Source organism: Chitinophaga sp. 30R24 (assembly GCF_049056765.1).
Taxonomy (GTDB): domain Bacteria; phylum Bacteroidota; class Bacteroidia; order Chitinophagales; family Chitinophagaceae; genus Chitinophaga.
This window is the reverse complement of sequence record NZ_JBJGXX010000013.1, coordinates 1-115,343: the sequence shown is the minus strand read 5'-3', so window position 1 is coordinate 115,343 and position 115,343 is coordinate 1. Positions and strand designations below refer to the sequence as shown.

General features: G+C 44.6%; 94 protein-coding genes, 1 tRNA gene and 1 riboswitch (1 of these 96 running past the window's edge). Of the genes, 35 read left to right on the top strand and 60 right to left on the bottom strand.

Annotated features, from left to right (window positions below):
- The 5 genes from ACDQ55_RS19385 to ACDQ55_RS19365 form a co-directional block, all read right to left on the bottom strand.
- Window positions 1-237: the start of a menaquinone biosynthesis decarboxylase gene (locus ACDQ55_RS19385; protein ID WP_420983189.1), read on the bottom strand. 1,680 nt of this gene lie to the left of the window's left edge; the window shows 237 of its 1,917 coding nt (coding positions 1-237); the start codon lies at window positions 235-237; its stop codon lies beyond the left edge, outside the window.
- A gap of 235 nt (window positions 238-472) precedes the next feature.
- Window positions 473-769 (bottom strand): hypothetical protein, encoded by a 297-nt coding sequence (locus tag ACDQ55_RS19380; RefSeq protein ID WP_420983187.1) that lies wholly within the window; start codon window positions 767-769, stop codon window positions 473-475.
- A 51-nt stretch (window positions 770-820) separates the two neighbouring features.
- Entirely contained in the window at window positions 821-1,060 is a 240-nt protein-coding gene (locus ACDQ55_RS19375; RefSeq protein WP_420983185.1) for a hypothetical protein, read from the bottom strand.
- A 286-nt stretch (window positions 1,061-1,346) separates the two neighbouring features.
- Window positions 1,347-2,213 carry a DUF6089 family protein gene (locus tag ACDQ55_RS19370; RefSeq protein WP_420983183.1) on the bottom strand — a complete coding sequence of 289 codons (867 nt, stop codon included), beginning with the start codon at window positions 2,211-2,213 and terminating at the stop codon, window positions 1,347-1,349.
- 311 nt (window positions 2,214-2,524) lie between these two features.
- The gene (locus ACDQ55_RS19365) at window positions 2,525-2,761 is read right to left on the bottom strand and encodes a hypothetical protein (RefSeq protein ID WP_420983182.1); all 237 of its coding nucleotides are present in this window, start codon (window positions 2,759-2,761) and stop codon (window positions 2,525-2,527) included.
- 437 nt (window positions 2,762-3,198) lie between these two features.
- Between ACDQ55_RS19365 and ACDQ55_RS19360 the strand changes: the two genes are divergently transcribed.
- Both ACDQ55_RS19360 and ACDQ55_RS19355 read left to right on the top strand, forming a co-directional pair.
- Complete coding sequence (locus tag ACDQ55_RS19360) at window positions 3,199-4,116, top strand: helix-turn-helix transcriptional regulator (protein WP_420983181.1); 918 nt, start codon at window positions 3,199-3,201, stop codon at window positions 4,114-4,116.
- A gap of 167 nt (window positions 4,117-4,283) precedes the next feature.
- On the top strand, window positions 4,284-5,393 hold the full coding sequence (locus tag ACDQ55_RS19355) for an AI-2E family transporter (protein WP_420983179.1): 1,110 nt from the start codon (window positions 4,284-4,286) through the stop codon (window positions 5,391-5,393).
- A gap of 54 nt (window positions 5,394-5,447) precedes the next feature.
- Here the strand turns inward: ACDQ55_RS19355 and ACDQ55_RS19350 are convergent, their stop codons facing one another.
- From ACDQ55_RS19350 to ACDQ55_RS19340, 3 genes are read right to left on the bottom strand one after another with little or no spacing between them, the layout of a single operon-like run.
- Window positions 5,448-8,579 (bottom strand): efflux RND transporter permease subunit, encoded by a 3,132-nt coding sequence (locus tag ACDQ55_RS19350; RefSeq protein WP_420983177.1) that lies wholly within the window; start codon window positions 8,577-8,579, stop codon window positions 5,448-5,450.
- A gap of 11 nt (window positions 8,580-8,590) precedes the next feature.
- Window positions 8,591-9,694: an efflux RND transporter periplasmic adaptor subunit gene (locus tag ACDQ55_RS19345; protein WP_420983176.1), complete on the bottom strand. Its 1,104-nt coding sequence runs from the start codon at window positions 9,692-9,694 to the stop codon at window positions 8,591-8,593.
- Window positions 9,695-9,709: 15 nt separating this feature from the next.
- Window positions 9,710-10,996, bottom strand: a complete 1,287-nt coding sequence (locus ACDQ55_RS19340) for a TolC family protein (RefSeq protein ID WP_420983174.1) — start codon at window positions 10,994-10,996, stop codon at window positions 9,710-9,712.
- A gap of 269 nt (window positions 10,997-11,265) precedes the next feature.
- On the opposite strand from ACDQ55_RS19340, the gene ACDQ55_RS19335 reads away from it, so the two are divergent.
- A complete protein-coding gene (locus ACDQ55_RS19335) occupies window positions 11,266-11,820 on the top strand; it encodes a GNAT family N-acetyltransferase (RefSeq protein ID WP_420983173.1) in 555 nt (184 codons plus the stop codon).
- A 14-nt stretch (window positions 11,821-11,834) separates the two neighbouring features.
- Window positions 11,835-12,332, top strand: a complete 498-nt coding sequence (locus tag ACDQ55_RS19330) for a GNAT family N-acetyltransferase (RefSeq protein ID WP_420983172.1) — start codon at window positions 11,835-11,837, stop codon at window positions 12,330-12,332.
- A gap of 75 nt (window positions 12,333-12,407) precedes the next feature.
- Here the strand turns inward: ACDQ55_RS19330 and ACDQ55_RS19325 are convergent, their stop codons facing one another.
- On the bottom strand, window positions 12,408-13,058 hold the full coding sequence (locus tag ACDQ55_RS19325) for a helix-turn-helix transcriptional regulator (RefSeq protein ID WP_420983170.1): 651 nt from the start codon (window positions 13,056-13,058) through the stop codon (window positions 12,408-12,410).
- Window positions 13,059-13,195: 137 nt separating this feature from the next.
- Between ACDQ55_RS19325 and ACDQ55_RS19320 the strand changes: the two genes are divergently transcribed.
- The 14 genes from ACDQ55_RS19320 to ACDQ55_RS19255 all read left to right on the top strand — a co-directional run bounded on the left by ACDQ55_RS19320 (window position 13,196) and on the right by ACDQ55_RS19255 (window position 30,290).
- Complete coding sequence (locus ACDQ55_RS19320; protein WP_420983168.1) at window positions 13,196-13,765, top strand: NADPH-dependent FMN reductase; 570 nt, start codon at window positions 13,196-13,198, stop codon at window positions 13,763-13,765.
- Between the two features lie 50 nt (window positions 13,766-13,815).
- Complete coding sequence (locus ACDQ55_RS19315) at window positions 13,816-14,142, top strand: HesB/IscA family protein (RefSeq protein ID WP_420983166.1); 327 nt, start codon at window positions 13,816-13,818, stop codon at window positions 14,140-14,142.
- Between the two features lie 53 nt (window positions 14,143-14,195).
- Complete coding sequence (gene sufB / locus ACDQ55_RS19310; protein WP_420983164.1) at window positions 14,196-15,641, top strand: Fe-S cluster assembly protein SufB; 1,446 nt, start codon at window positions 14,196-14,198, stop codon at window positions 15,639-15,641.
- Between the two features lie 42 nt (window positions 15,642-15,683).
- Window positions 15,684-16,448 carry a Fe-S cluster assembly ATPase SufC gene (gene sufC / locus ACDQ55_RS19305; protein ID WP_420983163.1) on the top strand — a complete coding sequence of 255 codons (765 nt, stop codon included), beginning with the start codon at window positions 15,684-15,686 and terminating at the stop codon, window positions 16,446-16,448.
- A gap of 11 nt (window positions 16,449-16,459) precedes the next feature.
- The gene (sufD, locus tag ACDQ55_RS19300) at window positions 16,460-17,779 is read left to right on the top strand and encodes a Fe-S cluster assembly protein SufD (RefSeq protein ID WP_420983161.1); all 1,320 of its coding nucleotides are present in this window, start codon (window positions 16,460-16,462) and stop codon (window positions 17,777-17,779) included.
- Between the two features lie 7 nt (window positions 17,780-17,786).
- The gene (locus tag ACDQ55_RS19295) at window positions 17,787-19,034 is read left to right on the top strand and encodes an aminotransferase class V-fold PLP-dependent enzyme (protein ID WP_420983159.1); all 1,248 of its coding nucleotides are present in this window, start codon (window positions 17,787-17,789) and stop codon (window positions 19,032-19,034) included.
- Window positions 19,035-19,044: 10 nt separating this feature from the next.
- Complete coding sequence (locus ACDQ55_RS19290) at window positions 19,045-19,473, top strand: SufE family protein (RefSeq protein ID WP_420983158.1); 429 nt, start codon at window positions 19,045-19,047, stop codon at window positions 19,471-19,473.
- On the top strand, window positions 19,470-19,784 hold the full coding sequence (locus ACDQ55_RS19285; RefSeq protein ID WP_420983156.1) for an iron-sulfur cluster assembly protein: 315 nt from the start codon (window positions 19,470-19,472) through the stop codon (window positions 19,782-19,784). Before ACDQ55_RS19290 ends, ACDQ55_RS19285 begins: the two co-directional genes overlap by 4 nt.
- Before the next feature lie 127 nt (window positions 19,785-19,911).
- Entirely contained in the window at window positions 19,912-21,222 is a 1,311-nt protein-coding gene (locus ACDQ55_RS19280; RefSeq protein WP_420983154.1) for an SWIM zinc finger family protein, read from the top strand.
- Window positions 21,222-22,673 carry a DUF5691 domain-containing protein gene (locus ACDQ55_RS19275; RefSeq protein ID WP_420983152.1) on the top strand — a complete coding sequence of 484 codons (1,452 nt, stop codon included), beginning with the start codon at window positions 21,222-21,224 and terminating at the stop codon, window positions 22,671-22,673. The genes ACDQ55_RS19280 and ACDQ55_RS19275 overlap by 1 nt, the downstream gene beginning before the upstream one ends.
- 24 nt (window positions 22,674-22,697) lie before the next feature.
- Window positions 22,698-23,777, top strand: coding sequence for an ATP-binding protein (locus ACDQ55_RS19270; RefSeq protein WP_420983151.1), 1,080 nt, complete (start codon window positions 22,698-22,700; stop codon window positions 23,775-23,777).
- A 133-nt stretch (window positions 23,778-23,910) separates the two neighbouring features.
- The gene (locus ACDQ55_RS19265; RefSeq protein ID WP_420983149.1) at window positions 23,911-26,220 is read left to right on the top strand and encodes a DUF5682 family protein; all 2,310 of its coding nucleotides are present in this window, start codon (window positions 23,911-23,913) and stop codon (window positions 26,218-26,220) included.
- On the top strand, window positions 26,210-27,349 hold the full coding sequence (locus ACDQ55_RS19260; protein ID WP_420983147.1) for a VWA domain-containing protein: 1,140 nt from the start codon (window positions 26,210-26,212) through the stop codon (window positions 27,347-27,349). The genes ACDQ55_RS19265 and ACDQ55_RS19260 overlap by 11 nt, the downstream gene beginning before the upstream one ends.
- Window positions 27,350-27,368: 19 nt before the next feature.
- Window positions 27,369-30,290, top strand: coding sequence for a DUF4132 domain-containing protein (locus tag ACDQ55_RS19255; protein ID WP_420983146.1), 2,922 nt, complete (start codon window positions 27,369-27,371; stop codon window positions 30,288-30,290).
- Between the two features lie 108 nt (window positions 30,291-30,398).
- On the opposite strand, the gene ACDQ55_RS19250 is transcribed toward ACDQ55_RS19255, so the two are convergent.
- The 4 genes from ACDQ55_RS19250 to ACDQ55_RS19235 form a co-directional block, all read right to left on the bottom strand.
- A complete protein-coding gene (locus ACDQ55_RS19250; RefSeq protein WP_420983144.1) occupies window positions 30,399-31,022 on the bottom strand; it encodes a hypothetical protein in 624 nt (207 codons plus the stop codon).
- 55 nt (window positions 31,023-31,077) lie between these two features.
- Window positions 31,078-31,260 (bottom strand): hypothetical protein, encoded by a 183-nt coding sequence (locus ACDQ55_RS19245; RefSeq protein WP_420983143.1) that lies wholly within the window; start codon window positions 31,258-31,260, stop codon window positions 31,078-31,080.
- A gap of 391 nt (window positions 31,261-31,651) precedes the next feature.
- Window positions 31,652-32,515, bottom strand: a complete 864-nt coding sequence (locus ACDQ55_RS19240) for a pirin family protein (RefSeq protein ID WP_420983141.1) — start codon at window positions 32,513-32,515, stop codon at window positions 31,652-31,654.
- A gap of 11 nt (window positions 32,516-32,526) precedes the next feature.
- A complete protein-coding gene (locus ACDQ55_RS19235; RefSeq protein WP_420983139.1) occupies window positions 32,527-33,816 on the bottom strand; it encodes a hemolysin family protein in 1,290 nt (429 codons plus the stop codon).
- Window positions 33,817-33,990: 174 nt separating this feature from the next.
- On the opposite strand from ACDQ55_RS19235, the gene ACDQ55_RS19230 reads away from it, so the two are divergent.
- The gene (locus ACDQ55_RS19230; RefSeq protein WP_420983138.1) at window positions 33,991-34,959 is read left to right on the top strand and encodes a sulfite exporter TauE/SafE family protein; all 969 of its coding nucleotides are present in this window, start codon (window positions 33,991-33,993) and stop codon (window positions 34,957-34,959) included.
- Between the two features lie 9 nt (window positions 34,960-34,968).
- Here ACDQ55_RS19230 and ACDQ55_RS19225 read toward each other — a convergent pair whose 3' ends face one another.
- Window positions 34,969-35,295 (bottom strand): NirD/YgiW/YdeI family stress tolerance protein, encoded by a 327-nt coding sequence (locus tag ACDQ55_RS19225; protein ID WP_420983137.1) that lies wholly within the window; start codon window positions 35,293-35,295, stop codon window positions 34,969-34,971.
- A 97-nt stretch (window positions 35,296-35,392) separates the two neighbouring features.
- Between ACDQ55_RS19225 and ACDQ55_RS19220 the strand changes: the two genes are divergently transcribed.
- On the top strand, window positions 35,393-36,604 hold the full coding sequence (locus ACDQ55_RS19220) for a dicarboxylate/amino acid:cation symporter (RefSeq protein ID WP_420983136.1): 1,212 nt from the start codon (window positions 35,393-35,395) through the stop codon (window positions 36,602-36,604).
- Here the strand turns inward: ACDQ55_RS19220 and ACDQ55_RS19215 are convergent.
- The 3 genes from ACDQ55_RS19215 to ACDQ55_RS19205 all read right to left on the bottom strand — a co-directional run bounded on the left by ACDQ55_RS19215 (window position 36,561) and on the right by ACDQ55_RS19205 (window position 40,286).
- On the bottom strand, window positions 36,561-37,733 hold the full coding sequence (locus ACDQ55_RS19215; protein WP_420983135.1) for a trans-sulfuration enzyme family protein: 1,173 nt from the start codon (window positions 37,731-37,733) through the stop codon (window positions 36,561-36,563). The two genes, ACDQ55_RS19220 and ACDQ55_RS19215, sit on opposite strands and share 44 nt — an antisense overlap.
- 151 nt (window positions 37,734-37,884) lie before the next feature.
- Window positions 37,885-37,998, bottom strand: a riboswitch (SAM riboswitch).
- 75 nt (window positions 37,999-38,073) lie between these two features.
- Window positions 38,074-39,018, bottom strand: coding sequence for an NAD-dependent epimerase/dehydratase family protein (locus tag ACDQ55_RS19210; protein WP_420983134.1), 945 nt, complete (start codon window positions 39,016-39,018; stop codon window positions 38,074-38,076).
- 53 nt (window positions 39,019-39,071) lie between these two features.
- Complete coding sequence (locus tag ACDQ55_RS19205) at window positions 39,072-40,286, bottom strand: YdcF family protein (RefSeq protein WP_420983133.1); 1,215 nt, start codon at window positions 40,284-40,286, stop codon at window positions 39,072-39,074.
- 195 nt (window positions 40,287-40,481) lie between these two features.
- Here ACDQ55_RS19205 and ACDQ55_RS19200 point away from each other — a divergent pair, with 195 nt between their 5' ends.
- Entirely contained in the window at window positions 40,482-40,892 is a 411-nt protein-coding gene (locus ACDQ55_RS19200; RefSeq protein ID WP_420983132.1) for a response regulator, read from the top strand.
- 8 nt (window positions 40,893-40,900) lie between these two features.
- Window positions 40,901-41,593: a uracil-DNA glycosylase family protein gene (locus ACDQ55_RS19195; protein WP_420983131.1), complete on the top strand. Its 693-nt coding sequence runs from the start codon at window positions 40,901-40,903 to the stop codon at window positions 41,591-41,593.
- An 18-nt stretch (window positions 41,594-41,611) separates the two neighbouring features.
- On the opposite strand, the gene ACDQ55_RS19190 is transcribed toward ACDQ55_RS19195, so the two are convergent.
- From ACDQ55_RS19190 to ACDQ55_RS19145, 10 genes are all read right to left on the bottom strand, one after another.
- On the bottom strand, window positions 41,612-41,827 hold the full coding sequence (locus ACDQ55_RS19190) for a hypothetical protein (protein WP_420983130.1): 216 nt from the start codon (window positions 41,825-41,827) through the stop codon (window positions 41,612-41,614).
- Between the two features lie 47 nt (window positions 41,828-41,874).
- Window positions 41,875-42,159, bottom strand: coding sequence for a DUF6881 domain-containing protein (locus ACDQ55_RS19185; protein WP_420983129.1), 285 nt, complete (start codon window positions 42,157-42,159; stop codon window positions 41,875-41,877).
- Window positions 42,160-42,162: 3 nt separating this feature from the next.
- Entirely contained in the window at window positions 42,163-42,468 is a 306-nt protein-coding gene (locus ACDQ55_RS19180; protein ID WP_420983128.1) for a hypothetical protein, read from the bottom strand.
- A 105-nt stretch (window positions 42,469-42,573) separates the two neighbouring features.
- A complete protein-coding gene (locus tag ACDQ55_RS19175; protein WP_420983127.1) occupies window positions 42,574-42,891 on the bottom strand; it encodes a hypothetical protein in 318 nt (105 codons plus the stop codon).
- A 22-nt stretch (window positions 42,892-42,913) separates the two neighbouring features.
- Entirely contained in the window at window positions 42,914-43,756 is an 843-nt protein-coding gene (locus tag ACDQ55_RS19170; protein WP_420983126.1) for an SDR family NAD(P)-dependent oxidoreductase, read from the bottom strand.
- Between the two features lie 99 nt (window positions 43,757-43,855).
- Window positions 43,856-44,809, bottom strand: a complete 954-nt coding sequence (gene cbiB / locus ACDQ55_RS19165; RefSeq protein WP_420983125.1) for an adenosylcobinamide-phosphate synthase CbiB — start codon at window positions 44,807-44,809, stop codon at window positions 43,856-43,858.
- A complete protein-coding gene (locus ACDQ55_RS19160; RefSeq protein WP_420983124.1) occupies window positions 44,794-45,816 on the bottom strand; it encodes a pyridoxal phosphate-dependent aminotransferase in 1,023 nt (340 codons plus the stop codon). Before ACDQ55_RS19160 ends, cbiB begins: the two co-directional genes overlap by 16 nt.
- Before the next feature lie 14 nt (window positions 45,817-45,830).
- Window positions 45,831-47,300, bottom strand: coding sequence for a cobyric acid synthase (locus tag ACDQ55_RS19155; protein ID WP_420983123.1), 1,470 nt, complete (start codon window positions 47,298-47,300; stop codon window positions 45,831-45,833).
- Between the two features lie 140 nt (window positions 47,301-47,440).
- The gene (locus ACDQ55_RS19150; protein WP_420983122.1) at window positions 47,441-50,050 is read right to left on the bottom strand and encodes a M1 family metallopeptidase; all 2,610 of its coding nucleotides are present in this window, start codon (window positions 50,048-50,050) and stop codon (window positions 47,441-47,443) included.
- Between the two features lie 154 nt (window positions 50,051-50,204).
- Entirely contained in the window at window positions 50,205-50,783 is a 579-nt protein-coding gene (locus tag ACDQ55_RS19145) for an HdeD family acid-resistance protein (protein WP_420983121.1), read from the bottom strand.
- A gap of 169 nt (window positions 50,784-50,952) precedes the next feature.
- Between ACDQ55_RS19145 and ACDQ55_RS19140 the strand changes: the two genes are divergently transcribed.
- Window positions 50,953-51,870: an acyl-CoA desaturase gene (locus ACDQ55_RS19140; RefSeq protein ID WP_420983120.1), complete on the top strand. Its 918-nt coding sequence runs from the start codon at window positions 50,953-50,955 to the stop codon at window positions 51,868-51,870.
- A 91-nt stretch (window positions 51,871-51,961) separates the two neighbouring features.
- Here the strand turns inward: ACDQ55_RS19140 and ACDQ55_RS19135 are convergent, their stop codons facing one another.
- Complete coding sequence (locus tag ACDQ55_RS19135; protein ID WP_420983119.1) at window positions 51,962-53,032, bottom strand: NADH:flavin oxidoreductase/NADH oxidase; 1,071 nt, start codon at window positions 53,030-53,032, stop codon at window positions 51,962-51,964.
- Window positions 53,033-53,216: 184 nt separating this feature from the next.
- Between ACDQ55_RS19135 and ACDQ55_RS19130 the strand changes: the two genes are divergently transcribed.
- The 3 genes from ACDQ55_RS19130 to ACDQ55_RS19120 all read left to right on the top strand — a co-directional run bounded on the left by ACDQ55_RS19130 (window position 53,217) and on the right by ACDQ55_RS19120 (window position 59,167).
- Complete coding sequence (locus ACDQ55_RS19130; protein ID WP_420983118.1) at window positions 53,217-58,055, top strand: PKD domain-containing protein; 4,839 nt, start codon at window positions 53,217-53,219, stop codon at window positions 58,053-58,055.
- 8 nt (window positions 58,056-58,063) lie between these two features.
- On the top strand, window positions 58,064-58,798 hold the full coding sequence (locus tag ACDQ55_RS19125; protein ID WP_420983117.1) for a phytanoyl-CoA dioxygenase family protein: 735 nt from the start codon (window positions 58,064-58,066) through the stop codon (window positions 58,796-58,798).
- 201 nt (window positions 58,799-58,999) lie between these two features.
- On the top strand, window positions 59,000-59,167 hold the full coding sequence (locus ACDQ55_RS19120) for a phosphatidate cytidylyltransferase (protein WP_420983116.1): 168 nt from the start codon (window positions 59,000-59,002) through the stop codon (window positions 59,165-59,167).
- 78 nt (window positions 59,168-59,245) lie between these two features.
- On the opposite strand, the gene ACDQ55_RS19115 is transcribed toward ACDQ55_RS19120, so the two are convergent.
- Window positions 59,246-62,458 (bottom strand): PAS domain-containing protein, encoded by a 3,213-nt coding sequence (locus ACDQ55_RS19115; protein ID WP_420983115.1) that lies wholly within the window; start codon window positions 62,456-62,458, stop codon window positions 59,246-59,248.
- Window positions 62,459-62,594: 136 nt separating this feature from the next.
- Here ACDQ55_RS19115 and ACDQ55_RS19110 point away from each other — a divergent pair.
- Window positions 62,595-62,668 (top strand) — tRNA-Pro (locus tag ACDQ55_RS19110).
- A 327-nt stretch (window positions 62,669-62,995) separates the two neighbouring features.
- Here the strand turns inward: ACDQ55_RS19110 and ACDQ55_RS19105 are convergent.
- The 5 genes from ACDQ55_RS19105 to ACDQ55_RS19085 all read right to left on the bottom strand — a co-directional run bounded on the left by ACDQ55_RS19105 (window position 62,996) and on the right by ACDQ55_RS19085 (window position 67,506).
- On the bottom strand, window positions 62,996-63,922 hold the full coding sequence (locus ACDQ55_RS19105) for a hypothetical protein (protein ID WP_420983114.1): 927 nt from the start codon (window positions 63,920-63,922) through the stop codon (window positions 62,996-62,998).
- A gap of 19 nt (window positions 63,923-63,941) precedes the next feature.
- Window positions 63,942-65,543 carry an MBL fold metallo-hydrolase gene (locus tag ACDQ55_RS19100; protein WP_420983113.1) on the bottom strand — a complete coding sequence of 534 codons (1,602 nt, stop codon included), beginning with the start codon at window positions 65,541-65,543 and terminating at the stop codon, window positions 63,942-63,944.
- Complete coding sequence (locus ACDQ55_RS19095; RefSeq protein ID WP_420983112.1) at window positions 65,540-66,268, bottom strand: ATP-binding cassette domain-containing protein; 729 nt, start codon at window positions 66,266-66,268, stop codon at window positions 65,540-65,542. Before ACDQ55_RS19095 ends, ACDQ55_RS19100 begins: the two co-directional genes overlap by 4 nt.
- A 7-nt stretch (window positions 66,269-66,275) precedes the next feature.
- Complete coding sequence (locus ACDQ55_RS19090; protein ID WP_420983110.1) at window positions 66,276-67,289, bottom strand: glycosyltransferase family 9 protein; 1,014 nt, start codon at window positions 67,287-67,289, stop codon at window positions 66,276-66,278.
- An 85-nt stretch (window positions 67,290-67,374) separates the two neighbouring features.
- Window positions 67,375-67,506, bottom strand: a complete 132-nt coding sequence (locus ACDQ55_RS19085) for a helix-turn-helix domain-containing protein (RefSeq protein WP_420983201.1) — start codon at window positions 67,504-67,506, stop codon at window positions 67,375-67,377.
- 989 nt (window positions 67,507-68,495) lie between these two features.
- Between ACDQ55_RS19085 and ACDQ55_RS19080 the strand changes: the two genes are divergently transcribed.
- The 3 genes from ACDQ55_RS19080 (at window position 68,496) to ACDQ55_RS19070 (ending at window position 70,537) form a co-directional block, all read left to right on the top strand.
- A complete protein-coding gene (locus tag ACDQ55_RS19080; protein ID WP_420983109.1) occupies window positions 68,496-68,930 on the top strand; it encodes a hypothetical protein in 435 nt (144 codons plus the stop codon).
- Complete coding sequence (locus ACDQ55_RS19075) at window positions 68,927-69,391, top strand: nucleotidyltransferase (protein ID WP_420983107.1); 465 nt, start codon at window positions 68,927-68,929, stop codon at window positions 69,389-69,391. Before ACDQ55_RS19080 ends, ACDQ55_RS19075 begins: the two co-directional genes overlap by 4 nt.
- Before the next feature lie 297 nt (window positions 69,392-69,688).
- Window positions 69,689-70,537, top strand: a complete 849-nt coding sequence (locus ACDQ55_RS19070) for a GIY-YIG nuclease family protein (protein WP_420983106.1) — start codon at window positions 69,689-69,691, stop codon at window positions 70,535-70,537.
- 134 nt (window positions 70,538-70,671) lie between these two features.
- Here the strand turns inward: ACDQ55_RS19070 and ACDQ55_RS19065 are convergent, their stop codons facing one another.
- The 16 genes from ACDQ55_RS19065 to ACDQ55_RS18990 form a co-directional block, all read right to left on the bottom strand.
- Window positions 70,672-71,196, bottom strand: a complete 525-nt coding sequence (locus ACDQ55_RS19065) for a hypothetical protein (RefSeq protein WP_420983105.1) — start codon at window positions 71,194-71,196, stop codon at window positions 70,672-70,674.
- Window positions 71,197-71,463: 267 nt separating this feature from the next.
- Complete coding sequence (locus ACDQ55_RS19060) at window positions 71,464-73,905, bottom strand: alkaline phosphatase family protein (protein WP_420983104.1); 2,442 nt, start codon at window positions 73,903-73,905, stop codon at window positions 71,464-71,466.
- 261 nt (window positions 73,906-74,166) lie between these two features.
- Window positions 74,167-75,606: an efflux transporter outer membrane subunit gene (locus ACDQ55_RS19055; RefSeq protein WP_420983103.1), complete on the bottom strand. Its 1,440-nt coding sequence runs from the start codon at window positions 75,604-75,606 to the stop codon at window positions 74,167-74,169.
- 25 nt (window positions 75,607-75,631) lie between these two features.
- Window positions 75,632-78,790 (bottom strand): efflux RND transporter permease subunit, encoded by a 3,159-nt coding sequence (locus tag ACDQ55_RS19050; RefSeq protein WP_420983101.1) that lies wholly within the window; start codon window positions 78,788-78,790, stop codon window positions 75,632-75,634.
- Between the two features lie 27 nt (window positions 78,791-78,817).
- Complete coding sequence (locus ACDQ55_RS19045; protein ID WP_420983100.1) at window positions 78,818-79,942, bottom strand: efflux RND transporter periplasmic adaptor subunit; 1,125 nt, start codon at window positions 79,940-79,942, stop codon at window positions 78,818-78,820.
- 889 nt (window positions 79,943-80,831) lie between these two features.
- Window positions 80,832-81,767 carry a DUF4434 domain-containing protein gene (locus ACDQ55_RS19040; protein WP_420983098.1) on the bottom strand — a complete coding sequence of 312 codons (936 nt, stop codon included), beginning with the start codon at window positions 81,765-81,767 and terminating at the stop codon, window positions 80,832-80,834.
- 17 nt (window positions 81,768-81,784) lie between these two features.
- Window positions 81,785-82,684: an alpha/beta hydrolase gene (locus tag ACDQ55_RS19035; RefSeq protein ID WP_420983097.1), complete on the bottom strand. Its 900-nt coding sequence runs from the start codon at window positions 82,682-82,684 to the stop codon at window positions 81,785-81,787.
- Window positions 82,685-83,371, bottom strand: a complete 687-nt coding sequence (locus ACDQ55_RS19030; protein ID WP_420983096.1) for a GDSL-type esterase/lipase family protein — start codon at window positions 83,369-83,371, stop codon at window positions 82,685-82,687.
- Between the two features lie 12 nt (window positions 83,372-83,383).
- Complete coding sequence (locus tag ACDQ55_RS19025; RefSeq protein ID WP_420983094.1) at window positions 83,384-85,246, bottom strand: sodium:solute symporter family protein; 1,863 nt, start codon at window positions 85,244-85,246, stop codon at window positions 83,384-83,386.
- Between the two features lie 46 nt (window positions 85,247-85,292).
- Window positions 85,293-86,681, bottom strand: coding sequence for a DUF5009 domain-containing protein (locus ACDQ55_RS19020; RefSeq protein ID WP_420983093.1), 1,389 nt, complete (start codon window positions 86,679-86,681; stop codon window positions 85,293-85,295).
- Between the two features lie 27 nt (window positions 86,682-86,708).
- Window positions 86,709-88,109, bottom strand: coding sequence for a family 10 glycosylhydrolase (locus ACDQ55_RS19015; RefSeq protein WP_420983092.1), 1,401 nt, complete (start codon window positions 88,107-88,109; stop codon window positions 86,709-86,711).
- An 85-nt stretch (window positions 88,110-88,194) separates the two neighbouring features.
- Window positions 88,195-89,892, bottom strand: coding sequence for a DUF5018 domain-containing protein (locus tag ACDQ55_RS19010; protein ID WP_420983091.1), 1,698 nt, complete (start codon window positions 89,890-89,892; stop codon window positions 88,195-88,197).
- Between the two features lie 47 nt (window positions 89,893-89,939).
- Window positions 89,940-91,646 (bottom strand): RagB/SusD family nutrient uptake outer membrane protein, encoded by a 1,707-nt coding sequence (locus ACDQ55_RS19005; protein ID WP_420983090.1) that lies wholly within the window; start codon window positions 91,644-91,646, stop codon window positions 89,940-89,942.
- Between the two features lie 17 nt (window positions 91,647-91,663).
- A complete protein-coding gene (locus ACDQ55_RS19000) occupies window positions 91,664-94,906 on the bottom strand; it encodes a SusC/RagA family TonB-linked outer membrane protein (protein ID WP_420983089.1) in 3,243 nt (1,080 codons plus the stop codon).
- 51 nt (window positions 94,907-94,957) lie between these two features.
- Window positions 94,958-96,823: an FAD-dependent oxidoreductase gene (locus ACDQ55_RS18995; RefSeq protein WP_420983088.1), complete on the bottom strand. Its 1,866-nt coding sequence runs from the start codon at window positions 96,821-96,823 to the stop codon at window positions 94,958-94,960.
- Between the two features lie 154 nt (window positions 96,824-96,977).
- Window positions 96,978-98,198, bottom strand: a complete 1,221-nt coding sequence (locus ACDQ55_RS18990; RefSeq protein WP_420983086.1) for an AGE family epimerase/isomerase — start codon at window positions 98,196-98,198, stop codon at window positions 96,978-96,980.
- 130 nt (window positions 98,199-98,328) lie between these two features.
- Between ACDQ55_RS18990 and ACDQ55_RS18985 the strand changes: the two genes are divergently transcribed.
- The 3 genes from ACDQ55_RS18985 (at window position 98,329) to ACDQ55_RS18975 (ending at window position 102,604) form a co-directional block, all read left to right on the top strand.
- Window positions 98,329-99,585: an ROK family protein gene (locus ACDQ55_RS18985; protein WP_420983085.1), complete on the top strand. Its 1,257-nt coding sequence runs from the start codon at window positions 98,329-98,331 to the stop codon at window positions 99,583-99,585.
- Between the two features lie 92 nt (window positions 99,586-99,677).
- Complete coding sequence (locus ACDQ55_RS18980; protein WP_420983083.1) at window positions 99,678-100,865, top strand: copper amine oxidase; 1,188 nt, start codon at window positions 99,678-99,680, stop codon at window positions 100,863-100,865.
- Window positions 100,866-102,160: 1,295 nt separating this feature from the next.
- Window positions 102,161-102,604, top strand: coding sequence for a hypothetical protein (locus ACDQ55_RS18975; RefSeq protein ID WP_420983082.1), 444 nt, complete (start codon window positions 102,161-102,163; stop codon window positions 102,602-102,604).
- 88 nt (window positions 102,605-102,692) lie between these two features.
- On the opposite strand, the gene ACDQ55_RS18970 is transcribed toward ACDQ55_RS18975, so the two are convergent.
- Window positions 102,693-103,877 (bottom strand): alpha/beta hydrolase family protein, encoded by a 1,185-nt coding sequence (locus ACDQ55_RS18970; RefSeq protein ID WP_420983080.1) that lies wholly within the window; start codon window positions 103,875-103,877, stop codon window positions 102,693-102,695.
- A gap of 152 nt (window positions 103,878-104,029) precedes the next feature.
- Entirely contained in the window at window positions 104,030-104,881 is an 852-nt protein-coding gene (locus ACDQ55_RS18965; RefSeq protein WP_420983079.1) for an AraC family transcriptional regulator, read from the bottom strand.
- Between the two features lie 139 nt (window positions 104,882-105,020).
- On the opposite strand from ACDQ55_RS18965, the gene ACDQ55_RS18960 reads away from it, so the two are divergent.
- A complete protein-coding gene (locus ACDQ55_RS18960) occupies window positions 105,021-105,749 on the top strand; it encodes a hypothetical protein (RefSeq protein WP_420983078.1) in 729 nt (242 codons plus the stop codon).
- An 89-nt stretch (window positions 105,750-105,838) separates the two neighbouring features.
- On the opposite strand, the gene ACDQ55_RS18955 is transcribed toward ACDQ55_RS18960, so the two are convergent.
- The 6 genes from ACDQ55_RS18955 to ACDQ55_RS18930 form a co-directional block, all read right to left on the bottom strand.
- The gene (locus ACDQ55_RS18955) at window positions 105,839-108,022 is read right to left on the bottom strand and encodes a DUF5703 domain-containing protein (protein ID WP_420983077.1); all 2,184 of its coding nucleotides are present in this window, start codon (window positions 108,020-108,022) and stop codon (window positions 105,839-105,841) included.
- Between the two features lie 63 nt (window positions 108,023-108,085).
- The gene (locus ACDQ55_RS18950) at window positions 108,086-108,694 is read right to left on the bottom strand and encodes a hypothetical protein (RefSeq protein ID WP_420983076.1); all 609 of its coding nucleotides are present in this window, start codon (window positions 108,692-108,694) and stop codon (window positions 108,086-108,088) included.
- 327 nt (window positions 108,695-109,021) lie between these two features.
- Window positions 109,022-109,411 (bottom strand): RHS repeat-associated core domain-containing protein, encoded by a 390-nt coding sequence (locus ACDQ55_RS18945; RefSeq protein WP_420983075.1) that lies wholly within the window; start codon window positions 109,409-109,411, stop codon window positions 109,022-109,024.
- A complete protein-coding gene (locus ACDQ55_RS18940; RefSeq protein WP_420983074.1) occupies window positions 109,404-109,934 on the bottom strand; it encodes a hypothetical protein in 531 nt (176 codons plus the stop codon). Before ACDQ55_RS18940 ends, ACDQ55_RS18945 begins: the two co-directional genes overlap by 8 nt.
- Window positions 109,935-109,988: 54 nt before the next feature.
- Window positions 109,989-110,345 (bottom strand): hypothetical protein, encoded by a 357-nt coding sequence (locus ACDQ55_RS18935; RefSeq protein ID WP_420983073.1) that lies wholly within the window; start codon window positions 110,343-110,345, stop codon window positions 109,989-109,991.
- Window positions 110,345-112,840, bottom strand: coding sequence for an RHS repeat-associated core domain-containing protein (locus tag ACDQ55_RS18930; protein WP_420983071.1), 2,496 nt, complete (start codon window positions 112,838-112,840; stop codon window positions 110,345-110,347). Before ACDQ55_RS18930 ends, ACDQ55_RS18935 begins: the two co-directional genes overlap by 1 nt.
- Window positions 112,841-113,036: 196 nt before the next feature.
- On the opposite strand from ACDQ55_RS18930, the gene ACDQ55_RS18925 reads away from it, so the two are divergent.
- Window positions 113,037-113,399 (top strand): helix-turn-helix domain-containing protein, encoded by a 363-nt coding sequence (locus tag ACDQ55_RS18925; RefSeq protein WP_420983070.1) that lies wholly within the window; start codon window positions 113,037-113,039, stop codon window positions 113,397-113,399.
- A gap of 64 nt (window positions 113,400-113,463) precedes the next feature.
- On the opposite strand, the gene ACDQ55_RS18920 is transcribed toward ACDQ55_RS18925, so the two are convergent.
- Both ACDQ55_RS18920 and ACDQ55_RS18915 read right to left on the bottom strand, forming a co-directional pair.
- The gene (locus ACDQ55_RS18920) at window positions 113,464-113,835 is read right to left on the bottom strand and encodes a hypothetical protein (RefSeq protein ID WP_420983069.1); all 372 of its coding nucleotides are present in this window, start codon (window positions 113,833-113,835) and stop codon (window positions 113,464-113,466) included.
- A gap of 11 nt (window positions 113,836-113,846) precedes the next feature.
- Window positions 113,847-114,800 carry an RHS repeat-associated core domain-containing protein gene (locus ACDQ55_RS18915; RefSeq protein ID WP_420983068.1) on the bottom strand — a complete coding sequence of 318 codons (954 nt, stop codon included), beginning with the start codon at window positions 114,798-114,800 and terminating at the stop codon, window positions 113,847-113,849.
- Window positions 114,801-115,343: the final 543 nt, after the last annotated feature.

Genomic DNA, 115,343 nt, shown 5'->3' with positions numbered 1-115,343 from the left:
TTCACTCACGCCAAGCGCCATGCACATACGCTTGTAACTGCCCATGGAATTAATCAGTACCGGAAAGTCGGTGCCGGTATTCTCAAACAACAGGGCCTTGCCGCCATCAGGTGATTTGCTTACCCGGTCTGTTATTTCTGCGATTTCCAGTTTCGGATCCACATAAGTTTTGATGCGTACCAGTTCTCCTGCCTGTTCCAGCGTATCTATAAAATGCCTGAGATTTTTATATGCCATGTTTGAATCTTATTACCAATTAACAAAAGTAACCAACGCATCCCGCAATAAAAAATAATGCGTAGCCTGTTTACCTACAGGTAACCGGGTAGGAGCATCAAAAACAGGGGTATCAAAATAAATTAAGCACCTGAAAGGCGCTTAAAACAAACTCCGGCCTCATCGGGCCTAATAAAAAATGAGGGTGTATCAGACTTCTGATACACCCTCTTGCAATATATTCCAAATGAAATGATCAATTAACAATAGTAACCCCTGCATGGAATACCGCTCTTGGCCTTGGTCCGTAATAACGGGGAACTGGGGCAGGTACCGGAACAGGTACTACGGCAGCAACGGGTACCACTGCTGGAACAGGTACTACTGGATAATAAGCCGGGCGAACATATACTACTCTTCTCACCGGAGGCGCATAACAACGTCGATAATCCCTTCTATCCCATCCATGACCGTGACCATAATATCCTCTCTGAGCGTAGGTGGTAAGGGCAGTGCCGCCTATCAGCAGCATCAACAGCAGTACTTTTTTCATTTTGTGTGGTTTTTTAAAATTTAAGATTGGTTGGCGATTAAAATATCCGTACTATTTAAAAAGTGGCATTATTGCTAACGTATTCAGATCCTGGAAACTCAACATAGCCATATCTGTGGTAATAATGGTGATGCCTGTAATAATGCCGTTTCGGATAATGATGGTGATAATGCCTTGGTGGCCTCGGTGGACGAGGAGGTACCGGTGGACGAGGCGGAACTGGCGGATGTGGAACATGAGCCGGTACCGCTGGTCTGGGTGGCAGTGGTGCCGCAGGAGGTCCTTGTGCAAAAAGCTGGATACTTCCTGCTATCAACATCATTGAAGCTAGAGACATAAACTTTTTCATGGCACTTTAGTTTTAAGTAAAACAGGCAGTGGCACACCAACTTATTTTTGCGGCTATTGTTCCATTACTCTCTCCGCGATTTGTGATAACTGCTATCCGCCATAAGCTGGTGGCTGTGTTATTACCTGTTTGAACCTATAAATTCAACAACTATGCCAACAAAAAAATCCCGGCAAAACGCCGGGATCTATAAGATAAATAAAGTGTTAAAATAACTTAAAACCTGCGCTAAGGGCGGAGTACAGGGCATCTAGCAGATTTCACCTTTCCCCAACCGCTGCTCGCTCCCAAGCGGTAAGTAATGGTAAAACCTGAAAAGGCGTACCAGTCCTTATGATCTGGAGAACCGCGCTTAGTGCCGTCTGCCGGGTAAGTGCCGGGAGTGAGCTTACCCGTTACTTCGTCTCCACGGTAAGCCATATCCACCGACTTCTGACCACGGTAAGCCAATAATGTATTCTGATCTACATAATTAGTACTTACATCATCCAGGTAATCGGTAGTGGTAGGTCTTAAACCTATCTCAAACCCAAGTGTCCATTTATCGCTAAGGATCGCTTTCAGACCGGCGCCGAAAGGAAAAGAAAAAGAAAACAAATCGTACGGCTGACGGGTAGGATATTGCGGTAAAGCCTGCCCTTCAGTACCTAACGGACGAAGTCTTATCCAATTGCCAGACTGGTCTCTAGCCATTGGATCAAATCCGAAACCAGCCACACCTACAAAAACATAAGGGGTAAATCCTTTTTCATCGAGATCCATGAAATTAAACTCCCCAATCAAACTACCTTCAAACACATTGGAACGAAAACTAAGATTTCTGGCCACCAGGGCTTTTGAACTGTTGGTGCTATCTGCAGCAGCTACAATGCCCCAAGTAAAAGCACCCCGTATAGACAAATAGCGGTTAATATCTTTTCTTACCAGCAACCCCAATGCAGGCCGGGTATACTTCAGGTCTACCCTTTGCTCTGTAAGATCTCCACTATAATTGGAAATACCAAGAAAAGCGCCTACATGCCAATCCTGCGCAAAGGTGAGAAAGGGAATGGCCATGAATACGAACAGTAAGCCGGTAAATTTTGTGAATTTCAACGTATTTAATTTTAAGAGGTTAGTCCTTATCATTCGTGCATCCATTTAACGTTATTATCCTCTTTTTTATTTGGTGCCCTTCCCCCCTTAAATTTTCTACACACACCGGCACTTAGCAAAGAATAAAATGTAAAAGTAAAATAATTAACGCATAAATAAATAGCCTAACGTCTGATATAGGCCCATCCTACCAATTGCCGCTCTATCAGAACTGAACATCCTGTTCACCGGATGTGAGCTGAAAAACTACCTGTATGGGAACAAACCTAATGAATATTGCAATAAGTATGATAAAAAGGTGGATGTTATCTTCAACTATGACTTTCCTTATGTTGCTGGGTGTATAGCTCAAATTGCACTTTCTGTAGCTTGTCTTCCAGCTTATGGTACTTTTCGTTCACCTCTTTAAGCTGATACAGCAAAGCGGCCTCCTTTTGCGCCTGTTTCACCAGATTGATATGCGCTACCTGTAAGGCCTTGAAATAACGGAACAGTAAAACCCATCCAAGACATAAAAACAATATCAATATAATAACGACGGCTATCATAAACTGCGAGTTAAGTGGCATTATCCATCCCAATGGCGTTGCGGTAATGCAACCCCATAACAAGATTGATAGGACAAAATAAAATGTTATGTATGTTATAATTCCGTGTAAATCGCCTTTAGTATAGTCCACATGACATACTGAATTAAAGGTATTCAATACCTTCTAAACGCATTTGTCCATTCTAGCTATTTTCAATTTTTTTTTGCGACCGCCTCTCTGAAAAGATCATTTTATCTAATATAATCATAATATATAATATTAAATTCTTATAACAAATTGATAACCAGTATTAAATATTAATACGAAAAATTCCTATCAAAATGATCATAAAAGAAATTAAATTAGAGAAAATGTTTATGTAGTTATCGCCTTAATGAAATAAATAGCTAACACCAACATCCGTGTGAATTTAAAAACGCCAAACGCCCTATTGTATGTCCACCCTAACGAAAGAACAACTCGAAAACTTTGCATTGCAAGGGTTATCCTACGCAGATGATCACGTGAGTGATCCTTTCAACATTAAAGACGTTTCAGAAAGATTAGGTATCTCCTACTCGTATTTTTACCACAGCTTTACCGACTGCATGGGAGAGCCTTTCTGGCATTATGTAAAACGCCACCGGCTCGAACTGGGAGCAGGTTTGCTCCGCCACAGCGGTTACAACATCGGTGAAATCAGCGATCTTTGCGGATACGCTACTACCGCCGCTTTCAGCAAAGCATTCAAATTGCATTTCAACGAAAATCCGAAGGAATTCCGCCGCATTAAAATCCTTCCTAATGAAAAAAGGACTTTGCAGATAGCGGAATCTATTACAGCCGCCCTGGGCAACAACTTACTGGGAGACCTGTTCAATTATGAACGTTGTGAAAAGGTAAAACTGCCAGATAGCATCCTCTATTATTCCTTTATTTCCCGTGGACAAGATCCGGTGGCCGAAATGATAGCCAGGATGAACCAATATAAATCCCTGTTTAACAAGGTACTTACCTTGTATAACCTACCACCCAGCAAAATTATCACCGGTACCTTGGATGCCGTTCCGGTAACAGACTATGAAAAACTATCCATGTTCGCCGGCCTGCTGGTACCTGTCAATGAAATTACTACGCACTTGCTGTTAGACCAGCATTTTCCTTATCTCATGAAGAAAAGGATCTCTGGCGGCAACTACCTGAAATTACCGGTGCCAATTGATTTTGCAACAGCTGGCGTACCCATGTACAACTTTATTAGTATGAGTTGCAAGGAAGGTATTTTTAAAATGAGTGGTAACCACTTCTTTATCTCCCTAAATACAGATAACTACTCGGAAATATTTATCCCGTTATTGAAAAAGCATTACTAAGTGGCGATCATCCGCCAATAGTCTCAACATAATACGGCGCCTGCTCCAACCATGGAAGTAGATGAAGAGGGCGCCAATGCTTTTTCTCAAACAGCCCTTCTATAAGCTTTTCGCCATCCACAGCGGTAACTTCTATTTTTAATATCTTTGAAGAAAGCTACCGTTCTATGAATGATCTTAAACTCCCGTTTAATGTACGACTCACTTTCGCCCTGTTATCGATTGTTCTCGTTATATATATTGCGCATATTGGCAGCGGTATTATCGTACCCATGATTTTTGCTTTCCTTATTGCCGTTATGTTGCTGCCTGTTGTGCACCAATTCGAGAAATGGCACCTGCCCCGGGGCGTAGCGGCCATCCTGGCTGTATTGCTGTTCATCATTATGATAGTGCTCATCATGCTGCTGCTGGCCAAACAAATGGAAGCTTTTATCTCCGATTTCCCACAACTACAGCAAAAACTGGTACTAGCGATCAACTCCATGCAGGATTGGGTAAATATGAAATTCCATATCAATTCCAGCACCCAGATCTCCTACCTGGAAAAAGCGGTGATGGGCACACTGGGCAGCGCTACCAGCTTTATCAGCCAAACATTCCTGTCTCTTTCCTCCCTACTGATATTTATTTTATTTGTGTTCTTATACGCTTTTTTTATACTGTATTACCGGCGATTACTGATTGCCTTTCTGATCAAGATCTTTAGTGACGAACACCGGGAAAAAGTAATGACCGTGATCAGCAGTATCCGTAACATTATTAAAAGCTATGTAGGCGGCTTAATGATAGAAATGGTGATTGTAGCCTGCCTGAACACTACCCTGCTTTTTATCCTGGGCATCAAATATGCCATACTACTGGGCGTGATGGCCGCTATCTTCAATATTATTCCTTACGTAGGCATATTCACGGGCGCCGTCCTGATCATTCTGGTTACCCTGGCTACAGGAACGCCTATACAGGTATTACAGGCCGGCGTTGCCCTCTTTCTGGTACACCTGCTTGATAGCAATATTTTATTCCCCAGCATAGTAGGTTCCAAGGTAAAGATCAATGCCCTGATTACAATTATTGGCGTAGTATTAGGCAATATGTTATGGAGCATCCCCGGCATGTTCCTGGCCATTCCTACTATTGCCATTATTAAGATCATCTGCGAAAATATCCCGGAAATGCATCCGTGGACAATATTATTGGGAGATATGCCCAAAACAAAAGTTAAGAAAACGGTAGCAGCCAAAACAGGAAATGACGAAACACCAGAGCATAAATAAAAAGCAGGTCCGGAAAACCAGACCTGCCTTAAACTCAATAACCGGTACTTAATACTATATCGCAGGATCACTGTTATCTTTTCTCAACATTTTTTTATACACCCAATAAAATACAATAGGGAATATAAAGAGGATATAAACAGTATCCGTAATCAGTCCGCCTATCACTACCCTTGCCAGGGGCCGGGCTGTTTCAGACCCAATGCCCTTGCTGATGGCAGCAGGCAATAAACCTATTGCCGCCATCATCGCGGTCATGATTACCGGACGCATTCTTGCCTCCACCCCTTCCAAAATAGCATGCGCCAGGCTATAATTGGAAGCATTGGGCATATTGCGCACATTGGATTTAAACTTCGATAGCAATATTACCCCATTCTGCACACAGATACCAAATAAAGCGATAAAACCAATACCCGCAGAAATACTAAAGTTCATACCGGTAAGCCACAGCGACAAAATACCTCCGATAATGGCAAAAGGCACATTATTGAGTACCAGCAACGCATCTTTCGCCTTACCAAAGAGAATAAAGAGAATGAGGAAAATTAGCAATAAGCTAATAGGTACCACTTGCGTTAACCGCTTGGTGGCGCGTTGCTGGTTTTCGAAGTCGCCGGCCCATTCCAGGAAATACCCCTTAGGCAATGTTACCTGCGCATTTACTTTATGCTGGGCTTCTGCAATGGTGCTTCCCATATCCCGCTCGCGTACAGAGAACTTAATGGCGCCATACCGCATGTGCTTATCCCTATATATCATACTGGGGCCTATTATATGCTGTATATCCGCAATTTCTTTAAGAGGTATTTTATTGCCCCGGATGGTGGGGATGGTAAGATTGCCAATAGACACCTCGCTTTCGCGGAAACTTTCAGGATAACGTATACGAAGATCAAAGCTTTTCTCCCCTTCATAAATACGGGTAGCCGCTTTACCACCAATAGCCATTTCTATCACGGAGTTGGCGTCTTCGGTAGTAACACCGTACAAGGCCATCTTCTGCTGGTTCAGGTTAATGCGCAGTTCCGGCTGTCCGATATTCCGCAGGATGCCCAAATCATCTATCCCTTTTACCGTTTTCAAGATCTTTTCTATCATCTCTTCTTTATCTTCTACCTCTTTGAAGTCATCTCCGAACAATTTCACGACGATAGAACCTTTTACTCCAGACACTGCTTCTTCCACGTTGTCCATAATAGGTTGGGAAAAATTCAGTGTAATACCAGGAATGCCATCCAGCCTGGCATTCATGCGATCTATAAGCTCCTCCTTAGAGATACCGCTCTTCCATTCCTTCTGCGGGTAGATGTCTACGTGAAACTCTATATTATAAAAACCCGTAGCATCAGTACCATCATTCGGCCGGCCGGTTTGCGACATCACCTGTTTTACTTCGGGGAAAGTGAGCAGTTTTTTACGGATATCGTTAGCCACCCGCACCGATTCTTCCAGGGAAGTGCTCAATGGCCCCGTAGCCCGGATATAAATGGCGCCTTCATTAAGTTGTGGCAGGAACTCTGTTCCCAGAAAGCGGAAACAATATAACCCAAAAGCCAGTATGATCATTGAAACGATAAAAGCCACATGCCGGTGCCGGAAGCAATAGTTAAATATCTTTATTGTAATACGGTGAACGAATGCCAGGAATACATTGTGTTTTTCCCGTACGTTCTTCCGCAATAGTACGCTGGCCAGCGCAGGCACCAACGTGAACGTTAGCAACAGTGCGCCCAGCAAAGCAAAACCCAATGTCCAGGCAAGGGGAGAAAACATTTTACCTTCTACCTTCTCAAAAGTAAAAATAGGCAACAGGCCAGTGATAATGATCAACTTGGCAAAGAAAATGCTCTTACCATTTTCCAGGCATGCTTTCCGGATCATCCCCAGTTTACTTAGCCGGTTAAACCGCTGCATGCCCACCGCATCGGCTTTATGGTCTAGTACTACAAAGATCCCTTCCACCATTACCACCGCGCCATCTATGATGATACCAAAGTCTATCGCTCCCATCGATAGCAAGTTGGCGCTCATCCCTTTTAACCGCAAGCAGATAAAAGCAAACAGCAGTGCCAGCGGAATCACTACCGATACGATAACGGTAGTTCTCCAATCGGCCATGAAGAGAAACACGATCACGGTGACAAAAATGATCCCTTCCAGCATGTTATGCAATACGGTATGCGTAGAGAAGTCAATGAGGTCTTCACGGTTATAGAAGGTCTTTATTTTTACGTCATCAGGTAAAATAAATGTATTCAATTCCGTGACCTTGTCTTTCAGCGCATCGATCACTACCGCAGGGTTCTCTCCTTTGCGCATCACTACAATGCCTTCTACTACGTCTTCGTCGCGGTCGCGCCCTACCTGCCCTAACCTGGGTAACGCCGAAATACTCACATCTGCCACATCTTTTACCAAAATAGGCGTGCCGTTAATATGGTCTACAATGATGTTTTTGATCTCATCCACATTATTGAGGATACCGATACCACGCACTACGTAAGCTTGTTCATTCTTTACAATCACATCTCCCCCTACGTTGATATTGCTTTTAGACAGTGCCTGGAACATTTCCTGTGCGGTGATGTTGTACTGTACCGCCTTATCCGGATCAATAGTCACCTGGTAGATCTTCACTTCTCCCCCAAAGCTTACAATATCCGCTATCCCTGGCACCGACAGCAGGTTACGTTCTATTACCCAATCCTGCAACGTTTTCAGCTCCTCTACAGAAAGCTTGCTGCTTTCCAGGGTATAGCGGTATATCTCTCCGGTAGGTCCGTAAGGCGGCTCTATTTCGGGAGATACTCCATCCGGCAGATCGGCGGAAGTAATATTGTTATTGATCTGTTGACGGGCAAAAGTGTCGTCTACATCATCGTCGAAGATCACTTTTACTACCGACAGGCCAAACAAGGAGGAAGAACGGATATGCGTTTTCTTCTGGGCCCTGTTCATGGCAATTTCTATAGGCCGCGTTACGAATTTCTCCACTTCTTCCGCACTCCGGCCCTGCCACTGTGTAATAATGGTCACAGAAGTATTGGTCACATCCGGAAAGGCATCTACCCCTATCTGTTTAAAACTCAGATAGCCAACAATCACCAATACACCTGTGGCGAAAAAAATGAAATATTTATTGCTTAATGAAAAAGCAAGGACTTTCTTGATAAATTTGTTCATACCTTTTGGTGTTACTGTTGATCCTTCAGCGTTTCGTAGATGAATACCTGGCGGGAAGCAATCACTCTATCGCCTTCCCTAAGGCCGGAATTAATATAGGCCCTGCCTTCACTGGTTCTATCAATCTTTACCTCACGAACCACTACACCGCTTTTGGTATTGGTGCGTACCAGCACATAATATTTATCACGATCGAAAATGATCCCCCTGGATGGAATACTTACAAGACTGGTATCGATATGCCGGTGTGCCTTCACCCCTACAAACATTTCCGGTTTCAGTAAAAACCCCGGATTCTCTACTACCACCCTGGCTTTCATCACCTTATTGTCTGGGTCCAGTACGTTGTAGATCTTATCGATGGTACCGGAGAAATTTTTATCGGGATAAGACAAGGTGGTCATCTGCACCCGGTCGCCTTCGTGTATGCTGGCAATATCGGATTCAAAAACATTGATCATTGCCCATACATTATTGAGGTCTGCTACTACAAAAATGGGGTCTGAATTATCCTGGCGCCATTGCATGTTTTCAACGGCTTTTTTATTGATTACAAATCCAGGTACCGGCGATGTAATAGCATAATTGGTTTGATGCCCGCCTCCATTGATCGCCAGTATTTCTTTGGACTTATTATAAGCGGCTACTGCTTTGTTGTAATTGTTTTTGGCTTCCTCATAATCCCGTTGCGAGTTCAAACCGCTTTTATAAAAAGATGCGGCCACTTCCAGATTACGTTTAGCCGTTTGCATATCATTGGCGCTCATACGTTGATCAGCTGTATAACCAGCCATTTCCGGGCTTTTCAGGACCGCCAGCACCTGTCCTTTTTTCACAAAATCGCCGGAATGCACCTTTACATCAGTAACAAGGCCGCTCACCATCGGGAAGATACGGGCTGTTTTATCTTCATTCTCCGAGATCTTTCCGGTTAACAAGATCTCGCTTTCAATAAATTTAGCTGTAGCGGTATCTACCACCAGCGTACGGAGCATAGAATCAGAAAGTACCCATGCCTGGGGTTGTTGGGGCAACACCTTACTACCGCAACCAGTAATGGTACCAGAGAGAATAACCATTGCAGGTATATAAAAAAACTTTATGATATTTTGCATATGCAGGAATATTTATCAGGGATGAAAGATGAGTGAACCTGTACTGAAATTGATCAGCTCTAGTGCGTGTAAACGGTCATATTTCAGCTCATTCATTTTTAACACGTTGTTTCGGTAAGCATCGTACAGGTCTATAAACTCCAGCAGGCCGATATTATGCAGGCGGAAGTTCTTCTCTACTTCTTTCATCATTTTCGTATAGTCATTTTCGAAACCCGGATCAAATTCATTCAACAGTTTCTCGGTTCGTAACACGAGTTGTAAGCTATTCATCACTTCATGGGCCAGTTCATCTTCCTCACCTTGCAATTGTAGCTTGCTGCTTTCCACCAAAATTTTGGCGGTCTTTATATTACCCTGGTTACGGTTAAAGAAAGGTATCGGCATGGATACGTTGAGCCCATTATAATTGCGTTCAAAGTTACCCTGCTTGTCGTAAGAGAAGCCTACTTGCAGATCTGGCACTGCTATTGACTTCTGCAGGCGCAAGTTCAGCTGATTATACCGCACTGTTTCCTGTGCTATTTTCAGGTCGTAGCGGTTTTGTTTAGCAGTGTCCAGCAATGCTTCGAAATTGAATTGGAAAGTCGCCGGCGCTACGGTGTCGCCAGGAGACAATTGTGGCACAATCGCTATACCGGTAGGTATGCGTATCAGCAGGGCCAAGTCCGATTGCGCCTGCTGAATATCTTGTTGTAGCTCCAACTGATCATGCTGCAGGTCGTATAACATGGATTTGATGCGGATCACCTCTTTGGGCGCAATATTGCCCAAATCCCTTTGCTCAGTGAATACCGTTACCACCGTTTGCAGGAAAGCGATCTGGCTGGCGTAGGTATCCAGTGAACGTTGCTTATAATAGAGGTCATAGAAATTATCATGCAGGGAAAAACGGAGGGTTCTCAATATGTCATAAAATTGATACTCATTCAGCTTCACACCACTCTGTGCCAACAACACAGCTCGATTACGCTTGCCTGCCAGCTTAATCAATTGGGTTACCTGCAGGGAGTTCTCCCCGTTATAGGAAAAGTCGAACCATCTGTTGTCTGTATGATTGTATAATACATTCTCGTAAGTAACCTGGGGGTTATCATATAACTTGGCGGTGATAATGCCTGCTTTCGCCGAATCGATGCTATAACGCTGAACAAGCAAGGGAATGTTCTTCTGCAGGAGCTGCTGCTCTGCATCCGCCAATGTAAGCGCAATGGTATCTTTTATCTGCGCAGATACGGCGGCAATGCGGAATAAAGCAGCAAACAATACGAGCCAGATGCTTAACACTAATCTATTGATCATACAACTTTTTTTTCGTTGTAAAGATGGCAATAGGCTATTAGCTCCTTATTAGAATGAAGTTAAAACAAAATTAGAATTTGTGAACGGGTGGAAAGAAAATATTAAAAGTGGTTCCTTCCCTTACAACGCTGCTCACGGTAATAGATGCCTGATGCAAAAGTAAGATTGTTTATGCAGCGAGACATTAAAGCGGGATTAAAATCAACAATCACATGGACATTTTGTCAATAACCATTAGCTTTGCTGCAACCTAAACCGGCAACTGTATCATGCATTTACCTGTTATCAATACTGGCGATCTGGTACTTCGACCTATAGAGGATAAAGATGCCGCTGCCTTGTTCAGACTTTTTTCTGATGATGCGGTAACAAAATATATGGACATCGACTCGTTTGCCAATATCAGTGAGGCGACCCATATTATCCGTTTTTTCCGGGAAAGCCAGGAAAGGGAAGAAGGCTTACGCTGGGCGATCAGCTTTGCCTGGAGGGGAGAACTGATCGGTACCTGTGGTTATCACCGCATCAGCAAAACGCATTTCAAGGCAGAAATAGGTTACGACCTGCTACCGGAATACTGGGGCAAAGGCGTCATGAAAGAAGCGGTGAGCCATATGTTACAATACGGTTTTAATGAAATGCAGTTCAACCGCATTGAAGCCTTTGTAGACCCGGAAAACCTGGCTTCTTCCCAACTCTTGTCCAGGCTGGGTTTCCAATATGAAGGTTTTTTAAGGGATGCTTTTTTTGAGAAGGGAAAATTTGTAAATGCACAACTATACAGCCTTCTAAGACGTGAATACGACCGGGAGTCTATTTTTTAATCATTATACCTATTATGAATTTGCAATTCAGGCCTGCTAACATTGAAGATCTGCCAAGGATCGTAGAAATATATAACAGTACCATTGCCGGAAGAATGGTAACAGCAGATACCAGCCCGGTTACACCTGAAAGCCGGCTGCCCTGGTTTCACGCGCATAATACTACCCACCGCCCGCTGTGGATGATAGACCAGGAAGGTGTTAATGTAGGCTGGATGAGCTTTCAGTCGTTTTATGGCCGCCCGGCCTACAATGGCACAGCAGAAGTAAGCATTTACCTGGATGAGGCAGTGCGTGGCAAAGGTTTAGGCAAACAAATACTACGTTATGCCATTGAAGTAGCGCCTGCTTATGGGGTACAAACCTTGCTCGGGTTTATATTCGCACATAATTACCCTAGCCTGAAACTCTTTACAGATATGGGTTTCCAGGAATGGGCGCACTTACCGGAAATTGCGGTGTTGGATGGCGTAGAAAGAAGCCTGAAGATATTGGGGATCAAAATAGGTTAAGTGTGGCTGAGTGCTGCAAATAGCCGACGGTTGGCCATCCAGGGCCAACTGCAATTCATTGATTAGGCAGTTGCTTTATTTTGCGGTAGGGGCCTCGATCCGGTATACGCAACGGCGGGCGCCATTGATGATGTGCTCTTTGCGGGAAACATTCATTTCCTGGCCCAGGATACTGACAAAAGTTCTCATTTCAGAGGTACAGATATTATCGCATTCTGTGGCAGCACAGCAGATAGGGCAATGGTTTTCGATGAAGTAGTAGGTATCCCCTTCTTTTTTCCATTCTGCCAGGTAGCCTTCACCAGAGCGGATAGCCGCAAACGAGGTGAGCCTGTTTTCCAGACCGGTTACTCCTTCCAGGGCAATACTGTATTTTGTCAATTGTTTCTTTTCCCGGGCGTCGATCACACTTTCCAATGCCTCTTGTCCGAGCACCGTTTTAATCGTTTGTATAAACTGAAGGGTGAGCTCGGTATGAGTATCCGGAAAGCGGGCGTTACCCATTGGGGTAAGGCTCCAGATCAGCACTGGGCGTCCTACTCCTCTTGAAATACTCTCCGATTGTACCAATCCTTCTTCAGCCAGTTTAAGGAGCTGAAGCCGGGCGCCTTCCCCGGTAATACCCAATTCACCGGCCAGTTCTGCTGCAGATAAAGGACCCTTGGTCTTGAGCAAAGTCAAAAACCGGTCGGCAGCGTTCTTGGTTCGTATTGGATAATTTTCCAAGTTGTTACTTGTTTTATTCTCAAATATCGTAATTTTGTAAGAGCTAAAAAAAAGATTTTGGGATTTAAGCGGTTTTGAGGGGGAATTCATCAAAATTTAATCTCACAATCGTGTAAATCTCTAAATATTAGATATAAATGAAAGTCCTGATATTTAATGGAGCCATCGATGATCGTCCTTATGCCACTTCTAATCAGCTGGCAGCCTATTTAACGGAGCAATTGAAGGAAAGGGGTTTTTCTCCGGAAATATTTAATCCGGGCATTGCGCAGATTCCCTTCTTTTCCCCGGAAGAAGCAGGGAAAAAACCGGCAGAAGTGGCTGCATTGTGTAAAGCTTTTACCGAGGCGGATCTTCAGATATGGATGACACCATTATATCACGGTAGCATGACTGGCGCCATGAAGAATAGCCTTGACTGGCTGGAGATGATGAGTAAGAACCAGCGTCCTTATTTAACCGGAAAGGTTGTAGCTTTGCTCTCCTGGGCAGACGGAACACAGGCCATGCAGGGCATTAATGCCATGGACGCAGTTGCAAAAGCATTGAGGGCCTGGGTACTGCCTTACTCCCTGCCTATATTAAAAGACAATCTGTACGATCCGGAAACTCGTGGTTTCACCGCGTTCTATAAAAATAAACTGGATATGATGGTGCAGTTGTTATGTGCTGCAAAAGCGCACGTAGCGGCAGGCATGGAAGGATAAATTTTTAAACCAAAGCCGGGCAACCGGATAGCTAATAAAAAATTCTGAGTATGATAACCGTTTCAGAAAAAGCAAGAGAATATATCAAAGGATTGATGGAAAGAGAACATCATACACCGGGTACCTTTGTTCGTGTAGGCGTAAAAGGTGGTGGCTGCTCAGGTCTTGAATATGTGTTGAAATTTGAATCAACAGAAGAAGAAGGAGATCAGATATTTGAAGATAAAGGCATAAAAGTAGTAGTACAGATGAAAAGCCTGTTGTACCTGTATGGTACTGAGTTGGATTATTCAGATGGACTTAATGGCAAGGGGCTTTTCTTTAACAATCCGAATGCTACCAGAACCTGCAGCTGCGGAGAAAGCTTTGCAGTATAATTTAGCAGCAAACGGACGGCTTTCATCCCGACATCTCAAAATTTTAAACTTGTATGATCAACAGTAACGAAATAATAGATGATATAGCCAATAAGGAGTATGAGTTTGGCTTTAGCACCGATATAGAAATGGATATAGCTCCTCCGGGGCTAAATGAAGATATCATCCGTTTTATTTCGGCGAAAAAGAATGAGCCTGAATGGCTGCTTGAATGGCGCCTGAAAGGCTATGCTGCGTTTAAAAAGATGGAATTCCCTAAATGGCAGCACTTTGAGATGCCAGCGCTCGACCTACAGGCGGTTTCCTATTACGCGGCCCCCCGTAAGAAAAAACAACTCAACAGCCTGGATGAAGTAGATCCGGAGCTATTGGCAACCTTCGAAAAACTGGGTATCCCGCTGAACGAACAGAAAGCATTAAGCGGTGTGGCTGTAGATGCTGTATTTGACAGCGTTTCCGTGGCAACTACCTTTAAAACAAAGCTGAAAGAAATGGGCGTGATCTTCTGCTCTTTCGGCGAGGCAGTACAGGAATATCCTGACCTGGTAAAAAAATACCTGGGCAGCGTGGTTCCACATACCGATAATATCTTTGCCGCCCTCAACTCCGCTGTATTCTCCGACGGTTCTTTCGTATACATTCCTAAAGGTGTACGCTGCCCGATGGAACTGAGCACCTACTTCCGTATCAACGCCCAGAACACCGGCCAGTTTGAACGTACCCTGATCATTGCAGACGACAATAGCTATGTAAGCTACCTGGAAGGCTGTACTGCCCCGATGCGTGATGAAAATCAGCTGCATGCGGCCGTAGTAGAGTTGGTAGCCCTGGAACAGGCTGAAATAAAATATTCTACCGTACAAAACTGGTATCCCGGCGATAAAGACGGTAAAGGTGGTATCTATAACTTCGTGACCAAAAGAGGTATCTGCAAAGGCACAGCCAGCAAGATTTCCTGGACACAGGTAGAAACCGGTTCTGCTATTACCTGGAAGTATCCCAGCGTAATCCTGCAGGGCGATTATTCCGAAGGCGAATTCTATTCTGTAGCAGTAGTCCGCAACAAACAGATTGCAGATACAGGTACCAAAATTCACCACATCGGGAAAGGCACTAAAAGCCGCATCATTTCCAAAGGTATTTCTGCCGGCCGTGGCGACAATAGCTACCGCGGTTTAGTAGCAGTAGGACCACGCGCCGAAAACGCCCGTAACTTCACCCAATGCGATTCCCTGCTGATTGGTAACCAATGCGGCTCGCATACTTTCCCATACATCGAGTCTCGCAATAAAACCGCGATGATAGAACACGAAGCCACCACTTCCAAGATCGGAGAAGATCAGATCTTCTATCTGAACCAACGCGGTATCGACAGCGAAAAAGCGGTAGCCCTGATCGTAAACGGTTATGTGAAAGAAGTACTGAACCAGCTCCCCATGGAGTTTGCAGTAGAAGCACAAAAATTATTATCTATTACACTTGAAGGAAGCGTTGGATAATTCATTATCCAATTAATACATACAGAACGAAATAAAACAATCATGCTGACGATTAAAAATCTGCACGCAGAAGTAGAAGGAAAAAAAATTCTGAAAGGCATTAATCTCGAGATAAATAAAGGAGAAATGCATGCTATCATGGGACCTAACGGTTCCGGTAAAAGCTCGCTGGCCTCTGTATTAGCAGGCCGTGACAACTATACTGTTACTGAAGGTGAAGTATGGTTTAACGGTAAAAACCTGCTGGAATTATCTCCGGAAGATCGCGCCCGTGAAGGTGTATTCCTGGCATTCCAATACCCGGTAGAAATTCCTGGCGTATCTAACCTCAACTTCCTGAAAACTGCGCTGAATGAAATCAGAGCATATAAAGGACTCCCTGCACTCGAAGCGAAAGAGTTCCTGAAGCTGACTAAAGAAAAACAACAACTGGTAGATTTTCACTCCAACCTGATGAACCGTTCCCTCAACGAAGGATTCAGCGGCGGTGAAAAGAAACGTAACGAAATTTTCCAATTAGCCATGTTAGATCCACAGCTGGCTATCCTGGATGAAACAGATTCCGGACTGGATATCGACGCGCTCCGTATTGTTTCCAATGGCGTGAACAAACTGCGCGATGCTGAAAAGTCCTTCGTTGTGATTACACACTATCAACGCCTGCTGGAATACATTATTCCTGACTTTGTACATGTACTGTACAATGGCCGTATCATTAAAACCGGTACCAAAGAACTGGCACTGGAACTGGAAGAAAGAGGATACGACTGGCTGAAAGAGGAATTACATTTGAAAGAATCTGTTTAAGAAAGAGCATTATGACAAGTGATATGATATTGCCATTTTACCAGGCGTTAACAGCAGATGTACAAGCACTGTCTGCGCAGTGCCAGGCTACGGCCATGGATACACTGGGCGACATTCGCCGCCAGGCGCTGGAACGTTTTTCAGCGATAGGTCTTCCTACGCTTAAAACAGAAGCATGGCGCTACTCCAATATTCAACGTTACCTGAAAGAATTTCCATATGAATTGCAAACCACTGCTACTCCGGTATCCGGAGATGTAGCAGCCAGCGTTGCTATTCCTGAACTGGATTGCTACCAGATTGTGCTGGTCAATGGCCATCTGCAAGCAGATCAGTCTACCCTCCCCCAGGGCAAAGGGATCACAATAGGCGCGATGAGCGCACACACCAGCGCCCCGGGCTTTGTATCTTACTTCAATGAGCAAAAGCACCTGGCCGGCGAATCGCTCGCACAGCTCAATACCGCCCTCTTTGCAGATGGATTGTACCTGGAGCTGGCTGCCAATACAGTATTGGACAAACCAGTACACATTATCCATGTTTACACCTGCGCTGCACATGCCTTCATTCAACCCCGTCATCTATGGGTGCTGAATAGAAATGCTGCCGCTACGGTAATCGAAACATCCGTGCACCCGGAAACAGCTGCCGTAGCTTTTTCCAACACCGTGCTCGAAACTGTGGTACAAGAAAATGCAGAATTGTGGCACTATAATATACAGCAGGGAGCCAATAGCTTCCGGGAAGTGCATACTACTGCCGCACAACAGTATAAAGATAGCCGCTACTATCACTTTAACTTTACCCTGCCTGGTACCCCGTTCACCCGTAACAACCTGAGCGTGGCCCTGAATGGCAGTCATACCGAAACACACCTGAACGGTTTGTACATCGCCAATGATTCGCAGCATGTAGACAACCATACCTTTATGGATCATATCATGCCCGATTGCCACAGTAACGAACTGTACAAAGGCGTACTGTTGGATAGCGCCAACGGTGTATTTACCGGTAAGATCCTGGTGCACCAGGAAGCGCAAAAAACCAATGCATTCCAGCAGAACAACAACCTGTTGTTGGGCAACAAGGCAGATATCAACTCCCAGCCGCAACTGGAAATATATGCCGACGATGTAAAGTGCAGCCATGGTTTTACAGCTGGTCAGTTCAGTGAAGAGTCCATGTTCTACCTGCGCTCCCGCGGTATCGGTGAAGATGCAGCCAAAGCACTGATGGTAAACGCTTTCTCCCACGATATTACGGATGCAGTAAAAGTACCTGCCTTGCAACATTTTCTGCAAGCGCAGATTGCGGAGATCATGAATAACTAATATTACAATGGAACATATTGCTAACATAGTCACCGAAACCCTGGATGTAATGCAGGTAAGAAAGGATTTTCCCATCCTGCAACAACAGGTGCATGGCAAACCGCTGGTATATCTCGACAACGGAGCTACCACGCAGAAGCCACAGGTAGTAATAGATGCAGAAGCCCGCTATTACGAAGAATATAACAGCAATGTGCACCGGGGCGTACACCATCTGAGCCAGGTAGCCACCCATGCGTATGAGCATGCCCGCCAGATAGTGGCAGGTTATATCAATGCCGCACATTCGCACGAGGTGATCTTTACCAAAGGCACTACCGATAGCATCAACCTGGTAGCCAATACCATGAGCCGCCGTTTTCTAAAAGCAGGCGATAGCGTGATCATTTCCGCGATGGAACACCATAGCAATATTGTTCCCTGGCAAATGGCCTGCGAAGAAACCGGTGCTACCCTGAAGGTGATCCCGATCAACGAACGCGGAGAACTATTGATGGATACCTACGAAGCCATGCTCGACGATTCCGTGAAAATGGTGGCCGTTACTTATGTTTCCAATACCATGGGCACCGTAAACCCGGTACAGGACATTATCACACTGGCGCATGCACGAAACATCCCGGTACTGATAGATGCCGCGCAGGCCATCCAGCATATCAGCATTGATGTACAGGCCCTGCAGCCGGATTTCCTGGCATTTTCCGGGCATAAGATCTATGGTCCTACCGGTACCGGTGTACTATACAGCACTACCGAATGGCTTAATAAGCTGCCTCCCTACCAGGGCGGCGGCGATATGATCAAAACGGTTACGTTTGCCAAAACCACTTACAACGAACTGCCTTATAAATTTGAAGCAGGCACACCTAATATTGCCGGCGTTATCGCCCTGGGCACTGCCATAGCATACCTACAGCAAACAGGTATTAGCAGGATACAGCAATGGGAAGATGAACTGGTGGAATATGCCATGCAGGAACTGCGTAAAATTGACGGGATACGTTTTATAGGGGATGCAGCTAACAGAAGCGGCGCCATCTCCTTCCTGGTCCACAACATCCATCCATTCGATATGGGCGAGCTGCTGGATCAGCAAGGTATCGCAGTAAGAACCGGGCATCATTGCACAGAGCCGCTAATGGATTTGTTCAAGATTCCGGGCACTGTCCGCGCATCGCTCTCTTTTTATAACACAATGGAAGAAATAGACAAACTGGTGGCCGGCGTTAAAAGAGCCGCTTCCATGCTTTTGTAAACAGGTGAATATGACGATTCAGGAAATACAGGAAGACATCATCTCGGATTTTTCAGTGATGGGCAACTGGGAGGATAAATACGAATATATTATCCAGCTGGGCAAAGAATTACCGCTCATCTCAGAAGAATATAAAACGCCAGATAATCTGATCAAAGGTTGTCAGTCGCGCGTGTGGCTGCATACAACGCTGGAAGATGGGAAACTATTTTTTACAGCCGATAGCGATGCAGTGATCACCAAGGGACTGGTAAGCCTGATGATATCCGTGCTGTCTGGTCATACACCCCAGGAAATTGCAGCGGCAGAAATCTATTTTATTGATACCATTGGTTTAAGCAGCCATCTCTCCCCTACCCGCTCCAATGGGTTGCTGAGTATGCTGAAACAAATGAAACTATACGCCATCGCTTATCAGGCAAAACTTAACCAGCAATGAGTGAAGAAGCAACATTAAGAGAACAGATAGAAGCACAGCTTAAAACAGTATATGATCCGGAAATTCCAGTGAATATCTGGGAACTGGGATTGGTATACGCCGTAAAGATCAAGGAGAATAACCGTATCGGCATAGATATGACCCTCACGGCACCCGGTTGCCCGGTTGCAGGTGATATTATCCGGGAAGTAGATGAAAAAATCCGGAATATAGCAGGCGTATCCGATGTAGATGTGCACCTCACCTTTGATCCACCCTGGACCAAAGACATGATGAGCGAAGAAGCCAAACTCGAATTAGGCTTTATGTAAGCAGCTTCCACTTTTTTTGATAAAAAATAATAATAAACCAAATACCAAATACACTGCGTAGTGATATTTGATATTTGGTTTATTATTTTATGGAATTTTTTAATTTGTGCCTTAAATCGTTAATCCATTGAACCTATCCGACGAACAAGTGCTAGCAATGGCGCCCGATGAATCGTCCCGTAAATCGGGGAAAGACCTGTCCAATCCCGCTAAATGGGTGAGTAAGGGGGCCAATGAACAAGCGTTATGGGGCGAATGCCAAGGTAGCGGCAGCAAGCCTTATCAGACGCAGATTGATAGGATCAGCATGGCATTCAAATGCAGTTGTCCCAGCCGTAAGTTTCCTTGCAAACATGGACTGGGGCTGCTATTATTATATTCCCGGCAACAAGTGGTATTTACGGAACAAACACCTCCTTCCTGGGTAAGCGAATGGTTGGCCCAACGAACAGAAAAGGTGGAGAAGAAAGCGATACCAGTTCCGGAAAAAAAGATGGACCCCACTGTGCCAACAAAAAGGCTGGAAGCCAGGCAGCAGAAAGTAAGCGACGGTGCGGACGAACTATTGCGCTGGATGAAAGACCTGGTGCGCAATGGAATAATGGATATGCCGGAACGGGACCATTCCTTTTTTGAAAATATGATCCGGCGAATGGTAGATGCCCAGGCATCCGGATTAGCGGGCATGCTCCGGGAACTGGCAAACACCAGCTTTTACCAGGATGGCTGGCAAACACTTTTCCTGGAACAACTGATCCGCATTTACCTGGTGGTACAGGGCTACCAACACCTGGGCCAACTCCCGCTGGCCTTACAACAAGATATTCGTAACATGGCCGGTTTCACCCAATCGCAGGAAGAACTCAAAGAACAAACTGGTGTAAAAGATACCTGGCAAATATTAGGCAAACAGACTACGGAAGAAGACCGGCTGGTAACAGAACGGTATTGGCTATACGGCATTCATACCCAACGTAGCGCCATGGTGCTGCAATTCTATGTAAGAGGCCAGGGTATCCCTCCTTCACAGGCACTTTTCCCTGGCTCCACCATACAGGCAGAACTAGTATTTTATCCCTCTGCTGCTCCCTTACGCGCACTGGTAAAGCAACAAATAACCCTTCCTCCCAACCCTGCCTTTGGAGGGTATCCGGGCTGGCAGGAAGTAATGAAAGCGCAAACAGCGCTCAGCGAAGTGCTGCCGGTATATGGCGATCGCCTCTACACGGTTGCTTCCCTGGTACCCGTATGGCACGAAGAACGATGGTGGCTACAGGATGGCCGGCAGCAGCTGATGCCGGTAAAAAAAGATTTCCCCCATATCTGGAAACTGCTGGCCCTCAGCGGCGGCAGATCCTTACACATGGCCGTAACAGGCCGCAACAGGCAATATGAGCCTATTGGCGTATGGCATGAACAGGAATACAAAATATTATAATGGAACGCTGGAACAATATCATCAATACCGCCCTGCTGGGAACCGCTAAAAAATCGGCAGACAGCTATGGCTGGAACGGACCATTGCAGGAAGCAGCCAATACTATTTTAGCACGGGCACAGAACCGGGAAGAGCAGTTCCTGCAACTGGCAGCAGTACTGTACAATTACCGGCAAAGTGGCATACAGCCTGTAACAACCACTGTAAAACCACCCACCATATGCCCAGCCGAAACAAAACCTTACTGCTCTCCTGCTGCTATACGCGTATTGCAACAAGTACTGGAAACAGATAGCGTAGAACTATTACAGTTATGGTTAGAAGAATGTACCAGCGCCCATCTTTTACTGCCGCCAGACCAATTACCGGTAATACTTGATAAAGCCTGGCGCAACAAACCATTGCGTACCCTGGTAGCTGCAGCCGGCGGCCATCGGGCAGAATGGCTAGCCCAATTTAACCCCGACTGGCATTTCTCCATAGTGGCAGACACCCTGGAAGAAAGATGGGAGAATGGCGCCACCGACCAGCGCGTGGAGGCCTTAAAAGAATTGCGTGCTGCCGATCCCGTAAAAGCACGTACCTGGCTGGAAAAAACCTGGCCCGGAGAAAGCACCGCTGTGAAAACAGCCCTGCTGGGCGTTCTGGAATACCCAGCCGATACCCGCGACCTGGAATGGTTGGAATCCTTACTAGGTGAAAAATCAAAACAGGTAAAAGAAACCCTGACCCGTTTGCTGAAAAAGTTACCGGGCTCTTCTATTAACCAGTCTTACCAGCAAGTACTCGCCAACGCTGTTGTATTACAGGAAAACGGTAGCGTTGCAATAGCCCTGCCCCCGCTAACAGATCAAGGCATTTTCCAGAGCGGCATAGAAAAAATCAGTACAGATCCAAAGACAGGCGATGATACACATATCCTCTATCAGCTGATTAGCCTGGTACAGCCGGCGTTCTGGGAACAGCAGTTCGGGTGCACTTCCGCTGAAGTAATACGGCTATTCCAGGAAGACAACGCCTTACTCCCTTTCACCTCCGCCTTTGTGAAAGCCATTACCTGGTTTGAAGACCGGGAACGGGCAACAGCGTTTATGCTACACAGTAAGGTATTCTATCCAGACATACTACCGATATTACCTACAGTGAAACAACAGGAGCTAAGTGTAGCATTTTTTGATACCGATCCGGAAACCGTGATCCGGCATGCCGCGCACTTCAACGCAGAATGGCCGATAGCGCTATGCACAAAGATACTCCGCCATGCGGCTACACAACCTTATACTTATAATCAATCCTTCATCAATCATAATATCCGGCAAATACCCATTGCCGCTGTCGCCGTGCTGGACGATATCCTTCCGTCGGAGCCATATTATACCGGATACTGGAACAATATTAAAGCGCACCTGGGCAAATTACTGGCCGCTAAAAGCAGGATAAAACCAATTTAACATCCATCATTTAATCAAGATATTATGTCAGACATTTTACGTTATCATGCTGAACAGCTCTATGCACAAGAGTTGGAAGAGCTGAAAAAACAGGACCAGGAAAAACGTCCAACCAACTGGTTATTGTCGCCACAGGCGGTAGTTACCTACCTGATTGGTGGCTGGTTGAAAAACGGTTTTGAGGTAACGCCTAAATATATTGGCAGCAAGCGTCTCATGGAAATTGCTGTAGCTACGCTGGCCACCGACCGGGCACTATTGCTATATGGCTTACCCGGCACTGCTAAGAGCTGGGTAAGCGAACACCTTGCAGCGGGTATTAGCGGCGATTCCACGCTTATCATACAAGGCACTGCCGGCACCAGCGAAGAAAGCATCCGTTATGGCTGGAACTATGCCCGCCTGTTGGCAGAAGGCCCTTCCCGCAATGCCCTGGTGGAAACGCCTGTGATGCGGGCGATGCAAAACGGTAAGATCGTCCGCATTGAAGAACTCACCCGTATAGGCGCCGACGTGCAGGATGCACTGATCACCATTCTATCCGAAAAAACATTGCCCGTACCAGAGTTAAATACAGCAATACAGGCAGGCAAAGGTTTCAACGTAATCGCTACCGCCAATAACCGCGACAAAGGAGTGAATGAGCTATCCAGCGCCTTAAAACGTAGGTTCAACACCGTTATTCTTCCCGTACCGGATTCTATGGAAGAAGAAATTGATATTGTGAGAAGAAGGGTAGAAAGTTTTGAAAAAGTGATGGAGCTGCCGGCCGAAAAGCCCGCCCTGGAAGAAATCCGCCGCATCGTTACCATTTTCCGGGAGCTACGCAACGGCGTAACCCTGGATGGCAAAACCAAACTGAAATCGCCAGGGGCAACGCTGAGCACAGCAGAGGCTATTTCGGTGGTTAACAATGGATTAACCCTGGCAGCCTATTTCGGGGATGGCTCACTAAAAGCAGCCGACCTGGCAGCAGGGATTATAGGGGCTGTGGTAAAAGACCCGGTGCAGGACAAACTGATATGGCAGGAATACCTGGAAACAGTGGTGAAAACAAGGGAAGACTGGAAAGATGTTTACCGCGCCTGCAGAGACCTGGTGTAGGGTTTCTAATAACTTGAAACACATCACACCTGAAACAGGCAACCATTTGTTCGGAATCCTGTTTATACCTATGCCTGACAATCATTAATTCCTTTGCGGCTTGCACCATCTTTATCTATTATAACATTTAATAATGTCTGTACATATATTAGGCATACGGCATCACGGACCGGGTTCTTCCAGAAATGTAAAAACATTTCTGGAAGAACTGCAACCAGATATTGTGCTGATTGAAGGCCCTCCTGATGCAGACGCATTAATACAATGGGCCGGCCATGAAGCATTACAGCCGCCGGTAGCAATTTTGGCTTATCAGCCAGACCGCCCGCAACGGGCCTGCTTCTACCCCTTTGCCACTTTCTCACCCGAATGGCAAGCCATGCTATATGCCCAATTGAACCACATCCATGTGCGCTTCATGGACTTACCATTAGCACATGTATTCGGCCTGGAAAATGAAGCGGCCGCTATAGCAAACAACGAATCAGCTGCTGAAAGCAATAGCACTACCCTCAATGCCACAGCCCGGCAGCATGGCCAAGGCGGATTCGCTGAGGCTCCCTTAGTAACCTATGCTATCCAACGCGACCCTATTTCCCATCTGGCGGAAGCCGCCGGCTATGAGGATGGCGAAACGTGGTGGGAACATATGTTTGAATACCGGCAGCAACAGGAACAGGTGTTCCACGCGGTTAATGATGCTATGCGGGCGCTCCGGGAAGAGTTACCCCGCAAAGAAGAGCGGCTGGAACGATTGCGGGAAGCCTGGATGCGTAAATGCATCCGCCAGGCAGAAAAAGAAATGTTCCAGCGCATTGCTGTGATCTGCGGAGCCTGGCATGCTCCTGCCTTACAACAAATGCCTAAGGCAAAGGAAGACAATGACCTGCTGAAAGGATTGCCTAAAGCAAAAGTGGAATGTACCTGGATACCTTGGACCTATAGCCGCTTGAGTTATGAAAGCGGATATGGCGCCGGCATCCCGTCTCCGGGATGGTATGAGCATATATGGGAATACCCCGCGGATGATGGCACCCGCTGGATGGCCCTGGTAGCAAAGCTTTTTAGGGAACAACAACAGGATACTTCTGTAGCGCACGTAATGGAAGCTGTAAGGCTCGCAAACGCGCTTGCCTCCCTCCGTCACTATGCCCGACCCGGTTTGGAAGAACTCAATGAGGCAACGCTCAGCGTACTGTGCAACGGGGAAAGCATACTCATGCAACTGATACGGGATGAGCTCATTGTACGCAACCGTATCGGACAGGTACCTACCACAGTTCCTGCCCCGCCTCTGCAAGCAGATATTGCACGCCTGCAGAAGAAATTACGGCTGCCGCAAACTGCCGACTTTAAGGATTATACATTAGATCTACGCAAGGATACAGACCTGGAAAGGAGCATCTTCCTGCACCGGCTGCAGCTGTTGGAAATCTACTGGGGAAAGCGTTCGGAAATATCCGGGAAAGGTACCTTCAAAGAACAATGGCGCTTACAATGGGACCCCGGCTTTTCCATCGACATCATTGAAAAAGGCAGCTGGGGTAATACGGTAGCAGAAGCCGCTACTCATTTTGTAAGGGAACACACACAGAACGCCAGTACGCTCCAACAAGTATGTAAAATGCTGGAATCGGCCATACCAGCCAACTTACCCGTTGTTATAGCAGCGCTGATCCACCGGATCAATAACCTGGCAGCAGCTTCCGGAGACGTATTGCAATTAATGGAAGTGATCCCTTCCCTGGTTAATGTAAGCCGATACGGCAATGTACGTAACACCGATGCCGCCATGGTAGAAGGCATTGCAACAAGCATGATCAGCAGGATTTGTATCAGCTTACCTGCTGCCTGCACCAATATTGCGGAAGAAGCAGCCCTTCCGCTACTGGACCTCTTCTATGCCATGAACAACGCCATGAGCCTCTTACAGCAACCTGAACTGGACACTGCCTGGCAAGGCACTTTAAGCGCTATTTCAATAAATTCGCAGTCGGCGCCCATGATTGCCGGCTACGCTACCCGCTTATTGTTCGACGCCAGGATTATTGAGCCTACAATGCTGGCGAATACCTTTAGCGTGGCCATGTCGCCGGCCCACCCGCCGGCACTGGCGGCTGCCTGGTTGGAAGGGTTCCTGAGAGGCAGCGGTACCTTATTGTTGCTGGACGAAACCCTATGGAAAATGGTTTATGGTTGGGTTTCTCAACTGGAAAATGATATTTTCATACAGGTATTGCCGTTATTACGCCGCACCTTTTCTAACTTTACCGCCCCGGAACGGAAAAAACTAGGGGAAAAAGTGAAATCCGGTAGTAGTACAGTAGGTATAAAATCCGCTACTACTGGAGATCTTGATGATGAACGCGGCATAAAAGGGATTCCGGTAGTTATGCAAATACTTGGATGGTCAGACGCAAAATTGTTAGCAGATGGAGCATGAAGAACAGGTTCGCCGATGGCGGCTTATGTTGGGAGGTGCACAAAATGATGGTACCTCCTGGACCTTGAACAAAACAGACCTGCAAATAGACAAAACATTGGAAGCGTTGTACGACAACACCCGGCAGGGCGGCTTAGGGCCCTCTTCCCCCAATGTAAGCCGGTGGCTGGGGGATATCCGGAGCTACTTCCCTTCTTCCGTAGTACAGGTAATGCAACAGGATGCACTTAAACGCCTGCACCTCACCCAGATGCTCTTTGAAAAAGAGATGCTGGAAAACGTGGAAGCAGACGTACACCTGGTAGCCACCTTGATGACGTTACGTGAAGTAATTCCGGAGAAAACCAAAGATACGGCCAGGCAGGTAGTGCAAAAAGTGGTAGACGAGCTAATGAAGAAACTAGCGCAGCCTACCAGGCAAGCTATTACCGGCAGCCTGAACAGAAGCGCACGCAACAGACGTCCACGCCACCACGAAGTAAACTGGCACCTGACCATTCAAAAAAATCTGCAGCATTATCAGCCCGACTATAAAACGGTTATCCCTGAAACCCTTATTGGATACGGCCGTAAAAGGTCGGCGCTGAAAGAAGTAGTCCTTTGCTTGGACCAAAGTGGCTCTATGGGCACATCGGTGGTTTATTCCGGTATCTTTGGCGCCGTAATGGCCACTATACCAGCTGTAAAAACACAGATGATAGCATTTGATACAGCGGTGGCAGACCTCACGGAAAACCTGCAAGACCCGGTAGAATTACTTTTTGGCGTGCAATTGGGCGGAGGCACTGATATACAGGCTGCCCTGAAATATTGCAGCCAGATCATTACCCGGCCAACGGATACCGTACTTGTGTTGGTGACGGACCTCTATGAGGGTGGTAATCCAGACAGCATGCGCAAACGTTTTACAGAACTAACCACAGCAAGCGTACAGGTAATCGTACTGCTGGCGCTCAATGACGATGGCGCTCCCGCCTATGATCATGAAAATGCGCAATTCCTGGCCAACCTGGGCATACCGGTATTTGCCTGCTCTCCGGATAAATTTCCGGATATGATGGCCATGGCATTGAGCAAACAGGATATTGCACAATGGGCCGCAAAAGAAGATATTGTGCTGAAAAAATAAATGAATCTATTTATACCTTATGCCATATACGAAGGAAACTATACTATCTCAGCTTGAAAAACGGAACTTACTACACTATGAAAACATCGAACCAATACAGTCCGGGATAGCTTTCCTCACAGGGCAAACCACGAATGCACCAGTTCCTGCCTCTGTGGAAGCGGCAGAACGATTGGAAATATTTACCTCCCTGCTACAGCTACCGGAGCAATGGGACGAAAACGACCGGCTGGTATTACAACTCATTGCTACCGAAACAGCCTGGCCGGCATGTAAACATGCCTTCCTTGCCACCATAGTGCCCATGCTGGATATGCCAGGCACTTCCTCTTCTATTGTATCACGGTTTAGCTATTTTACCAGCTTCCTTCAACAAAGAGGGAGCACGCCGGAAGAAATCGGTTCTTTGCTGATCTCTTATTCTGGCGATGGCAACAATTTTGATCTGGCGCCGCTAAAATTTACTCCCTTGCGGAAATTCCTGCAAGACCTGATCAAAGGAGCGGAAAAAAATGTCGTAGAAGCTTACCTGCGTACCTGGAAGCAAAAAGGCTGGAACTCCCTCTTTTATCGACTGCTGATTAAAGGGCATCCAGACTTCGAAATGGAATACCTGGAAAGTATGCTCCTAACTGCCGGCAACCTGGCAGACCAACAGCTGCTTGCCAGGGTATTGTTACAGAACAACGGGATCAAATATACACCGTTGCTGGAAAGCGCGATCAACAATGCCTCTAAGCGCACCGATCATGCAACTGTATTGTATGGCTATGATCAGCTGGCTGCTCATTTCCCGGAAAAATACCAGCCGCTGCTACTGCAAGCCGCTTATGATTACCTGGATATGCCTGCCGTTGGTAGGAACGAACGAGAACACGTACCATCCGTAATTACCGGCCAATGGCCGGCAGAATTACTTCCCGCAGGTGTTATGGCCATTCGTGAAATACTACAACAACAACGCAGCGCCGGCTTACTATGGCTCACAGATTACCTGGAAGCTAAACGCTATCTGCATCCGGGCACTTTCCAACTGCTAATAGACCTGCTACAGGAAAAAGCAGTTCCTGTACTGCTGAAAGCGCTGAACAACGATTATGACGCCAAAGTGATATTACCGGTATTAACACAACTGGACAAGGCGCTCTATATAGATCAGCTATGGCCATTTACCCTTCACAAACTGAAATCAGTTCGTACACTGGTGGCCGTTATACTTGCCGAACACCCGTTAGCACTGGAAAAGGCCGCAGAGCTACTGCAACATAAAAAGGCAGATCAACGCCTTACCGCTGTACAGATATTGTGCAGGCTTAATCATCCGGCTGCGCGCGATCTGCTGCAACAGGCACTACACAAGGAAATAAACGATGATACCCGCGATCTGATGCTGGAAACCTTGGGGGGCTATACCATTACCGGCGAGAGTGAACTGGATATTGTTCATCAACTGGTGGCCTATGCCAGAAAAAGAAATAAGCTGTCCAAACCAGTGGAAAAATGGCTGGAAGAAAGCAGTCTGCCTCCTTTATATCTGTTCAATGGTGATATCATGCCAACAGATATGTTACGTTTCCTATTATATCGCATGTCGCGCGCAAAAGATATCCGCACCGATATGGAGGCAAAGCCTATATTACGTTTGGTAGACAGAAACCGCAGCGGGGAATTCGCGGCGCACCTGTTCCGGTTATATAATGATCAGGAAGGCGATACCAAATTAAAATACCTGTTAACGTTATCGGCGCTCATTGGCGATGAATTGCTGGCCGACAGGCTAGTGACCTGTATTTATGACTGGATAGCCGCCAAACGTATGAAAATGGCCGAACAAGCCGTGGGCGCATTGGCCCTTCATGGCAGCGACAAAGCCCTGCGGACAGTAGAACTCCTGTCGCGCAAATACCGGGTACGCAAAGCCAATATCGGCGCTGCTGCGCTGGCGGCCTGGCAACAGGCCGCTACAGAACAGGGTGTGAGCATACATGAGCTGGGCGACCGCATTATCCCAAATTTTGGATTCAATGGGCTATATAAACAAGTGGAGGTCAGGAATGAAATATACCGGATCTACCTCGACGAACACTTCAAACCGGCCTGGCTCAATGAAAAAGGCCGTCGCCTGAAAGCAATACCAACAGGGGCTTCCACTACAGTAAAAGATGTAGTGAAAGCCCTCGGAAAAGAGATAACAGAAACGGTTAAGCTCCAATCTCCGCGGTTGGAACATTTCCTGGTAATACAAAGAAAATGGAATGCCACCCAATGGCAGCAACTGTTCCTGCAAAACCCAGTCATGTTCGTATATGCCACTAGGTTAGTATGGGGCCTCTTCGACAAAGAAGATCAGTTGATCACTACTTTCCGCTGCCAGGAAGACGGCAAGCTGTTTACGCTGGCTGATACCTCCATTACGTTACCAACCAATTCACATATACGTATCCTTCACCCGGTATACCTCGATACAGATACCCTTCGGCGATGGAAACATAAACTAAATGAATTGTCTATAACACCGGTCTTCCCTCAATTGGAAAGACCGGTAGCAGCATTGCCACCGCAACAAGCATACAGTACCTGTGTACACGATTTCGAAGATATTTCTTTAGAAAGTGAAGTACTAAACCGCCATATGGAGCAAAAAGGTTGGAAGCTCAGTGACGGCTGCGATAGTAAGTACGTATATACCTGGCATAAAACGGATGATGAACACCAGTTGGAAGTGATCGTAGAAATGAGCAGTTCCTTTCAAGACAATAGCATGCTGCTCAAACTGGGAAAGCTGTATTTCATCGATAAAACAAAAGCTCCCCAACGCTGGCTCCGTAGTGCTGAAGATACGCAGGATGGCTTGCTGCCATTGAAGAATGTGCCGCCAGTATTTTATTCCGAGGCTATTACAGATATTGCAGTATCCCGCGTCAAAGCGAGTTTACCATAATCTCTATATCCAGCGCTATTGCCATTATTCCAGGCAATAGCGCTGACAGGGCCAACACTGGCAGCATCTCTCTACATTCAATCCCAACAGTTACTAATCCCTTAGAGCCTACTTCACAGGAATCAACCGCATAGTGTCGTTTGTTTTTTTCAACCGGTAATTAATGATATCCCTGGTATCAGTAGTCAGTGCATCAGGCGAGCCTTCCTTGTACATAGGGAAACTACGCACCAGCTCTCTTCCTTTGATGTAAAAAGTATCCTGGCCACCGTAGCCAGCCATCTGCAATGTATCGAGCGCATAAGTATCAATACGGGTCACTTTGCCAGTAAGATCAAATCCATAGATCCTTCCATACTGCCCGGTTCCTTCAGACAACAGGAAACAATATACTTCCGGCTTACCATTACCATCCAGGTCTGCGATCATTACATTGCTCAACTGTCCTTTTACATCCCTTTCAATAATGCTGTCTGCCTTTGTAGTATCTTTTGTGCTGCCTATTGCCAATATCAGGTCGCGCATGTTGCTTTTATCCTTTGTAAAGACGGCAATGTGGTAAGTACCATAGGTAGTATCCACCTTCACACTTTTATCCGGAGTTTCGGTTGACGTTTGCGGTGGCGCGTTAGCAGAATCGTGTTCCGCACGCTCCTGCTTGCTCTGCATAGGGCTGTTACAGGAGAACAAAACAGCCACTAATATCAACACAAGTATGCCTGGTGTGGTCATATCTATTGCTATTTATAGTAATGAAAGAATATATAGAGACGCAGCCCTGGCTACCTTAATGTTTTTTGTGTTTCTGCGACCGGTGGTGGTCTTTACTATTATGGGTCGTATCATCTCCCTTGGATTCCTGCTCTTCATTTTTCCGGCTGTCCAGGGTATCCCTTATTTCAGGCCTGGGGAGATTAGAATAAGCCTGTTGTTTACTCTGACGGGTATTTTCGTTTCTGGTACCTTTCATAAAATAATATTTTGATGAATATAATGTCTGCCACAAAAGCAATGCCCAGTCAGCTGCTGGCACTTATCCGGTTTATCCGGGGAAACAGCCTATCAAGCTTGTTTCCCTGCTTCCCCTGATTGTCGGCCTTAATCCACAGCCATATTTGCAGGCGCTTGCAGTGCCCGGTATACCTGGTTTCCTGTAACTAAAATATCATCAATATCTTATCTATTTCATAACTCCGCCGCTTAGCGGCCATGCACGATATGTGCGTGTACGTTACTACTTACAAGTATCCTCCGAAAAAAGCCAGGAAAAAAATACCCGATACGCAGATACTTTGTAAGCAGCCCCCTAAAAAATAGGCTGGCGGATGAAATCATCCGACAGCCTATTTTTAAATTACGATTTATCGCTCTAGGGTACCAAACAACCCGTTTTGATAATCGGAGACTGCCTGTTCTATTTCTTCCGGCGTATTCATTACGAAATTATCTTTAGCCACCACCGGTTCATTAATAGGTTCAGCACAAAGGTATAGCAGCCGGGCATTTTCCAGAGCTTCTACTTTTACATCGCTCTGTTCATCTTCCTTATCAAATACTACTAAGTGATAACCAGTTACTGCTACTCCATTTACTTTTACAGTTCCCTCTATCACATACAACAAGGTCCAATATCCGGAGGTAGCCGTTAAGGTGATCTCGCTGCCGGCATCTACACTCCCCCAGATAGCAGTAATGGGGGTGAAATTTTTCAGCGGGCCGGTTTTACCTTCGTAGGTACCGCCTATTAACGTAAGGTGCACTCCAGCTTTCACTGCCACAGCAAGCATATCTTTCCCCTCTACATATTGGTACCATGGATCTTCACCTTTGTGAGCGGCGGGCACATTAAACCACAATTGCAGCAATTCGTAGTGGCCCCCTTCTTTCAAAAATTCTTCTGAAGGCCCTTCACTATGTAAAATACCTTTACCAGCAAACATCCACTGTACATCGCCTGCAGTTACAGTCATGGCGTTACCGGCATTATCGCGGTGAAAGCCTTGTCCTTGCAGCATAAAGGTAACGGGGGAAAAACCGCGGTGTGGGTGCGGGCGCAACCTGTCTTCCGGAGAACCAGGCGCAAAATATTTAGCAGGCATATGGTGCACCACTACAAAGGGATTGGCAAAGCGGAACTCGATAGTAGGCAATGATTGCCTAACCACTTCCGTATCGGTAATATGCTTTTCACGTCCTTCAAGCACGTGTAAAATCCTCTTCTCCATAAAAATAAGTTTTAACGGATCAGTTTTAACCGGGCTTTTTCCACAGAGCTACGGAACATTTTAAGGATCAGCACTTCGTAATTATCAATATTGATTACTTCGCCCTCCCGGGGAATGTTGCCATGCGTATAGTTAATTAAACCGGAAAGTGTTTCGTAATGTTCACTTTCGGGGAGCGGATGAGGCAATAGTTCATTAATATCAGCCACATATTCGTGTGCATTTACGATAAAGTAACCATCTTTTTGCTCTACAATAGGCGTTTCCTGGTCATGTTCATCCTGGATATCGCCTACCAGTTCTTCGAGGATATCTTCCATGGTAACAATACCTTCTGTATCACCGAATTCGTTGGTAACCACGGCCAGCTGCAGGCGCTGACGCTGGAAAGTACGCAGCAAGTCTTTGATCTTCATACTATCCGGCACGTAGAATACCGGTTTCAGGATATCTTCAATATTTTTCAGCGTTTGTTCATGCATGCCCTTCACCATATCTTTTGCATAGATTACGCCTTTCAGGTCATCGAGGGAACCGCTGTACACGGGATACCTGGAATAACCATCTTTGATCACCTGGTCTATCAGTTCTTCCAAAGGGAGATTGATATCGAGGGCGGAAATATCTTTACGGTGGGTAAGTATTTCCCTTACCCGGCTGTCGTCGAATTCAAATACGTTTTGTATCAGTTCCCGTTCTGTTTCTTCAATGGCGCCGCCTTCTTGGCTTTCGGAGATGATCAGTTTCAGTTCTTCCTCCGAATGTATTTCAGCTTCCCCGGCGGGTTTAATGCCGATAATGCGCAGAATACTGTTGGCCAGGCCATTGAGCATCCATATAAAAGGCCTGAAAATAACAAACAGGACGCGCAAGGGAATGGCCACAATCAGCGTAGTGGGCAAGGGTTTGCGTATAGCCACAGACTTAGGCGCCAATTCCCCGAAAACAATATGCAGGATAGTGATAATGGTAAAAGCGATAGCCACTGCGATCCAGTGGGCGGCAGCTACAGAGATAGCAATACCCAGTTGTTCCATGATCTCCAACACAATGGTGGTCATAACGGATTCGCCTACCCAACCCAGGCCGAGGGAGGCCAAGGTAATACCCAATTGGGTAGCGGCGAGGTAACCATCCAGATTGCTTAAAATATTTTTAGCTGCTGCGGTGGCCCGTTTTCCAGCTCCGCTACCTTTACTATTGATCTGAGAAGAACGTACTTTAACGATGGCAAATTCTGCCGCAACAAAAAATCCGTTTAATAGCACTAAAATAACCGTCCAGAAGAGTTGCCAAAGCATGTAGTTGGTAAATTGGTTCGCAGGTCCAAATATAGGTAAATCAATTTTTATACGTTGACCTATTTTCGTTAGGGTCCTTCTGCTGATAAAAATCTGGGAGCGGCAAAATTAGTCTACTTATTTCATAGAGTTTATGTATTTTGTGGTACCTTAAGGCAGGTACATTCAAATAAAATGGAGAAAGAACTTACCTCAGCGGCAGCAGCCACGTCTGCAAAAGAAATAACGGCGGTACTGCCGGCGGAGAATCGGAACGCCGAAAGCAGTGCATTTAAAAAGCAGCGTTGGTTATACTACCTGGGAGGCTTATTATTCCTGGCGGTCTTTTTAGGTGTCAGCTGGTGGCAGTTCCCGGATTTCCGCACCTATGTGGAAGATGTGCCTACTACATTTTACTATTTCCTGATAGCCGGGTTTATATTTGCCATGATTGATGGTGCGATAGGCATGTCTTATGGCATTACGTCCACTACATTTTCGTTATCGATGGGCGTTCCGCCTGCATCGGCCAGTACGGCGGTACATATTTCGGAGATCCTGAGCTGTGGGATTGCAGGCTGGATGCATTTACGCATGGGCAACGTCAATAAAAAACTATTTAAAATATTGATCTTTCCGGGTATTATAGGGGCCGTAACAGGCGCTTACCTGTTGTCGTCGCTGGAACTTTACGCTAAGTATACCAAACCGGTAGTATCATTATATACGCTGATCCTGGGAACAGTGATCCTGTTGCGTGCCATCCGCGCGCAGCGTACAAAACAGGCCACAAAAAAAATCAAAAGAATTGGCCTGCTTGGTTTCGGCGGCGGTTTTATAGACGCTATTGGTGGCGGTGGATGGGGCTCTATCGTATTATCTTCCCTGATTGCCGGTGGCCGGCATCCCCGCTTTTCACTGGGTACGGTGAAGGCTACCCGCTTTTTTATTGCCATACTGAGCTCCCTCACTTTTGTTACCATATTATATCATGTACACTGGGATGCAGTACTGGGCCTGGTGATCGGCAGCGCCATCGCCTCTCCTATTGCGGCGCGCGTATCCAATAAGATCTCTGCCAAAACTATTATGGTAGCTGTAGCGGTGATTGTCATCTTAGTAAGCCTCAAGAGTATCCATGGCTTCTTGGTTAAAATCATATAGTCATCTCCGTTATTCAAGGCCTACAGGCTGATTAGCCTTCAATGTAATGGGTCTGTTGATCTCATACTCTACTAATACTTTCAGGGTAACAGGCTCCCGGTCGCTCACGGGCCTGGATGGCATAAATCTGGGGTCAATATTTACCTGGATCTCCGCAGTTTTATCTTCAAAAATGTAACTATTTCCGGGTAGCTTTTTAGTGAGATAACCGATAATCTGCACCTGGGTGCTGTCGTTATGCAGCTGCCTGGCATTGCGCATCACGTCGCCTATGGTCCAGTTACGCTGCTGAAAAGCAAGCAGGGGGAGCAGCAAACAAAAAAACAGGCGGCTCATATGGTACATTTTGGGTTGCTTAGTGGTTAAACAATAATTATGTCTGATTGTTCACCGATCAGTACATTTGATAAATTTACGTAGCTAAAACTGAGGCATGGGATTTCTTAAAACGTACAACGGTATGTTCTGGTTGCTGGCTGGTATTATTGCTGGCAGCATTGGCGGGCTTATATTCGGCGAGCAGATAGCCATCATTAAACCGATCGGCGACATCTTTCTGAACTTACTATTTACCGCGGTAGTTCCATTGGTGTTCTTCTGTATCTCCAGTGCGATTGCACATATTGAAGGCAGTCACAAACTAGGGAAAATACTTAGCGTGATGTTCCTCGTTTTTCTCAGCACACTGCTGATCGCTGCATTTCTTACCATTGTGGCAGTATGGCTCTTTCCCATACACCAACAGGTTATTTTACAGCATGTAACTACTGTGGCAAAAGCAGACAGCTGGGGAGAACAACTCAGCCGGTTGTTAACGGTGAGTGAATTTTATGAGTTATTGTCCCGCAAAAATATGTTGCCGCTGATCATTTTTTCAGGCCTCACCGGATTTGCCGCTCTCCGCGCCGGTACGCGGGGCCTTGCCTTCCGCCAGTTCTTGCACGCTGGCAACGAAGTGATGAAAGAAGTGCTCATTGTGATCATGAAAGCAGGCCCTGTTGGACTGGGCGCTTATTTCGCCTACCAGGTAGGCACTGTAGGCCCACAGTTATTCGGTACCTATGCCCATTCGCTGGGTATCTATTATGGCTTTGGCCTGTTCTATTTCATATTTGGATTCTCCTTATATGCCTGTATTGCCGGCGGTATCCCCGGTATAAAAATTTTCTGGAAAAACAATATTATCCCTACACTTACAGCAGTGGGTACCGGCAGCAGTATTGCCACTATACCCGCCAACCTGGAAGCGGTAGCCCACATGGGTGTGCCCGCAGATATAGGCCATGTAGTAGTGCCTTTGGGCGCTACCCTGCATAAAGACGGCTCCAGCATTTCCTCCATTATCAAAATGGCCGTGGTATTTGCCATGTTTGGCAAAGGGTTCGACAGCCCCAGTGTTATTTTAATGGCCCTAGGCGCTACCGTTATTGTGAGCATCGTAGAAGGTGGCATCCCTAATGGCGGCTATATCGGTGAATTGCTGGTGATGAGCATATATGGGTTCCCGGTAGAGGCCCTCCCGCCGCTGATGATCATTGGTACGCTGGTAGACCCGCTGGCTACCATTCTCAACGCAACGGGAGATAACGTGGCCGCTATGCTTACAACACGCTTCCTGCGGCGGCAGGCGCCGGCAGTTTCGTAAAAGCCTGTTCCAGGTCTGCTAGCAGATCAGCTGTTTCCTCCAATCCTACCGACAACCGGATCAAACTATCGCTCACACCGGCAGCCTTCCTCTTTTCGGCAGGAATAGACTTATGGGTCATTCCGGCAGGATGACATAATAAGCTTTTAATACCACCCAGGCTTTCGGCCAGTTTAAAATAATGCGTGCCAGTAACAAATGCAGTAGCCGCTTCCACACGATCATCTTTTAGCGTAAACGAAATAATGCCGCCAAAACCTTTACTTTGCTTTTTCGCCAACTCATGACCCGGATGCGAAGGCAATCCCGGGTAAAATACCTTTGCTACCGCCGGATGCTTTTCCAGGTATTCTGCCAGGGCCTGTGCATTGAACTCATGTTGTTTAATACGCAGGGGCAGCGTTTCTATACCCCGTATCAGCAGAAAACTATCGAACGGCGACAAAATAGCCCCACAGGCATTCTGATAGAACTTAATTTCTTCTCCTAGCTCAATGGTTTTAGCAATCACCACGCCGGCAATCAAGTCGCTATGGCCCCCCAGGTATTTGGTGGCGCTGTGCACCACCAGGTCTGCTCCCAATTCCAGCGGTTTTTGTAAGATGGGGGAAGCAAAGGTATTGTCTACACAGAACAAGCAGTTGTGTGCTTTCGCAATGCGGCCAATCGCTTCAATATCCGATATTTTCAGGGTTGGATTGGTGGGCGTTTCCAGCCATATCAGGCGGGTAGCGGGTGTAATTGCATTAAATACAGCAGCTGTATCAGACGTATCTACATAGCTCACTTTAATACCGAACTTCTCATATACTTTATGAAATAAACGGAAAGCGCCGCCGTAGATATCATCTACCGCCACAATTTCGTCACCCGATTTCAGTAATTTGATCACCGCATCGATAGCTGCCAGACCACTGGAAAAAGCCGAAGCCGCAGCGCCGCCTTCCAACTTCGCAATAATCTTTTCTGCGATTTCGCGGGTGGGGTTATTAGACCGCGTATAATCATAACCTTTGTTAACACCAGGTGCTTCCTGCACAAAAGTGGAGGTCTGGTAAATAGGAACAGCAATAGCGCCTGTGTGCGGATCTACGGGAATAGCATGAATCAGTTCTGTGATAGTGCTCATCTTTTTTGTTTGATTTAGTTTGATGAAAATTTGATTAAACAGCGTTCGCTAGTAGCCTATCACAGCAGAGGGGGGAGCATAAAAAAACTCACCTGGGAGCCAGATGAGTTTTAGCATATATTTACAATAAATGTATTAAAACCTGAAATCTGACTTATCTTTCCTGGTTTATTAAACCGGATGGATGCAGCACCTTTCCCTACTTGCGCAGGGATGGTTGCTAAGGTATCGTCGGGCCATGTCCCTCCTCCTTTCTTGATAAGCTATTTAAAGAACTACTGCAAAGATAAAGCAGAAATAATAATTCCCAAATTTATTTTCCTATAAATTTAGTAGACTACTATTTTTTGTCCAGTGTAAGGCGGATACCTTCTTCATAGGAAGTGGGTTTTACCTTAAAATGCTGTTCGAACTTTGTAGCATCGAAAATATAAGGATAGTTGCTTTGGTAGAGCATTTCTTTCAGCTCTTTGATCGTAGTGTCGAACAATCCTACAAGTCCCAGCATAAAGGCATTGAGCTTCATATACCTGGGCTTTACACCCATCTGGCCAGCAATCAGTTGCATATATCCCTTACCATCGGGTGCGGGATTGGCTGTAGGCAAATGCCACACCTGGTTCCAGGAAGATTCATCCTGTGAGAGCAGATACAGGGCCTTGCCAGCATCGCGTGTAAAAGTATAGCTATGGGTTTTATCATCTCTTCCTAACCACATAGCGGAACCGTTCTTTTTAAATTTATCGATGATCAGCAGGTTGAGGAAGCCGGTTTTATCGGCGCCTGGTCCGTAAAAATCTGCGGCACGCGCAATCGTAGCAGTAATATTGCCTGCCTTTACTTCATCCATCAGTTGGGTAGCAATAGCAGCGCGTATGGCTCCTTTTTTACTGGAAGGGCGGTAAGGCGTATCTTCCTTCATAGGCCCGTCTACTAACCCATAGGCATATACGTTATCAAAAAAAACAAGCCGGGCATTAGCCTCCTTGCATGCATTGATCACATTGGTCATAATCCTGGGCCATGCAACCGACCAGATTTTTATATTATACTGGAGACCAGCGGTCAGAAATACCACGGCGCTGCCTTTTACGGCGTTCCTGGTTTGTTCGTAATCGGTAATATCTGCTGCTACCAGGTCTGTAATACCTGCCACAGATTTAGGTGAACGGCTTACCAGCCTTACCCGTTGCTGGTGCTCCACCAGTTGATTCGTTAATTCTTCCGCAATTACACCACCGGCGCCAAGGATAGTGTATAGGGGCTGGATAGTTACATCTGCCATATATTTGTAGGTATGTTTTTAAATAGACGGATAAATGCCACGGATATTGTATATCAAGGATCAAGCGGATCACGCGCATCGGCCTGCAAAGAGCAGGCGTCGGGCAAGAATGAAATAAAAGAGGGTTGCGTTTGTTTAATGTCTGCCGCAGGCACATACCCCAGTTCGGCTATACACCGCTGTTTAAACAAAGGGCTTAGCACATACATCAAGTGCATAGGGTCCGATACGCACAGCATTCTTTTGGTAACCGGTATACCGCTCCTCCAGGCAATGCGCACAGCATTGCGTACATTGGTGGTAGTATGACGGGCATAAGGATCTACCATAACAGCAGCCGCAGGTATTTTCAATACATTCACCAGATATTTCTTCATTTCCACCGCCTCCGAAAACTGCGTACCTACCGGCCGCACATGGCCGCCGGAAACAATAATAAAAGGGACCAGACCTTTACGATACAGTGCAGCACCAGTATCGCACCTGCCCTTACCTACTTCGCTCAACGACTCAGTACTAACAGGGCTGGAACCCAGGATCAGTAGAGTGGAATAAGGGTATCTCTCCCAATCGGTGCCTTTTACTTTCTTATACGGGGCTGCATTGGGAGCCGGCAACGGCTCATAACGGGCCGCCTCATCGCGGTGGTTCAGCTCCAACAGCCCCAAAGCCAGCGACAACGACGGTTGAAAGAAAAGCCCGTTACGGGGCAATTTCCCAAACAGATGTTGCACCATTTCATTGTAAGCAACACTGTTTACATCATAGATAGCTGCATCTATAGTAGGATAGCGCATACCGGTTCCGGTCGTATAGGCGTTAATGATATAGTTAACGCCATTTGCAGCGTCTATCCAGGCATGCACCAGCAAACTATCATCTTGCTTTGCAGTATACAACTGAAACAAGCCACTGTTACGCATCTCCTGTAACAACCTGCCTACAGGCGCCGGATAATGCTGTTTAATACGAAGCAATGCCTTACTTGCCTGGCTGATCGTACCTGCTGAAAACTGTAAAGATTTAATACTGCCAGCTTGCTGATAAGCATTTTGCAAGCGCTTCAACATACTGTCGTTAGCTACTATTTCCTTTATCTCAGGCAGGTCTTCCATCAACGTAAAAAAATAAAAGTTCCTGTCCTGCAGCCGGCTGCTGCTTTTCATGAATTGATAATGAGAAGCGGGCCAACCTGCCTGGCCGGGGGTAACTGTAATAACAGCGAAGAACAGGATGCCAGTGAGCAAACAGGTTTTCAGGTAATTCATGCAGCAGGAAATATTAGCAGACAATATTACAAAAACCTTCTTGTTTTGTTTTTATAAAAACATTAAATGTTGCTCCCAGCTTCCACCAGAAGGTTAAAGGATACGGGTATCCGGTATATTCTCATAAAGAATTACCTTTGGTACTCAATGCTTGTGGTAAATACGCCACCTGCCACCCAAAAAATTATCGTTCCTGTGAGTAACACATCTACTGGCGCTACTATACCAGCAGGTATAAGATTACTGGTAGTTGAGGATAGTATCCTCAACCAAAAATTACTGGCCCTGATGCTAGACCGGATGCAGGCGTCCTATCTGATTGTTTCTTCTGCGGAAAAAGCCCTGGAAGTGTACCAGCAGGAAACATTTGATTTCATCCTTACTGACATAGATCTGCCGGGTATTGACGGATTGATGTTAACAAATATGATCCGGGCACTCCCGGACACCAAAAAGGCAGCCATTACCATTATTGCCATTACAGGCAACGTTATGGAAGATGATATTGAGCTTTATCTTCGTTCAGGGCTTAACGATTATATTATGAAACCTTACCGCGAAGAAGATATCCTGGAAAAAATAAACCGCCACTATCCAATTGCTTAAACTACGGGATGACATTCGCAGCACATATCATTGCATTTAACCAGCAATTACATTTCACCGGTAAACTACCGGCAGGCATACGGGTAATGAATCCTTTCCGGGAAGGACCGGGTATTATGGATATCATGACGCAGTTTTACCAAAAGTTTTATAACGACGCACATCCCCGGCAACTCATCCTGGGAATTAACCCCGGCAGGCTAGGTTCCGGCGCTACCGGCGTGCCCTTCACAGACACCAAACGGATGTGGGAAAAATGCGGTATTGCTATACCAGGATTGAAAACGCATGAGCCGTCTTCCGTTTTTGTATATGACGTGATAGATGCTTATGGCGGGGTAGAAGCATTTTACCGGCAATTTTACATCAGCTCCATATGCCCGCTAGGCTTTACTGCTGTAAAAGCAGACGGTAAAGAAGTGAATTATAATTACTACGATAGCGCGGCCTTAACCAAGGCGGCTTATCCTTTTATTGTGAGCAGCTTACAAGAGCAATTGAAATGGAATATCAGCCGGGAGGTTTGCTATTGCATGGGTACCGGGAAAAATGCAGCATTTATGCAGGCATTAAACGAAAAAGAAAAATTCTTCAAAAAAATTGTTCCTCTTGAACATCCCCGCTTCGTAATGCAATACAAATCCAAGACAAAAGACATTTATATAGATAAATATCTTTCCTCATTTGAACAATACCAATAACCCCAATGTGTGGATTTTTTACGCTGTTTGAATAGTGATTTCGTCGGCAATAGTATTAAGCAGGCACATATTTAAACGATGACCATTATCGGTGGCGCCTGGTGCGCGCACAAATCCGTCGTCATCTTTCTCCATAATCACTTCTTCTCCGTCTATGTCTACTGAAAAACGTTCTGCTGAATGCGGTCTTACATAAAAACGGCCGCAGGATGTTTTAATCATGAAAGCCTCCATAATGATCGGTTTTAACCATCAAGCAACAAACACCGGACCAGCTCTAATCAGGAAAGAAAATAAAAATACTCGTTCCAGATACGTTCAAATTCTGCCTGTGAGATGAGCTCAGGGATCAATTCAGCCTCTTCACTGATATCTTCGAGGTCTGGCATTTCCAAATCGGATAAGGCAGTGCCTCCAAAATGGAAATAGCTGCTGGCGATGCCAAAGCTGCCATCAGAATAGATCTCAATTTTGCGGTTTTCAAAGCGCTTCGCATTAATTTCGCTGTAGAGGTACACTGGCTCATCTTCAAACGGATGGCACCAGGATATTTTGAGGTATTGCATGAATTAGATTTTAACCAGGCGGCAATCCCAGGTATTGTTAGGGTGTTCCAACGCAGGGTCTGTATCCACTACACCTGTGATCTCATAAATGTTTCCTCCTTCGTGCAAACGGTCGCCAATATGAGGCACCTGCTCATCCTTAAAGCGAACGGTTGCTAAAATGCCAAAAGACCTATAGCTGTGTATTTTCAGGATATTTGCAGATCTTACTGGTCCCCAGAGGACAGCTTTTTTCCGGTTGTGGTTCCGGTACAGGGAAAACATTAGGCCAATTGCCAGGACAAACAGGCCAAGAAGCAGCAGACTCACGGCTTAAGGGTTTAGGTTAGTTATTTTTTGGTCGAAATACATCTCACGTTGGCGAAACGAGATACTACAATATACTAATTTAAATATATATAAACAAAAAAATTTTCAAAGGCTCCATACCCTTAATTCTTCTGGTATAGCGCCCCACTGTTGCCAGTAATACCAGGCGCCCAGGCCTGCCAAACAGCATTCAACACCCAGTATAAAAAACAAGATAAAAAAATGGGGACGGCTATTGTAAAATACGCCTGCAATACCCAGGTATCCCAAGCCGCAAACCAGCAAAGTTTCACTGGTATAAGGATTATCCAGCATAGGTTGGGTATCTACAAATCCCTCGGTCATAAAAAACAGCAGCGCCCATGGAAAGCCGGTGATAATGATCACCTGGAAAAGCTTGCGAATGTTAATGGGTACTGGCATAAACAAAAAATTTAACAGATATTCAATTACCCAAGGAAACAATTGGCCTTGCAAACACTAATAACGGGTCATCGTATTTAAAGGTATACCCTAACATTTTTCTCAATTTACTGCACCCTACAATTTTATAGGGCCGTTCTTCTTCCCACTTTCTGCGGGGTAGTTTTACGCCCAAAACTTTGGCAGCAGCTTCGTAATATTTACTGCGCAAAGGATGACGCGATGCACAAGCATTTAATACTTCCCCCCAGATACTTTTTTCTATGATGTTGGTGATAACACCAATACAATCATCCCGGTGGATGGCATTCATCGGCTGGTTGTTGCGGTGTTGCCCACCCAGCAGGCGGCGTTTGTCCGGCAACCTGTCGTAGCCTATTAACCCCCCAAAACGCAATATGGTGGTATGGAACGTCTGCGACTCCAGGAACATGCTTTCTATCCTTCTTAGCGCTTGTCCGTTTGGGGTTTCGGGCATTTCTTCATTTTCTTCCGTTACCAGGTCGTTGATATCAGCATATACGGAGGTGGAGCTTACAAATATTATATGGCGGATAGCTGTGGTGCTCAAAAAGCTATTCAACAGTTTCATTTCCTCTACATGTGCAACAGCTCCCCTTTCGCTGCGGGGAGGTATATTAACGATGAGTATATCCGCATCCCAGAAAGCATCCGGGCCTATAAGTACTTCCTGGGTGAGCATTACCGTATAAGCTTCTAATCCGAGCTGCTGCAGTTCCTGTACACCTTCGTTGGTTGTTCTTGCGCCCCTTACCTGATAACCTGCCTGTTGGAGATGTAACGCTAATGGCTTACCCAGCCAACCACAACTCAATATACTGATCTTTTCTTTTTTATGGTCCATGTCTGGTATATTTTGAGAAAACTGAAGCAAAACGGGCCAGGTTTCCATCTGCCAATATACATACACAACAATATTATCCTCTATACTACATATTGGCAACTAATGTTGATGAATGTACCAGATCAAATAAGCTTTAACAGCCAGTATACCAATCACCATCGTAAATGTAACTGCATGATTTAACAAGGTAACGATACGGAATTCTTCATGTGCAATATTGCGCTCATTATTACCGATATAGGGTTTCTCCACCAATTGTCCGCCATAGGTATTAGGGCCGCCAAAACGGCAATCAAGGATACCTGCCAATGCCGCTTCCGGATAACCGGCATTAGGGCTGGCATGAGCGGCGCCATATTTCAGCATGAACTGCCAAGCTCGGGTACTGCCAAAAACAGTGACCATCAAAAATGCAGTGAGGCGGGCAGGAATATAGTTAGCCACATCATCCAGGCGAGCGGCAAAGCGACCAAAATACAAGAATTTTTCATTCCTGTAACCAACCATGGAATCCAGGGTATTGATCATTTTGTACACCATCATGCCCGGCAAGCCAAATACAGCATAAAAGCAAAGTGGCGCTACCACCCCATCGCTGAGGTTTTCCGACATCGATTCCAGCACAGCGGTACGCACCTGATTAGGCGTGAGGTGGCCAGTGTCCCTTCCAACGATCATGGCTAAACGCCGGCGACCGGCATCAAGTCCCTCCCGTTGTAAGGCAGTAAATACCCCACGGCCTTCCCTCAGCAGACTGGTATTGGCCAATCCAAAGAACACGAATACGGCGCTGAAAGTATAATATGCTAATGGCCAGGGCACCAGGCTTTTCTGTATCCCATAAAATACACTGCCGGTAGCAGCACATAAAACAATAACGAGCAACGCACCTTTCCATATACGTGTCAGCCCTTTATTAAGCCACGCCGTACCATATTGAATAAAACGACCATAGACCTTTACAGGATGTGGCCACCCAGGAGGATCGCCCAGCAGCAGATCCAGTATATACCCTAACAGTAATGGCAGTACGAATTTTAATATTGGGTCCATTGGCGCAATGCAGTAGTCAATAATTTGTTATCGGCGGCGCTGCGACAGGCAACGCGGCAATGCCCTTGTTCCAGACCATGGAAATTAGATGCATCACGGATCAGGATACCATAGTTCTCCATCAGCCACATTTTAAGTGCAGCCGCTGTACCCGTAAGCGTTTCAAAGAGAAAAAAATGTGTATGCGTTGGCCATACTTTATATTCCGGCATTTTACGGATACCTTCCCAGAGATGAAAAGTATCCTGTAATAGCTCTTCCCTGGGTATGATAAACTGTTCAGGATGTTCCAAGATGTAATAACCAGCTTCCAATGCCAGACTATTGACCGCCCAGGGCATTTTAAAGGCCCGCACACGGTCCAGCAACTGTTTCCTGCCTGCCATATAACCCAGGCGAAGTCCGGGGATACAACAGGTTTTTGTTAGCGAACGTAATACCAACACATTAGGTAAGCGGTGCAGATGCGGCAGCATAGAAGCGGCATCGTGCGTGAATTGTATATAGGCCTCATCGATAATGAACACGGTATGTTTATTATGACTGATCAGGTGTTGCAGTGCATGTTCTTCTATAGTTTGACCTGTAGGGTTATTCGGATTACACAAGAATACCATATCTGTACTGAACACCATATCTGCGCTCAGCTTATCCCAGTTGAGGTATTGTATCTGATGACGGTACAGCTTACAAGCGTCTGCATACTCCGCAAAAGTAGGTGCTACAATAGTAGCCGTAGCTGCGTTAAAAGCCTGTGCTACCAGGTAAATGCCTTCCGTGCCACCATTGGTGACCAAAACGGTGCCAGCAGACAACCCTGCTTCCCTTTCCAATAATGACTGTAATCGTTGCCCGCCCGCATCAGGGTAATGGTCTACGCCGCTTACTTTGTTTTTCAGATGTTCTGCCAGTCCTTGCTGCAAACCACCGTACCAAACGTTGGAGCTGAAATCCGCCTTAACAGGTTGGGTAAAAAGATAGCCATCATCTCCGTGTCCTTGTATCATAATGCAATTTTGTATTATAATTCCAGTGCCTTATAAACAGCTGAAATGTCCAGATGTTCACGGATATGTTTCGCTAGTTTATTATATTGTAATTCCTTAAAATCGCGGTAGTTAAATGCTTCTGGCACCGTTGCCTTACCGCATTGCTGCAGCAGGTCGTTAATCACAACATCATTATCGAGGATGCCATGCAGGTAGGTACCCCAACAACGACTGTTGAGCAGATAACCTTCCATATCCCCGTTGCTCAGCGTATTAAGCGGTGAAGGTGTATCACTTACACTAATACCCATGTGTATCTCGTATCCCTCACAAGGCTTGTCCTGGTGGCGGTACCGGAAGCTCCGCTGCTGCGTAACCTTTTCTTTTCCCAGTACGGTAGTCACCGGTAAAAGACCTAATCCCGCTATGCGGGCCACTCCCCCTTCCATACCATGAGGATCTGCCACAGATAATCCCATCATCTGGTAACCGCCACAAATACCAATCACGATTTTATTACGTGTATGCGCTTCCGTTATAGCGCCTGCTATTCCGCTATGCCGGATAGCCATCAGGTCTGCAATGGTGTTTTTACTGCCAGGCAGAATAATGATATCTGCGGAAGCGATTGCAGCAGGTTGATCAGTATAAAAGAGATTTACCCGCTGGTCTTTCTCCAGTAAATGAAAGTCGGTAAAATTAGAAAGATGCGGCAACAATACTACAGCAATATTGATCCGGGTAGGCGACCAGGCCTTGTGTTTCTGTGCTAATACCACGGCATCTTCTTCTTCAATGGCGATGTCATGAAAGTAAGGCAACACACCTGTTACCGGCACACCTGTAATGTTTTCCAGCAATTGGCGCCCGTCTTCAAAAAGACGGATATCACCCCGGAACTTATTGATAATAATGCCTTTGACCAATGCTTTTTCTTCCGGAGGCAATAGGGCAAGCGTTCCATATACGCTACCGAAGATACCTCCCCGGTCTATATCGGTGATTAAGTATACTGCTGCGCCGGCATGTAAGGCCATGCGCATATTGGTAATATCGCGATGGCGGAGGTTCAATTCTGAAATGCTGCCTGCACCTTCCATTACCACAGGATTATATTGTTGCAGCAATCGATTGAAAGCGCCTTTTACTTCTTCGAATAGGGCCCGTTTATCATCTTCCATAAAATACTCTCTGGCAGTATGATTCCCGGCAGGTTTTCCGTGCAATACCAATTGCGCCTCCTGATCGGTCACTGGTTTTAACAACACCGGATTCATATCAGTATGACAGGGAATTCCGGCCGCTTCGGCCTGTACGGCCTGTGCACGGCCTATTTCGTAGCCATCGGGAGTAGCGTAACTATTAAGCGACATATTCTGCGCCTTGAAAGGTGACGGCGTATAGCCGTCTTGTTTAAAAATACGGCAAAACCCAGCTGTGATCACACTTTTGCCCACATCGGATGCTGTGCCAACGAACATTACCGGCCGGAGTTGTTTCATATTATTATGGTTACGTGGAGGCGAAGGTAATATATTCAAGAGCAGGGTTACCTATAAAAAAAGCTGTCTCCTATGTTTGCAAAAACGGAGACAGCTTTTTATTAGATAAGATACCTGACAGAGCCACTATAGGCCTTTATTTACTTAAATACTTGATCTCCCAGCCCACTGTTTACAGTAGCTTTTTTCATCTTCATAGTAACATTATACCCACCAGCGGTTGTTTGGAAGGTAAATGGAAATTTCACACCGTCTACTGCCTGGTAATCACTGTATTCAGCCACTGATTCCGAGCCTCCGCCTTCTTGTCCGGCGAGGGAAACAGCGCGTACTTTTAAACCGGTTTTCACGTCGTAGTAATAACGCAACAAAGCGCCGTTAGGAGTAGCAATGCTCACCACATAAGCCGGCGCACCGTTCACATCTTCTGTTACCGGCGACAGCTCCAGCTTGGCGTTATTTTCCAGCGACACAAAATGTAATTCCGGGAACATCATATTTTTATCTTTCAGCATGGCTTTATCGGCGGGCAACAATACCAATTCCTGTCCGGAGCGGAACGAGTGCACCTCATCTCCGTTAATTACCAGCTTCATCGTTTGTACGTTAGCCATTGGTATAAATACGGTTTGCAGGAATTTATCCGGCTGCTTGGCCTGGATGTTGGTTTCTACGGAAGTTCCTTGTATGCTGCCTTCTAATTGCAAGGAATAGTCCTTCACAGATTTCAACTTGTTGGCGCCTCCAATAGCTTCGATATATTGATTTAATATAGTCGTTGCCGTAGTACCCGCCGGTATGGTCATTCCAGCCTCTGCTTTCCAACTATTATTAACCCGGTTAGCATCTGGCAGAGCTCCCAAAGGATCTATAACCACACTGCTCAGTTTCACTGTAGACGGATATTGTATGGTCCAATTAGGTCCACGTTGCCATATTTCTACCGGCAAGTGCAGCGTATCGGATTTACCGTTTACATCTTTTATCGTTATCACTACAGGCATAGGCAGTTGTTCCAAATTCTGGATGGTGATCAGTGCGCCCTGGGTTGGGTCGTTCTTCACATATTTCACATCTTTTACTGCCTGATCTACTTTCCAGTTCTGGAAGAACCATCCGCGCCAGAACCAGCTCAGGTCTTCACCCGCCGCATTTTCAATGGTACGGAAAAAATCCCATGGCGTAGGGTGCTTAAACGCCCAGCGCTTAATATATTCCCGGAAAGCGTAATCAAAACGCTCAGGTCCGAGTATTTGTTCCCGTAAAAGCTGAAGTCCCAATCCTGGCTTGTAATAAGCGGCTATACCAAGATAGTTCATTCCTAATACATCGGGGGTTGTCATGATAGGTTCTGCGTTAGCAGAAAACAACAAAGACACCATCTGCTGAACGGGCTGACTCACATAATACTCTCCTTTATTGAATTCGCGGGTAGAAATTGTATTGATAAAGGTATTAAAACCCTCATCCATCCAGGCGTATTTACGTTCATTAGAGCCTACGATCATAGGGAACCAATTATGGCCGAATTCATGATCCGTTACGCCCCATAGTCCGCCATTAGTAGACTTCCAGGAACAAAAAACAATACCAGGGTATTCCATCCCTCCTACAATACCTGCCACATTGGTGGCCACCGGATAGGTAAACGGAAACCATTGCTTAGAATAATGTTCGATAGCCCCTTTTACGTATTCGGTAGACCTACCCCAAGCGTTGCTGCCACTTACTTCCTTCGGATAAAGGGATTGAGCGAGCGCCTTTTTACCATTGGGCAAGTTAATACGGGCCGCATCCCAGATAAATGCTGCGGAAGCCGCCCAGGCTACATCACGGGTATTTTTACATACAAAATGCCAGGTACGGTTGCCGGTAGCCGTATTGCTATGCAGTTCAGTGCTATCGCGGATAAACACAGTTGCATCACTGTTGCGGGCTTTCGCTAGCCGGCTAGCTTCTTTAGAAGATAACACGATCGCTTCATTAACGAGTTCACCAGAACCACTCAGCACCATGTTCGCCGGCGCTGTGATACTATAATCGAAGTTGCCGTATTCCAGGTAAAATTCGGCGCTACCCATATAGGGAATATTATTCCAGCCCAGTATATCGTCGTATACAGCCATACGTGGATACCATTGTGCAATTTCGTATATCCATCCATTAGCGGTAAGCAACCTACCATTACGATCGGTACCATATTCCGGTATCGTATAGGTGTAGTCGATTTTAATCTGGATGGCAGCCCCGCTTTTCATCGCATCGGCCAACCTGATCTGCATACGGGTATCATTTACCAGGTAATTGGCCGGGATTATTTTACCTTCTGCTACCAAGCTTACATTTTTCAATTCAAAGCCTTTAGTATAGGCACGATTACCGAAACGCGCACCTGCAACAGCTACAGTCGCAGAACCACGGGAATCTTCCCGGAAAATATTCTGGTCCATCTGCAGCCACAGGAATGGCAACTGATCGGGACTGTTATTTTTGTAGGTAATCACTACCGTTCCACTAATACGGTGCTGTAAGGTATCCAGGGTTACCTCCAATTTATAATCGGCTGCATTTTGCCAATATTTAGGGCCGGGTTGACCACCGGCACTGCGATATTCATTACCGGGAGCCGGGTAAAACAAGGGAGCAAAAGCCTCGTGCTGGTTGTAGCCAGTAGCCGTTTGGCCCATCCCCTGCTGTACTCCTGCCACTAGTAACAATGATGCAATAGCATAGATTTTGTTAAGTCTCATTTGAAGGATATATGTTTTTAGGAGAGGTTAAATATAGTAAAAAAGCATTATGAAGAGAGAGATAAAAATTATACAGCCATTGAAGCGGATAGCAGCAGAAATAATGTTTCTACTGCTATCCGCTTCAATGTCATGTTAAAAATTTGGAAAATAATTATATGTTCAAATCCCTCATTTCTTTTTTAATATGCTTTAACCGGAAAGCAAACACAATGCTGAATATACCCGTTACCCAGAAAGCGGCGGCCATTAAACCCAGTATTGCCGCTACCCCCAATTTAGGATTATCCAATATAGCAATAGCAATAATAATGAGGCCAATTCCTCCTACCAACAGCCAGCCCCAATGAGGTATTTTATCGGCGTGCAATTGTATAGAAAAACCGATCAGGCTGATCCCCCTGAACATAAACCAAAAAGCAAGGAACAGGGGCAATATCGCCATACTTACTGAAGGGTACAACATCAGGATAATCCCCAATACCATATCAACAATGCCTGACGCCAGCGACCAACCCCACCCGTTGTGGTTGTTACGGTTACCGATAGCAAAAGAAATTTCGAAAATACCGGTAACAAAAAAAGTTACACTAAAAAAAATACTCAACAGTACATAGCTATTGAAAGGATTGGAGAAAACAATAAAGCCCGCTATCAGAAAGATAACACCGTTGAGGAGGTAAAGCCACCAATATTTCACGTTGTTACGGACTGCATTGAAGAGCTGAGACATAATAAATTCTTTAATATTAAGAAAAGGTTAGCTGTTATTTGTTGTCTAACACGTCGGGATTTAAAAAGTTCGATTAAACATCGCCACAAAAAACCGGGGAAAAGCACTTAACTTTGTCAGAATGATTTAAATCATAGTTCTAACAACAGACGGAAATTATCTTTGCGGAATGAATAAGGCGATTAAGCAAGACAGAAAACCACCTAATTGGTGGCATCAGGCAGACTTTATGGGCATACACGCGGTGCCCTTATTGGCGTTTTTCACTGGTACTACAGCATTTGACTGGATCTTATGCGGCGTATTATATGTAGTACGTATGTTTTTTGTAACAGCCGGCTATCACCGGTATTTCTCGCATCGCGCATTTAAAACCTCGCGGTTCTTCCAGTTTATCTTGGCAGGCGGCGCACAGAGCAGTTTGCAGAAAGGCGCCTTATGGTGGTCTGCTAACCACCGGATTCACCACAAGCATAGTGATACTCCCGAAGATCCGCATTCTGCAAATGTGTATGGATTTTGGTATGCGCATATTGGTTGGATCATGGGCCCTGAATATAAACCTACCCGCTTCGATTTGATCAAAGACCATAAAGCCAAAGAATTACTCTGGCTGAATAAATGGCATATGGTACCAGCAGTAGTGCTGGCTATCGCCGTTTATTTTGTAGGCAATAAAGTAAATGGTACCGGTTGGTTCGACTGGACAGCAGGTTTATCTACCTTATTGATCGGTTTCTTCCTGAGCACTGTTATCCTGTATCATGGTACTTTCACCATCAACTCCCTGATGCACAAAATTGGTAACAAACGTTATTATACCGGCGATGAGTCCCGTAATAGCGCTATCCTGGCGCTGATCACCCTGGGAGAAGGCTGGCATAACAACCACCACTATTACCAGAGTGCAGCCAGACAAGGTTTCTACTGGTGGGAAATAGACATTACCTACTATGTAATAAAAACATTGGGATACCTGGGTATTGTATGGGAAATAAGACCTATTCCTGCTAAACATAAAGAAAGCAATAAGTTGAAACAATTGGCTGCTCAGCAACAAATACCTGTAGCCGAAGAAGCGAACTGATAATATAAAATAACTTCAACGAAAAATAGGGTGTATCAAAGTTTGATACACCCTATTTTATTCAGGTACGTTCTGGAGATACCTACGCCTTCTAATTACGTGGTTTTGCCCTTTCGTATTGTACCGGCCATTTCACGTCTTCCCCCAGTTCCTGGGCAGCACTCAGCGGGAAGTAAGGATCTCTCAGGAATTCCCTCGCTATTAATACCATATCGGCCCGGCCTTCCGCAATCACTGACTCCGCTTGTTCAGACGTAGTGATCATACCTACCGCACCTGTAGGAATACCAGCTTCCTTACGGACTTTTTCTGCAAATGGCGTTTGATATAAAGGTCCTATTTTTATTTGTTGATGGGCATCCAGTCCCCCGGAGGAGCAATCAACCAGGTCTACACCCTTATTTTTTAGGACGGCAGCCAATTTTACCGATTCTTCGGGAGTCCAGCCACCCTCTGCCCAATCGGTTACGGATATACGTACCAGCAAAGGGTATCTTTCTGGCCATACCGTGCGCACAGCTTCCACCGTTTCCAACAAGAGACGTATCCTGTTTTCAAAAGAACCGCCATATTCATCTGTGCGGAGATTACTGAGAGGCGACAAAAAGCTGTGCAGCAGATACCCATGGGCGCTATGCAATTCAGCCACTACAAAACCGGCTTCCAAAGCACGTATTGCCGCTGCCCGGAAATCGCTAATCACCTTGCGGATGCCTTCCTTCGTAAGCGCTTCCGGCATAGGAAATACCTCGTTGTAAGCAATAGCGCTGGGGCCTACTGCCTGCCAGGCGCCTTCTTCTGGCAATAAAGCGCGACTGCCTTCCCAAGGCCTTACAGTACTGGCTTTCCTGCCGGCATGTGCCAGCTGTATACCCGGAACCGCCCCTTGTGCAGCAATAAAAGTGGTGATCTCTTTCAACTTAGGAATATGGTCTTCTTTCCAGATTCCTAAGTCATGCCGGGAGATCCGCCCCTCAGGCGATACAGCTGTCGCTTCTGTGAGCACCAGACCAGCGCCACCTACTGCACGGCTACCTAAATGTACCAGGTGCCAATTATTAGCAAATCCATCTTCGGAAGAATATTCGCACATAGGCGATACCGCAATACGGTTACGGAATACTACCTCTCTTAACTGTAAAGGACTAAACAAATGTGACATGATCTCCTGCTTTTTATATGCTTTAAAATTAAGGATTTGCCCTGATACTGCCCTCTTGTTATCTAGTATTGTATTGAAAGATAGTTTATGTACCGAATACATTAATTTTATACCCTATACCTATTGTACGATGAATCTGTTTCCTGTCGGGAATAACTTTGTTTGCTCCCTAATACTATGCCTGGTGAGTGTTTTATACTCCAGCCAACCTTTGCAAGCCCAACAAAAAGCTGATTTCAAGTCGTCTGTTGTAAGCGACTGTGAAACGCTTATCACCACTTTTACCGACCAGTCTACCGGTAATCCAGTTTCCTGGCAATGGGATTTTGGTAATGGCAATACTTCCAACAAACAAAATCCTGGGGCTACCTATGTAAAAACAGGTAGCTACACCGTAACACTGAAAGTAGGCTATGCCAATGGCAGCACCCAAACAGTGGTAAAAAACGATTATATTCACGTAAGATCGAAGCCAATAGTGGATTTCAGCATTTCTCCCAATGCGGGCTGTATGCCACTCACTACTGTTTTTACAGACAAATCGAACCCTGTAGAAGGCAACCTACAACAATTCAGCTGGGACTTTGGCGATGGCCAGGTAGCCCTTAATGGCCATAGTACAACCACTCATACCTACAATCAATCCGGCGTATACGGAGTTGTTCTCACCGTTACTAACAGCTACGGTTGTACGAACTTCAAAGTAATAGATAAGGCTGTTACCATTACCCCACCCCTAACGGCAGACTTTTCTGTAGCAGACAAGGTACTTTGTGAAGTGCCGGCAAACGTCAACTTTACCAATCTTTCTACCGGTTCCGGTACACTGAGCTATCAATGGGCATTTGACGACGGCAGCACCAGTACAGACAAAGATCCGGGACGGCATACTTTTGCCAATAAAGGGAAACATAGTATTACCCTCACCGTTAGTAATGAGTTAGGATGTAAATCTGTAAAAAAAATAGACGATATCAACGTTGCTAATTATAGTACCAACCTCACCGTTCCTAACCTCGTATGTGCCAACACCAGCGCCACTTACCAGGCCGTTTATTCTCTGGTAAGCCCTCAAACGGTTACCTGGGAGTTCAATGATCTGGGCATATGGTATGGCTCTCAAAGCAATGTTTCCTATACCGCTCCTGCTGCAGGCCCTTTAAAAGTAAAACTGACCGCTACCTATGGTAACTGTAAAGATGTTGTGGAAAAAACAATAAATGTAAAAGCCAGTCCCACTGCACAGATCAGTACCGATAACCAGGCTATCTGCGCAGTACCTGCCACTGTTCAGTTCAAAGACAATTCCAACGGCGCCACTAAATGGTCGTGGACATTTGGAGACAATCAAAGCAGTACCGTGCAAGCACCCACCCACGTATATACCCGTACCGGCAGTTACTATGTAACCCTTACCGCTACCAACCAGGAAGGCTGCAGCGTTAGCAGCGGTACGCTTGTAGACATCCGGCAAACACAGATCCAGGCCTATGCCAGCAATATAGAAGGTTGCATTGGCACCACCGCTTCTTTTTATGCCAACAGCAATAGCAACGATCCCATTAAAACCTGGCTGTGGACATTTGGCGATGGGAGCACCTCCACGGAAGCGAATCCTAAACACACTTATACCTCTACCGGCTTCTATAAAGCCACCTTGCAATACACTACTGCCAACGGCTGTAGCGGCACCGCTGCCGTAACAGACCAGATAAAAATCTATCAGCAACCAACACCCGATTTCACGTCTCCACAGGCACCCATAATTTGTGGCAACAGTGCTGTTACCTTCGTTAACCAGTCGAATATAGGCAACAACTGGTACTGGACCTTTGGAGATGGCACCGGCGATTATTATGGCAACAATACTACCGCACACAGCTATTCAGAACCCGGCACATACGATATCAGCCTTACCGTTTGGAATGGCAGCTGCAGCAATACCATCACCAAAAAAGCCTACATACAAACAGTAAATCCTTTTCCCAGGTTTGAAGTGGTTAAGCAACCCGATTGCAATAACCGTTTAACCGTTAGCGTTAATGAGCACTCTTTAGGAGCTACCAGCTGGACCTGGAGCTGGGGCGACGGCCAGGACACCACCTATACCGTGCAAAGTAGTATTGTAAAACATACCTATGCCAAGTCCGGCACCTATACCATCAAACTCACTACCTCCGACGGCCATTGTACCACCTGGCTGAGCAACACCGCTACCGTAATAGCCAAAGCCCCGCTAATCCTTACCACAGATATCACAGACCTATGTAGCAGTGAATCTTTAATCGCTAAAATAACAGCGCCCAATACAGGTATTTACGACACCTATGGAAAACTCTGGTACATGGATAACCAACGGGTAAATTTAGGCGATGCCTCCAGCGCTGTTTCCACCTATACGCATCTTCCTCCCGGCCATCCTAAAATATATGCCGTATGGATAAACAACGTAGGCTGTTATGATACCAGCAATGTAGTGCAACTGAATGTACGCGGCCCGATAGCCGATTATACCTTGCCCGCCGCGGTGCAGTGCCGGGGAGGTGAAACAGTATTCACCGACAACTCAGACCTTACCTACAGCAAAGGCATTGTAAAGTGGGAATGGACTTTCGGGGATGGCACCGCCCAAACATATACAGCCGGACCATTTAAACATTCTTATCAAAAGGCCGGATATTACTACCCTTCTTTAAAAGTAACGGATAAGGAGGGCTGTACTAATGCTATTCAAGGAAGAAGCGTGCGGGTAAACGGCCCTATCGCCAATTTCAGCCCGGAAAACACACTGGTAAAACCTGGCAGCACCGTATTGTTCTACAATTACTCCGACGAAGTTGGCGGCAGGATTGTGGATACGCGCTGGGACTTCGGGGATGGCAAAACAGTTTCCCAAAATGGTAATGCTACCCACAACTACCCAGACAAAGGCACCTACAATATCACCCTGCATCTCACCGACGACAATGGCTGTACCGACGAGATGTCTAAGAAAATAAAAGTATCGGCAGTAGGCGCAGCCTTTACCTATAGCTCTTCCTTTGTCAACAACAGTAATTGCGCACCGATGCTATTCCGTTTCACCAATACTTCCCTCAACTATAGCGTTTCCTCCTGGGATTTTGGCGATGGCAGTACCTCAGATCAAACCCACCCGGTACATACCTATACCGAATCCGGACATTATAAAGTAACACTCAAAGTAAAAGGAGATGCCGGCACCGAAGATGAATACAATGATAGCGTGATTGTAAAAGGCCCATATGCCACTATCAAAAACACGCCTGATGGCGGTTGCCTGGAACAGGAGATCACCTTTTCCATAGCACCGGAAAATGCCACTACTTTCAGCTGGGACTTTGCAGATGGTAATGTATTACCTACCAATGACCTGGAAGTGAAGCACCATTACGCTGCACCAGGCATCTATAAACCCCGTCTGTTACTTAAAGACGATGCCGGTTGCAAGGGCAGCGCATTCCTGGATCATCCTATCGTAATAGACCAGCTGGATATAAAATTAAATGCCACTCCGGCACAGATCTGTGATGAAGGCCCACTTACGTTTGCGCCAGTTTTCAATAGTTTTTCCATAGATGAATTACAAATGACGCCCACATTTTCCTGGTCTTACAATCCGAGTCTCACGCCTACCGATATTACTACAACACAACCTGGTTTTTACCTGGATAAACAAGGCGAATATCCCTTCAGTTTGTCGGTGACTACTGCTTACGGCTGTACGCAAACAGCCACGTTGCCTATTCACGTATATCCGAAACCGGTAGCCTCCATCAGTGGACCAGCGCAAGTTTGCCAGGAAGTACCTGTTACCTTCAATGGCAGCGTTACTAAAAGCACAGATGTTACCTGGAACTGGGATTTTGGTAATGGTAATACCAGCCAGCAACAGCAACCAACAGCCCAACTCTTCCGGCAGCCAGGCGATTATACCATCGCCCTGCATGTTACCAGCAAAGACGGCTGTTCCAACGAAACGTCGCATCCCATCCGGATACTGCCACTACCAGACATCCAGGCCAGCGCACCATCAGATTTCATTTGCCTGAACAATACCATTCCCCTGCATGCCGGCGGAGGCGACTTCTACGAATGGACACCCGTGGACGGCCTCAGCAACCCAGCCATTGCCAATCCATTAGCCACTCCTATTACCAGCACTACCTACCAAGTGAAAGTAACCGACAATAACGGTTGCATCAACACCGACGCCATATCGCTCCGTGTAGTGCAGCCCCTTAAAATACAAGCCACCCCAGATACCGTATTATGTTTGGGAGATAAACTTTCCTTGCGCGCCTGGGGCGCAGACATTTATGCATGGCAGGGCGCAGACCTTGACCTACCTGCTTCGGCAACCCCTGCAACCAGGCCAAAAACTACCGGCACTTATGTGTACGAAGTAACCGGCTACGATAAAGAAGGTTGCTTCTCTGATAAAACCTCCGTTACCACTACCGTAAATCCCTCTCCCAAAGTTGAAGCGGGGCCAGACCGGGAAATAATGGCAGGCGTTCCGTTATACCTATCGGCTACTGCCAGCAGCGATGTAGTACGCTGGCGCTGGTCGCCGGCCGATTACCTGAACTGTGCAGATTGCGCGCGGGTACAGGTCCTACCCAACCTGACCACCACCTACCTGGTACAGGTGGAAAACACTTTTGGCTGTAAAGCGTACGATAACATTACCGTACATATACTTTGCCACCAGAGCGCTATTTATATACCGAATGCGTTTACCCCTAACCGTGATGGCCAGAATGAGCGCATCTATCCAAAGGGAAAGGGAGTCCGGGAAATTGAGTGGCTACGCATTTACGACCGTTGGGGCAAGCTGGTATTTGAAAATACCCACTTCCCTGTCAATCAACCTAATGACGGCTGGAATGGACGCATTAAAAATGAAGATGCCCCATTTGGTACCTATATTTACTTTATGCAAACAGTGTGTGAAAGTGGAGAACAGTTTACCTTCAAAGGCACTATCACCTTGTTAAAATAACATCATATATGTTTATCAAATACCAAGAAGAACTGGCCACACAAGGATTTACTGTAATAGAACAGGTATTTAATGAAAAAGCCATCCAGGGATTGTTAGCCGCTATTGCCGCTGCTGACAACTCTAGTCCTTTATTCCGGAAGACCCAGGACCTTTTTGCCATACGCCGCTTCCTGCAGGCGGTTCCTGCCATTGCCCCACTCATTTTTACACCGGCCTTGCAACAAATTGTGCGGGCCTTATTCGGGCCTGATTATTTCCCTGTGAAATCCATTTATTTTGATAAACCAGGAACATCCAACTGGTTTGTAGCCTGGCACCAAGACCTTACCATATCAGCAGATAAAAAAATACCTCTGTCGGGATATGGCCCCTGGACAACGAAACAAGACCAATATGCCGTACAACCGCCACAAGATATACTGGAAAGCATATATACCCTCCGTATTCACCTGGATGATACAGACGAAGAAAATGGCGCATTAAAAGTGATTCCTGGCTCTCATCAACAAGGCATTTACCGACCCAACTCTCTCAACTTTGCAGAGACGACAGTTGTTAGCTGCCGGGTGAAAGCAGGCGGCATAATGATCATGAAACCTTTGTTGATGCATGCGTCTTCACGTAGCAGCAATGGACAAAACCGCAGGGTGATACATATAGAGTGCAGCAATCGCGCGTTGGCCGCTCCCCTCGAATGGGCAGAACGCGGTAAAGACATAATAAGTCAGTCATCGATATAAGTCCCGCAAAAGCAAAAGCGTGGCGGTCATCTTGTAGAAAGAGTCCCCAAAGTGAGGAACAGCAAGCTGGCCGAACCTACAACCCTCCCCTTGCGTTCATGACTTTTGGGGGATCTACTAAAGCTTGTTAATGATTTTTACATCCGCGAATACTTTTGGTACAGGATGTGTCGGGTGATATGTACACTAAAACTGAACAATATGAAACACCTCACTTACTTGATGCTGGTGAGCATAGCAATGGTACTCGGCAGTTGCGCACTGATAGGTGGTATCTTCAAAGCAGGTATATGGACAGGTATCATTCTGGTGGCAATAGTGGTGGGTTTGATTATATTTTTGATAAGCCGGGGAAACAAGCGAGGGTAAAACCCGATACTGTTCCTCTAATACATTTGTTGCACTACAAAGCAACAAAAGAGAGAAATGCCTTTAAGGGATATAGGTTTATTTTTTATTCTGCACATAAGGTAATATTACTTTAAACGCCGCTCCTTCGCCAGGCGCCGCCAGGGCAAAGATACAGCCATGATGGTTCAGCACTATTTTCTTACAAAGTGCCAGTCCGATACCTGTACCGGAATAATCATCTTTACTATGCAACCGCTGAAAAATTTTAAAGATCTTTTCTGCATGTTCCTGTTTGAAGCCGATACCATTATCCCTGAATGTAATTATGCAATAACGTTTACCTACCGTTAACCCAGGATGTGCCGGTATCTCCCATGGCGCAACTTCCTCCGCTGTAATACTGATCTGTGGCGGTACTCCATCCTGACTAAATTTGAGGGAATTGCCGATCAGGTTAGCCAATAACTGATTTGCCTGAAAGGGGATCATCTCTAATGCCGGTAAAGGAGAACGCGTAATTACAGCATTTTTTTCTGCGATCAATAGTTCAAAATCTGTACAAACATTCTCCAATATCTTTTCCAGTTCAATACATTCAAAGCCATCTTTAACAACAGAGAGCCTGGAAAAATGCAATAAATCCTGAATAAGGGACGACATACGGGCGGCGGAAATCTCTATTTTTTCAATCAGCTTTTGAGAGACGGGATCGGTATGCTGTATCATGCCGGCAAACGTACGTACTTTACGTAAGGGCTCCTGCAGGTCGTGGGAGGCGATATAAGCAAATTGTTCCAGCTCCTGGTTGGTTTGCCGTAATTGATTATTAGCAGTAGCCAGTTCGTGGGTACGCGCTTCCACCTGCCGTTCCAACTGTTGGGAGAATTCTACCATAGTTTGCTCTGCATCCCGGAAGCCCTGTATATTCACTGCTGTTACAATGAATCCCTGAAACACCTGTTTCTCTATTTTAGGCACCCCTTTAAATAAAAACCAGTTGTATTTCCCTGTTTTACCTTCCCGTATCCTGCACTCCACCGTGAAGGGGGATGGATCCTTCCTTTGCTGTTCGTACATCGTATATACAGCAGGTATGTCGTCCGGGAAAGCCACTTTTTCCCATATATTGGATAACAGCAACTGCTGGATTTCCATGTCTATATACTTCAGCAATTCCCTATTAGCATACTGCAAACGCGCTTCTGTATCTGAGATCCATACAAACATCGGCGCTTCTTCCGTTAGTTGCCGGAATAGCGCTTCGCTTTCTGTAATTGCTTCCTGGGCCTGTTTGATGGCATCTATTTCCGTGGCTGTACCATACCACTGCATAATATCGCCATTAATATTCCTTTCCGGAATAGCGCGGCTCAGGTGCCAACGGTATTCTCCATCCTTCATCAACATACGATGCTCTTTGGAATAATTGGCCAGTCCGGCTACTGCATCTTCCCATAATCCAGTAGTAGCCTCCAGGTCTTCCGGATGTACGATAGACTCCCATTGATAGCCCCCACAAGCTTTGTGCGCTGCTGATAGCTTATATTCCTGTATACGTGAGTTATAGTACACCACTTTCCCCAATGGGTCTGCAATCCACACCAGTTGCGGCATGGCATCTGCCAGCAGTTTAAACCGCTTATTGCTTTCCTCCAGGGCATTCACGCTTTTTTTCTGATCGGTGATATCCAGTACCGCACCGAGGAGGCGGACCGGCTGGCGGTCTTCAAAGTACACTCTTCCCCTTACCCTCACCCAATGAATAGACTTATCAGGATGTATGATCCTGATTTCATAAAACAGGCTACCGGTTTTCAATGCATCATTATAGGCAGCATCACGCACCGGTAAATCTTCCCAATAAACCGCATTGATATAATCATCATGTGTAGCATTAGCCCCCAGGCCGAAGATCACATTCATCCGGGGAGAAGTGATCATGTAGTTCGTCAATAAGTTCACATCATAACTACCGAGTTCTGTTACTTCCATGGCTAAACGGGAACGCTCTTCCGCATCACCTATTACAAGACGCTGAAGGGTAAAATGGGTTACATCATAAGCCACTACGATAATGCCCGTAATAGTACCTTCCGCTCCCCGGAGGGGCTCATACACAAAATTGATATAAAACGGCTGCATAACGCCCTGACGCGGCAAATATACCATCCGCTCATTAGCCAAATAATGTTCGCCTGTGGCCAACACCTGTTGCAGCAATGCCTCGAAGCCCTGATCACGGATTTCCGGTAGCCCTTCCAGCAAAGGCTTATTTATAACCCCTTCATAGGTTTTGCCCCATAAATCGATCATATGGTTATTGGCGATTTCTACTTTAAAATTGGGACCTTTCAATATACACATGGCAATAGGCGCCTGGAGTACCAGCGTCCGGAAATTACGCTCACTTTCCTCTATTGCCCGCTGTGCAATCACTTCCCGGGTAATATCATGCAGGGTGCCGTTGAACCGGACCGGCTGTCCTTCTTCGTTGAAAAACGCCCTCCCCAAGGCCCTTACCACCCGTGGCGGCTGCGCGCCTTGCCCAATAGAATAAATAATATCATAATCGCCTCCTTTTACAGGGTCTAGCGCACGCTGAATAGCCTGTGCCACCAACAGCCTGTCTTCCTCCACAATCTTACTAAGCGCCAAGCTTAGCGGTAATTCTGCTTCACCAGGTAAGCCAAACCATTCGCAGAGGCGACTGTTGCCCCGGAAAGTGTTGGTAGCCGGATTCAGGTCCCAGGTACCCAATCCCGCAGCATCTATGGCAAACTGTAGTTGATCTTTGGTGTCTTTGAGGGCAATCATTTGCTGTACCTTCTCGGTTGTTTCCGTACAGGTAACCAACACACCTCCTATTTGCCCACATTCATCTTTTACAGGGCTGTAGCTATAAGTCCAGTATACATCTTCCAGGCGGCCATTTCTGATAATAGGAATAAGGCGGTCTTCATCCCAAGTAGCGCCCATCCCGGACATTACCTGCTGGATCTGCGGCCCTATTACAGGCCAGATCTCTCCCCATATCTCTACGGCAGGCTGTCCCAATGCATGAGGATGCTTACCGTTAATCCCAAAACTGGGACGGTAGGCATCATTATAAAAACAGATCAATTCCGGCCCCCACCATAAGAACATAGGAAAACGGGAATTGAGAATAATACTTAATGTAGTCCTTAAACTTTGAGGCCATGTTTTAGGGTGTCCAAGACTACTGGTTTTCCAAGGATAATTCCGGGTTAGCATCCCCATTTCTCCGCCACCGTCCAGAAATTGCAATCCAACATTATTTGCATACTCCATAAAGAATAAATGTAGCTAATGCTGACGAATTATTTATTTTACAGATGATAATAAAAAAGTGTATTTAAAATTTTGAAAGATAAAATAATTACCTACTTTTGCATCCCTGTTAAAGGGAAAAACACCGGAAATAGTTCGGGACGTAGCGCAGCCCGGTAGCGCACTTGCATGGGGTGCAAGGGGTCGCTAGTTCGAATCTAGTCGTCCCGACTTTAGGGTGAAATACTTTATAATTATTTATAGCAAAGTATGTCACAAAAGCCCGCAGACATTGAGTTTGCGGGCTTTTTTATGCCCCACCTCTTCCAATGTATTTGATGGTATTTCAATATTTCCAGCGTGTAATCCACTGAGTAAGCTACTGAGTAACTTTACCTACTCAGTGGAAATGTTTAAAACGTTGAATAGCAAAGTATTCCAGCTGGTTTTCTTTGGAATGCTTTAATGTCAAAGTGTATCATTTTCCGCCACTTTTTGGGCCTGTGGGCCACCGATTTTGAGAGCATGATTTTGTCCAGAAAAATGGTATTGAAGGTATTAACGGGTTTCAAATAAACGGATGCTCCATTCGAGCAGTGCAATGTCATCGACAATACTCCAGGAATGCGGGTGTCTGCTTCCGTCTTTCCTATAGCCTTTGTTGTCGGTTGCTATTAATTCTGCATTTTTATTGCCGAGTAATCTCAGCTGGTTAATAAAAGCGGCGATATCCAATACATTAATGTCGTAAAAATCTTTCCCACGGTTATTGATCCACCAATTGATATCCGGCTCGCTATACATTCTTACGTGCATATCTTTAAGGACAGCGGCGTTCCCTCCGTGTTCCTTTGTATGGCTGAACGGGGATACCCGTTCATATGCTTTCCTGTTATCCCTGGGTGAACCTTTCAGTTTGCTTTTAAATAAGGCTATCAGTTGTTTGCCTTCGGTAACGGCATCTTCATTATAGTTCCTGAGAACAGAACTTTCCGATTCATTATAAAGCCGCTCATAGTCTAAGGGAGGGTCTGCGGCAAATACTGCCACAGGCATGATCTTAAAAGCGCTCTCATTACGCGCGCAATACTCTGCGAACCGGACTGCCGTGGCGCCTGCAGCAGACATACCGCCTATGACTATTTTACCGGCGGGGACCTGGTACTTTACGGCTGCTTCATGGATCATTGAATCCAGTCTTTTCAGTAACAGGTCATCCATTAAAAAATCGAGATCGTTATCTGTAAGCACTGCTGTCATTAAGAGGATCCCTTTTGCATAGGCGGCTTTCTTCGCGGCTTCAGACAGCCCTGTACTTACCAGCACTATAGCTCCTTTTACCTGACCTTCGGGCTGGCGTATAGAATAAAAATCCTGAAGACTGTCTTTAGCATTTCTGTAAATGTATGCCGGCCGTTGTTGAGACCAGGACGCCAGATACAGCAGCATTAAAACAAACAGTGCAATACTTCTTTTACAATTCATACTAACTATCTTTAATTATTCAATTCTTTTCGTAGAAGAGCTCTTTCTCTCCATACAAACGTTCCGATATAATGTCCTTTTCTTTACAAAGATCTATTAGTTTCTGTGATTGAATAATAGGATTTGACTCATCAGTGTATTTAATACTGCTGATAAATTCAAGCCAGGGCTCCTGTCCCATTGCATAAACATACAACTCCTTCGGTTTAAAGATCTCCACCAGGGGCGTTCCTTTGGCACAGTCTGATCCGGACAGGCGTCTGCTGCCATCCTGATCCCTCTGGATCTTCTTTGTGAGCAGAGGTCCGTATAACCAGGACAATGGCGCCCCATCGCATTCCATACCGAGGAACAGTACGTCAATCGGACCGGTGATCCTGCTAACATGCTCGTATAGTGCCGGCTCAACGACGCGGGAATCGGCCATAAACAGCAGCTTGAATTTGTCTATCTGTACCTTGAAACAGGCTTTGGTAGCAATATTCAGATCACTGTGCTCTCCTGTAAAGGGCAGGCCGGTAATAGTGGCATCAGCGAACCGGATATTTTCCATTTCGCCGATCTCCCTTACGTTATTGAACCCGATGTTATTAAACATGAGTTTCAGGCTGGGGTCTTCCAGCTTTCCGCCTGAGGTGCGGGGTACTATGATATTCTTTATACGGTGCCTGAGTGGTAAAAGCGTTTCGAATAAGATATGATCCTGATGGTTATGGGTGATGAGGACATAGTCTATTGTGTCGGGCAGGTCAATATCTGAATAGTGGGCAACGTCTGACTGATACCCATAATAGCTGATAAGAGGATCTACCAGGATGCTAATGTCTTTTGTTTCGATCAGGATACAGGCATGTCCGAAATACCGCATGCGGATCTTGTCGCTCTGGTAGCGTTTATATTCCGGCAAGGCTTCATCAGTAAAAAAGCTGCAGAACAGGTCCATCTTAGCGGCAGGTATTTTTAACAGGTCTGCGATGTGTTCAATCGTCTGCGGTGTTTTCTTCATCCGGGCCAGTTCATCGATGGCCGGGTCTCCCAGGGGAAGATCCAGCAGCAATACATCTTTTTCTTCCAGTCGTGGTGTGCTGAGACAAAAGGGCCGGTGATCATTATCGGTTATCCATAAGGCGATGCTTTGTGCACTCTTGTCGTAGAATTCACTTTCGTACAGCAATGCTTCAAAGAAGCGGAAGTCAGGATTGTTATTACGGTCATAGAATAATTCCACATATCCTTTCAGAATGTCAGGTACTTTTTTATACAGCTGTTCCAATGCGAACCCTTTAGCTTCATTGCGCAGCAGGTCGTTCAGTTCCTTAACCGCCTGTGCGAAACGCAACATATTATGACGTTTAGCCAGTGTGCTGTCTTTCAGTACGGCCACTTCTTCGGCCCTGTTCCCCGTCAGGTCCATAAAAGGCCCGCCTTTCATCTGTGGGTTCAGTACAGCTTCTGCGTGGATTTCGGGGGCCATAACGTATGACTCCATAATTGACAGGTGTCGGCCTACGATATTCATCGCAGCTGTTGCAGGAGAGATCAAATGACTCCATGCATACCATCTGTCTACCATCGGTTCGATTACTACATTAGGCTTAAGGTAATATTTCTCAGGGCTCATATTCTTTTATTTTTTTTTTGCAGGATCTCGTGGCTTAATCTTCCTTCCTCCATTTTATAGATCCGGTCTGCACAGGAATAATATTTATCGTCGTGGGTAATTGCCACTATTGTAATTCCCTCTTCTTTTAATGTTGGAAGGATCTGTGTATAAAATTTCTTTCTGAAGAAAGGGTCCTGGTCGGCGGCCCATTCATCCAGCAAAAGGATCTGCCTGCCTTCCATTAAAGCAGCAATAATAGCTAGCCGCTTACGCTGCCCTGTGGACAGGTTTGTAGCAGAGTACTTGTTTTTCCGGAAGCTGACTTTCGATTCCATTTCAAACAGGTGCAGGTAACGGGACAGTTTTTCTTCATCCAGGTCACTGATGCCATAGAACTCATCGAACAAATAGAAATCGCTGAACACGACAGCGTATAAACGCAGGAAACTTTCATATTCATCCTCTTTTAAACATTGTCCGTTTACGGATGTCGTGCCGGCCGATCTGCCCAGTAGTCCCAGCAGCAGGAACATCAATGTTGTTTTACCGCTGCCATTGCCGCCGTAGATGAAAATGATATCGCCTTTGTTCACATCGAGGTTTACGGGACCTACCTTAAAACCTCCATTATAAGAGAATTCCACTCCCCGAAGTGAGAGACTTTCAAAATCCATTACAGCGGCATCCGGATCAGCAGGTAGATTCCGGGCATACAGCGGGGCGAGGTCATTCTTCAGTTGCATGACCCGTTCAGCAGCCACCTTGCCCTGTACGATCGCCCCACCAGACATTAATACTGTTACGCTCGCCCAGGTACTCTCCCGTATAAGTGATAAGTAAAGGTATATCTGCGACAGGCAAGCCTTTACGCAGCAAGTTATTATAGATACTTGAAGCGCAATGCATCAGTCCCGTACAAGGTCCGAAAACCATTTTGGGGTAGCTGGAGCTGATAAGTGCCAGGTCCTGACGGAATGGAAGTTGTTTGGAAAAGATCACATTCTTTATATTCTCTTTACCCAGCCATTCGCCATAAAAAGTTTCTTTACCTATATTCTTTTCATCGAAGATCAATACTTTGGTGTTGGGTTGTCTGAGTATGCCGGCCAGAAAATCGAAATACACATCGATGTTCAATAACTTTCTCTTTTCAGATGCAGAGTCCATCAGAATACACAGCCGCTCCCCTTTCTTGATCCCGTTTGACTCAAGCCATTGATCCGCCCACGCCCGTTCCTCATTGGTAACGTAGAGCTCACATGGCACCTTACTGCTATTGCTGACCGTATATTCCCGCAGTGCTTCGTAATCAGGGAACAGGTATTCAGCAGTGGGCTCTTTAGCGAGGGTACTTTCGGAGAACGAGAAGACGGCCAGGTGGAATTGCCTGTTACGGATCTGATGCCGGTATTTTTCATACAAGAAGTTCAGCAGTACCGGCTCCTTGTATGTAATACATAGCAACATATCATAATCTTCAAATGGAATGTCAGACCATTCGTCGTCTTTAATATTGTCGAAATTTGGGCTATTCTCAAGAATAGGCCTATACAATCTCATATTCTTCTTATTGAGAAAGTTGATATCAACCTCTGCATTCGGGAAGAAGGACCTGACATACCTGAGTTTATTAAACAGCAGGCAGGTATCTCCGATGAAGAATGATTTTTCCTCATAGATGATTAAGATCTTTTTGACGTGTTCTACTTGGAGTTGCTGGTTATTTTCTAATATTCTCTCTAATAGTATATTGGAAGGTTGCATAGTATATCGCGGGTTACATGAAGAAAAGTTACAAAAAAAAGTAAACTTCCAAACCCGGGAATTGAAAAATGGGTAACAACATTTATTATACCAGCAGTTGGATCTTCCGACCGGACTGCTGTACCTTCTGATCTCGTTCCAGTTTTTTCATTACCCTTGAAATAGCTTCCCGTGAAGTAGCCAGATCGGTGGCTATAGTTGCGTGAGATATTGCCAGTAATGTATTGCCTGTAATGGATGTCTTTGTTTGCAGGTACTAACATTCCGAAATGTTAATGCATATACGATAATCTGAGAAAAGCTATTGGTCAGTTTATGTAGCACAGTTTGTTGTTCCAGTTGGCATAACGATTTATGCTACTGCAACCGAATCACAAGGATCAATTGGGACGAGTGAAACGATAACCACCAATATCAATACCCATACGTTTGCTATACATATCCCGTAATGAACGGCATACTCTATTCATGACAGCTTAGCAAAATAAACCAAAGTACTCCATCCAGGAGTTGACAATTCCTAGGTGGACACCTTCTAATTAAGCAATTTTAGGGGTGTCCAAAGCTGATAGAATGGTATTAACCTATTGCTTAAGATAGCAAAGCATTCCATAACTGCCTGCAATAGTTTACCATCAAAGTAATCCATTGCTTACCAAAGCAGTTACTATGCAAAGATTGTTGCAAAGCAGTACATTGATTATCTTTATGGCGTAAACGCTCTTTTACGGTGGTACGTAATCCACTGAGTAGGCAAAAATGATCTTTAATTAAGCTACTAATTATCAATATATTGCGAGCACATTGGCGTCGGACAGTCGTCCCGACAAAATCTTGTAAATCAATGATTTACAAGATTTTTTATTTTGCGCACTTCTCCAATATGGGCTAAAAAACGCCTAAAATTCCATTATTCGCTGAATAATCCCGTGAGTGATTTTACCAGTAATTTTTCACTCAGTGAATCAACAATTGTTATGATAAAGGTGCGGAAAGATGATATACATTACAAACTTGCAGTATTAAAATTGCAAAATCTAAATTAGATTTTACAGCATTATTATTATCTCTACTTTTCATGCAGAAATTTTAGCCAGCTTATTCTTATTAAAAGTGCAAAAGTAAAATACATTAACTATCAACCACTTATGTAAAAGTCAATTGCAAGATGACCAATATTTACAGATTATTTGTTAATTTTGAAATATGACAATGTCAATTTCAAATAGAAGAGTTGTGGTTGTGCACTGGAAAAACCAGCAAGACCATTCTTTTGAGATTTTTTCAAATCTCAAAAATTTTTGCTTAAGTTATCCGAAATACAATTATAACACTCTTAATAATTACTTAAGCAAAGGAAAAATCCCATTTGAAAACAATGAAGTACGCGTGGAACGAAAAAATATAATTACTCAGCCCAAAGCCCAAAACATGTCATCCAATATCAATCGCAGAATAATGCCGATTGTTCGCAAAGTCGCAATCAATGAAGCAAATGACGTTATTAGAGACTGGGAATATTGGCTAAATCAATCTTCAAGTAAAAGACTAGAAGCTGTTACCTTTATAGTCAGCCAGTCCTTAGCTAAAGGAGCCCGCCTAGATAAAACAGTTATAAATAAAAAACCTTTAAGATCATGATTCTGGCAAAAGATTTTGAGGAGTTTGTATCGCTGCTAAATAAACATCAGGTGGCTTATATGGTCGTGGGTGGTTATGCTTTGGCTTTTCACGGAAAACCCCGACACACAGGTGATTTAGATATTTGGATCAACGTTTCTTTTGAAAATGCTGAGCGTATGCTTCATGTACTTCGAGACTTTGGTATGGGATCTTTAGGTTTTGAGAAAGAAGATTTTTTACAACAAGAATATATCAATCAAATTGGTTATCCCCCTTTGCGAATTGACATTCTAAATAGTATAGATGGCGTTGAATTCGGTGAGGCCGTAAAAAATCGCCAGCAGATTGTACTGGATGATGGACTAGAAATATCTTTTATCGGGCTCCAAGATTTATTAAAAAATAAACAAGCAGCAGGTAGAAGCCAAGATTTAACTGATATCAAAGAAATAAGAAAGATACTGCCGAAAAATAAGTAATACACCAAGCAATGGTATATAATAACTGTAGATAAGGAATTAATAGAAAACTTCTTTGGCTGGAGCGATCGTAAACAACAATATACACTTGCTCAAGTCGAAAATGGCCTCCAATGGCTGAGGAGTTCAGATGGAGCCAAAGAGGTTTGGAAAATTAATTAAGCAAGCGAAAGGTAAGAAATACATTAATTAGATTAATGTAGAAGCACCGAAACTGCGTATTGGGCAGCTGAATTCAGGTTATAATGGCCACCGGACTTTATCCATTAACATAATATAAAATCTCAATAGTTAAAGATGACCACTTACGGAAAAACGATTCGCCTGTTTCTAGTAGATGGCACTACAAATGGCCTTACTACGGCAGAGCTAAGTAATTGGACAGGTATCGGTATAAAAGTACCTCGAATTAAAATCAAAGAATATAGCAATCGTATCGAATTCCAGAAGCCAGGCGTATATATTCTAATTGGAAAAGGAGAAAACAACGAAGATGCAGCTTATATTGGTGAGGCTGAAGTTATTGCAGATCGCTTAACCCAGCATATTTCCAATAAGGACTTTTGGCATGAAGTGATCTTTTTCGGCAGTAAGGATAAATATCTTAACAAAGCAAGTGTGAAATACTTAGAAAACCGTTTGCATGAATTGGCAATTAAGGCAGGAAGATATTCTATCAATCAAAACACCCCCACTCGCTCCGAACTATCGGAGGCTGAACAAGCAGAATTGGAAGAATTTTTAGCTCATATTAAAGTACTAACAGCTACTTTGGGCCATAAAATATTAGAATCTTTGGAAGAAACACTTGAAACCAAGGTGTCGGAGCAACAAATGTTCTATTGCAGGAACGGTGCTGGAGCTGACAGCAAAGGAAGCCCGTCTACAGAAGGATTCATTGTGTATAAAGAATCATTATTCATGATAAACGAACAACCATCCTTACCGGATGGCATTCGGCTCGAAAGACAACAAATGCTTAATGATGGGGATTTGAAAGTAGATGAAGACTTTTATCGTCTCACAAAAGACTATGTATTTACGTCTCCCGCTAGAGCTGCGGCTGCTACTTTAGCCAGATCTGCCAGCGGCCCGCTTGAATGGAAAACAAGTGAAGGCGTTCAGCTAAAACATTTTGACTTATAAGAAATAATTATATTTTTGATATGATGTAATTCTTTCGAAGGTATATTACCTGAAACGGCCAAAAAGGTTTGAACGAGAACATTACCGCTACAGGAAATAGCAACGTCAACATACTTATGAAATAATAATAAGCGCTAATAACGTTTCTTAGGCTTCGGAATAACCTTGCAGCAATTCCCATCCTTATCCAATGGATCTGAAAGGTAAACACCGTTTACTTTCATGTCCGTTTTTTCTGTCAGTTCCGCATCATAAGTAATCTTACCCTTCTTTATTTCATAAAACCTTGATGGTACATAGTACATAGAGTCGGGAGAAGGATGTACTTCTGTGAGATCGCTACCGCCAAATTCAAAGTTGCCGTCATGATCCAAGTCTTTAACGTCTGAGCTGATGGCATCTAAAATGGAATCTGCCCGGGAATGATCAATATTAAATACGTACATCCTGTTTTTATTCGGGCTTCCATCTATTTCCAGGAAGAGGAATACTGAACTACGATCTTCTACAAGGCGGTTACGTTTGCTCTTGTAGTTAATACCGTCTTCATGAAACACAAAAGCTTTGTTCCCATTCACGAAAATGGTGCCCTTGTATACGGTAATTAATTGTTGCTGACTGCTGGTAAAATGTAATTCGTTGGCCGGTTTTTGTGCCATAGCGGATGGTAAACCAATGAAAAGCAGCAGACATCGTCTAAAGAAATAGCGCATCATAGTATTTTTATAAGCTGTTAATTTAGATCATTCCTGCATATTTTACAACTCAACTACCATGAAACAGCTTTAGTTGAGCCTAACGGGAACCCTGCATAATTACACCTTATCAAAAAAGATCTGTACGGGAATAATTTAAAAACAAAAAAAGACCGCCTCAAACTTATCAGAGACGGTCTTTTTAAATTACCATATTAATCCAGGTCAAAATCAATCATCATCATCTTTCTTCTTCTTTTCCAAAATTACAAAAGCGCTTCTTTTGGGAGCAGGCATAACGGCACTTTCGCCTTTAACAGACTTCCAGATCACTTCATTCAGCTCTAAATCCGGCGCAGCATCTTCTTTCGCCAAATTAAAGCTTTCTGAACGTTTGCTGCTCTCGTTTACTGCCACATTACGCTGTTCCAGGTCAAAGAGGGCGGGCTTTACATCATACGCGGTGAGGTTTGGCGTTGCTGTAAAGCATTCATATAATGGCATAGCTGCGGCATCATACTGGCTCATCGGAGGCAAACCCAAAATCAGTTCCATCGTTCTCAGGAAACCCGAAGTAGAATACATTGTATGTACAACTGCCTTCCTTTTTACATATGGTCCTAATACAAATGCAGGTGAGCGATGCGCATCTACGTGATCGGGGCCGTTCTGGGCATCATCTTCCAGGATAAATACTACAGATTCTTTCCAGATAGGACTATGTGATAAGTGATCTAAAAAGCGTCCGATAGCTAAATCATTGTCGGCAACAGCCGCTTTAGGTGAAATCTTTCCTTTCTTTTGTCCGCTGGTATGGTCGTTGGAAATCCGGATAGTGCTGAATTGAGGTACAGCATTAATGGCTAACAGGGAGTCAAAATCATGTTGCCAGGCATCCACCCGCACCTGATCTTTGATGTCCATATCAAAGCCTGGCGAATAAGGCGACATATGCCCTTGCAAAGTTTTGAGGGCGGCTTTATTGTAAGCGCCGAACTCACCGTAACTGCGGTACGTAATTCCTGCACGTTGACAATAATCCCAGATAAAACCATCTTTGGGGTAAGTAACCGGGCGGCCGCCTTCGTAAGAAGTTGATCCTCCACGATTGCCATAGCTGGTTGGCCATGTCTTTTCCACCACATCGGTAGCGTAGGCTGCCATGCTCCAATTATGACCATCTGCACTCACTTCTGCATCTACATAAAAGTTATCCAACAACACAAAATCCTCTGCAAATGCATGATGATTAGGCGTAATATCCCTGCCAAACAAGGTGAGGGAAGAATCACCATTACCCTGAGGCAAATCTCCTAATACCTGATCATAAGTGCGGTTTTCCTTTATGATATAAAAAACATGCTTGATAGGTGATTGCTCACCTTGTTTACGCGGTATAGGATTACCTGCCTCACCATCAGCAAGGATAGCCTTTTTATCGTTAAAGGGGGTATTGGCATATACCTGCCGGGTATAGGTGGTTAGTTGATCTGGTTTGGGCACTTCGATAAATGATAAGGTCCCTTTAAATAAACCAGCAATGTATTGAAGACGGTTGTTTGCAGTACTTCCTACGTGAATACCGCTGTCGTCCAGCCTGCTGACAGGTTGCGGACCTTCAGGGTTAGCCAGGGAAGTATTTCCCTTACCGTTGGCAACCAGTATCTTGGAGCCAATTACTTTTACACAGGTAGGATACCAACCCACAGGAATAAATCCTTTGCTTTCACTATGACCTGGCTTAGAAACGTCAAAAACGCTCAAACAATTATTATCGGCATTAGCGATATATAAAGTTTTTTCATCAGCGCTCAATGCAAGTCCGTTAGTGGTTGATCCGATCAGTTGAGTAGGATAAAGCGTTGTGGAAATTGTTTCCATTACTTTATTATTACCGGTATTAATCACTGAAACGGTATTATCGTTGGCATTGGCTACAAATAAGTACTTCCCATGCTTATTTAACAACATCTCATTCGGATGATCGCCTACTGGGATGAATGCATCAATCCGTGCGGTAACTGTTGATACAACGGCTACTGTACGGCCGCCCCAAATAGTTACATACAACCTGGTTTCATCTGGTGATAATAAACAGCTATAAGCAATGTCCGGGAGCTGCACTTTATTAAGTACTTTTTTTATTGCGGGATCAATGATATAAAGACTGCTATCTTCTTTAGTAACCGTATATAAACGGTTGTTGGCTTTGTTAACAGCAATACCTGCCGGGCTTATTTTTTCCTTTGGCCAGGCAGCTCCCAACACGATGGTATCACTTTTCCCCAATTTGCCGGCTGTTATAGGAAAATCGAGTATCCAGTTATCATTAGCACCAGAAACATATAAATGTTTTTCATCTTTGGTGAAGGCCAGTCCGTACCAGGCTTTACCCAGAATACAACTGTCTAATATCTCTTCAGTTCTGGGGTTGATAAGCTGTACAGATTGTGTACTCTGTCCATTGTTGGTAACCGCCAGGTACTTTCCTGATGAGCTGAGTTGCATATTCAGCGGAAGATCACCCAGCAATATGGAATGGCCCGCCGGACTTAGCTTCCAGCCATTAGGTAAAAGAACCTGTTGGGTCCCTTTTTGCAATCCGGGCGTTTGTGCAGCAACCCTATTCGCCATAAACGAAAGGGCCAGCATTAGAATAAATGATTGTCTCATCGGCTTCAGTAAATCAGTTGACCTTAATTAAATTAGGGTTGCAAAGGTAATTAAAAGGGAATCATGCTGTTGACCGGCCATACTGTAACCCATTACATCTTTAACATCATCTTTGCTTTCCTTATGTCTGTATTGATTTGCAATCCGCTAACCGAAGATATTATCATATTGTTATCTAATTTAAATAGACTAATAACACGCCTCGACTGGCAACCACTCCAGAAATAGACAAAGCCCGGCCTCCTCCATTCCGGTTGCATCTTATTGCGTTCCGCCACCCAATGCACGGTACAACTGTATATAAGCCGTTACCTGCTGTCTTTTCAGATCAGCCAACTCAAGTTTGTTTTGCAACAAGCTTTGCTCAACAGCAATCACTTCCAGGTAGCTAGCCATTCCATTTGTGAAAAGCAGTTGTGCATTAGGCATGGCAGTTTGAAGAATATCAGCTTGAGATTGAGTAATCCCAAGCTTTTCTTTTAATTTTTCAGATTGCACTAAAGCATCTGATACTTCTGATACTGCATTCAGGAACTTACTCTTAAAATTGGTAACCGCCTGTTCATATTCAATGCGGGTAACATTTAAATTCGTTTTAAGCCGTCTTTTATTAAACACAGGCTGCAATACACCACCAGCAATATTTCCAAACAATGATGCAGGTAAACTCAGCCAGTTAACAGCCTGAAAAGCATTGAGCCCCCCTCCTGCACTAATACTTAACGCCGGGTACATATTTGCCTGTGCAAGGCCAATACGTGCATTCGCAGCACGAAGTGCGTATTCACTTTCCCGTACGTCGGGACGCCGGTTTAATAATTCCGCAGGGATACCTGTTGCAAATTGATCCGGTATATCAAAATGTCGTATATCTGTATTTACATGGATTCGTTGTGGCTGATGGGCCATTAATATATTCAAAGCATTTTCCTGGATCTGTATGGCCTGCTCCAATGTCGGTATCAACGATTGCGTCTTTTTCTTTTGTATTGCTGCCTGTTGCACTGCAAGTATTGTCGCTTCCCCATTTTCCATCTGTAATTGGGTCATGCTCACAATAGTGTCGTTCAACGCAACATTATTACCAGCAATTTCCAATTGCTCATGTAATATCAGTAAATTGTAATAGCCTGCTGCCGTAGCAGAGATTAAACGGGTTTGTAAAGACTTGGCCGCTTCTTCGCTTTGCAGCCAGGTTGTTAATGCTACTTCTTTTTGATTCTTTATTTTGCCCCAAATATCTATTTCCCAGCTTACCCCCAGGCTCACTGAATAGTCTTCAATATGATTAGCACCGATGGTATTGTTTAAATTAAATCCGCGAGGACCATTCAGACTATTGTCGGCAAACCGGTTAGTATTTGCCGCAACATTTGCTGTTACCGCTGGCAACCATTCTACCTTTGCCTGTTTCAAATATTCCTCGTTCTTCCTGATATTATTTAAAGCGGTTGCAAGATCATAGTTTTTGTCCAGCACTTGACTAATTAAATGCTGGAGTGTTGTGTCGGTAAAAAAAACCTTCCAGGGAATAGCTGCAATATCAACAGTAGCTGTTTTTTGTGCAGGCAAGCTATCATTAACTTCCCTGAAGGAAACGTCCGAACCTGGGTTCGGACGTTGATACTCTTTCCCTACACGGCAGGAAGCAATCAACATGGCGATGGCTATCATACTATATATATGTATTCTCTTGTTCATTTTGATTAACAATTATTTTTATAAATTACCCCTCTACTGTTTTAACAGGTATATGTTTTACACCAAATACCCGCTCATGTAACGATTGGAAAATCACAAACAAAACGGGGATGATGAAAACGCCTAATATAACTCCGAAAAGCATACCGCCAATGGTACTTGAAGATATAGACCGGTTGCCCTGTTCGGAGGCTCCTTTGGCAAAGAACAATGGCAACATACCCACAATAAAAGCGAGAGAAGTCATTAATATCGGACGTAAACGCAAAGCGGCTCCCTCCATTGCAGACGCAACTAACGTTTTACCAGCATGGCGGCGTTGCAACGCAAATTCTACGATCAGGATAGCATTCTTAGCAAGTAGTCCTATCAACATGATCAGGGCGATCTGAACATAAATATTATTAGAAACACCCACCATATTAATAAACACAAATACACCGAAAACTCCGGTTGGTAACGAAAGGATAACAGCCAGAGGGAGTATATAACTTTCATATTGCGCTGCCAGCAGAAAATAGACGAACAGTATACACAAGGCAAAAACAAATATCGTCTGGTTACCCGCTTCCTGCTCCTGTTTGGCCATACCAATATACTCATGGGAATAGCCGGCAGGTAAATCATTGGCGGCTACTTCATTTACCGCATTGATGGCATCACCTGTTGAAAAACCTGTTTTGGGTTGTACACTTAAATTGATAGAAGTGGCCTGATTAAGATGGGTAACTACTTCGGGACCAAAAACGCGCTTCAATTTAGCTACAGATTTGATGGGTACCATTTCCCCAATATTATTTTTTGCATAAACTTCATCCAGTGAATTTTCGCTCGACCGGTAAGGCGCTTCTGCCTGTACAACAACCCGGTAATATTTACCAAACCGGTTAAAGTCGGATGTATAAATACTACCATAATAGGCCTGCATGGTTCCCAACACATCACTTACCTCAAGACCTAATTGTTTGGCTTTAACAGCATCCACTTCCAACATATACTGAGGGAAAGAGGCATTAAATGAAGTAAATGCGGTTTGAATTTCTTTTCTCTTTAACAACGCAGCAATAAAATCATCGCTTACCTTTCCAAACTTGGCAATCGCCCCTCCTGTATTATCTTTTAACACCACGTCCAGCGCATCCACATTCCCGAAACCTGGTACAGTCGGCATAGCAAACGTAAAGAAGCTGCCTTCCGGAAGATTGGAAAAAACCTGTCTGATAGAATCCATAATCACGTTTATGTCTTTAGTTTTCCCTCTCTCATCAGGTTGTTTTAAAATGGAGTACGAAGCGGCAAAAGATGGTGATACTGTACCCGCCAACAGGTTACTTCCGTCTACTACAGCATGGAATAGCATGCTTTCAAATTTGTCCAGCCTATCGCTAGCTGGCTTGATCGCTGATTTTGTACGTTCCAGAGAAGTACCTGGAGGCATATTAAAAGCAGTCATGATAAATCCCTGGTCTTCGGTAGGAATGAATGCCTTTGCAGTATGTTTAGCTATCCATACCGAACTAACAGCGATTACTACCAGTCCTCCCATAGCCAACCATTTACGCCTGATTAAAAAACGGACAGCATTTACATATTTTCTTGTTACAGTATGAAAACCTGCGTTAAAGGCTTCATAAAACCTATGAATACCTTTTTTCTTTCTTCCTTCCAGGATCTCACTATGCACATTCTTCAGCAAAATGGCACTTAATGCAGGCGTTAAAGTCAACGCATTAATGGCAGAAAGCACAATCGCAATAGCAAGCGTAAATGCGAACTGCCTATAAAAAACGCCTACAGGTCCATCTATCAGCCCTATAGGTAAAAATACAGCAGACATTACCAGCGTAATGGAGAAAATAGCTCCGGTAATTTCACTCATTGCATTTATTGTAGCCTTTTTCGCGTCAGAGGCATGATGTTCCAGCTTACTATGTACAGCTTCTACTACAACAATAGCGTCGTCTACGACAATTCCTATTGCAAGTACCAGGGCGAAAAGTGTAAGTAGGTTAATCGTAAACCCAAACAACTTCATGAAAAAGAAAGTACCTATAATTGAAACAGGAACAGCAATCGCAGGAATAATAGTAGAACGGAAATCCTGCAGGAAGATGAATACTACGATAAACACCAGTATAAAAGCTTCGATTAGCGTATGAAGCACTTGCTCAATAGAAGCATCCAGAAAATGTTTAGTACTATACGTAACGTAATAATCAATTCCTTTAGGAAAGTCTTTTTTTGCTTTTTCCATAAAATCCAAAATCGCTATTTGGATTTCATTGGCATTTGAGCCAGGCGTTTGCATGATGGCAATCCCAATCTCAGCGTTTCCCCCCTTCATGGTTTGGCTGGAAGCATATACATGGTCTAATGATCCCAATTCCACTCTCGCTACATCTTTCAGTAATAGTACAGATCCATCAGGCTTGGCACGGATCACAATATTTTCATAATCGGGTTCCTCACTCAATTTACCTTTATATTTAATGGTATATTCGAAGGCAACCGAACTTCCTTCTCCAAATTTTCCTGGCGCCGCTTCCAGGTTCTGATGATTAATAGCATCCATCACTTCCTGCGGCGTCATGCCGTAAGCAGCAAGCTTACCTGGGTTGAGCCACACCCGCATGGCATAATCTTTACTGCCAAATACGGATACTTTTCCCACTCCATTGATACGTTGTATAGTAGGTACAATATTGATCAGATCATAGTTATTTAAAAATGCCGCATCATATTTTGGATCTTTGCTTTCAAGATCTATAATCATGATGGTGCTATTGTTTTGTTTAGATGTTACGATCCCCGTATTCACTACCTCTTTGGGCAATTGATTCACTGCCTGCGACACTCTATTTTGCACATTAACGACAGCCTGATCTGGATCTGTACCCAATTTGAAAAATATAGTAATGTTTAAACTACCGTCATTCGATGAAGAAGATGTCATATAAATCATATTCTCCACACCATTAATAACCTGTTCCAAAGGGGTGGCTACAGAACGGGCAACAGCTTCAGCGCTCGCGCCAGGATACCGTGCAGATACAACTACAGAAGGCGGAGCTATTTCAGGAAATGTTTCCATTGGCAAAGCTTTCATCGCCAGTATACCCAGGATCACCAGGATAATAGAAACCACTGTAGCCGTTACAGGACGGTTAATTATTTTTTTAAGCATAAAATTATTTATTAAATCAAAAAGGGGTTATTTAGTGCTGACAAGCATATCTTCATGCAAGCGTTGCATACCTTTTGACACGATCCGGTCTCCTGGCTTTAACCCATTAGAAATGATATAATTCGTATCATCCTTCCCAACAACTTTTAAAGGCATATTTATAAGCCTATTGTCTTTTCCTATAGCAAATACCATCACCTTGTTTTGCAGCTCAAAAGTAGCTGCCTGTGGCACTTGAATGATACCACGATTTTCCTGCGCCATAACAATCGTCCCTGTATTTCCTGACCGCAGCAAGCCACTTGTATTAGGAAAGGCAGCTCTGAACGTGATTGCAGCGGTAGTTTTATCAAACTGTCCCTGAATTGTTTCTACTTTCCCTTTTTCAGGGTATGCTGAATTGTCTGGTAGCAACAGGGTTACTTCCGGAATGTTTTTTATTTTCTCTTCTATCGTATTTCCCGGATAATGCTGCTTAAACTGTAGAAAGTCCTGCTCGCTCATTGAAAAATAGGCATACATTTCATGAATATCTGAGAGCTGAGTCAGGGGAAGCGGTTCATTATGGCCTACAAGACTTCCTATTTTGTAAGGTATCCGTCCAATATATCCGTTAACGGGAGCTTTGATCAGGGTAAATCCTTTGTTGATAGCAGCTCCTTTCTGCGCTGCTTCCGCCTTAGACACGTTTGCATTTTCCGCATCAAGAATTGCTTTTGCATTGTCTAGTTGTACTTGGGAGATTACTTTTCCTGCTACTAGTTTCTGTAAGCGGGTTACTTCAATCTGCGCTTTTTGGGCATTGGCCTTAGCTATTTGTATTACCGCATTTGCATTATTAAGCTCTTCATTAAAAGGTTTATCGTTAATCAGGAACAAAGGCTGCCCTGCTTTAACGTATGCTCCTTCATCAATATATATTTTTTCGAGGTAGCCTTCTACCTGTGGCCTGATCTCTATATTAGTAACGCCTTCCAGACTACCAGGAAAATTGCTGTACGTTGTGATGGAGGTGGTATCAATGGTAATAACGGAAACAACTTGTGGTTGCTCCGTTTTCTCTTGTGCAGGATGCAATGAGCAACCTGTTAATAATAGCAAAACATAGCTTGCTATAAATAAACCCGTTATAGATAAAATAGTCTGCTTCATGATAATTAATCGTGTATGTGCTATGTGTTTTATCAATTTTTATGATATTTGATAGAAGGAAATCGTAGATAAAAAGAGCACCTGCTTTACTTGCAGCATTGATAATGCTCCTTTTTATCATCCTTCAATAACTATTCATTTCGATTTTTAAGCTGTTACTATCGACGTAACTATCTCTAAGTACCTTATTCCCAAAGGGTAATCGCTTCATTGTTTCACTTATCATATTATTATATTTTTTTTATTTCACTATTATAAATAGATATATAGAAATGTTTCGTTGTTTTACTTTTAAATAAGCCATTAGCACATTTTTTTAAGCTGAATCAATCAACAGATGCTCCTTATATCGTATTTCTAAAAGAGAATCAATAAGTTAACCATTGAACTGCTGATGGACACCAGTGATTTTATACGATCATTCATATAGACGCATTCGAATTTACCTATGTATTCATCAAAAAATAGCCGTCACGATTTATAAATAAGCTATACTTAGCTAGCGTTGCCGTATTTAAAGCATATTTCACATGACAAGCCTTCCATGATACATTCTGGTATTTCAACCGGAATCAGCCAGCACTTTCCCTATTTTTTCGAACCTATTTACTTATCTCTCATTGACGGCGCAAATTACATAGAAACATTGAATTATTTCTATGTAATTTACACATAGCCAACTTATGGCAAGTCCATAACAGTTGGTTTTCTCTATATTATAAAAATAATAAACTATAATATACTTATAATCAGAATAAAAATCATCATGTAAAAATATTTTATCATAACTCGGTTTAACCTATCTTCCCATGGAAGACCCATCTTTACACCAAAGAAGCCTCCCTGTTAAAAGAGAGGCTTCTTTAAAGTCTTACTATCCAAACTCCACTTACTTCAACGTTTCTATATACTCCTGGTACCGGTGGTACAAATGACCGGCCTGTAAATACGCAGATTGTGGGCTCATAAAATGTGAAAACTCAAACGTGATCGCCTTATCATACCCTGCCTTCCTGGCGGCTTCCAGCTTTAAGCGCAATTTTTCAAACTTGATCGGCAAAAATCTGATCGGCATATCCCTGTCGAAGCTCTCTGCATTTGTCCAGCATTGCATACCAAACCGGTCTGCCATTTTCTTGTTCACTGCAAAAAAGTCTTCCAGTTCATGGTAGTCGATATGCCCATCCTGAAAAGCAACAATATCCACCGCACCTTGTACACCAGCAAAGATCTCGCTCCACTCCTCTTCATGTGCTTTCAATGATATGGTATCTTCCTTGGTGAGGGTACCAGAAGCAGCCATCACCGCTTTTTTGCCATCTATCCATGGAGAAATAAAAGTGGGCAACCCATTACTCACTTGTTTGCATTGCAGTCCCAGGGTTCTGAAAGCATCCGCAGCGCCTTTGGTTTTACGGCTGATTTCCATGCTGAGATACCATCCCTTGAAGCTTTTGTGGTGGCCGTAATTCTTCCAAACCTCATCTATCACAAAACGGTTGCTGTCGATTTCATGCTGCATGTCGCCAGTATCCCAGTATTCACCGCTATCGTACAGGCCAAAATAAAACTGCATGTCCAGTTCATCTGCCAGCTGTAAGAAAAGCTCTACCAAGTCTACAGGCGGTTTATAGCATTGATGTTCCTTTATCAGGTAGGCGGAAGGAAAGGTAATAAAACGCCTATAACCGCTGCGGATCAGTATAACGGTATCTATACCGATTGCTTTCATATATTCAAAATCTCTACGCCATTCTTTTGCGCCCCAATTTTGATGAGGTATGTCGTGGCTAATCTCATCCAGAAATGTCCCTGTTATCTTCATATCGCTTACAATATTTTCTATTTATCGATAAAATGTTGAACGGTTTCTGTTTTTCCCTCTACTACCTGCTGCATAAACGTATCCATTTCTTTGAACTTCCTGAACATGAAGTTGCTTACTTCATGCCCCATCCCTACATAGGTATATAATGTTACTGGCAATTGCTGTCGTTGCAATGTGTCGTACAAGGTACCTGAACCAAACATCATTATCCAGCCGGCATCACTAGCCGTACAAAAACGATGTGCAGCAGTACCATAAGGTACCATTTGATCGTTGGTACCATGCATTAGTAACAGGGGTAATGCAGGTTGGCGGTATATCTTGTTTATATCCAGGATGGCACCGGAAAAAGACAAAACGCCGGCATAGCGGAATGATTGATAGCTACTATCCCGTTTACTGACAAACGGGTTGAACACCAGGTTAAGGACCGTTTCTGCACCGGCGCTACTGCCCGCCAAAAAAAGCCGGGTAGTATCCACCTGTAAAACAGCAGCATGTTGCCTTAAATAGTTAGTAGCATCCCAAGTGTCTTCTACCGCTATCCGGATGGCTTTCAACTTTTCCGGCACCATGGTTTCGCAACCGAAGCTCCTATCTTTCAGGTATAGGCGGTATTTGACCACAAATACATTATAGCCCAGTTTAGTAAGCCCCTCGGCAAAAGGCGCCTGATTAACAGGATCACCGCCTGTAAAGGAACCGCCATGCACAAACAATATAGAGATACCATTGGAAGTGGTTTGCGGAAGATAATGATCGAACCACAACGTGTCGCTGCCTTTAACAGCATAGACCTCACGCCGGGGAACTATACGCTGCACGCCGGATGCGACACTATACCCTGAATCTTTAGCATGCAACCCACCAACTAAAAATAGGCATCCTAACAAGTATAACAGCTTCTTTTTCATTTACAGATATTTCTTGTCTTTCAGATAATTGATCCATACAACATATCCCTCAGGCCGCAGATGAATACCATCAATGGTCAGATCTTTTTTCAGATCTCCGTTGGTATCTGCAAATACTTCATGCAGATTGATAAAAGTCAGGTTGTACTTCGCCGCTATCTTACGGATACCCACGTTGAGTTGAATGATACTGTCTTTTTTATTTTTCAGGTAAGCGGCAGTGGTCATTGGTTCATATAACGGCAATACACTCTGAACATAAATTTTTGTTTTGGGTGAGTGTTGCCGGATATAACCAACAATACGATCATAATTATGTAGGATCACTTCTTCCGGCAACCCACGGCTCAGGTCATTGATACCGATGAGCAAAAAGAGCCTGCGTGGTACGGCGTTTACTACGCCTTCCAAACGAGCCAGCACGCCAAAGGTATTATCTCCGCCAATACCGCGGTTCATCACTTTTATACCTGGCAGTAATTCGCCCCAGGCGCCCCGTTCTGTGATACTGTTGCCCAGGAATACAATAGCATGCTTTTGCAGGGGCAAACTGTTGAACAATTCCATTCTCCCCTGATAATAAGTGTTATTGTAACTACTGTCTATTTTCTGTTGGGCCAATGCCGTAGTTGCCATGCCCATGCATAATAAACTGCCGCAGGCAAGGCGTGAGAATAAATTATTCATATGCTTATTTTATTATACTGCTGTTATTTTAAGCCGGTCGTACCAGGTGAATTTCAGGATGATCATGCAGATAACACATACAACAGCAGCCGTACATCCATTGCCGATATAACCGAATACAAAGAATATTGGCATGATCACCATGCTCATCTGCCAACAGATACCGATCAATACATTCAGCATATCCCATTTAAATTGTTTATTTGGCTCAAAGTCTGGATTTTCCAGTCGTACCCATTGCAATACTGGTTTCCAGTACCCCCAGGGACGGGTATTGGCGTAAAATGTTTCAAGCATTTTCCTATTTGCCGGAGGTGTCAGCAAACAGCCAATCACACTGGCAAGCATAGACAATATCAGAATGATAAAGAAAGAGATGAGGGTGCCGATTCCGCTACCGAACAGGTTTTGATAGGCTGTAAAATAATGACTACAGAGCCAGTTCATTAACTGGGGTACAAAGGTAGCGGTTACCAGTCCGGCCAACATACCGGCAAAATAGCCATAACCGTTAAACCGCCACCAGATCCATTTCAACACATTGGCCGCTGCATAACCGCCATAGAGTGCAGAGGAGATCCATAAGGTCAGGGAGCTGAGAGAGTCTGCAAACAACCCGAAGAAACATCCTACAGCAATGATGGCGATAGATACCCAGTAACTACATTTCACGTAATGTCTGGGAGGAGCATCTTTACGGAAATATTTCTTATAAAAATCATTTACCAGGTAGGCAGGCGCCGCATTTACAAAAGCAGAAAAAGTGCTCATGAAAGAAGCCAGCAAACCCGCCAGCACAATGCCCCGTATCCCAACCGGCAAATAACCGCCTACTACGTGGCTGAGAATCGTCTCAAAATCAGGATGTTCCTGCGCCTGCAATACCGGCATAAATACGTTAAAGGCGATCAGCGTTAAGGCGCTTACCATCATAAACAGGGGAATAAATAATACCAGATTGGTAAACCCCGACAGTTTAGCTGCCTCCCAGGGCCGGCTGGCGCTGAGTATACGTTGCATATCGAAGCCAGGTACAGGCCCAGCCAAGCTCGAAAAAATACCTTTACTCACCATCATCAGCATCAAAGCGCCAAACCAGGTAAAACCATCTTCTGAAATTTTACGGTTGGCCTGCGGAAAAGTACCATCCCAGTTAATGTTCAATTTCCATTCCGGCCAAAAAGAGGCCCAACCTTGTGGCAGCCGCTGATGCAAGGAATCATAATCCACTCCCTTTACTGCAAAAATGACTACCAGTATGCAGCTTACTACCAGAATACCATACTGCAGTACTTCAGTAGCCACTACGCTATACATACCTCCCTTTACTGTGTAAACCGTTGTGAGCGCCACTATAATCAACGCATAAGTCTGCGGACTGGTAAATACAGCATTTGACAGGTCCCAGGGCAACATATTGGATGCAAATTTTCCTATCCCTACAAATACATATCCGATAAAACCAATCACGCTCACCACTGCAAATATTACAACAATCATATGTGCCAGCCTGCCGCCTTTATCGTCACCAAAACGCTTAATGATCCAGTCGGCGCCAGTCATGGCATTACTCCGACGTATCCATATGGCCAAGAATACCATCACAAACACCTGGTTCCAAACCGGCCATAGCCAGGGCAACCAGGCTGCCTTAAAACCATAGATAAATAATAACGCTACATAAAATGCTGTACCGCTCACATCAAACATACCGCTGCTGTTACTAAAGCCCAGCCAGTACCATTTGATATTATTGTCTCCCAGAAAATAGGCTTGTATATTACCGGATGCTTTTTTAGAGATCCAGAACCCCAGGCCAATAATGACGATAAGGTATACAATGATAATCAAAATGTCTATGGTCGCAAGATTCATGATACTGTAATATTGAAAGAATTAAATAACACTCGTTAGGATTTGATTAAGTTTTCCATAACCATTTCCGCTTTGTAAAAAAGACGGTAACCCCGGATACAATACCGGTAAATAATACACCACTTAAAAAACCACCTGCTATATTTGATTGCATCCCGGTGTAATAAGTGATAGCCCCGCTAAGCCGCAACAGGGGCAATAGCAGGAGATTACCGGTTACATAGGCTACCATAGGATTCCGGCCATGAAGGCTTAAATAGCGTAAGATCCCTTTTGCTACACCGGTAAGCTGGCAACCATAAAGGGTAATCAACATAAAAAAGGCGAGGCCCGCGGTTACAAAATAGTAACTGAACGTGGAAGGATCTTTTTTTATCCCTCCCTCATACGCTTCAAAAAAAAACCCTAACAGTAACAGATATACGCCTGCTTTAAAAAAACGGAACAATAAAGCGTTACTACGTAACAATTGGAATAACAGCAAACTTATCGCTACTGTTACTCCCATATTGAGCAACAATTGCCGGCTAAACAGGAAGATGACATTGGTAACAATAAGCGTAAAAGATAAAAGAGGCGCCAGGCCTGCAAGCGCACCAAAATTGCCTGCAGACGCCAGACCGGAGGCATTGGGTACATTTCCGGCAGCATGTATTAGTATCCATTCACCAGCGAATGTACCGGGAATAAGCAGGAATAAGTATTTTAAGTAATAGCATTTATACATCCAGGGTAATGGCGACCATTGAAAAACGGCTTCATTCAAAGAGCCGGTTATTCCGGCGCCCAACAATATTGCCATTATAAAGGGCAATAGGCCTATCCGCCGCCAGGGATTATCTTTGGTGCACCACCATATAATGGTTGCAAAAAAAGCCATATTAGCCAATACGAGGATAATAATATCGCTCCGGAACAAAGAAAATCCTTTACCACTTTTCAGCGGCATCAGGTACATCATCAGAGCGGCTGCTATGAAAGCGAGTATCCTGATAACAACCCATATTTTAGCACGTAAGGTTGCAACAGGCTTATACAGCATAAAGCATAAGAGTGCAAAAGCGCCCAGCTGCAACAACCAACCAGTTGGCGTTACAACAGCGCTGCGAGCATGCATGGTAAACAAGGCAAAGAAAACCAACAACAAATACCGCCGCACTGCAATAGATAATAACGCTCCCCAACCGGCTTCCTCTTTACGCTTTTTATTCAATGCCAACGGGATAGCAGCGCCCATACTAAACAGGAAGAAAGGGAATACCAGATCTACCCAGGATATACCAGGCAATTCGGGCCTATAAATATGTGTAGGCGGTGGCTCCTGAGCATGGTACATCCAGGCTGGCAGTATCCCAAAAGCAATACTGCTGCTCAGCACCATAGCCAATATCGCCAATCCCCTTAAAGCATCGAGACTATCATCACGTTGTTGCATAGGTTCCAGTTCTTTGAATACAGCCAGCTATTGTTGTAATCCGTCTTTTACCGCATCCCACAGCGGTTGTTTCAGGCGGTTGTATTGCGGTGCGTATATATGCACCAAATCAAACAGCATAATACCACCGGTAGTGTTGGCCCTGATATATTTAATAGCCCGGGTGATTTCTCCTTTGTTGGCCCAGTCTACATTCCCCATGTCGATACCTCCATATAACGGTACTTTATCTTTTGTTACATACCGTGTACCCCGGATAGAGCCTTCTACACTCCACCAATGATAAGTAAGATTGGCGGTAGCCGGATTTTCAGACAACAAGATCTGGGTAAAATAATTACCGGTCATCATGATATCCAGCAATTCGGTATAACCCGTTTCATTATATTTCGGGTAGGCCCAGTCAAAGCGGATCGCCTGATCATTGAAAGGATCATAATCCTGACTCGCCCAGTTTACCCCCACTTGATAATAGGTAACATACCACGCGCCCACATACACGCCGAAATTGATATTTGGTTTCACACTTTTCACCGTTTCCCTTGCCCTTTTGAAAAAATCATGTATAACTCCCGCTCTGTACAATAGCCATTTCTTATAGTACTTGCCGGTATTGACAGGTAACGTTTGGCCGCTGCTGGATTTCCAAGAAGATACAATATCTCCCGGAAAATTCATATTAACAGCGTCGTTGTCGTTGTATTTTGTTTTTAGGAACTGTATAAACTGCTCCTTGCTGAAATCAGAGAAATCAGCGTCAATGTCTGTATAACGGGCATAATCCAGGATCAAGCCATCAATGTCGTACTGCTGTACAATTTCTTTAATAATATTTAAGGCCCTGTCTTGTATTTCAGGTCTTGCAGGATTTACAAATGCGTTACGGCCAGTGGTAGTTACCCTTACCCGCTTACCATTTACATCGCATACAATGGTTTCATATTTCTCTTTAAAGGCCGCATCATCGAATACAGTCCCTACATTTTTACTTCCATCCCCTTCCACAAAAGTGACAATGGAGGCATACACCTTCAGTGACCTTTTGCGGGCTTCAGTAATCATAAACCTCAGGTAATCTACACCTGCGGGCAATGATTTTCCGTCCTGAGCTGTTACCTGTTTAGCATAGGCGCTAGGATACATCGTATAACCGGTGCTACCTTTTGAATCTATTACCAGGCCGGTAACACCAATATCTTTCAGGGTATCCAACGTAGTTTTTATCTGCGCCGTATCATTTAGCCGGCCATAGGTACCAAAAACATTAGACCGGGCATCTACCCAGACGATCACATTTTTTCCCGGCGTAAAAGTACTGCTGTCTGATGGGGCAGGTTTTACAGAACCGGCTGTTTCTTTTTTCTTACAGGCAATGCCCATTAGCAGGCTGCCTGCTGCCAGGCATATAAAAGATAACTTGTAATTCATGCTATTCTGGTTGATGTTTACAATGAGGTTACCACATAAAAGAAAGAATGACTGCCGATGTATACTTACCGGCAGTCATCCATTATCAGGGTGCATAAGTTGTGAACTCACGGGCCATTATTCCGCCGTTCGTGAGTAACATATATACCTGCATTTTTTCATTGTTTTCACTGTATCCAATGCAAATATCGGCTGTACCGTTGCCATTGGTGGTACCGGTAAATAAGTCTGAAGTAAAAATATTAAAGGAAGCATAAGATGGATCTGAAGGCCCCATCGGGATTTTCGAAGGGTTGGTGATATCAAAAAGCGCCATCTGTACCTGGTTCAGGTCCATCGTATTCAGGTACTTTACAATAGCCAGGTATTTTGCATTGTTGAATGTACCATAAGCTGTGGGCAAGGTAAATACCACTGGAGCCCCCAGCGTAAGGGCTGCAGACCGGGTATTGGTAGCACCATTTACCAGAGCTACTTCATATTGATAGTTGATAAAATAATCAGGATTAGGAGCTGCGGATATAGGTTGTGCCTCTGCATAAAATCCCCAAAAAGTGGCAGCACCTCCAGCGATGGAATTATACCGCACAATTTCCGGTGTATTGCTGAGTATTGCACCATTTACAACACGCCATTTGTAAATTACAGTAGACTGGCCGGCAGTAGCCATAATCACGGCATCTTTGTTCAGGTCTCCATAAATATTCACCCTTCTGCCTACACCCCCATCTGCTGTAACACCTCCCGGATTATTGTTCGTCCAGTCTACCAATTTTACAGGGTTAACATCATCCACGTTATTATACCTGTATAAGATGAAAGCGCTGTTCTTGGGCGCCCAGGAAGCAGCTAATATCCGGCCCAGCGAATCGCTGGCGATCTGAAACGACAAACCAGGTAACGGATTGTACATATCCCGCAAGTATGCGCCTGTAAAGCGGTTGATCACACTATACCTGGAAGGATTTGTTCTGCGCACCAGCACCAGGTAATCGCCGCTGGTGGTGAGCGAGGTTTCATTATTAGCGCTGAAATTCAGATCGGCCGCATTTTTTGTCCACAGCTTACGGTTAATACCTGCACCATAGGCCAGTTTCTGCGGCGCTAAAACCTGCAGCGCGTATGCTTTGGAGGCCCCATCAACTCCTTTCACAATAAATGGCACTTCCTGCGTAAGGTTAATATTGCTGCTGTCGGGTATAGAACCAGTAGAATGTTTATTGATCCCATAAGTGAACTTTGCATTAGATACATCAAGACCGGGCAACACATAGAACAATATCTTGTTATCTTGTATAATGCCCTCCACCTCCTGTTCAACACCATCAGCCAGGAAAGTAATCTTTGCGCTGCTCACTGTGAGGTCGCCTACTTTCCTTGCCATAACCACATATTGGGATACCTGGCCATTACCTGCAGTAATCGTAAGAGAGAGGGGTTTGCTCAGGTCCATTACATTTCCCAGCATAGGCTTCATGATAGCATCTGTTGGAATAGTAGACCGCACAATCATCCTTCTCAGATCCACCTCATTATCGGAAGATACCGGATAAAACCAGGGAACATTAAAATAGATCGTGTCCTGGTGGGCGCTATACACGGGATCGAATAAACGTTCTCCTCCCCTTCCATCTATTGTAAGATAGATATCACTTAGCGCACTTTGCTCTTTACGCGCCACCTGATCTGCTTTACGGCAGGAAGACCAACCAATGATGGGTAGCAGTGCGGCAAAAATTAAATGCCTTCTGTTGCGTATGATAGCTGATATGTTCAGTTTCATGTAATTAGTTTTTGTAACCAGCTCACTGGTTATTCAGGTAATATTGTTTACCATCCCTGGATCTGTGTAAGCGCTGTATTGTTCTGTAACTCCGATACGGGAATTGGTATATAATACAAAGCTGGAGTAAATTGGCGGTTCATGTTGTCGCAGCTTACCACATCATACTTGAAACCATTATCCGTTACCGTAACACGATGTCCGGTAAACCGTACATTATTCAGTACGATATGCGCTTTACGCCAGCGGCGCAAATCCCAATACCGTTGTCCCTCGAATGCTAATTCCACCATACGCTCATGTTCTACTGCCGCTACCAAACCGGCTGTAGTGGAAGCGGTGGTATTAGGTAATCCACGCTTGTTACGGAGCTGGTTCAACGCACTCTCTGCACCGCCTATATCATTTATTTTTGCCCTGGCCTCTGCAGCTATCAGCAAGATTTCTGCATAACGCAGCTCTATCCAGCTTTGGATACTTTTATTTACCACGAAATTATTCACCACAGGGTTCAGCATTTTACGTATGTAATAGCCGGTTACTGTTTTCCTGGGTTCTGTAGTAGCCCCGTAATCTGCTATCCCTTCGGTGACGTCTGCAGGAGTAGTATTCAGTATACGTCCCTTCCAGGAAGCGCCGTTATAGAGTACAGATCCATAAAAGCGCGGCTCTCTGTTACTGTATGGATTGGCTGCAGCAACCGGATCATTCCACGAGAACCTGGCACCATTGCTCATTTCGTATTCATTCACCAGTTCTGCGGTAGGCACGCCGTATACGAGGCATTGGCCGGGTGCATCCCCCGGAGGAGCATATCCCAGATCCAGCTGGTGGGTTAACTGGGGAGACACAAAATCCACTTTAAAAATCGCCTCTTTGGTATCTTTATTGGTAAAGATAGACGCATAATCGGACTCCAGACTATACACTCCCTGGTCTCCCAGATCCATCACAGCCTTTGCAGCGTTGGCTGCATTCTGATAATACGTTTGTGCGTTTGCGTTACTAACGCCTGTCAACGGATCATTATTAAATTGCTTTTTATCGTAATCAGCAATGGAAGCGGCATACAACCAAGTACGGGCCAGCAGGCCATAAGCAGCGCCTTTTGTAGCACGGCCAGCGCGGGCAGCGGGCCAAGCAACAGGCAAGTTCTCAGCGGCGAAAGCAAAATCATTGGCAATAAATTTCCAACAATCCTCTTCAGCAGAACGGGCATGCTCCTTTACATTGTACTGATCAATGTTATCCAACAGCACCACACTTCCATGTAATCTTACCAGCCAGAAGTATACATATCCCCTTATAAAGCGCGCTTCAGCTTCATATTGCTTCTTTGTAGCATCATCCAGTTTGGCATACTTAGCCAAACCACCTAAGAATTCATTCAGCCGGCGGATACGATCGTAACCAGACGACCAATAGTTCAGCTGCGGCCCGGAAGCATTTACCCTTGAGGCATCCATCGCCAGAATATTTACCGTGCCATTACCAGAGGTGGAAGAAGTAAATTTTTCTATATCGGTCAATGCGTCTGTTGCATTGCTATAACCTATCGGGAAAGTGCCAAACTGAAATGTCTGAAACTCTTTGTACATACCGGCAATATATAGCTCCACATTGTTCGGGTTATTCCAGACTGCTACTTCTGTGTAACGGTCTGTAGGATCTATATCCACTTTACAGCCATGCGCCCCTATGAGGATACCCACTGCCAGTAAAGCCTGTTGTATAGTGATTGTTACCTTATTCATAAGATGAATGTTGTGGTTTAGAAAGTAATAGATGCGCCGCCGGAATACATCTTCTGCTGTGGATAGAAACCATTGTTCACGTTCGGCATTTCAGGATCGAGGTATTTCAGCTTATCCCAGGTAATGAGATTGAAACCAGAAACATAAAAGCGCATCTGTTGTATCTTGGCTCCTGCCAACCATCTTTTCGGCAACGTATACCCCAGCTGTACAGACTTCAGGCGCAGATAAGAGGCATCCCTGATCCAGCCGGAATTGGCATTTGCATTATGTGCCGACAACGGCGCCTTATAAGCAGACAAACGGGGATACTTTGCATTCGGATGATCCGGCGTCCAGGAATCTTCCACGAGGTAATAAGGTGAATTACCATAGTTGTAGAAAGTTTTGGTGAACGGCGTATTATCTTCTACGCCACTGGTACCACTGGAACCTTCGTAAGCGCCAGCCAGGCTGATATCAGCAATAGCGGCGCCCTGGAATAATGCAGAAAAGTCAAAGGCACCATATTTCAAATCTATGTTTAAGCCATAGGTTAGTTGCGGCATATTACTATGGCCTACAAAAGTCATATCGTCGGCACGGGTGATACGGCCATCGCCATTGAGATCACGGTATTTGAAAAATCCAGGAGCCAGCGTACCGCTGCTGGGAGAAGAACCATTAGCTGCTTCTTCCCAGGTCTGGTACATTCCGTCTACAACAAAACCCATTTTATCCCCTATGCTTCTGCCCACACGCCGTTGCCACTGCGGCAACCCTGGACTTTCGTTCATACGGATGATCTTATTTTTCGCCCAGTTCATGTTGGCTGTAACGCCGTATTGCAGTTTACCAATGGTATTACGATGCCTAATCTGCAAATCAAAACCCCGGTTATCTACTATACCATAGTTCAGGCTGGCAGGCGCATAGCCTCCCAGGGAGAGTGGATACAGTGTACCAGGATCGTCCAGAATATCGTTCGTTAATTTATAAAACCATTCAAAATCGAGGCTTAGCAAGTCATTCAGGAATATCGACTCAAATCCTCCGTTATACAAGGTAGACGTTTCCCAGCGGAGATTCACATTAGGTGGCGCACTAGTGTACAAAGCTGATACCGGCTTACCGCCTATTACTACTACCGGTGCACTGGTCAACTGAAAGGTCTGCATATAAGCGAAACTGGAAGCAGCGCCATTACCCAGGCGCCCAACAGAGCCTTTCAGTTTCAGGTAGTTCACTACTTTACTCAGGTTATCAAAGAAAGGCTCTTTGCTGATCACCCAACCTGCACCTATTGCAGGGAATAATTTCCACCGGTTCGATTTTATAAAGTTTACAGAAGCATCATAACGGCTGGCCAATTCAACGAGGTATTTATCTTTGTAATTATAGTTGATACGGGCCACTGCACCCGCGCGGGAGTCATCAATTTTGCTGGAGCCTGTTGGAGCAATGAAATCTTCTGTTGCCGTACTGCCATAATTAATATCCTTTAGGTCTGTTAATGCAAAATTACTGGCGCCCGTTGAGAATACATTTGATTTCTGCTGCGACCATTCATATAACACCAGGGCGTTGAAGCCATGGTCACCAAAGTGATTACTGTAAGATATACTGGGTTGGAATGTTTTACGGTTGTAAGTGCTGTATGATTGGCGAAGCGTTGTTTTGGTGATACCGGGTAAAGTATTGATCACTGTAAAGTTGCCTGTCACCTGGTCGCGGTTACGTCCCATCAGGGTATAAGGCGTGAGCCAGCTTTTGTTTTCCGTGCTGCTCTTATCATAAGCAGTTACCAGTTTCAGGTCTAGCCCTTTTACACCGGGTACTTTTAGTTTAATGTTCAGATTACCTTGAAATACATTTGTTTGTCCATTTTGAAAACCGGATCTGTCTACAGCAGCCAGCGGATTTACCCAGCCGGCGCCGCTCTGGTAAGCCGTAGGTATGCCATCCGGCGTATACATAGGCAGGTTAGGCAACATACGCACCGCCTGATAGAATGGGTTCATATAAGCGGTATTATCCGGTGCAATACCCGGCGTAGCAGACAGCTGCTGATTCATGCCCAGGTCTGCTCCAACAGATAACCATTCATTCAGTGCAGCGTCCAGGTTAGAACGCACATTATAGCGTTTGAAATTAGTATTGTTTACCACGCCCTCCTGATCCAGATATCCTCCAGATACAAAATACCTTACTTTATCTGTTCCTCCATTTATGCTAAGGCTATGGTTCTGCGACATACTGGTTTTTCCCATTAATTCTCCCACCCAGTTTGTATTACCTAATAATGGATTGGTATTAGTGCCATTTTTCACCGCATCAATCTGCGCCTGCGAGTATATGTAAGGAACAGGATCACCACTGGTATGCGATAGGTAATCATTATCCATGTCTACTCCTTTATTGTACCAGGTCATATAATCCGGGCCATTGAGGAATTTCGGGAAGCGGGTATTGGAATTAAATATCACCGAACCATCATAGGTAATGGTGGGTTTATTGTTTTTACCATGTTTGGTAGTAATGAGGATGATACCGTTGGCCGCCTGCAAACCGTATACAGCAGTCGACACCGCATCTTTCAATACAGTAATGCTTTCAATTTCATCCGGAGAAAGATTGGCAAAAGAGGGCCGCTGTACATTGTCAATAATGATCAACGGGCCTTGATTAGCGCCATAGGTGCCTACGCCCCTGATGCGCAAGGTAGCATCGTCTGCACCCGGGCGCCCGGATTGCTGTAAAGCTGAGATACCAGGCAAACGGCCAGCCAGCATATTGGTAATATTCATGGCAGGCGCCTTTTTCAGTTCAGCGCCACTAATCTGTGATACCGAACCTACTACACTACCTTTCTTTTGTGTGCCATAAGCTACCACCAACACCTCATCCAGCTCTTTCAGACTTTTTTCCAGCGTTATTTTCAGCTGGTCGCCGGCTTTTACGTTGAGCGTTACCGGCGTAAACCCCATCATGGAAATGATGAGCGTAGCGTTACCGGATGGCAGGGTTAAGATAAACTTACCGTTAACATCGGATAAGGCCCCATTTGCAGTGCCTTTTACCTGTACAGTAGCACCGGGCACAGGATGGCCATCGGCGGCAGTGATAATACCTGAAACCGGGCCTGTCTGCAACCCGTCGGTAGTAGAAACTTTCCCCGGCACTGTTTTGGACTGTCCTGACGACAGTGCGTAACAGGCAAGAAAGCATAGGAGCAGCAATGCGCTGCGACCGGACAATGAAAGATGCCTGAATTGTTTCATAAACAATCACTTTGGTTAATAAAACTTGTGGTTACTAGTTGGAACTACAGGCTACTCAGGCTTTCCTGAAATAGCGACAGGTTTTTCAAAAGGATGAAGGTATTTATCCAGCAACACAGCCACCGCTAATCTGTTCAGGCGGTAGTGATCATCATCACCGGAGATTTTTATGCCCGCACTTTCCAGATCATTCTTCATTTGTGGTATAGTGATGGTAGTTACCTCCGTAGCAGCGATGATCTTCACGAATGCTTCCATCGTCAGCATTTCGCCGGAAGCAGCCCACCAGTGCTGCAAAGCAGGATACAATGGGCGTAACCCTTCTGCCAGTTCATAACCGCTTACCAATTGCTGCGGATAGAACCAGGTTTGATTTGCCCACAAATAGGGTATCCCTACTCCCTTCAGGATACCGGTAGCACCTATTTTTTGAACAACAGCAAAGTATGGGTCTACCGGAGTTACATCTATGAACGGCATGATATAGCCATTTGCCTGTAGCAATGCCTGCTGCACTTCCCTTACCGACAGTTGCGCCGGTTGCCTATGCTCACGTATGCACAAAGCAGCCATAGCACCGGCAGCCTGTCCCAGCTGCATCACTACCGGCTGTAGGCGGGTAGCCCCGTTTACGATATTGCTAACACTAATACTTTTTTCTGCCACCAGCAATCCATCTACACCCTGCGGAATTAAGCTGCCCATGGGTACATTATAAGACGGTACCCTGATCTTCACAAAATCTATGGCCGGTGCGGAAGGATTTTTCAGGTGGTGATGATCTATCGTATAGTCGCCAACAGCAATGCCTGTACGATAAAGCGTACTGTCGTAGGGACGGGCCACTTCATTGGAAGTTAATGTAACCAGTCCTTTGAGCCTCCTGGACTCGCGGTGATAGGGAATGAAAGGTAACTTATCAGCGGTCGGGAATTCATCATCTGCCAAACCAAGGTTTTTATATCCTAGCTCCTTTTGCAGGTAATATACAAAGCGGAGTGTATGTAATTTTGCCTGTTTCCATGCTATTTCCCTTTCTGCAGGGGTGCTTTCAATCATGTTCAGGTAAATATCGTTGCCACATTTAGGCCAGTTGATCATGTATTTATTATTCGGCAAGCGGCCATACTGCATCATTTTATAGCAATTGTTCTGTGGGCTATCAAATGTAGCCGGATCGCTGATATCACAGCTGCAACGGAACAGAGAGGCATCATAACCTTCGGGCCTGGAGATCGTTTTGTTAGCGCCTTTTCCATAATCTTTCAGTACCGCTACATAGGTCAGGTCCTGTATAATATGGCTGGCCACCTCCGGCGCTTGTGGTTCTTTGGTGTCATAGCGGCTATCCATGCCGATTCTGTAGGCCGCGCCGGCAGCCGCCAGCACATCACCCAGTTCAGTAGCATCGATGAGTATGTTAGCGGAGATAGTCAGTGATTGTTTCCCTTGTGTGGCGGTGACTATCCATTTATCGGCTTCTTTTTTTACAGATTGCCATTGTGTATTGTAAAGTATTTGCAATTGTTTTTCTGCTGCAGCCAGTTGTTGCCAGATCTGGTTACCTACATGTGGTTCAAATAAAGTATTGCTCACCCATCCGGTAGCTACCGCATCAGCACCACCGTAATATTGATAAAGCTGTTCACGGAATTCGCCCCACAATCCGGCAGGCATGCGGTGGTTACCATCGATAGCAGATACACCGGCAGCAGTGAGCATACCACCCAACCAGGAAGTTTCTTCTATGATAATAGTATTGGTGCCCATACGCGCTGCCTGGATACCGGCAGTAGTACCACTGGCGCCTCCGCCTATGATCAGCACTTCCGTATAATAAACCTGTTGGGCCTGCAGTGACCTGGCGCCTGCAAACACGAATAAAATAAATAATATACACCTCATTAAGGCAGTCATCTGGTTGATTTTTAGTTGGGCCCTTTATGATACCGGGCGATGCGCCCATATGTTTTCCATTACGTTGTTGCGCTATACTTCGTGCTTAGTACCTAGTTTTTCATAACGCGGCCATCTTATACATCGCGTGTTTATTACAGTATTTTCCCTTATGCTATTCCATAATACGGTCCCATGTTTTCCATACCTGGTATAAGGCCCTTGGCACATGAAAACATCCTTTCCACTTACCGCCTTTAAGGCTGAGTAGCGGTTCTCCTTTTCTGTTCAGGTAGCCGTACCACTCCCCATATTGTTCATCCCGGAAATGGCTCCAGGTATATTGATGTACTTTTTCAAACCACTGCAAGCAGCGCACCTCGCCAGTCAGTTCATATCCTTTAGCCAGGGCCACAAGCGTTTCCATATGTACCCACCATAGTTTTTGGTCCCATTCCAGTTGCTGAGGCGGATGCCCCAATATGTCCATAAAATAAAATATTCCGCCGTGTTCCTTGTCCCATCCATATTCCAGCGTATGCAGCAGGATATCGCAAGCCTTGCGGATCAGGGCTGGGTCTTGCCGGCGTTTACCCAGGTCCATGATAAACCACATTGCTTCAATAGCGTGCCCCGGATTCAGGAGGCGACCTTCAAAGCTGTTGGAAAAGCTACCATCCGGGTAAACATTTTCCAGTATCAGTCCATGGTTGGGCTGATAAAATACGTCCATTACTTCGTGGATCACATCCGGTACCAAAGCATCTACCTGTTGTGCCCCGAGCAAGTGTTCCAATTCAATAGAAAGGTTACACAGGATCATGGGCAGGCTAAACCCCTTCAGCGGGCGGGTGCCGGGATAAGTTTTATTATAAATACCCTTCCAGTTATCTTTCCGCTGCAGGATATTATTAAACGTGTTCACAGCGATTTCCTTATAGCGATCTTCCGGAGCAATTTTATCCAGTGCAGCGAAGGCCATGGCAGCGAAGCAGTCACTAAAAATATTATGTGCCTGCGTTAAAGGCCGTCCTTCTGCTGTCAAAGAAAAATACCAGTTACCATTGGCGTCGCGGCCATATTTCTCCAAAAAGCCGGCGCCATGCAGGGCCATTTGCCGCCATTCTTCTTTCGGTGATACCATATTATACATATAGCTGAAACACCAAACCTCCCTACCTTGTAACCAAATGAACTTATCGGTATCGAATACACGCCCATCTCTTTCCAGACACGTAAAATAGCCTCCGTTCTTTTCATCTTTGCTGTGGCGGAGCCAAAAAGGCAACACGTTATTCAGCAGTTCGCGGCGGTATTGTTCCGCATAATTGTTGAGCAATGGGGCTTTCATGATTACTTCCTGTTCCTGACTGTTTTGCTGTGCATCCGCGGCCATAAAACCTATTTAATAATTATTTTCTACTTTTATGGTAAATTTATAATAAATATACTTAATCGCACAACAATTACTAACTTTTTTTATTAATTACTCTTACTTAGATATTTTTTTAAGTAAAATGGAACTCATGATCAAAATGAAAAAAAATAATCCTGTTAACCAAAGTATTCTTGACCTCTTTTCAGAAGAAACCATATCCGGTGTTGCTTATAAGAATAAAGCGTTGAAACGCGCCATTATCAATCATCTCGACAAAATGGAGCAATCAACCATTACCGATCTAACGCAGGCGATGAATATCAGTGTTCCCAAAACCACCAGCCTTGTCAATGAACTGATCAACGACGGGCTTGTACGGGATTCCGGCAAGATAGGCTCCAAAGGAGGGCGACGGGCCAGCTTATATAGCCTGGTAGCGGAATCAGCTTTTTTTATCGGAGTAGATGTAAAACATTATCATGTAAATATCGGCCTGCTGGATTTCAGGAAAAATATGGTAATGGAGGAAATGCATGTGCCTTACTTATTAGCCAATACACAGGAATCGCTAGATCAGCTGATCCAGATCATACAGGATTTCATCAGTAAACTACCAGCAGCCACCAGTAATATACTGGCCCTATGTCTGAACCTTTCCGGACGGGTAAACAGTGAGAGCGGTTATAGTTACAGCTATTTCCATTTCCAGGAAGAGCCGCTCAGCGCCACCCTGGAAAAGATCACAGGAATACGCACTTATCTGGAAAATGACTCCAGGGCTATGGCTTATGGAGAATTCCACCGGGGCATTGTATCTTCTGAAAAAAATGTGCTGTATGTGAACCTTGATTATGGGATTGGCTTAGGCATTATGATAGATGGCAAGATATACCGTGGCAAATCCGGCTTTGCCGGAGAATTTGGCCATATCCCCTTATTCACTAATGAACTGATCTGCCACTGCGGCAAGAAAGGCTGTCTGGAAACAGAAGCCTCCGGCCAGGCACTGGTAAGGCTTTTCAAGGAAAAGATTAAACAGGGCTCCGGCTCTACATTACTAACCCATCATCAACTGCCAGTTCCCCTGCTACTGTCAGACATTATACAAGCCACCCATAAAGAAGATGTGCTCTGTATAGAATTATTGGCCGATATTGGCGAAAAAATAGGACGCGGGCTTTCTGTTCTCATTAATATTTTCAACCCCGAATTAGTCATTTTAGGCGGCATGCTGGCTGAAACAGGAGAATATATCCGTCTCCCTGTACGCAGTGCCCTGAATAAGTATTCGCTGAACCTGGTTAATAATGATACACAGTTGTTGATGTCGCGCTTAACGGAAAAAGCCGGGGTAACTGGTGGTTGTCTTATCGCCAGAGATAAGTTGCTCTCTGTGCAACCATAGTTTCATTAAATAAATTTTCTTCATGGCTTCAATTCTTATTTTTTTTATTAAGTTTGTCTTAGTTAATAAAAAATATTTCATATTAATGCGTCATGAAGAAACTACTTATACGCCCGGCACAACTCGCCGTATTGGCCTTTACCTTTACATGGCAGGCCTCTGCTCAAACACTGCCGGCCGATATCAATCAAAAACTTATTACTGCTGCACAAGGCAGCATTGTAGAACTACCAGGCCTGTTAAATGAGCAACTGCCCAAAATTAATTATCAGAAAATGGTACTCCCCGGACCACAATACATTATCTCCGACGACCCGGAATACATACGTGTGCCAGAAGCTATTTCCCTACAGGAAAAAGTAACTCCGGGCACTGTAAGACTCTATGTATATAATGTAAATGGCGTAAAGGAACCAGCTAAGATCACTACCAAAATAGTAGCCGTGATCAAAAATACAGGCACTACGCCCATGCATATACGTATGCTAAAATATTCGTCCCAGCAACCCAGCGGAAATTATTTCCAAATCGGAAAACAAGGACTGGCCGACTATTTTGCGGCCACTCCACAAAGTAACATACGTACTGTAGAACCTGGAAAGATCCTGGCCATAGACCCCGCACAAGAAAAATTCCTGGTAAAGTACGACGACCTGGTACATGGCTTCTATGACTTTGTGATAGACCAACCCGGCGAGATCAGCGTAGTGCAAACCGATCCTAAAACACCTATTGCTACCGCATTGGCACGCGCAAAAGTATTGCCACCCAAAAGCCGCAGCGGTGCAGGTAGAGGATTGTTTGGCGTTAGCAATTACCGGCTGCTCTCCAACGACACTATTGATACTAAAAACGGCATTACACAAATGATTATAGCCGATGGCCAACTGGACCCCTGGGTACTTGGTTATGAAGGCAGTACCGGTAATATGGCTTCCCTGGCCGGCAATTACGGTGTAATGTACCATACTGAATTAAAATGGAAAAGCACTAACGGCAAAGGACTCGCACTGGTAACCTGGAATGCCCGCAGTGGCAACAATCAATGGTGCAGCGGTATGGCCAATACAATGGTAGTGAGCGGAGGAAAATTCAAAGAAGGAATCATACAATTGCCTTCCGACCGGCTGATCACAAAAAAAGCGCCGGAAGCGATCCTAGTGCAGGTATTCCCACCAGCGGCTAACGGTGAAGAACAAACGATCCATTTCACTTATTCTCCTCCAGGCGCCTCCTGCCTGCCAACTCCGCTTATTTTTATTCCGGTGGACATGAAATAACCAGTTCACCTATGTATCGCATACATATATTATCAGGCAGTAAAATCAAAAACCTATAGAACAGAGATAGCCGCAAGGTTTCCATGCGGCTATCTCCTGGTTAATAAATTATATCAATAACGCCCCTAGTACGTCACCCCTCATCCATTTTGAATCTCTCACAAAAATTAATGGCAAAATATTACTAACAGAGCTACCTAAAATTGCCGGTAGCACTCCCCGACACAAAAATAAGGAGGTACAAAATCGCCTTATCATTTTATAAACTATTAAATACTGTTAGCATTCCTGATAATATTTTGAATTTCTAATTTTTATTTATACATTCGTACAGCCTGCTACCTGCTCATGCAGGATAATGCTGTTCCATATGACCCTGAGTAACTGAATAACCCGATCCATGGCGGCACAACAGGCACCTGAATTGAACATGCGAGGATATTTTTCACTTCAAACATCAATTAATCAGTCATCCACATAAATGATCAACAGATTGTCTATGAATTCCGAAAGCACTTTACACCCTATGAATAAGCCTATATCCAGGCCATATTCGCCATTGGTGTAAAAGCTCCATCCAGCCAGTGTGTAACAATAACATATTACAACGTTTGTATTCATCCTCAAAATAACAATTATAGGCATTATTGTATGCTGTGAAGGCAACAATGGCTCACAGAACATCGTACAATCAGTAGAAGATCAACGGAACAAAACTTCCGGCCAATTCAAAATGATGAAATCCGCTCCTGTAGCAGTAGCTTCCTACATCCGCAACAACGGGTAAGATGGCAAAACATCACGCATAAAAGTAAATGAATACAGCTCTGAAGATTACCGGTCCGCCTGAATAATCAGGCGGACATCATCTTTATATCTAAAGATCATTTAAAAAATACAGTACAATTTCGTACAATCATTCCAGTTAGTATACTTATCACTAAACACTTGGATTATTGTTGGCAGCGCAATCGCCTTCATACCCAATAGCATACCCTTGCTGGTAAAACATCCAAACAGCATCTTCCTTTTCTTCGTAGAGACAGATCAGTTGGGTAAGATATATCTACTCAAAACAGCCGGAAACATACACCATTTCCTTTATTTAATAATTGTTAAAATAATGAAAAACGGCCGGGATACACACCTTTTAATTACTTAATTTTCAATTACTTAATATACAAAAATCTCCGCTTGCAGCCTCCAGTAAAGTACAGGCTCATTGGTTCGTGATCTCACCAAATCACCGACCTTTGGTTTATAACTATTCTATTCATCTATTAAACTTTGTGAGTATGAAAAAGATGATGATTCTTCTGTTGGCAGCCGGTATCTGCTCGGTAACCGCGATACCAGCAAGAACGAACGCCCAGAACATGCAGGAAACTCCTAAACAAGATAAAAGAGATAAAAAAGAACTAAAGAAGGAAGAAAAGAGAGAAAAAAAAGAACAGAGAGAGCAACGCAAGATGGAAAACGGCATGACACCTTATAGTTATAGCTACAACTATAACTATAACATGATGCGTCCTCCTGCAGCACTTCCTGTTACTGAAAATTTTGTTCCTGCAGATGTAATGGCTTCTTTTAGAAATAAATATGGCCCTTCACTATACGATATCACTACCTTGAATTTAGATAATGGAAGTAATGCTTACGTGGTTCGTATGATTGAAAATGGTGTAGCACAAAGTATTACTGTAGACGCCAGTGGCTCCCCTGTAGTGATTACACCTTGATTTTGTTACGTTGATAACTAATCGGATAAGAGAAAACCTGTTGGCCCAAACGCCAACAGGTTTTCTGTTTATTAAACCAACACTTTATTTATGCCATCTTTTCGGCCACCCAATCCATTACTACACTGGTAGCAAAATCGGTAGCGCCTACGTGGCAATGTTCCTGTGCGGCATCTTCTTCCGTAAGAATCCGGTAGGTTGCCCGGTCTCCTAAAGCATTGGCTAACCGTACCGGTTGCCCACCAAAAAACTGGTCTGTTCCTGCTTCGCATACCAAAACGGGGCATTGGATATGATCAACGACCCCTTCCATTGTCATGCTCCGTGTTTTTTCCAGGAAATCAAGCGGAGACGCCGTTATAAAAGCCCAACAACCTTGATCGATAGCCCATCTTAAACCGGTATGTTCCTTCATCATCTGGAGAACAACCTGGTCGAACATCTCTTGTTTATTTTCGTCGCGGAATTGTAGTAACACAGGTGGCAGATTTCTTGAAAATGCGTGGTATATATCGAATAGCCCATCCACACATACTACTGCTGCAAGACGATGCTCAAAAGCAGCAGCCCTGGGTACCAGGAAGCCTCCGAATGAATAACCCAGGAGAATCAATTTACTGCTGTCTATTGCGTCAATACCCTGGCAGTAATCTACTACTGGCGTTACTACTTTCTCCCATTCTGTAATAAAGCCTTTTTGTTGGTTCCTTACTACCGTTGGCTGGCCAGGACCTTCAAAGGTAATCACATTATATCCCCTCTCCAGTGCGCCAAAACCAAACACATGCAGCATTTCTTCCTGACTGCCATCATAGCCATTGCACAATAACAAAGTAGGACGGGGTTGGTCGTCATTGGCTGCCCGGTAAAAGATACCTGGAACGTTGAATTCCGGTGTAGCTAACTCAAAACGTTCACCTGGTATATCCATCAAGGAAATAGCCTGATCGAAACAAGCGGTCTGTAATTTCCAAATATCCATGATCCTTGGGTCTGCCGGATTACCATGCAGGAAGAAATCGGCTGACCTGTAATAGCTGGCGGCCCTGAACAATGCATTCCGCGCAGAAACGCGGTAACGCACATCTGGCACATTCGTATGTACGTGCTGAGCCAGCTTGTTAAACTCTTCGTACCAGCTTTCAAAATCCCCTGGCTTTACTTTCTCCGCCACACTCAACACTTCTGATACATCTGCTCCATTGGCACGGCTTGCACCTAATACTCTTAAAAGTTCATAATGAAAGGTATGATCACTACTTAATTGTAACATATTATTTTTTTAAGTGGTATAAGCAACCTTACAGTACCTGTGTTTTGCAATGCCCCGGGTGGCAGATCCTGTAACGTTTAAATCAATTGAACGATACAAAGATACCACTGCAGTTATTACGCAGAAAGAGAAGGAATTAGGTAATGATTGGACTATTTAAGGTATGCCGTTCTGAAGACCAGGGGGGTGGTTTGGGTTACTTTTTTGAATAGCCGGGAGAAATAAGTATGGTCTTCGTATCCCAGCAAATGGGCGATCTCTTTCACGTTCATATTGCTGTAACACAATAACCGTTTCGCTTCCAGTATAATTTCGTGCATAATCCAATGAGTAACCGTAAAGCCAGTTATTTTCTTTACCACCTCATTCAGATAGATTTCTGAAATATGCAGCTGCCTGGCATAGAAAGTCGGGCTTTTCTCTTCTGTTACCCGCTCAGTTAATAGCTTTCTAAAAGCACGAGTAAGCAGAAAGGGACGGGAGGTAATTCCCCCCTCACTGGCTGTAGTAAGATATGCGCGCGCTACCACGCATAAAAAGGCATTTAACAACGCATATGTTTGCTGCTTGTAAAAGGCAGCCTGCGGATCACTATAATATTGCGTACTCAGTAGCTGTATGGTTTGCTGACATTGCATAAAAGCGGCCTCTTCCAACATACAAGGCTGCTGCGATAAAAGATTACTTTCAAAAACATCCAGGCAGTCTGCCGGCACCAACATAGGCGCTACAGACAAATACCAGCTATCGCTATTACCGGCATTAATACGATGGTGTATTTGGCCGGGCGAAACAAAATATACATTCCTCTCTGTTAAGAGCACTTGCTGGAAATCTACTACAATAGACCCAGCACCTTTTTCTACAAGCAAAAAAATATAGTTATCGTCCCGGTGCACCCCAAAGGCCTCCAACTCGCTTTTGGAACTGCTATGTGAGGTATGGCGCACTTCGAGGCCAATATCAGCACGGTCGTATAACTTATGAAGAGGTATCTTTTGCATAACAGGTGTCGTAAACAAATATCTGCAATTCTTCAAACTATTCAAAAAAGCCAGCGGCACTGGTTTATCCTATCTTAGGCTTATCAAGATTCCTCTTACTGCTATACGTTAAATCCAACAAAAAATATATCTTGGCGCCATGAAACGGTTCCTATTACCTGTTATTGTACTGACCATGCTGATCGCCTGTAAGCATCCGGCCCCTGCCCCTAAAGCACAATCCCTTACGTCTGCCCCGGCAATAGCTGTAACGCCGCGCAATAGCTGCTCCTACAATAACGATGTTATGGACCTAGGCATAGGCCTGATAGTTGTACCGCAACAATTTGAAATTTACCAGGATAGCCTGTTAAAACAGCTATTGTATAAAATAGACATGTACAAAACTGACGACCTTTTATCATTACCCTGCTCCAAATATTTTGATCCAGAATATGGTATTATGCAGTTTGTATGCCTGGAAGTTACCGACGACGCCTATAAGATCATAACGAATTACAACGAAATTAAATATCTCCCTAAAAATAAAAACTATAGGTTCCAAACCTGGGAAACCTATATTATGCAGTCTTATGGCATTCGACGGGGAACCGATTCAAAAGGAAGTACCATCTTTCCCCAAACGTTGAGGAAAATGCCGGAGGATAACGCAGATACATTAACCATCCCTGAAGGATATGAAATGTTTTGCCCTTTGCAGATGAAAGGAGATTGGTTGCAGGTAAAATATGATTGCTTTTACAATGATGACCAGGACAGCAGTGAACCTTGCCGTGAGTACATTAATGCCTGCCAGCCCTCTCTTACCGGCTGGCTTCAATGGAGAAAGGATAATAAGGTTCTGGTAGATATTTTTCTGATGCCATAAGCGCTTTTTACAATAGCCAGACTGGCATAAAAACAACGCCTGTAAGCCTCCACGGCTTACAGGCGTTATAAAATATCCTTATAAGGCGACTATCTGTTTGCGGTGCTCATATCTATTACATCTCCTTTGCGGGAAGCCGGCGTTATTACCAGATCCGTTAGCTTTCCATTTACCACTTTTCCTTCTACGGTTGTACGATATGGTGCATTCAGTTTAAAGGAAACATTCCCCCATTCAGCGGGCCAAGCCGGCAACAGCATAATTTTCTTACCATCAGTTTGCATCAGCATCTGTTGCAACCCGTTTTCGCCATTGCCTCCATTATCTTCATCGGGCATATAGTCGTGGCCGATATCCCAGAAAGCCGGAAATTTCAGTGAAGGGTCTTTACGGGTCAGGTTAAAGGAAGTATACATTTTTGCCACAGCTGTTTGCCCCAGCATGGCTGCCTGGATAGGGTCCTGCACCCAGCAACCCTTATCCCTGAATTTACGGTTATTAAAAGAGTTGATCGCCAGCTGCAGATCCGGCTTACCCACGCCATATAAACGGAAAGGATAAACGGCATACAGCTCAGGATTTTCCAAGTTATGGCCTTTAGCTGTTTGTGGGCCACTATAAGGCAACAGCACCTCTTTGCCATTCTCCACACCTACAGGTAGTACGGGTAATTCACTTTCGAATCGTTGCCAATCACTACGCTGCTGCTTGCTCACCAAACCGTCCGGCAAAACAGCGAGGCGGTGCACTACGGCATGTAAGCCAGCAATATCCGGTGCAGGATTATGTACCTTCCAGAACATCTCTATGGAGTTATCTGGGTCGAGCAACAACTTACCCTGGGCATCGCGACTAAAATGTTTATCAAAGAAACGAATACCCGCAGTTGCTACCGGTAACAATATTTCTTTGGCAAATTGCTGATCGCCGGTATATTCGTAATAGTCCAGCATCATCATGCTCAGCTCCAATATCGGCGTAAAATAGTGGGCGGTCCAGTTTTCCGGCACTTCAGGCCCCATGTACAACAAACCACCCCAAAAAGGCGCTGTTTCGGCGAAGTAAGCACCATCGTGGTGATAATATTGTTGTACGAGCTCAGCATTACCTGGCAATATGCCGGCATACATTTTAAACAACGGCAGCATGATATCAAAATCGCCTGCCATTAACCGCGGCCAATACATGGCGCGGGTATTCTGAAACCAGTACTGTCCGCCCCAATCCCTGAAATCAGCGTCCATCTTCACCGGGTTATTCTTCCGGTTTTGCATCCAGGCCGGATTGTCTACCACAAACAAGGAACCATTGAATTTGATGGGATAAGCGCCCCTGCCAGCACAAGCAGTCACAAAACGTTGCAGGATATACCCTTCATTTACTTTTTTAGTTTGATCATCCCCCTGGATAAATATCCAGCTCCGGTGCCAGAAATTATCCCACCATCGCCGATGGGCCGCCCAGGTCTGCTCAAGGTTCAACCCATCGATGTCTGCTACCTGTTTATTCATACCGGATAACCAATTATTGACCCCTGTTGTTTGCGTAAGCGGATAAACAGAGATCAACTGCGTGGTAGCCGGAGATTTAGACTGCAAGGTGGTAGCATCGGCATTTACCAAACCCGGGCCTTTAATAACGGCGCCAAAAACGATGTCCTTCAAATGGGGATCGGCAGTAGCAGGATTATAATGGTACCAGGCCACCTGGTTAACTTTATTCAACACGGTATCGCCATCACCGATACGCCAGTTTTCCAATTTCACCTTCACCGAAACAGGATGTTGGCTTTTCGCTGCTACACGTATAACAGGATGATTAGCATCGACCCATATCCGGAGCGTTACTGCATTTGCCCCAGCGCCTTCCTGTAATTGTATCTCTCCTTCATGCAATTTCAACACCTGTAGAAAGGCGCCCTTGTTCGCCAAAGGGTTAGGGCTAATAGCAATGCGTACCAGACCGAGCTTCATCAGCACGCCTCCTTCTTTCATCCAAGGCCCCCGCTCCTTTGTTTCGGTACCCCAGGCATCCGTTTTACCGATATAAAATGCCAGATCTCCAGTCGGTTCTGCCCACACATTTAAACTAATATCGCCGTTACCCAATGGCATCGACTGCAAAGATGATGGCCCCGGTGTATCCCAGCTAACATTATAGGCATTGAGCAATGCGGCCACATTATCTGATGGGCGCTGTCCATTCCCCTCAACAACAATGAACAAGCTCAGTAATGCCGCCAGTAAACCTTTAAAAAACTGTTTATTTATCATGTTTACACTAGTTATAACAAACAAAATACAGCACTCACCGGTATTTTGCAACTGCGTGAGGTATTACTGTTCTTTGGATATAAAAGGAGGGTATTGGTCTGCCGATCCTGTTTTGTGCAGGGTGTTTATATCTACGTCTGAATAAAAAGGCACGTATTCAAACCGTAGCTTACCCGATTCCTGATAAAAACGGATATTGGCATCAAAGGCTACTGCCCGGTAGTTATTGTCGCCAGTGAGCGTATCACGATATAACAATTGCTGCTCTTTCCACTTTAGCATGCCATCTTCCAGCTTAACACCATAAATACCGTATACAATGGCCTCCATCGTATACTCATTAACGGTAGAAGACAGGCAACGCATATAGCCGGTCAACTGTCCGGAGCTTTTACGCATGGCCAGCTCATAGCGGAATACACTGGTACCGGTAAAATCTTTTTGCAGGCCGATACGCTGACGATGGTGATCCAAGGTATATACTTTTTCCGAAGTAATGGTAATCATGTTAAACTGCAACCCGGCTTCGGTAGTGGCCAGGTCTGCAAAAAACATCCGGTCACTGTATATGCCCTGCAACTTTCCGCCTTCCAGGGAATAAGTAAGTTGAGCTGTATCCAGTTGCCGGCCAATAACTTGATCGCGGATATAATTCACCACTGCGTCTTTCATGTTGAGATAGATGATCTATTGTATAAATGTATCAGGAGACTAAAAAGTTCACGGGAAATAAAAAATGAGGGGGACTAGTTAGGAAACAAGCTTTCGGGAAGAAGATAAAAGAACTTTAAAACTGATATTCAGCAGCTGAAATGGCATCCTGATGCTTTATCCATGAAAAATTTCCAGAGCACACTGCGGACGCAAATGTTTTAGTGGATAAAATAGTCATAGATTTACAGCCGATTTGTGGGACTTAGAATCAACATTAATGTTCACTTTGATAATATGCTAAAAAATATCTCGAATCCAAAATCTATAATCCTTAGTGGCCTTGTTTTAGGGGAAGCCGACAATCGGAACAGTTGCTAATTGAATATGAGTAACTCCTGTTGGCTTAAAGGATGGATCATATTTTTCTAATCCATCAAGATCAATAAATTTAATAGGAGAGTTCTCTGCATAAGCGTAGGTACTATTCCATGCAAAGTTCCGTGCTAACGGATCTACACTCAAAAACTTCCCTATACGTGGATCATATGTGCGCATGCCGTAGTCTACCTGATTCCCCTCTCCTTTCACCTCATTATCATTCTCCTTCCCATTAAACCCATACCTATACCTACCTGGCACACTATTATAAACACTGCTATCAATTGGCGTCACATACCCATTCAACGTAAAATTATCTATCCGGAAGGACCCCTGGTTACCTGTTCTGTTACTCAAGGTAACCTCTACGGTTACTTTGCCCATCAGGTTGGTGACTGGATTGCTCACCGCTAATGTGCCTGTAGACCTCATGACATGCGATCCACCTGATACGTCTACATAAATAGTATCTGCACCTGATGATGGAGGGGGGACTTACCGGGATACCGTTAATCGTCAGGCTGTAGTTTTGATAACCGGTATAGCTGCTTCGGTGATAAAAACTAAAGGAACTCACATTTAACTCATAGCCGGGATCTACATCGAACGTTAAACGGATCGTACTCGTTTCTGGTGCCGAAGAAGGCAGCGCCAGGGAATGTCCTGCATTGCTAACCCCGGCATAGGTAGTCCAGGTGGTATCTGTTGTGCGGCTGTTAGTCCAACTACTGTTGCTGATATAGGCGTGGGTGTTAGCTACTCCAGTATAAGGCATAGCATAGGGAGCCTGCTCAAAGTCATTCTGGTACAGCGCCACCGGTTGCGATGGACTGCCCCAAACAAGGGATGGCGCTGGGAGAATAGAAAGAGGCCGTCTCATAAATAAAGAGACGGCCTCTTATCATTTATAGTATCAGTCTAATATAACTACTTTCTATAGAGGATCATCAAAAGACAACCAAGGATCATCTTTCAAACCATAAGACAAGACAACCCCTCCAGAAGATATCAATTCAAAATCTTTATCCTTATCAATAATTTTAATATAAAATTCAGAAGCTGCTAAAGTGTTACTATCCATAAACAATATATTAGCATTAGACCAAGAGAATGGTCCTTTCATATATTCACAACTTACCGCCAGTATATATAACACCTCATTCTGATTCGTGAATGAAAGACGAACTACTAAACGTTTATGTGTTATACTAAATAACCAAATTTGAGCATCAGCCCCTCGATAGCTCACAAGGGCTGATTCAAACTGCTCTTTATCTATTAATGTTCTCATTAATCTTCAAATTTAGATCCGTTCCAATTAACATTCTTACCATCTCTGGTAAATGTTGTCTTTTTAAGCAATGCAGGATCACTAATAATATGATTAAATTCCTTACTTGTAATACTAGATGTTTTAATTGTAGGATCAAAATGCGTTACATCAAAATTTATTGCATCCGCATTTTGGGCAGATTGCCTAAATGATTCCATAAAGGCAAAGTTATCCATAGACGCTCTTCCAAAATCTACCTTTGTCAAACCTGCTAATTGCCAGCCTGCGTTCTTATAAATTATTGCTTCTGTCCATCTATGATTACTTAAATCCTGATCAAGCCCTAATCCTATTACTTTCCTATTTTTTGAATCCTTGTCTTCTAGATTTGAAATTGGCAATTTGGGCGGTTCTGACATAGAACCTAATGGCTTTTCCTGATTAAGATCTCTATTAAAATAATAACTCGCCGTTTTCGCTTGCTCACTGATTGCTGTAAACTGCCTCTGCTGAGGCGTTTGATACGGAACTAATGGCCTTTCTCTTCGTTGAGTTCCAACATAAAATCCTCCATTAGGAGTAGTCACTAAATACCCACCTGTTACTGGGCTAACACCCTCATTAGGCATCACGCCTACTCCTGTTCCAGGCAAGAACATTGGACGATTAGGACGAGTCGTCAAATTACCTTCCGGATCAACATACGTATTACTTAAAGCAGGACGTGATGCCACTCCTCTTGATATTGGAGTTACTGTAGGTTCTAACCCATCAATATCAATCGCCTGTATCGGTGTATTTCCTGGATATTGATATGGTGTATACCAAGGATAACTTTGCGTTAGTGGATCTACTGATAAGAACTTTCCTATTCGTGGATCGTAGATGCGCATCCCATAATCCTGCTGATTCCCTTCCCCCTTCACCTCATTATCATTCTCCTTCCCATTAAACCCATACCTATACCTACCTGGCACACTATTATAAACACTACTATCAATTGGCGTCACATACCCATTCAACGTAAAATTATCTATCCGGAAGGTCCCCTGGTTACCTGTTCTGTTACTCAAGGTAACCTCTACGGTTACTTTGCCCATCAGGTTGGTGACTGGATTACTCACGGCTAATGTGCCTGTAGATCTCATGACATGCGATCCACCTGATACGTCTACATAAATAGTATCTGCACCTGATGATGGAGGAGGACTTACCGGGATACCGTTAATCGTCAGGCTGTAGTTTTGATAACCGGTATAACTGCTTCGGTGATAAAAACTAAAGGAACTCACGTTTAGCTCATAGCCGGGATCTACATCGAACGTTAAACGGATCGTACTCGTTTCTGGTGCCGAAGAAGGCAGCGCCAGGGAATGTCCTGCATTGCTAACCCCGGCATAGGTAGTCCAGGTGGTATCTGTTGTGCGGCTGTTAGTCCAACTACTGTTGCTGATATAGGCGTGGGTGTTAGCTGCTCCAGTATAAGGCATATTATAGGGAGCCTGCTCAAAGCCATTCTGGTACAGCGCCACCGGTTGCGATGGACTGCCCCAAACAGGGGATGGCGCTGGGAGACTGGCGGCGGACGTATCTGCCTGCCCGTTAAACTTCCGGCCAGGCATCAGCATACCAAAAGCATAATAATCCTGCGTGCTAACTATATCAGGACGATAGTAATCTATAGTAGTACCATTGCTGCTGTAAGGCAACTTCTTGTCTGATACTGTCGACAATACGTTACCCAGGTGGTTACTTAATTCAAAGAGCTTATTTCCTTTACTAAAGATAGTATTTATTCCGTTTCCTAAACCCGGCATCGGCAATTTAACCGGAACTGTGATATGTTGCACATTCTCCTGCCGGTTCAATAAGCCTAAACGGGTGCTCCCATAAAGGTCAGACGATATCAGCGTAAGGTCTCCATGATTAACACCAGGATCTCCTTTGGTGTAAACACCCATCACATTGCCCGTGGCATCACGCACATACCAGGTTTCTACGTCCTTTACACGCTTGCCGATACGGTTACCTACAGCATCGTACGTATAGGCGATAACGGTACCATCGGACTTGCGTATACGTTCAATCTTCCCATATACCGTCCAGCAGATACTGTCTATATCACTCTTACGGTCAGATATCAGGTTACCTGTCTCATCATAGCTATAGTTGTGGGCATACTGCCTGTCGATGTCATTGGAATAATTACTATCTGGCACCTGGTCATCGATATAATCCAGCTGGTTGTTGCCCGGCCGGTAGTGGTAGGTCAGTTCATCCATCGCCAATGGCTCACCTGCAAAGGTATTGTTACCATTGCGATGGTAAGATTGTATGTTACCATTGGCATCGTAATCGACCACCTCTTCAAAATCAGGCAATTTAGCAGCAACCCAGGTATTAGTCGTAGTATTCAAACCGCGGGAGGCAGTCATACTACCTAGCCGGTTCAGCACATCGTATTGATAGGTATACAGCAACGGTTGGCCTAAGGCTGACAGGTTCACTCCCATCGCTGCAATAAAAGCATTTTTAGGTAACTCAATGGATGTATGTGGAAAAATATTTTATTGCTACATTTATGCAGCAGAATAAACGTTTATGTAGCACACAAACAAACTTATTTTTCGCACCATACACCCTACAAGTATCAAAAACACACCAAAACTGCTACAGATCAGCTATTTTTGTTAACCTAAACAGACTATTATGTCTCAAAAAAATAATCTCGGTAACCGTATTCTTGAACTTCGTAAAGCCAAAGGCTGGTCACAAACTGAACTGGCTGATAAAGTAGATATTTCATACGCCCAGATAGGACGATACGAGACTAAAGGCGCGCAACCGCCTGCGGAGGTCATTAAAAAAATTGCTGAGGCACTTGATACCTCTGTGGATTATTTGATATTCGGTAGCTCTACGGATAAAGCCACCGCTGCGCTCCATGATGCAGAAGTGATCAGATATTTTAAAGAGATTGAGACGCTACCAGGTGAAGATAAAGCCGCACTACTGCGGGTCATCGCTGCTTTTATCAGGGATGTTAAAACCAAACAAACTTATACACACTAAATCTATAGATGACAAAACCCCGCCAGTGGCGGGGTTTTGTCATCTATGATAACCATATAACAATTTACTTCATCCTCTTTAAATAGTCTTTTCTTATCGAATCTGCATTATAAATGTAAGGGGAATGATCAGAAACATACATATAAAAGCGATAGTTAAACTCATTAACACTATCTACTGTCTTTTTCTGTAAGGTTCCCATATAGCCATTACCATACAGCGCTTCAATATAATTAATTCTAAAATATCTGTTCTCCAAAGCAAATTTACTATCGCATATAATCCTAGCATTATAGTAATCAGCATGGGCATTATTATCTTCCATACACTTACAATACTTCTTCGCTACAGCAATTCCATTAAAGGATGAGTCTTTACATGCCATAAAAAACAAATAGAAAAACAACAAAATAATCTTAATCCTAGCTACTTTCATACTATTTACCATTAAGGCGTTTCTTTATCATTATTTCCAGTCACAGTCTTATCCCCTGGTTGTCCAGCTGGAACCGGAGCCTTCTTTACACTACCATAATAATTATAAAAATTAGGAACAGGCGACATTCCAAATGTTGTCGGAGTCCCTTTCAATTTCTTAAATGTCTCCTTAAGAACACCTATATTTCTACGTTGTAATTGCGCGTCAGCGACTCCGGGATTCCTATAGCTAAACCTAACCCCAAATGCAAACTGTTCAAATTGAGCACCAGCTTCAATGTTATAATCATCATCTCGTTGTCTGCCATTATTAAATCGTCCATAATGCGCAGATTCGTGCATAATAGCTGAGGTAACAACAAACATAGCTTCTGCAATTGCATTATCATCACCCTTCTTTATAGCTGTTTCTAATTCTTCAATTTGACTATATCCTACAATAAGGTTATCAGGAAAGTTATTCCCATCAAACTCTCCTCCGCCTTCTCCTCCAAATATTTTAGAAAGTAAAGGTATTCTATCGGTGTTCGCTTCCGATTCACGACGCGTTGGACTTATCCAAGGCCCTTTTCCATAAGTTATCATCTCATCAAAAGCTTTCCCTCCAGCCTCTAAATCTGTATAACCTGAAGCTTTTACCCACGCATCTCTTACAGCTGGATTATCTTTAAGCATTGGTAAATAATACTTTACTATTTTAGCTAAAGTCGGATAACGCTTTGCAAAGAATGGTGAGATCTTAAACAGTCCATTATAATCTAAAAACGATACAGGGTTATTTCCTGCAAATCCATATGGAGATTCCTCTGGGAACTTTTTCTCAAATGGATCTGTGGATAAGAATATCCCCACTCTTGGATCATAAATTCTTGCTCCAAAATCTAACTCATTCCCCTCTCCCTTCACCTCATTATCATTCTCCTTCCCATTAAACCCATATCGATATACACCCACCTGCTCCACTCACGGCCTCACCTACCATCCGCAACCTGGTGTCTACTCAAAGAACTCCCATAAATATATTACTTTTTATTTTATCTGTTTTTTCATTTGAAAGAAAAAAATATGCGCGATCATCGGGTAGGTTACCGTCCTGGTAGATAGATGATGTGTTACTACTGCTGATGTTATAATCAACAGATGGCCAGAGAACTACCGTCCAGCCTATGTTCTACCGATGACCACATCATCTGTCTACCAGGACGGAAGCAAGATAGTACTACAGCTGATCAAGGTACTGACGCTGGTGTTCGCGCAGTCTTATTCTCCGCGGAACCCTTATCATGAGGCCACTATCCCTAACGGATACACGCTTTATCTGATCGTTTATCAGAAGCGATACTCCGCCCCCACCCGCCATTCCCCCCGGCCTGCTGTGGCTCCGTGTCTCGTCCTAAAATAAGTTTACAGATTTTAAAAATAAGTCCTAAAATAGATTTGCGTTTTACTCTTAGTCCTGCTCCTCATTTACAGTTCCTTTTTTAAGATAATAGTTTTTCCATAACC

Coding starts and splice junctions, on each gene's coding strand:
- ACDQ55_RS19240 (WP_420983141.1), bottom strand. CDS start 32,515: ATGGAGAAGAGGATTTTACACGTGCTTGAAGGACGTGAAAAGCATATT.
- ACDQ55_RS19220 (WP_420983136.1), top strand. CDS start 35,393: ATGGGATTTCTTAAAACGTACAACGGTATGTTCTGGTTGCTGGCTGGT.
- ACDQ55_RS19360 (WP_420983181.1), top strand. CDS start 3,199: ATGTCCACCCTAACGAAAGAACAACTCGAAAACTTTGCATTGCAAGGG.
- ACDQ55_RS18965 (WP_420983079.1), bottom strand. CDS start 104,881: ATGCAAAAGATACCTCTTCATAAGTTATACGACCGTGCTGATATTGGC.
- ACDQ55_RS19295 (WP_420983159.1), top strand. CDS start 17,787: ATGGAACATATTGCTAACATAGTCACCGAAACCCTGGATGTAATGCAG.
- ACDQ55_RS19030 (WP_420983096.1), bottom strand. CDS start 83,371: ATGAATAATTTATTCTCACGCCTTGCCTGCGGCAGTTTATTATGCATG.
- ACDQ55_RS19345 (WP_420983176.1), bottom strand. CDS start 9,694: ATGCAAAATATCATAAAGTTTTTTTATATACCTGCAATGGTTATTCTC.
- ACDQ55_RS19270 (WP_420983151.1), top strand. CDS start 22,698: ATGTCAGACATTTTACGTTATCATGCTGAACAGCTCTATGCACAAGAG.
- ACDQ55_RS18920 (WP_420983069.1), bottom strand. CDS start 113,835: ATGAAAGTAGCTAGGATTAAGATTATTTTGTTGTTTTTCTATTTGTTT.
- ACDQ55_RS18935 (WP_420983073.1), bottom strand. CDS start 110,345: ATGAGAACATTAATAGATAAAGAGCAGTTTGAATCAGCCCTTGTGAGC.
- ACDQ55_RS19050 (WP_420983101.1), bottom strand. CDS start 78,790: ATGCTTAAAAAAATAATTAACCGTCCTGTAACGGCTACAGTGGTTTCT.
- ACDQ55_RS18955 (WP_420983077.1), bottom strand. CDS start 108,022: ATGATAAATAAACAGTTTTTTAAAGGTTTACTGGCGGCATTACTGAGC.
- ACDQ55_RS18930 (WP_420983071.1), bottom strand. CDS start 112,840: ATGGGAGTGAACCTGTCAGCCTTAGGCCAACCGTTGCTGTATACCTAT.
- ACDQ55_RS19205 (WP_420983133.1), bottom strand. CDS start 40,286: ATGAATTACCTGAAAACCTGTTTGCTCACTGGCATCCTGTTCTTCGCT.
- ACDQ55_RS19060 (WP_420983104.1), bottom strand. CDS start 73,905: ATGAGACAATCATTTATTCTAATGCTGGCCCTTTCGTTTATGGCGAAT.
- ACDQ55_RS19020 (WP_420983093.1), bottom strand. CDS start 86,681: ATGCAACAACGTGATGATAGTCTCGATGCTTTAAGGGGATTGGCGATA.
- ACDQ55_RS18950 (WP_420983076.1), bottom strand. CDS start 108,694: ATGAAAGACGCAGTGGTGAATTATATCCGCGATCAAGTTATTGGCCGG.
- ACDQ55_RS19090 (WP_420983110.1), bottom strand. CDS start 67,289: ATGCAACCTTCCAATATACTATTAGAGAGAATATTAGAAAATAACCAG.
- ACDQ55_RS19260 (WP_420983147.1), top strand. CDS start 26,210: ATGGAGCATGAAGAACAGGTTCGCCGATGGCGGCTTATGTTGGGAGGT.
- ACDQ55_RS19245 (WP_420983143.1), bottom strand. CDS start 31,260: ATGAAAGGTACCAGAAACGAAAATACCCGTCAGAGTAAACAACAGGCT.
- cbiB (WP_420983125.1), bottom strand. CDS start 44,809: ATGGACCCAATATTAAAATTCGTACTGCCATTACTGTTAGGGTATATA.
- ACDQ55_RS19100 (WP_420983113.1), bottom strand. CDS start 65,543: ATGAGCCCTGAGAAATATTACCTTAAGCCTAATGTAGTAATCGAACCG.
- sufC (WP_420983163.1), top strand. CDS start 15,684: ATGCTGACGATTAAAAATCTGCACGCAGAAGTAGAAGGAAAAAAAATT.
- ACDQ55_RS19285 (WP_420983156.1), top strand. CDS start 19,470: ATGAGTGAAGAAGCAACATTAAGAGAACAGATAGAAGCACAGCTTAAA.
- ACDQ55_RS19070 (WP_420983106.1), top strand. CDS start 69,689: ATGACCACTTACGGAAAAACGATTCGCCTGTTTCTAGTAGATGGCACT.
- ACDQ55_RS19195 (WP_420983131.1), top strand. CDS start 40,901: ATGACATTCGCAGCACATATCATTGCATTTAACCAGCAATTACATTTC.
- ACDQ55_RS19265 (WP_420983149.1), top strand. CDS start 23,911: ATGTCTGTACATATATTAGGCATACGGCATCACGGACCGGGTTCTTCC.
- ACDQ55_RS19330 (WP_420983172.1), top strand. CDS start 11,835: ATGAATTTGCAATTCAGGCCTGCTAACATTGAAGATCTGCCAAGGATC.
- ACDQ55_RS19290 (WP_420983158.1), top strand. CDS start 19,045: ATGACGATTCAGGAAATACAGGAAGACATCATCTCGGATTTTTCAGTG.
- ACDQ55_RS19035 (WP_420983097.1), bottom strand. CDS start 82,684: ATGAAAAAGAAGCTGTTATACTTGTTAGGATGCCTATTTTTAGTTGGT.
- ACDQ55_RS19230 (WP_420983138.1), top strand. CDS start 33,991: ATGGAGAAAGAACTTACCTCAGCGGCAGCAGCCACGTCTGCAAAAGAA.
- ACDQ55_RS18980 (WP_420983083.1), top strand. CDS start 99,678: ATGAAGAAACTACTTATACGCCCGGCACAACTCGCCGTATTGGCCTTT.
- ACDQ55_RS18960 (WP_420983078.1), top strand. CDS start 105,021: ATGAAACGGTTCCTATTACCTGTTATTGTACTGACCATGCTGATCGCC.
- ACDQ55_RS19225 (WP_420983137.1), bottom strand. CDS start 35,295: ATGAGCCGCCTGTTTTTTTGTTTGCTGCTCCCCCTGCTTGCTTTTCAG.
- ACDQ55_RS19210 (WP_420983134.1), bottom strand. CDS start 39,018: ATGGCAGATGTAACTATCCAGCCCCTATACACTATCCTTGGCGCCGGT.
- ACDQ55_RS19065 (WP_420983105.1), bottom strand. CDS start 71,196: ATGGCACAAAAACCGGCCAACGAATTACATTTTACCAGCAGTCAGCAA.
- ACDQ55_RS19000 (WP_420983089.1), bottom strand. CDS start 94,906: ATGAAACAATTCAGGCATCTTTCATTGTCCGGTCGCAGCGCATTGCTG.
- ACDQ55_RS19340 (WP_420983174.1), bottom strand. CDS start 10,996: ATGATCAATAGATTAGTGTTAAGCATCTGGCTCGTATTGTTTGCTGCT.
- sufD (WP_420983161.1), top strand. CDS start 16,460: ATGACAAGTGATATGATATTGCCATTTTACCAGGCGTTAACAGCAGAT.
- ACDQ55_RS18925 (WP_420983070.1), top strand. CDS start 113,037: ATGTCTCAAAAAAATAATCTCGGTAACCGTATTCTTGAACTTCGTAAA.
- ACDQ55_RS18970 (WP_420983080.1), bottom strand. CDS start 103,877: ATGTTACAATTAAGTAGTGATCATACCTTTCATTATGAACTTTTAAGA.
- ACDQ55_RS19120 (WP_420983116.1), top strand. CDS start 59,000: ATGAAACACCTCACTTACTTGATGCTGGTGAGCATAGCAATGGTACTC.
- ACDQ55_RS19125 (WP_420983117.1), top strand. CDS start 58,064: ATGTTTATCAAATACCAAGAAGAACTGGCCACACAAGGATTTACTGTA.
- ACDQ55_RS19075 (WP_420983107.1), top strand. CDS start 68,927: ATGATTCTGGCAAAAGATTTTGAGGAGTTTGTATCGCTGCTAAATAAA.
- ACDQ55_RS19155 (WP_420983123.1), bottom strand. CDS start 47,300: ATGAAACAACTCCGGCCGGTAATGTTCGTTGGCACAGCATCCGATGTG.
- ACDQ55_RS19015 (WP_420983092.1), bottom strand. CDS start 88,109: ATGAATTACAAGTTATCTTTTATATGCCTGGCAGCAGGCAGCCTGCTA.
- ACDQ55_RS18985 (WP_420983085.1), top strand. CDS start 98,329: ATGATCAAAATGAAAAAAAATAATCCTGTTAACCAAAGTATTCTTGAC.
- ACDQ55_RS19355 (WP_420983179.1), top strand. CDS start 4,284: ATGAATGATCTTAAACTCCCGTTTAATGTACGACTCACTTTCGCCCTG.
- ACDQ55_RS19275 (WP_420983152.1), top strand. CDS start 21,222: ATGGAACGCTGGAACAATATCATCAATACCGCCCTGCTGGGAACCGCT.
- ACDQ55_RS19005 (WP_420983090.1), bottom strand. CDS start 91,646: ATGAATAAGGTAACAATCACTATACAACAGGCTTTACTGGCAGTGGGT.
- ACDQ55_RS19190 (WP_420983130.1), bottom strand. CDS start 41,827: ATGGAGGCTTTCATGATTAAAACATCCTGCGGCCGTTTTTATGTAAGA.
- ACDQ55_RS19160 (WP_420983124.1), bottom strand. CDS start 45,816: ATGATACAAGGACACGGAGATGATGGCTATCTTTTTACCCAACCTGTT.
- ACDQ55_RS19115 (WP_420983115.1), bottom strand. CDS start 62,458: ATGGAGTATGCAAATAATGTTGGATTGCAATTTCTGGACGGTGGCGGA.
- ACDQ55_RS19145 (WP_420983121.1), bottom strand. CDS start 50,783: ATGTCTCAGCTCTTCAATGCAGTCCGTAACAACGTGAAATATTGGTGG.
- ACDQ55_RS19315 (WP_420983166.1), top strand. CDS start 13,816: ATGATAACCGTTTCAGAAAAAGCAAGAGAATATATCAAAGGATTGATG.
- ACDQ55_RS18995 (WP_420983088.1), bottom strand. CDS start 96,823: ATGACTGCCTTAATGAGGTGTATATTATTTATTTTATTCGTGTTTGCA.
- ACDQ55_RS19095 (WP_420983112.1), bottom strand. CDS start 66,268: ATGCAACTGAAGAATGACCTCGCCCCGCTGTATGCCCGGAATCTACCT.
- ACDQ55_RS19320 (WP_420983168.1), top strand. CDS start 13,196: ATGAAAGTCCTGATATTTAATGGAGCCATCGATGATCGTCCTTATGCC.
- ACDQ55_RS18975 (WP_420983082.1), top strand. CDS start 102,161: ATGAAAAAGATGATGATTCTTCTGTTGGCAGCCGGTATCTGCTCGGTA.
- ACDQ55_RS19045 (WP_420983100.1), bottom strand. CDS start 79,942: ATGAAGCAGACTATTTTATCTATAACGGGTTTATTTATAGCAAGCTAT.
- ACDQ55_RS19380 (WP_420983187.1), bottom strand. CDS start 769: ATGAAAAAAGTACTGCTGTTGATGCTGCTGATAGGCGGCACTGCCCTT.
- ACDQ55_RS19175 (WP_420983127.1), bottom strand. CDS start 42,891: ATGCCAGTACCCATTAACATTCGCAAGCTTTTCCAGGTGATCATTATC.
- ACDQ55_RS19250 (WP_420983144.1), bottom strand. CDS start 31,022: ATGACCACACCAGGCATACTTGTGTTGATATTAGTGGCTGTTTTGTTC.
- ACDQ55_RS19365 (WP_420983182.1), bottom strand. CDS start 2,761: ATGATAGCCGTCGTTATTATATTGATATTGTTTTTATGTCTTGGATGG.
- ACDQ55_RS19105 (WP_420983114.1), bottom strand. CDS start 63,922: ATGAATTGTAAAAGAAGTATTGCACTGTTTGTTTTAATGCTGCTGTAT.
- ACDQ55_RS18990 (WP_420983086.1), bottom strand. CDS start 98,198: ATGGCCGCGGATGCACAGCAAAACAGTCAGGAACAGGAAGTAATCATG.
- ACDQ55_RS19215 (WP_420983135.1), bottom strand. CDS start 37,733: ATGAGCACTATCACAGAACTGATTCATGCTATTCCCGTAGATCCGCAC.
- ACDQ55_RS19040 (WP_420983098.1), bottom strand. CDS start 81,767: ATGAAGATAACAGGGACATTTCTGGATGAGATTAGCCACGACATACCT.
- ACDQ55_RS19025 (WP_420983094.1), bottom strand. CDS start 85,246: ATGAATCTTGCGACCATAGACATTTTGATTATCATTGTATACCTTATC.
- ACDQ55_RS19055 (WP_420983103.1), bottom strand. CDS start 75,606: ATGAACAAGAGAATACATATATATAGTATGATAGCCATCGCCATGTTG.
- ACDQ55_RS19080 (WP_420983109.1), top strand. CDS start 68,496: ATGACAATGTCAATTTCAAATAGAAGAGTTGTGGTTGTGCACTGGAAA.
- ACDQ55_RS19255 (WP_420983146.1), top strand. CDS start 27,369: ATGCCATATACGAAGGAAACTATACTATCTCAGCTTGAAAAACGGAAC.
- ACDQ55_RS19010 (WP_420983091.1), bottom strand. CDS start 89,892: ATGAAACTGAACATATCAGCTATCATACGCAACAGAAGGCATTTAATT.
- sufB (WP_420983164.1), top strand. CDS start 14,196: ATGATCAACAGTAACGAAATAATAGATGATATAGCCAATAAGGAGTAT.
- ACDQ55_RS18940 (WP_420983074.1), bottom strand. CDS start 109,934: ATGAGACGGCCTCTTTCTATTCTCCCAGCGCCATCCCTTGTTTGGGGC.
- ACDQ55_RS19235 (WP_420983139.1), bottom strand. CDS start 33,816: ATGCTTTGGCAACTCTTCTGGACGGTTATTTTAGTGCTATTAAACGGA.
- ACDQ55_RS19150 (WP_420983122.1), bottom strand. CDS start 50,050: ATGAGACTTAACAAAATCTATGCTATTGCATCATTGTTACTAGTGGCA.
- ACDQ55_RS19135 (WP_420983119.1), bottom strand. CDS start 53,032: ATGTCACATTTGTTTAGTCCTTTACAGTTAAGAGAGGTAGTATTCCGT.
- ACDQ55_RS19140 (WP_420983120.1), top strand. CDS start 50,953: ATGAATAAGGCGATTAAGCAAGACAGAAAACCACCTAATTGGTGGCAT.
- ACDQ55_RS19170 (WP_420983126.1), bottom strand. CDS start 43,756: ATGGACCATAAAAAAGAAAAGATCAGTATATTGAGTTGTGGTTGGCTG.
- ACDQ55_RS19335 (WP_420983173.1), top strand. CDS start 11,266: ATGCATTTACCTGTTATCAATACTGGCGATCTGGTACTTCGACCTATA.
- ACDQ55_RS19350 (WP_420983177.1), bottom strand. CDS start 8,579: ATGAACAAATTTATCAAGAAAGTCCTTGCTTTTTCATTAAGCAATAAA.
- ACDQ55_RS19185 (WP_420983129.1), bottom strand. CDS start 42,159: ATGCAATACCTCAAAATATCCTGGTGCCATCCGTTTGAAGATGAGCCA.